Here is a 112,809-nt window from a genome sequence, read left to right on the forward strand (position 1 = left end):
GGCGGTCGAGGTCATGACTCCATGATGCTCGCGCCGGTCGACATCGTCGCCGCGCGATCCCGTTCTGTGGAGGGGGGAGGCTCCGCCCTGGGTGGGGAGGAGGCTCGACGCGATGTCTCACCCGTCACACCAGCCCCAAAACCGCGAAAACCCGCCGCGCTAACCGGGAACGCCGCGATCGGGACTTTAGGGTGTCGAGTGTGTGGAGAGCAGACGATGGCGCCGTGCGAGGCGTGGACGACGCCGACCACGGTCACGCGGTGAGCCCGGCGGACCTCGACCTGTCCGAGCCGGGTGTCGTCGTGACCCACGTCGCCGCCGGCGAGCGTGCGCGCCTGCGCGAGGAGTCGGGGTGGCTCGGCGGCAGGTCCACACTGCTGCACTACACCGACGCCGGCGACGCAGGCATCGACATCACGAAAGCCCATCCCGGCAGCCTGCCCCAGTTCATCACCGGGCGCTCGACGCTGCTGTCCAACCTCTTCCGCGACGAGGTCGCCCTGCGCACGGCACGGTTGGCGGCCGAGCGCATCGCCGCGAAGGACGTCGAGATGCGCACGACGCGCGGCCTCGACACGGTGCATCTGGCGGTCGGCATCGCCGGCTGGCGCATCGGCGGTGTCGCCTACGCCGCCCCGGTGCTGCTGCGCCCGCTCGCCATCCGCCGTCACCATTCCGATTTCGACCTCAAACTGCACGGCACCTTCACGATCAATCCCGAGCTCGTCGTCGCTGCCCGCACTCACTTCGGTCTCGTGATCGACGGACGCGCGCTCGCCGAGCTCGCCTACGACGGCGGCGTCTTCAAGCCGCAGCCGGTCATCGACCACCTGCGGGCGCTCACCGCGCACGTCGACACCTTCACGGTGCAGCCGCGACTGGTCGTGTCGACGTTCGCCGATGCCGCCTCGCCGATGAGCCGCGATGCGGAGAGCCTCGACCACCCGATCCTGAACGCTCTCGCTGGCCATGAATCCGACCGTGAGGACCTGTCGATCGTCCGGGCGGTGGCTGCGCCCGTCAGCTCCGACGAGCGCCCGCCCGCCGCCGACCGGCTTCTGCTCGATGCGGATGCCGAGCAGGAGGCGGTGCTCGCGCGCATCGCCGCCGGACAGTCCCTCGCCGTGCACACGCTGCCGGGCACCGGCGGCACGCAGACCGTGATCAACGCGGTCGGCGAGCTCGTGCGCGCCGGCAAGCGGGTGCTGGTCGTCAGCGCGCGCCGCTCCACCCTCGAAGGCGTCCGCCACCGCCTCGCCGGCATCGGACTGCCCGGACTCGCCGTCTCGCCGCGCCACCTGCACCGCGATCTCATCCGCGCGATCACGCGCAACGAGAAGGCGGAGCAGCCCAAGGTGGCCGACGTCGACGACGCTCTGGTGCGCCTGCGCACCGTGCTGCGTGACTATCGCGATTCGCTCACCCAGCGGCATCCGCGCGTCGAGGTCTCCCCGCTCGAAGCGCTCCGCACGCTGGCCACGATCGCATCGATGACGCCGCAGCCCTCCGCGGCAACCCGATTCGATATCGCCACGCTGCAGTCACTCGGCACCCGCCGTGCCGAGGCGGCGCAGGCCCTGGCAACGGCGGCCCGGCTCGGTGAGTTCCGCTTCGGCCCCGACGATTCGCCGTGGTACGGCGTGGCCTTCGCCTCTACTCAAGAGGCCCGCGACACCCACGCGCTCGCCGGTCGGCTGCACCGCACCGAGGTGCCCGCGATGCTCGAGCGCGGTTACGAGCTCATCGCGCAGACCCGCATGCGTCCGTTCTCGACCCTCGCCGAACTCGGTGCCTACGTTCAGTTGCTGCAGGGCATTCGGGCCTCGCTCGACCGCTTCAGCACCACCGTCTTCGAGCGCCCGCTGGCAGAGCTGATCCAGGCGCACGCCCCGCGCCGCGACGCCCCCGCGATGACATCGCCGCAGCGCCGGCGCCTGAAGAACCTGTCGCGCGAATACGTGCGCCCGGGGATGCACATCACCGACATGCACGAGTCGCTGCTGCGGGTGCAGCAGCAGCGCGCGCAGTGGCAGCAGCTGGTCGATCCGGGCGTCATGCCCGAGATCCCCCTGGGCCTGGACGACGTCGCCACGGCGTGGCAGCGTGTGGCCGCCGACCTGGGGGCGCTCGACCGGGCACTGGGGCGAACCGAACCGCTCGCGTCCCTGCCGATTCCGTACCTGCTGCGCACTCTCGCCGGGTTGGCGGCGACGTCCGACGTCTTCGACAACCTGGTCGAACGTGCCACCCTGCGCGGCGAGCTGGCCGACATGGGACTGGAAGAGCTGCTCACCGAGCTGTCCGTCCGCCACGTCCCCGAAGAGCACGTCGCCGCCGAGTTCGAGTTCGCGTGGTGGCAGTCCGCTCTCGAAGCGATGCTGCGCTCGGACCGGGCGCTGCTGGGTGCGAACACATCGGTCGTCGACCGGCTCGAACGCGATTACCGACTGGTCGATGAGGCGCACGCGGCCTCGGCGGGTCCGCTGCTGGCCGCGGAACTGGCGACGACGTGGAAGATCGCCGTCGTCGACGAGGCCGGCGAAGCTGCGACCCTGAAGCAGCTGCTGCGCAGCGGCGGAGCGTCTGCGACGGAGCTGGTCGCGGCCGCGCCGAAGCTCGTGCGCACGCTGGCCCCCGTGTGGCTCGCGTCGCCCTATGAAGTGCCCTCGATTCCCGAGTCGCCGCTGTTCGACGTGGTCATCGTCGCGGATGCCGCGGCGCTGTGCCTTGCCGAGGCGGCGCCCGCGCTGCGACGTGCGCGACAGGTGGTCGCCTTCGGCGACCCGGTGACGCAGCGGCCCACGCCGTTCCGCGTGGGCGCCGGCCATGCGACGGCGGAGGACGAGCCCGATGTGCCCTTCGACGGTGTCAGCGTGTTCGAGCGGCTCACCGAACTCGTTCCGGTCGAGACGCTGACCCGCAGCTATCGCGCGGGCGGTGAGGACCTCGCCGAGCTCGTCAACGGCGCGTTCTACGAAGGTCGACTCGTCTCTTACCCCTGGGCCGGCTCTTACCTCGGGCGCGGGAGCCTCAGCGTCGACTACGTCGAAGGCGGCACCGGCGCACCCGATCCGATCACCGGCGCCGTCGAGAGTCCGGATGCCGAGGTCGCCCGCGTCGTCACTCTCGTGGTCGAGCACGCGGTCAACCGTCCCACCGAGACCCTCATGGTCGTCACGGCATCCGTGCGACACGCCGAGCGCGTGCGCGCCGCCGTCGCCGCCGCGTTCGCGGGCCGATCCGACGTCGCCGAGTTCGTCGGCCGCGACACGGCCGAGCCGTTCGCGGTGCTCGGACTCGAGGAATCGGTGGCGGAGAGTCGCGACCGGGTCGTCTTCTCCCTCGGATTCGGGCTGACCAAGCACGGCCGGGTGCTGAGCGACTTCGGCGATCTGTCGGGTCCCGACGGAGAACGCCTCCTCACGGTCGGCATGACCCGCGCACGTCGCTCGATGGTCATCGTCTCGTCGATCCGTCCCTCGGCCTTCGACGAGGGACGCCTGGAGTCCGGTGCGGCGACGCTCATGTCGATCCTCGGCGGCATCGCCGCCCGCGCCCGTGAGTCCCGGCTCGAAGACCTCGCCGATCCGCTCACGCTGGCCCTCGCCGGTCACCTGCGGGCACTCGGCATCGCCGTGGACGTCAACTACCGGGGCATCCTTCCCCTGGTCGCGCAGCACCGCGGCAAGGCGGTCGTCGTGGAGAGCGACGCCGACAGCATGGGGGAGACCCTGCGTGAGAGCCTGCGACTGCGCCCCCAGGTGCTGCGCCGTCTCGGATGGCACTACGTGCGCGTGCACGCCTTCGACCTGTACAGCGACCCGGCCGGGGTCGCGGGACGGATCGCGGCCATCCTCGGCGCCTCGCCCGAGACGCCACGCGCCGACACCGTGACCGAACCGCTCGATCTGCGCTGATCCCCGTGGCAGACGAGAGCCGCCAGCGCGTCGAGCGCGTGCGCGGATCGCGCCGCGCGCGACTGACTCCCGCGCCGGGCACCGACCCCGCGCCCGAGGTCCCCGTCATCCGTGACGATGCCCCGCCCCTCACCGGGGACGGGGCATCGGGGCCGAACGATGACCGCCTGCGGCGGGACGTGCCGCCGCACTACTAGGTGTGTTTCGACTCGCTGCGCTCGCTCGACGACCGGAAGAGCGACGACGCGAAACGCGCTCAGCGCGGGGCGGAGTTCTTCTCCAGCAGGTCGCGGATCTGGATGAGCAGCTCCTGCTCGGTCGGCAGCTTCTCCTCTTTGTCTTCGGGGACGCCGGCCTTGGCGGCCTGACGCTCCTTCCACGCGTTCATCGGGAACACGAACACGAAGTAGACCACGATCGCCACCGCGAGGAAGCTGATGAGCGCGCTGACCAGGTCGCCGATCGGGAAGGTGACCGTTCCGCCCCAGACCGCGGGAACCGGGATGCCGGGAACACCGTTGTCGCCCGGCTTCCAGAACACCTCGATGAGCGGGGTGATGATGGACGCCACGATCGCGTTCACGACGGCGGTGAACGCGGCACCGATCACGACAGCGACCGCGAGGTCGATGACGTTGCCGCGCATGATGAAGTCTTTGAAGCCCTTGATCACGGTTCCTCCGATTCTCCGGCGTGCGCCGGTCACGACCCCGACGAAGCGGGCGAGGACTTCGCCTCGGACTTCGATGATGTCGAAGTCGATGCGCCGGCGCCAGCGCCCCCGCCGGAGGTGGACGAACGCGAGTCGGTGCGGTAGAAGCCGGAACCGTTGAAGGTGACCCCGACGGATCCGTACTGTTTGCGCAGCGCACCGCCGCACTCGGGACACTGCGTCAATGCGGCATCCGAGAAGGACTGCACGGCATCGAAGCGGTGTCCGCACTGCGTGCAGGCATAGGCGTAGGTGGGCATGGTCTCCTCCGGGAAGGGCTCAGCGTTGCGGCGACGCGAGGTCGACGGTGCGGGTGGGGGTCACGACACCGGTGACCGGCTGGTCGTGGAGGTCGCGGGGAACCTCGTCCAGCAGTTCGGTGTCGAAGACGACGGCATAGACGGGCGGGCAGTGCTGCATCGAACCGAGGGTCTTGTCGAAGTAGCCCCGTCCCCATCCCAGGCGCATGCCGGAACGGTCGACGGCAGCGGCGGGGATCACGAGCAGATCGACATCGTTGACGGCCAGCGGACTCAGCACGTCGCCGACCGGTTCGGGCATGCCGAACAGGCCCTCCGCAATGTCGGCGCCGGGCTCGGCGACCACCCAGTCCAGCAGTCCGTCGGCGCGGGTGATCGGCAGCAGCACCCGGATGCCGCGCGCGACGGCGTCGGCGACGAACTCGTGCGTGCCCGGCTCGGTCGGAGCAGAAAGGAAGCAGGAGATCGAGCGTGCGCCGGTGCGGGCGATCAGCGCGTCGAGCTGAGTCTTGACGCCGGCGGCGTCGGCGGAGCGCATCGCTTCGGAACGCTGCTGACGGCGCTCGCGGAGGTCGGCGCGCAGTGCGCGTTTCGCATCGTCGATGCCGTCGGTCATGGTCCGATTGTAGGCGGCGCACCGACATGCACGACCGCGACGGTCACGGGCGCGGTGGTGCGCGCCGGTAGGGTGTGGGTCATGTCAGCTCCTGCGATCAAGGCCGTCATTCCCGCTGCGGGTCTCGGCACGAGGTTCCTTCCCGCCACCAAGGCGATGCCGAAGGAGATGCTGCCCGTCGTCGACAAGCCGGCCATCCAGTACGTCGTCGAAGAGGCGGTGGCGGCGGGTATCGATGACGTGCTGATCATCCTGGGCCGCAACAAGAACAACATCTCGAACCACTTCGACTCCGTGCCCGAGCTCGAGTCGAACCTGCTCACCAAGGGCGCGCACGACAAGCTTCTCAGTGTGCAGCGCTCGACGGAGCTCGCCGACATCCACTTCGTCCGCCAGGGCGAGCCGAAGGGTCTCGGCCACGCCGTGCTGCGCGCCCGTCACCACGTCGGAGACGCGACCTTCGCGGTGATGCTCGGCGATGACCTGATCGACGAGCGCGACGAGCTGCTGTCGAAGATGCTGGCGGAGAACGCGGCGTCCGGCCTCACGGTCATCGCCCTCATGGAGGTCGACCCCGACCACATCCACCTCTACGGGGCCGCCGCCGTCGAGTCCACCGACGATCCCGATGTGGTCCGCGTCACGGGCCTCGTCGAGAAGCCGAAGAAGGAGGATGCCCCCTCCAACTACGCCGTCATCGGTCGGTACGTCCTCACACCGGGCGTGTTCGACATCCTCGAGCGCACCGAGCCGGGCAAGGGCGGCGAGATCCAGCTCACCGACGCCCTCCAGGAGCTGGCCGTGACCGACGGCGTGTTGGGCGTCGTGTTCCGCGGTCGCCGCTACGACACCGGCGATAGGGTGGACTACATCAAGGCCATCGTGCAGCTGGCCGCCGACCGCGACGATCTCGGTCCGGAGCTGCGGCCCTGGTTGAAGGACTTTGCGGAGAAGCTCTGACGCTGATCCTGAGCGGCCGAGGTGAGGGGTGCCGATGGAACTGACGGCTCCCCGTGAGCACGGTCCGATCGCGATCCGACTCATCAAGCAGCGCGACGCGCGCGTGCTGCAGTCGGAGTTGATGAGCAACCGTTCGTGGCTGCGGCCGTGGGAGGCGACCAGCCCCGACGGTCCCGTCTCGTTCGATATGCGCCTCGGCATCCGTCGCCTGCTGCAGCAGTACCGCGACGGTGGCGGCGTGCCTTTCGTGATGGAGTACGACGGCGAGCTCGCCGGACAGCTGAACGTCTGGGGAATCGCCCGCGGGTCGCTGTCGTCGGCGACGATCGGGTACTGGGTGAGCGAGCGGTTCGCCGGCCGGGGCATCACGCCGACCGCGGTCGCCCTGGCGACCGACGTGTGCTTCCGTGAGCTCGGGCTGCACCGCATGGAGATCTGCATCCGTCCGGAGAATCGGGCGAGTCTGCGGGTCGTCGAGAAGCTGGGCTTCCGTTACGAGGGGCTGCGGCGGCGATTCATCCATATCGCGGGCGATTGGCGCGACCACTACGCGTTCGCGCTGGTGCGCGAGGAGGTTCCCGAAGGCGTGCTGCAGCGGTGGTTGCAGGGTCGCGCGCCCGAGAGCGCGGCGACCGTGCCGCTCACCGACCGCCCCGCCGGCTGACCCGTCGCAGCGCGGCAGGAGGCCGCGAAACCTTCAGGTTCGACATGAAGGTCAGACACGCGGTCGGATGTCGCCCGATCGCGTCGCCTCGGCCCTACCGTGGGGGACATGGGTGGACAGGTTCTCGGCGGCGGCGTGGTCGTCCTCGTCGCCGTGGCGCTGTGGATGATCTACCTTCTGCCGTCGTGGCACGGCCGACACCAGTTCAATGCCGCTGAGCGCAACGCGGTGCGGTTGAATCAGGCGCTGCGTGTACTCGCCGAGACCAGTGAGACCCCGCAGGAAGTGCGGCTCGAGCTCAACGCGCGCACGGCGATGGCCCAGCAGCGACTGGCCCGTCAGGCCCAGACCGAGCGCGAGCAGGCCGAGCTCGCCCGCGTACGCGCCGAGCTCGAAGTCACCAAACTGCAGGCGCGCGCCGAGGCCGCGGCCGCCCGCGAGGCCGCCGCGCGTGCGGCCGCTCGCGAGCGCGCGCGTCCCGAGATCCGTCGTGCCCAGGCTCGTCGGCGGGCACGCCTCGTCGTCACTCTCGTCGCCGTCGCCGCTCTCGCGCTGGGCGCGTGGGGCGGCGTGCAGCTGGCCACGACCGGCGCGCAGCTGATGCTCTGGCTGGCCGGGGTGCTGTTCGTGGGCTGCGCCCTGCTGCTGCAGCGGATGTCGCGCGTGCAGCGTCGCCTGGTCGTCCGTGAGGCGGTCGCGCCGATCGAACGCGTCGCAGCCGACGTGCAGGATGTCGCTCTGGAAGCCGAGCGCAGCTCGTGGGTGCCGCGAGAGCTTCCGCGGCCGCTCACCGTGTCGGCCGGCTCACGTGCCGCCGCAGTGCTCGACGAGGCCGACGCGCGCGAAGCGCTGCGTCGCGGCGCCGTCGAGGAAGCGATGCGCGCGCGCGCCGAGCGTCAGCGTCCCGTCACGCTGCAGCCGCGGCCTGCAGCCCACGACGACGAGCTCGTCGGCGGAGCGGCCGCGGGCGACGCCGCCATCGAGGCCCATGTGCGCCGCCTGCTGGAACGCCGCGCCTCCGGTCAGTAGCACCGGCTGATGACACGACCGGTCGGCTCAGCCGACCAGGAGTCGTCCGCGGCCGATGACGACCTCGCGTCGCGGGGTGCGAACGAGGGCGTCCATGGCGTTCTCGGCATCCACGAGCACGATGTCGGCGCGGTCTCCTGCCTGCAGTCGATTCGTCGCCAGGCCGGCGAAGGAGGCGGAGGCGCCCGTCGCGATCTCGACGACACGGAGGAGGTCGTCGTCGCGCACGATGCTCGATGCGCGCGCGTACTGCCAGGCGATACCGAGGAGGTCTCCGGTGCCGTAGGGGCTCCACAGGTCACGGATGCCGTCGGTGCCGAACCCGAAGGCGACGCCGGCCCCGTCGAGCTCGTGCAACGGCAGCTGGGGGAGTCGGAGCGGGGCGACGGTCGTCATGGTGACTGCCAGACCGCCCATCCGTGCGAGCAGGTCACGGCGGCGGGAGGCATCGAGTTGGGCGACGGCGAAGCCGTGCGCGATGTTGACGCGGCCCTGCAGCGCCAACCGTTCGACGCGCTCGAGGATGAGTTCGATCTGGAAGGCCCCCAGCTCGGCGGGATCGTGCAGGTGGATGTCGATGCCCACGCCATGGTCGGCCGACAGGGCGAGCAGGGCGTCGATCTGCCCCACCGGGTCGCGGTCGATGGTGGCCGGGTCGAGCCCGCCGATGTACTCGACGCCCTCGCGCGCGGCGCGGTCGAGAAGCGCGAGCACGCCAGGACGGCGAAGGACACCGTCTTGCGGGAAGGCCACGATCTCGACGGCCAGCGCACCGTCGTAGGCGGCGACGGCCTCACGCACGGCCTCGATGCCGCGCAGCTCGAGCCCCAGATCGACGTCGACGTGCGTGCGGATCGCGGTGGTGCCGTGGCTCACGAGCTGCTCGAGGACGTTGCCGGTGATCTCTGTCGACGGCATCCCGATCTCGTCGCGGTGGGCCCGCTCGTGACGGATGCGGCCCTCGGTCGTCCCCTCACCGCCGTAGGACTGCCATGGCAGTCCCCACCACGACTTGTCGATGTGCGCGTGCGCGTTGACGAGACCGGGCAGGGCGAGCAGTCCGCGTCCATTGACGACGTTCCCGGCGGTGTCCACGGCGGTGTCGTCGGACGTCGGCGTGACCGCGCCGATCATCCCGCCGGCGATACGGAGATCGACCGCGTGGCTCGGGTGCGACCACAGCCGGACGTTGCGAACGACATCGATGTCAGCAGGGGTGGGGCTCATGCCTCCATCCTGCCGGTGCAAGCGGGGCCCGAGACGCGTGATAATGTTGAGGACGTAAGGGCCTATGGCGCAGTTGGTAGCGCGCCTCGTTCGCATCGAGGAGGTCAGGAGTTCGAATCTCCTTAGGTCCACCACAGAACGCTTACTCCAAACATTGACATCGTCAACGGAGGAGTTCGCGCCCGACATCACCGCCCGCTCCGCCCTTGTAGGCGGGCGGGCGTTGTCGTTCGCGGGGGTCGTGTCGGGGCTTACAGGCCAGAAATAGTGGATGGGTCGGGCGTGTCATGTACGTCCTGCCGAGCCGGTTCTGAGCCAGAGGCCTTCGGAGGCGTCGAGGTCCGGGTCGTAGAGGACCGGGGCGAGGTCGTCGGGGTGGTCTGCGTCGGCGTTGGGGGCGGTCGGTGCTGCGGGGCTGTGGGCGTATCGGCGGGCGTGGTCGATGGGGATCTCGTGCAGGAGCAGGAGCTATTCGATGGCGCGGCGTCGATGCTCGATGGGCATGCCTCGGTGGTGGCGCAGGAGGTGTCTGATCTGGGAATTGAGCCCTTCCAGGCGTGAGGTGGTGCGTGGGGCTGTGTGGCGGACGAAGGTGAAGACGTGTCCGTTCTCGGCGACGCGGTGAAGGATCGCCCAGGCTTTGCGGAGCGGTCTGTGGGTGTAGCCGAAGTGGCCGTTGTCGTAGAGGGTGCGCTCGCGTAGAAGGTGCCCGTGGGTCATGTGACAAATCAAGCTGAAGTGTATGGGCGGGCGCAGGTACGCGAAGCTGCCCGCATCTTCGACGACGCACGAGTGTTTGACGACGCGCGCGTTCTCGGCCGTGCGCTCATATACGAGAATGCTTGGGTCTACGGCGAGTCTCGGGTCCACGGGCTGGCTCTTGGCGGCACGACCCGCTTCGCTGGCGCTGGCATCACACCTCACAAAGAGACAGCCCGCACCATCGCGGTACGAAAAAGCCCCGACGAGCGATCGTCGTAGAGCCACTCGTCACCGGATGTGCGGGCTCTTTCATGCCCGAACGCCGTTTGTGCTTGCAACTCCAGACCAAGTCGTTCATAACTAAGGCCGGTAGACGCTGGGGGTATGACACCGTCCGCCTTCAGGTCGCCGCCGCGCGCTCGCTTTGCTCGTGAGCTCGTGGCGGCTCCCTGAATCGGATGAGGGGGTCCCGCTTGCTCTCGGAATGGAGCTGAGAGGAACTATCTACGGAAGATGACTTTGAAACGCGCGATGGTTTCCTGCGCGAACACCGAGCGCCAGACCTGACCGCCGAAGTGGAAGACGACGGATTCGAGTTCCCACAAGGGTTGGTGTTCCCTACCGCGATTTCGCAGCACTGGTGAAGATGTCGCTCATCGAGGAGGAGTCGATCTTGAACCTCATCAGGATTGCGATCCGAGAGATGATCGATGATCGGTTCAGCCAACCGGACTATCAGGAGCGGATACGCACAGCTATCGCACGGCTTCACGACGCGGATCGTCCGAATCCGCGCACTGACAACTAGCCCGCACCATCGCGGTACGAAAGAGCCCCGACGAGTTCATCGTCGTAGAGCCACTCGTCACCGGATGTGCGGGCTCTTTCATGCCCGAACGTCGTTTGTGGCTTGCAATTCTTCGTCGAACCGTTCATAACCAGAGCCAGTCGGCGGCGTCTTGATGAACGGCGTCGTCGGCGATACGGGAGTCATCGTGTGCTCGGCGCTGTTCTAGCTTGGGCGCGGGGTGTCGTCCGTGAGCTCGACCATCGCCGGTGGCGGGAGTGACCTCGCGAGAATCTAGGTGAGCGCCAGCTTCAGATGCTGTCCGTGACCGCTGCGATTCAGCCTCGATGCGTCACAAGCGACCACTACAGTCGGGCGTAGTCGCTGGGGTGAGGTTGCGGCACAAGCCGGTATCCGGGCAACTGTCTGGGCGGTGCGACCGGGAAATGATAGAATATATGTACGAGTTCGATGAGGAAACTCGCTAGAGCTCTTTTGGGGGATTGAGCATGACAGAGACAGAAGAAAGTAGTACCGACTCGAAGCGTTACCCGCTTCTGCTGGACGAGCCAACTGAAGTTGACCTGCTTTCTTTTGATGCTGTCGCGTCGACTGTGGTGGACGCAGTCCTCGATCCTCGCCTCGACCCAATCGCCCTTGGGCTCTCGGGTAGCTGGGGGAGTGGCAAGACTTCGGTACTTCGTCTCATCGGACGCCAATTGCGCGAGTCCGAAGGGCAGTCGGCGTCTCGTATCGTGATCGAAACCGACCCCTGGCGCTACGACCCGCAGCTCGGCATAAAGGAATCGCTCATCGGCGAAATCCTCGCGGGGATCGAGGCGGCCTTGCCAGAGGACGGGCTCGGCCAAAAGTCAAAGTCGCTTCTCAGGCGACTCGTCAAGCGCGTCGACTGGACAAAGGCGATGAAGCTTGCAGCCACGTCGGCGATCACGGTCACCCTCCCATCGGTGCAGAGCGTGCTCGATCTCGTGAAGCCGAAGAGCGACGTCGAGGGCGAGGAGCAACCAGAGCCGATCACCGACATGGTGCAGTTCCGAGCCGAGTTTGAGAAGCTGCTAGAGTCCGAGGGTCTCTCCTTGATCGAGAACGTCGTTGTGCTCGTCGATGACCTCGACCGGTGTCTCCCGGAGACCGTGGTCGAGACGCTCGAGACGATTCGCCTCTTCCTGTCGGTACCGAAGATGTCGTTCGTCATCGCCGCCGACGAAGAACGTGTCGCGGAAGCGATCGCGACCCGGTTCTCCGACGACGGCGAGATCGGTGAGGAGTCTCCTGCTCGGCTGTATCTCCACAAGATCGTGCAGACGTCGGTACCCGTTCCTGCGCTCAGTGATTTCGACACTGAGGCGTATCTCGTGCTGCTTCAGATTCGCTCGCTCGTGCCCGACGACGATGACTACAACGTCATTGTCGCGGAGGTTGCCGAAGCACGTCGCGCGGCGGCAATGCTGGAGTCCGTCAAGTCCCTGCAACGGGCAGACTTCGCCGAGCAGCGCAACAACGCCGCGCGCATTCGCCCCATCGTCCACGAGAAGACCCGCGGTAATCCTCGACGAATCAAGCGGTTCCTGAACGACCTGTCCGTGCGCCTTTCGATCGCTGCCAAGCGCGGCATCTCGCTGGACGAGGCCATGATCGCCAAGCTCATGGTGCTTGAGCAGTACTTCCCCGACGACTTCAAGACTCTGACGGACTGGCTTCGGCAGCGCACGCTGCGCACGAACCTCGAAGCTCTCGAGACGTTTGCGGGTACTCCGCAGGCCACGGATGGGACTGACGACACGACAGGTGACACTCCCAAGTCCGCCGATGATCAGCTGGATGCAGACGTTTCGGGCGAGACACCCGCAGAGGGCAACGAGAAGGCAGGTGGCAAGGTCGCGGAGGCTGAGCGGCCCGCACCGACCGAAGCGAAGCTTCAGTTCAGCGAAGGATTGGTTCGGTGGGCGCGCCTCTCGCCCGCCCTCGCGAGGAAGGACATCGCGCCGTATCTCGTCTTCGCGGCAAGCTTCAAGAGCGTCTTCCTGGAGTCGGATGCGCTTCCTGAGTCGATCCGCGATATGGCTACGCAGCTCCTTTCTCGCTCGCCTGGTGAGGCGCGCCGCGTGAGCGACGACATGCTTCGGCAACTCGAACAATCGAACGCAACGCGTCTCGTGTCCTACATCGGTGGTGTCATCGTGGACGAACCAGCGCGGCAGGCTCAGGGGATCATTGCCATGCTGCGTACCTCGCGCGTGCAGGCTGGTGCTGTCGACTCGGTGGTGAACGCGCTCAAGCGAATCAAGCCCGCCGAGCTCAAGGTCTCGGCGCTCACGACACTGCAGGCCACTGACGCACCGGTGATTCTCAACCAGTTCGAAGCCATGGTCACGGCTAGTGGCAAAGACGAACTTGTTGGGGCATTCGGTGCCGTCAAGGAAGGCATCTAGCCGTGGGGACCAGCTCGTCTTATAAGGGTTCGACGAGCAAGGTGTCGAGTGCCCTTCGCGACGGCGTCAATTCCTGGTCGCAGTCGCAGACTGACGGATCTAAGACGCCGGTTCCTCGGAGTGTGATTGCGCAGACGCTCAATATCCCAGTGTTCCCACGTTCGAGCGGCGGTTCCGGCGGAGGCGGCGGGGGAGCCGGTTCGGGAGGTGGCGGAGGCCGTCAAGGTGGCGGATCCAAGAAGCAGAGCTCGCCGCGCCGCGACGCCCGCGCGTACGCCTCGACCGCAAGTCGCGCTGCTGGGCTCGCAAGGGCGTTCCGCGAGGGTGATCGTGAGACACTTGCCAAGGCGGGACTCGACTTCGATCGTCTCTCCGGCCTCCCGTCTCGTTCCGAATTGGTGCGCGCGCTTCTCGATGTCGTCTGCGACGCCGACATGGGGAGCGACATCCCCGCAGAAGAACAGCGCGATATCGCTGCTCATCTCCTGGACTGGATGTTTGATACGACTGAGAATCCGACGTTGCCGGACGCGGTCGCGACCGCGGAACATGCCATCGGCCTGATCGTGGCCGAGATCTTTCTCTCTGAGGCCGGCGAGTTTCACTCCACCGACGCCGTATCCCGCGAAGACTTCATCAGCGGTGTGTACGAGACAAGCCAGCAGCTCGCGGCCGGATCGAACCTGGCTCAGTCCGGCGCGAGCCAGAAGGACATCGACAACGCCATTCAGCGCGGGCTGAAGTGGCTGCGACGCGCCCACCGCGGGGGTGATGCGTAGTCATGTTCGAGTTCCGACTTTCCGTCCTTCCGCCCACCGACCCGCTGCCGACCGACGCGGACACCACCTTTTTCTGGCACAGCAAACAGAGCATGCCATACTTCCATGCCAACGTCGGACCGCGGCTTGCTGAGTACGGGCTAGTGAAGAACCGCAACGTCGACTTCGTGCGCATCGCCGCCGCAGTGCTGGCCGCCGACCGCTCAGCCAGTCGCTCGGGCAGTCTGTCCCGATGGAACCAGCGAGATATCTCACTCACAATCGACGTACTTGCGGCTAGCCCATGGAACGGAGTCAAGAGTGATCTCGAACGGCTGCTTGGCTTCCTGACCGGCGACGCCTGGTCGCTCACCTTCCGACGCGAAATCGGGGCACCGGAGCAGCTCGGAAACGCCGTCATCGGAGCGAAGCGTGCGGTGCTCCTGAGCGGCGGCGCGGACTCGGCAACGGGAGCGCTGCTTTCCGCACTCGAGCTCGCGGGACGCGGTGAGAAGCAAGTGCTGGTGTCGAGTTGGGCGTCAACAAATCTGCGTCCCCTTCAAACACGGGTGGCCGATGAGATCGAGCGCGCGGCTAAGGGTTCAACCGCGGACCACATCAAGGTGCGGATCGCGCGTGGGCGGCATGCGCCGAGCGGAGCGGCCTACGGCAAGGAGGATTCGACGCGGTCCCGTTCGCTCCTCTTCATCGCGCTCGGGCTGGCTGTCGCGTCAGTCGAGGACCTACCGCTGTGGCTTCCGGAGAACGGCTATGCGTCGATCAACCCGCCGCTCTCGAAGAGTCGCCGCGGGAGCCTGTCAACCAAGACCACTCACCCAAAGTTCATCGCAGATCTCAAGCGAGTCCTCGAAGCGGTCGGTGCACATCATGATGTCGTCAATCCCTACGCCGCCGCGACGAAGGGAGAGATGTTCTCGCTCGTGAGTGATGCGATCGGCAGCGCGACGGCTTCTGCGTTCTTGTCGTCTACGTCTTCCTGCTCGCACACGGGCGCCCGGTCTTACGGCATTGGCCCAGATGTGGCCTGTGGCGTCTGCTTCGGGTGCGTGCTTCGGAAAGCCTCATTCGCGGCGAGCGGGCTGAACGACGGCACTCACTACCTCACGCCGGCGAATGACAAGCAGCGCAACTGGCTCGAAGTCAAGACGGTCGTGCCGGCGATGCGTGACTTTCTCGCCTCGCCGTTCGGAGAGTCTGACCTATCCCGCCTGCAGATACCAGCGGACATCCCGCTCGCCGATGTCGCGAGGCTAGTCCAACGCGGTCGTGAGGAACTCGGACGCCTAGCTCTATGAGGACTCCACCACCGCTAGACACGCATGCGCACCTCGCCACAGATATCGATCCGGCTGCAGTGCGGAGTCTTGGCGCGTTCATCTTGGCGATGACCCGCTCCACTGACGAGTTCGCGGCGGTACGGTCGCGAAACGACTCGCGGGCAAGCTGGGGCGTCGGTGTGCACCCCGGGCTTGTGCGGAACATAAAAGGGTTTGATGCCGGTGCGTTCCGCACCGCGGTTGAATCATCTGCGTTTGTCGGGGAGGTCGGCCTCGACGGTGCGAGTCGTGTACCGCTGGCTGATCAGGTGCGGGTGTTCCGCGCAGTTCTCGCGGAACTCCAACGACAGCCACGCGTAGTGAGCGTGCACAGTTCGGGTGCCCACTTCCAGGTACTACGGGAACTGCACCGCACACCGGTCGGGGGCGTGATTCTGCATTGGTGGACCGGCTCGGCGGAGCTCACAGAGGAGGCGGTCCGACTCGGCTGCTATTTCTCGCTACCCCCGGCCATGATGTCGTCGATCGAGATTCTCGAACTCATTCCGCTTGAGCGGATGCTGCCCGAGACTGATCACCCTTACGGTGACCGCCGAACGGCTGGTGTGAAACAACCCGGGGGAGTAGCTGAGGTGGAGCGCCGCATCGCGAAGCTGCACAGCCTTGAACTACGAGAGGTGCGCGTTCAGCTCTGGCGGAACTTCCGAACGCTCGTCGACGGAGCTGGGGGACAAGAACGGTTCGGGGTCGCGTGGCGGGGGACGTTTGAACAACTGCCCTGAATGACACACGACTCGCGGCTTAAGGGCCTACGGACCCCAGATTGAAGCTTTTGTCGTGCTCTCGTGGCGTCCCGAGCTCCGTCCTCCACAGGATTCGGTCGCGCACGTAGTGATAGTTGAGGGCTGGCACGGAGAGATTTGGGGTCGAGAAGCCGCCGAACGGTCCGCTGGTGTGTTTTGGGCGCTGACGCTCTTGCTCGGCGCGCTGTTCGGCTTCCCAGATCGCCCTGGACTTTGGCATCTCAAGGAGCACCGTCTGGCCGCCCTCAATGACATCCAGGCTCGCTTCCTCAACCTCGTCACCCACCGTGATCTGAATCCATACCTTATGTGCTGTTTGCTTACCTTCATTGCGCACGGCGTAGAGGCCCGGGGACTTCCAGTCACAATCCCAAGTCACGTCGTGCTGCTCGGTGGCACGCACCTCGCTCGCGCGCGCAATCTCATTTGCTTCCCGCGCGATACTGTTCGCCTCGGTCGACAGCGTGTTGGCTCTCGTCGCTATCGAGTTGGCGTCCTTTGCGATGAGGTTCGCTCCAGCCGCCGCTTCTTTCGCCTTGTTCGCGTGGTGCAACCCGATCAGTCCGACGACGAAGCCGGTTACGCCGAATAGTCCCGCGATGACGACGCCAACAACCGTTGCGACTGCCATGACATCATCTGGGCTCATTCGAACATCCGGGACTCGGCGTAGGTCAGGTCGCGGCGGTGACCCTTGGGACACACCCACTCGTCGAACGAGTACGGGATCATCGTCAGACGCTCGTTCTTGGGCAGCGGCGTCCAACGCTCTCGGGGCTTGACGGAGAGCTCCATCGTCTCGCCGCATTGTGTGCAGTCCACCGTGATCATGTCTCGTCCTCTCCTGCTCACAAGGCTAGCCAGCCGGTCCGACACCAACAGGAGAATCAGCCGTCGACTACTACGCCGGTGATCTTGCTGTCGTAGTCGATATCCATCGAAATGAAGCTGCCGTGAAAGAACAGCCCCGACTTGCGAGGCTTCGTGGTGCCATCGGGTGGCAATGTCACGGCCTGTCGGTACCCGAGCGGCCTTCCACCGATGACGTGTTCAGGAAGCCGACCAATGGCTAGCGTCGGATACGGCGCGACGCCGTCCGGCAGGTCCGCGCCAAAGTGTCGTATTGCGCGCGCGTGAAACACAGCGGCGTAGACGTTTGCGATCATCCAGGCCTCCGCGAGTACGACGGGGACATCGACGCGTAGCGAGATAGCCTCGACGCCTTGCTTTGGTTTCATATGTGGGCGGCTGAGGTATGTAAGCATCGGTCGATCGAAGATCGGGACCGACTTGCCTTCCCCGAACGCGCTCACCGGTACCTGGCCGAGGTCATTTGGCGGCGTCTTAATGAACTCGATCCGGACGTCACCCCGGGCGCTTACGGCGAGGCCGTGCTTCACCTTGTTGTGCGCGGCATTGACGGATAGCTCGTCGCCCGTCAGGAGCGCGCTGGCATGGTTCAGCCACGCGATGGCGGTATCCGCGGCGGCAGCTGCCATGTCGTCGACGCGCGTGCCGGGTGTGAATAGGCAGCGCAGGAATAGGTCGTCCTCGCCGTTCAGGGCAGTCATGGTCTTCTCGACCACCTCGATGAGTGGCGTCGGGCTGTCCGCGATGGCCAACCATGTGCTCGAGGCGTCGCCTGCCTTTGGCTTCGCCGCCGCCACAGCGTGAAGAAATCGAAGGAGGGCTTCGGCAGCCTGATGGCGCAGGCTGAGGGCTTCGACGGCAACCTGCAGACGCCGATCCTGCTCGTCGAACGACAGCAGTCCGTCAGTTTTCGTCAGTCCGAGCGCTTCGAAGAACGCCGGCTCCGAGGTCGGGGTCGGGGAGTCAGTGGTTCGCTCTGCTGCGAGGAGCGCCGAGATGCGCGAAGCGAAGTAGGCGGCGGGGTGGGAGAGGAAGAACTCATCGTCGAGTGCCTTTGCATGGCTCTCGCTCAGATGAACGCTGTCTGCGCGCAGATGGAGGTGCATCCTGGATCCCTTCGAAGTCTGCTCTCTATTCTTGTCGCGCCCTCCGACACATCCTTTGAATCGCTCGCGCTTGCGTCAGCCCACATCGCGTCCAATTACGGTCGTGCGACTTAGACAGAGAGCTGGCATGTCTGGCGTGCCTCAACTCAGTGCCTTCGCGATGGTGTGTGGGCTGAAGCCGAGCGTGCGGGCGATGCTATGTGGGGTCTCGCCTGCTTGAGCCGCTTCGCGGGCGAGTTCGATGTCGCGGTCGGTCATTCTTCTGACTGTGGCGAAGCCCGCATTGGTGATGTACTTGCCCGCGGTCTGTCGTGTGATCCTCAGCGCTTTCGCTGCGGCGGTGACGCTCCGATTCTCGATGTAGTGAGCGATCAGCGTCTCCACCTCTTCGGGTCGAAGCCGTCGCGCTGTTCGCGGCTTGGTTGCCGCAACGGTGGGGCGGCTTGCGTGCCCGGCTTTCGCCAGGAGCTCAGCGGGACGGAGCGTGGCGGGGGATTGTTTGGAGTAGACGTGCAGTAGGTCCACCACAGACGGCGTCTCTCCCGCAGGAGAGGCGCCGTTCCTCGTTGGTGGTCGCGTGCGGCTCTCAGAAGTCGAACCCCGCCGCGCCGGTGGTCAGGATCCGGGTGCCCTCGCCGATGACGCGGATCAGAATGAAGATTCCGGTGCCGGCGGCGATGAGGCCGACTGCTCCCACCCACCAGGGGCCGGACTGGCTGAACAGTAACACCCGTGAAACACCTCGACGCGATTCACGAAATGTAAAAGCTTTACGTTTGGGGCGTCCCGCGAACGAGATGGAGGTCTCACAGTGACGAACCCGACTCCGCGCGCCGCATCCGATATGGCGCACAGCTCCTCCCGCTCCACACGCTCCGCCCGCTTCACCCGTCGTACTCGCCTCACCACCGCCCTGGCAGCCGCGGTCACCGCAGCCGTCCTGCTCTCCGGCTGCGCGAGCACGCCGGCGGCATCCACCAGCTCCGCCGGAACCGCCGACTTCGGCACCGGCGGGGTCGCCCTCAGCTGGATCAAGAACTACGAGTTCGCCGGCTACTACTACGCCGACAAGAACGGCGACTACACCAAGAACGGCTTCTCGTCGGTCGACATCATCGCCGGCGGCGGCACCACGAACCCGTGGGACACCGTGCTGGCAGGCAACGCCACCATCGGGCTCGCCTCCGACCTCACCGGCATCACCGGCGCCATCCAGGGGGGTGCGCCGCTGAAGATCATCGGCGCCCAGTTCGTGAAGAGCCCGGTCGGTTTCGTGTCGCTCAAAGCCAACCCCATCGCCTCGGTCGCGGACCTCAAGGGCAAGAAGATCGGCGTCGACGCGGGTGGCAAGCTCGCGGTCGAGGCGGTGCTGGCGGCCAACAAGCTGCCCGCCGACACGGTGACCTTCGTCTCGGTTCCCAACGGCATCGATCCGCTCATGAAGGGCGATGTCGACGCCCTCGTCGGCTTCCTGACGAACTACCCGATCGCGGTGAAGCAGGCCGGCGGCGACGTCGTCACCCTCAGCTTCAGCGACGCCGGCTACGCCCAGTTCGGCGACGCCGTCGTCGTGAGCGATGACATGCTCACCAACCACCGCGACGAGGTCAAGGCGATGATGAAGTCCGTCATCGAAGGCTGGAATGCCGCCCTCGCCGCCGGTCCTCAGGGCATCGCTGACATCGCGATGGAGTACGGCGGAAAGGACAACGACCTCGACGCCACACTCCAGCTGTCCAGTGCGACCGTGCTGCCGAGCTTCATGCTGACCAGCGACACCGTCAAGAACGGCATCTTCACGCTGACACCCGATCTGGTGACGCAGGCCGTCACCTCCCTCGGCGCCGCCGGCATCACCGCCGACGCGTCGCAGTTCGACACATCGCTGCTGAGCGAGCTGTACGCCGAGAACCCGGATCTGATCCCGGGCTTCAGCGTCCCCGCCGCCCCGTAGCGGTGACATCGACGGATGCCGGGGCGACCCGAACGCGCCCCGGCATCCGTGCCTCACTCCTTCCCCTTCCCTTCTCGCGACAGGAGATGACATGACCGCTCCGTCCCTCCGACTCGCGCGGCCCTCCCGCCCCGCCGCGACGGCCGCGCTCACCGTTGTCGTCGCGATCGTCGTGGTCGTCGCGGCCTGGCACGTCGTCGCCGTCACCTTCTTCACACGCGAGAACGGCACGCCCGGCGCGATCCCGCCGCCGGTCGCCGTGCTGGCGCGTGTCGCGCAGAACCTGACGGATGCCGGGTACTGGTCGGGTCTGGCCGCGACCGCCGGTGCCGCCCTGACCGGGTACGCGATCGCCGTCGTCATCGCGCTCGTGCTCGGCACGGCCGTCATTCTCATCCCTGCCCTCGAGGCCTTCGCGACCCAGCTCGGCATCATCGCGGCATGCATCCCCGTCGCCGCCGTCAGCCCCATCGTCGTGATCATGTCGCCGTCGGGATCGCGGGCGGTCAGCGTCGTGCTGGCGGTGCTCGCCGTGATCTTCCCCATGATCATCGGCGTGCTGCTCGGCCTCCGTGCCGCCAGTCCCACCCAACTCGACCTCGTGCACGTGTACGGAGGCACCGAGCTGACGGCGATCCGCCGGGTGCGGCTGATCAGTGCGCTGCCGGCCCTGCTGACGGCGCTGAAGATCGGCGCGCCGGCGGCGTTTCTCGGAGCGATGACCGGCGAGTTCTTCGCCGTCGGCGTCGACGCCGGCATGGGGCGCCTCCTGATCTCCCAGCAGTACGTCGGCGACTACGCCGGTATGTGGGCCATCGCCGTCCTCGCCGCCGGCGTCTCCGCCCTCGGGTACGCCCTGCTTGCCGCCGTCGCCGCGGTGATCGCGCCGTGGACCCGCCACCTCGGGGGAGGAGCACGATGACCCGACTGCGCCCGGTTGCGGCATCCGTTCTCACCACCCTGGCCACCCTCGTCGTCCTGCTCGTCGCGTGGCAGCTCACCGTGTCGCTCAGCCATGTCAGCCCGTATCTGACCAAGACGCCCCTCGACGTCGTGGACTACCTCTTCGTCGACGGTCGCTTCAAGCCCACCGCGGCCGCCGATCGACGCGCCGCACTCGTGCCGATGATCGGCGTGACGCTGATGCACGCGGGCGTCGGTCTCGCCTGCGGCGTCACGCTCGCCCTCGCCGGCTCGATCGCGATGTCGCTCTCGCGCGGCCTTCGCACCACGTTCCTGCCGATCGCGCTCGTGCTGCAGACCGTCCCGCTCATCGCCATGGCCCCGGTCATCTACGCCGTCTTCGGGGCGGGAATCGTCACGGCGGCGGTCATCGCCGCCATCGTCACCTTCTTCCCGCTGCTGATGAACGTCACGACCGGCCTCGCCTCCGCCTCGCCCGAAACGGTCGATCTCGTGCACGCCTACGGCGGTGGCCGGCGCACCCTCCTGTGGCGGGTGCAGCTGCCGAGCGCCCTGCCCTTCCTGTTCGCCGGCCTGAAGATCGCCGCGCCGGCGACGATCTCGGCCGCGACCCTCTACGAATTCCTGTTCTCGTTCGAGGGACTCGGCGCGAACCTCCTCACCAGCAAGTCCTACTCCGACTACGGGCTGCTCTGGACCCTCGTCGTCGTGACGATCGCCCTCGCGCTCGCCGCGTACGCGGTCGTCGCCCTCGCCGAGCGGCTCGTGCTGTCGGGTCGCTTTCCCCCACCGTCCGCCGTCATCCGTCGAGGAGCCCCGTCATGATCAGAACGTCGTCCACGCGGCCCGCCCCGGTCGCGACCGCCGAAGCGCTGCCGGCCGGCTCCGGCGTGCGCCTGCGAGGACTCACCCGCGAGTTCACGACCCGCACGGGAGTGGTCACCGCGGTCTCCGACGTCGACCTCGACACGGCACGCGGCTCGTTCCTGTCGCTTCTCGGCCCGAGCGGCTGCGGCAAATCGACCATCCTGCGCATCCTCGCCGATCTCGACACCCCGACCGCCGGCGCGGCGCACGTCAACGGCATGACCCCCGCCGCACTCCGACAGGCGAAGCAGGTCGGCATCGCGTTCCAGGACCACGCCCTGCTGCCCTGGCGCAGCGTCGAGACCAATGTGCGCTTTCCCTTCGACGTCGCCGGCGTCGACGTCGACCGTGCGTGGATCGCCGAGCTGCTCGCGATGGTCGGGCTCACGGAGTTCGCCCGCGCCAAGCCGTGGCAGCTCTCCGGCGGGATGCGCCAGCGCGTCGCCATCGCCCGGGCCCTCGCCTTGCGCCCGAGCGTGCTCTTCCTGGACGAACCCTTCGGCGCCCTCGACGACATGACCCGTCAGCGCCTCAACCTCGAGCTCCAGCGCCTGTGGAGCGAGCAGGGCGCCACGGCGGTCATGGTGACCCACGGCATCCACGAGGCCGTGCTGCTCTCCGACCACATCGCCGTCATGAGTCCTCGCCCCGGAACGATCAAAGAGGTCATCCACGTGGACCTTCCGCGTCCGCGCACGATCGACATGATGGCGACCCCCGAGTTCCACCACTACGTCGACCGGGCCACCGCCCTTCTGTTCCACTGACCGGTGCCCGCCGCATCCACCCTCCCCGCCGCAGCGAAAGTAGGCAGTTCCATGGCTCTCACCCCCGTCGCCGCCACCGGCGCCCCCGCCGACCTCGACGCCGCCGAGCGTGCGTATCGCGCGTTCATGATCGCCCTCGGCCTCGATGCCGATCACCCCACCATCGTCGACACGCCGCGCCGCGTGGCGCAGGCCGGTCTCGATCTGTTCAGCGGTCTGCACGGCGACCCGATCCGCGCCCTCGGCGGCGGGGAGCCGATCGAAGGCGTCTACCCGGGGCCGGTCGTCGTGCGCGACATCCCCTACTCGTCGGTGTGCGAACACCACATGCTCCCGTTCAAGGGCGTCGTGTCGGTCGCCTACCTGCCCGACCGGATGCTCGCGGGCATCGGCGACTTCGACGCCATGATCCGCGTGCTGGCGGCGCGTCCCCAGATGCAGGAGCGACTGGCGGACCAGATCGCGCAGACCGTCGTCGACACGATCGGTGCGCGCGGCGTGCTGGTCGTGCTGTCGGCCGAGCAGGCGTGCATGTGGGCACGAGGCGAGCGGACGGTGGGCTCCGAGGCCTACTCGGTGTCGAGTCGCGGCGTCTACGACGACGACCCGGTGCAGCGGGCCGAGGCTCGCAGCCTGATCGGCCTGCACGGATGAGCAGCCCGACCTGGGTCGACGTCGCCGCCCTCGCCGCGGCGGGCGGCATCGCCGTGCAGCCCATCGGCGCGACCGAGCAGCACGGGCCGCACCTGCCGCTGAGCACCGACGCCGTCATCGCGACGGCGCTCGCCGACACCGCCCGGGACGTGCTCGCGGCGCGCGCCGCGTCGGGGATCGCCGGCGTACCGCCTCTGTGGATGCTGCCGCCGCTGGCGTACGGCACGTCTCCCGAGCACGCCTCGTTCGCGGGCACCGTGAGCCTGTCGTCCACGACCCTGCGCGCGATCTGCCTCGACGTGGCGCGTTCGGTCGCGGCGGCGGGTGTGCGCACGCTCGTGTTCGTCAACGCGCACGGCGGAAACCCGGAACTGCTGCACGTCGTCGCGCGCGAGATCCGCGACCAGACCGGCGTCCTGGTCGTCGTCGTGCACGGGCCGGCGCTGCCGTTGCCGCCGGAGCTGACGGGGGCCGTGCCCCGCCCCGACGTCGACGTGCACGCCGGCTTCTACGAGACCAGCGTGCTGCTCGCCGTCGATCCCGCGTCCGTGCGCCTGCCGCTGGCCGCGCCCGACGGGGTGCCCCGCACCGACGAGCTCGCTGCGGGCGCCCTGACGCCGCTGGTCGGTCCGTTCGCGGCGATCTCGCTGCCCTGGCGCACGGAGGACGTCTCAGCATCCGGCACCATCGGCGACCCGACGGGAGCCAACGCCGAGTGGGGACGGGCCGCCCTCCGGGCGCAGGCCGACGCGCTCGCCGATGTGCTGAGGGAGATCGGCCGGCTGCGGTCGGAATTCTCATGACGGGGCGAGACAGGACCGACTCCGGCCTCCTCTACACTCGTGACGGGTCGCGCGCCGACGCGGCCGACGCACGCGCGGGAGGTCGGGCGATGGAACGCAGTACGCCGACGGACGGCCCTGCGCGCACGCCGACCCTCCAAGAGGTGGCCACGGCGGCCGGCGTCTCGCTCGCGACGGCATCCAACGCCCTCAGCGGACGCCGCGGCGTCAGTGTCGCGCTGCGCGAGCGTGTGCTCGAAGCGGCCGCCGGACTCGGCTACTCCCGCGGCGGAGGTGCCCGCTCGCGCCCCCGCACCGATCGGGTCACCGTCGGCATCGTGCTGCCGGACGTGCGCAATCCCGCCTACGCCGAGCTGGCGCACGCGTTCGAGCAGGAGGGTACCGCGCGCGACTGGTCGATCGTGCTGGCCTCGTCGGGGTACGAGCCCGACCAGGAACTGGACGTCCTCGAAACGCTCGTGCAGACCGCCGACGGCATCATCGTCTCGCCCTCGCGTCCGCCGCGGTCGGGACTGCACCGCCTCGCCGCCTCGCCCGTGCCGATCGTCACCTGCGATGAGCCGGCCGACTCGCTGCTGATCGCCGGCTCGGTGCGCTCCGACAACTTCGGCGGCGGTCGTGCGGCGGCGCACCACCTCGTGGATGCCGGGGGCACACGATTCGGCCTCGTGGGCGGCCACGGCTACCTGCCCTCGACGCAGGAGCGCCGCGACGGCTTCCTCGCCGGGCTCGCAGATCGCGGGGTTCCCGCATCCGCCGTGACGATCGCGGGGTCGCTCTACGGCATGGACGGGGGACAAGCGGGTATGGCCGAGCTCCTGGAGGAGGCACCGGACGTCGACGCCGTCTTCGCCCTCAGCGACATGCAGGCGATCGGTGCGCTCTTCGAGGCGCAGCAGGCGGGCCGCTCGATCCCCGGCGATCTGCTGCTGTGCGGATACGACGGCATCGGGTGGACGCAGCGCCTGTCGCCCACCATCACCACCATCCGCCAGGACTGGCCGGGCATCGCGGCGCGCGCTCTGGAGCTGCTGGACGAAGCCATGAACGGCGCCGGCCCGGCCGGCTACGGGTCTGCGCGGGTTCTCGCGGTCAGCCTCGTCGAGGGCGAGTCGACGCGCCGATCCTGAGCGCGGCCGCCCTGCCGGTGATCGGCGCGGCCGCTCGATCGCGTCGAGCGTGCACCCGCGGCCGCCGGAGTGCGTAAGATGTATGCATCTGAATCCAACTTGGAGGCATCACCCGCATGACCACGTACAACGTCGGCATCATCATCGGCAGCATCTCGTCGACCTCGATCAACCGTCGCCTCGCGAACGCTCTGGTTCGCCTTGCGCCGCAGGCCGACCTCACCCTCACCGAGCTGCCCATCGCCGCTCTGCCGTTCTACTCCGCTGACAACGACGGTGCCATCCCCGCCGAGGCCGCTGCGTTCAAGTCCTCGATCGAGTCGTCGGACGCCGTCATCATCGTGACCCCCGAGTACAACCGCTCAGTGCCCGGTGTGCTGAAGAACGCGCTCGACACGGCGAGCCGTCCGTGGGGACAGAACAGCTTCGCCGGCAAGCCGTCGGCCGTCATCGGCGCCTCCATCGGCGCGATCGGCACCGCGGTCGCCCAGCAGCACCTGCGCTCGATCCTGTCGTTCCTCGCCTCGCCCGAGCTGTCGCAGCCCGAGGCGTACATCCACCTGCGCGACGGTCTCATCACCGATGACGGCGAGGTCACCGACGAGTCGACCGCCGAGTTCCTCGTCTCGTGGCTGAAGGCCGTGCACACCCACGTCGCGAAGTCGCTCAGCTCCGCCGAGTGATCATCGCCGCTCGCTGAAGGGGTGCCCGCCGTCCGGCGGGCACCCCTTCGTCTGCAACCGGCAACCAGAGGCGGCGCGTCAGGCACCGTCCCGCGTGCGCATGAGCTGCAGCTCCCAATCGGCGGGCAGGCGATCGGCGGGGCCGGGCACCGGCTGATCCAGCGGGTGGCTCGTCGGGGGCGCGAGCGAGGGACCGATCACCGCCGTCTGTGCGCCGTAATCCCACCACCAGCTCTCGCCCGGCTCGTAGCTCTGCACGTAGCGGTGGCCGGAGTCCGCCGCGTGCGCCGATGCGTGGCGATGCGGCGACGAGTCGCAGCAGCCCACGTGACCACACGCGGCGCAGCGGCGCAGATGCAGCCACCATCCGCCGACCGCCTCGCAGTCGGCGCAGCCGTCGCCGCTGGGTGCGGCACTCACATCGATCTGCGGCATCCGTCGACCCCCTCCACGCGGGCGAGCCCGACCACTCTTCTCAGCCGATCTCGGCGATCGCGTCGGTGATCACTCGCGCCACCTCGACGGGGTGGGTCTGCATCACGAGATGCGGTGCATCCAGTTCCACGACCTTCCGCAGTCCCGCGCGCTGGTATCCGAAGCGCTCGACGTCGGGGTTGATGGTGCGATCCGCCGCCGACACGATTCCCCAGGCCGGCTTCGTCTTCCATGCCGCCGCCGGCGCACCCTCGCCGAACGCCAGCGCTGCCAGGGGCCGCTGCGAGGCGGCGAGCACCTGTGCGTGCGCCAGGGCGACGCCGTGGGCGAACACCTCCGGGAAGGCATCCACCTCGACCGTCACGTCCGTGCCCGGCTCGCCGCCGTCGACGGGGAACGGCGCGTACACCAGGTGCTGGGCGAGGTCGGAGTCGGGAAAGCCGCCCTGCAGCTCTCCGAGGCTCTCACCCTCCGTGAGTGCGTATCCGGAGACGTAGACCAGTCCGACGACGTTCTCGGCCATGCCCGCGACCGTGATGACCGCCCCGCCATACGAATGACCGGCCAGCAGCACGGGGCCGTCGATCTGCTCGACGACGGAGCGGATGTAGGCGGAGTCGCCGATGAGGCTGCGATTGGGGACGGCGGGAACGCGGACGCGCATTCCCTGATCGAGCAGGGCGCGGGTGACGGGGGCCCAGCTGGCCGCGTCGGCGAATGCCCCGTGGATGAGGACGATGGTCGGTGTCTCGGTCATGGCCGGCTCCCTCTCTGCGCGGGGCGTCGACCCGATGCCGATCCGCTCCCGCCCGGCCACCGTAGGCAGCCGTGGCCGCAGCCAGGCAGGGCCGACTGTCGAAAAGGCGGCTCGACATCTGTCGAGCGCCTGCGCGGGCGTGTCGGCGCCGGGCGGGGGACAATGGCACGTGCCGCGTCGCGGCGAGAAGGGAGACACCGTGCCCGCTGCACGTCGTCGCATCGGTTTCCTGCTCTTCGACGGCGTGAAGGCGCTCGATGTGATCGGTCCGGCGGAGGTGTTCGCCGAGGCCAATCTGACCGCCGACACGTACGATCTCGTCTTCCTCTCCGCGTCGGGCGCAGATGTCATGACGAGCATGGGTCTCACCTTCGGCGTCCACGCTGCGGCATCCGACAGTGGTCCCCTCGACACGATCGTCGTCCCCGGGAGCGAGTGGGCGCCGGACGTCTTCGACGACGCCGAGCTGCGCGCCGCCATCGTCCTGCTGTCGCGTCGGGCGCGTCGCGTCGCGTCGATCTGCAGCGGCGCCTTCGGCCTCGCCGCCGTGGGTCTGCTCGACGGCGGCCCCGCGACCACGCACTGGAAGTTCGCGGACGAGCTGGCTCGTCGACACCCGGCCGTGCGCGTGGATGCCGAACATCTCTTCACGCGGCAGGGTGAGGTCTTCACGTCCGCCGGCGTCGCCGCCGGCATCGACCTCGCGCTGTGTCTCGTGGAAGACGACCTGGGCGCCGACGTCGCCCGCGCGGTGGCGCAGGGCCTTCTGGTCTACATGCGCAGAGCCGGCGGTCAGGCGCAGTTCTCGGCACCGCTGCGCGCGCGCACGCCGCGCACGTCGCTGGGCGCCGCCATCGCGGCGTATGTCGCCGAGAACCCGACGCGCCCGCTGACGGTGGGCGAGCTGGCCGCGCACGTCAACGTCAGCACGCGACACGTGACCCGCGTCATCCGTGACGAGCTGGGCGCGACGGCCGCCTCCTACGTCGCCGCGGTGCGCCTGTCGATCGCCGTCGGACTGCTCGAGTCCGGGGCGGCGGTCACCGAAGCTGCGGCGTCGGCCGGGTTTCCCTCCGTCGTGGCGCTTCGGCGCGCCTTCGCGGCGCAGTACCGCATGACGCCTTCCGAGTATCAGCGCCGGTTCCGCCGCACCGCATCGGTCTAGACCGCTGCCTCAGGACGCGATCTCGTCGGCATCCGCATCATCGTCGACGCAGATCGGGTCGAGCTCCGCGGCCACCGCCACGGCCTGCGCTGGGTCACCGTCCGCGGGCGCCCTGTTCGCGTCGCGCACCAGATCCGCCAGCGCGGCGACACCGGGCGTCTGCGGCTCAGCGAAGAAGAGGGTCATCGTCCACCCCGCCGCCCCGGCGAGCGTGAGCGACTCGGCACGCAGCGTCACCCAACCGTGTGCGTCGATGTACACCATCGGCCACGCGTTGAACTGCGGCCCGACACCGCATGCGCCCCAGATGCGCCGAAACCGGTCGTCGGTGCGGCCGAGCGCTGCGACGATCTGGCGGAGCCTCGCATCGCGTGGATCCGCGTGGTATCTGAGCGATGCGACGAGGGCGCGCGCCGTGCGCTCCCAGTGCGCTTCGGAGTGCGGGTCGGGATAGTGGGCGAACACCGACATCACGAGGTTCATGCCGGGACGCAGCCCACCCGGTGCCAGGAGGAGACCGGGCCGGTTGACCGCGACGACGTCCATCGTCGCATTCGAGATGTAGGCGGGCGTATCACGGTGCAGGCGCAGCAGGTCGAGAGCACCCGATGGCATCTGGCCGGTCGCCGCCGGTTCGGCATGTCCGGCTGCTAGTGCGGCCATGCGCCGCAGATGCTCGTCTCCGTAGTGGTCGAGCCGCAGCGCGCGGCTGAGCGCGGAGAGCACCTGCTGGGACGGCTGGTGGCCGCGCCCCTGCTCCAAGCGCAGGTAGTAGTCCGCACTGATGCCGGCGAGTTCGGCGACCTCCGTGCGTCGCAGGCCGGCCACCCGTCGCCCCCGCTCTGCGGCCAGACCGACGCTCTCGGGGCTCAGCGATTCGCGGCGGTCGCGCAGAAACTCGGCGAGGGGGTTGCGCGTGCCGTCCATCGTTCTCCTCGGGGTTTTGGAGAGGGCATTCCAATTGTGGATCCCGCGTCGCCCTCAGCGTGGGGCGCAAACGGACAGGAATGCGCCGGATCCGGACCGATCCGTGAGTCGTCCACCCGCCGACGGAGTACGTTCGACACCGTGGGTCGACCCCGGCGATATGACGAGAACGAGCTCCTGGATGCCGCGCAGGAGCTCTTCTGGACGCGCGGATACGATCGCACCTCCGTCGAGGACATCGCTGCGGCGTCCGGTGTCGCCACCAGCAGCCTGTACGCGACGCACGGCTCCAAGCGCGACCTTTTCCTTCAGGTCTTCCGGCGGTACTGCGCAGGCCGCGTCGATGTCGTGGCGGATGCCGTGTCGGACAGCACCGATGACGGAGACGAACTGCTCGCGATATTCCTGCGCCGCGTGGTCGACGACTGCGTCTCCTACCCCGACCGCCGCGGATGCCTCATGCTCACCAGCCTCACCGAACTGCGTGAGCGCTTCCCCGAAGTGGTCGAGATCTCCACCGTCACGATCGCGGCGATGGAGGAGGCCGTTGCGACCGCGCTGGCCCACACCGCCCATCGCGCCGGGCGCCGGCTGCACGCGCGCGACGTCGCCGCCCGCGCCGAGCAGGCGGTGCTGGCCTCGCAGGCCGTCATCCACCTCAGCCGGCTTCCCCTGCCGCGGCCCCGTCTGCTCGCGATGGGCGAGGCCCTCTTGAGGTCCTGACAGAATCCGTCAGACGTCGAAAGCCTCCACCGGGCCTTCGCGGTAGATTCGCACCAGGAGGCGAGCATGGCAGAGTTCAGCAGAGGCTTCGGATCCCGCCGCCGCGAGTCGGATGCGCAGCTTCCGCCGGGGCAGTACCTCACGGCGGACTTCCCCGTGCTGTCGGCGGGTCCGACGCCGCGGATCGCGACCGAGGAGTGGGAGTTCTCGGTGGTCACCGAGACCGGGCAGACGACATCGTGGTCGTGGGAGCAGCTGCAGGCGCTTCCGATCGAAGACATCCACACCGACATCCACTGCGTGACCCGGTGGTCCAAACTGGGCACCCGATGGCGCGGCGTGTCGCTCGACACGCTGCTGGAGGGGGTCTCGACGACGGCCGTCTCGGCGATGGCGCACTCCTACGGCGGCTACACGACTAACGTGCCGCTCGTCGATCTCCGCGGTGGACGCGCGTGGGTCGCCTTCGAGTTCGACGGCGCTCCTCTCGCACCCGAGCACGGCGGTCCCGCACGACTGCTCGTGCCCCACCTCTACTTCTGGAAGAGCGCGAAGTGGGTGCGCGGGCTCGTCCTGCAGGAACGCGACGATCCCGGCTTCTGGGAGCAGAACGGCTACAACCTCCACGGGGATCCGTGGCGGGAGGAACGCTACTGGTGAGCGCCTCGGCCTGGCTTCCGGCCCACGTGGCCGCGGTTGCCGCCCTCACCGCACATGCCCGTCGGATCACCCTGGACGTGCCCGCCTGGCCGGGCAATCTGCCGGGCCAGCACCTCGACGTGCGTCTGACCGCTGAGGACGGATACCAGGCAGAACGGTCGTACTCGATCGCAAGCATCGGAGATGGTCCGCTCGTCGAGCTCGCGGTCGACGAGGTGCCTGACGGCGAGGTGTCGCCCTACCTCGTCCGCGACGTCCAGCCGGGTGACTTCCTCGAGGTCAAGGGACCCCTCGGCGAGTACTTCGTCTGGCGTGAGGACGATCCCGCGCCCGTGCAGTTGATCGCGGGGGGATCGGGGGTCGTGCCGCTGCTGGCCATGGCTCGCGCGCGTGCCGTCGCCGACGGTGCGGCTCCGTTCCGCCTGCTCTGCTCGACCCGTTCGCCAGACGACGCGATGTACGCCGACGAGATCTCCCGCCTTCCACCCGCCGCGTTCACGGTGTCGTGGGTCTACACACGCCAGCCGCCGCCCGGGTGGCCGCGAACGGCAGGCCGCGTCACCGATGCCGAGCTGGCGCAGCTGTGTTGGCCGCCCGCGGAGCGCCCCGCCGTCTTCGTGTGCGGGCCGACGTCGTTCGTGGAGGCGGTCGCCGACGCGCTCGTTCGCATCGGGCACGAGCCGGCGCGGATTCGCACGGAGAGATTCGGAGGGTCATCATGACGACGGATGCCGTGGCGCACCCGACGCCCGTCGGGCGCCGCGTCGCTCGAGTCGACGGCAACGCACTGGCGGGGATGCTCTCCGGCGTGTTCGCCGACGACCCGACCTCGATCGTCGTCGTGTGCGGGCATTGCGCGCGCTCGGGACCGTTGGCCGAGGCCGTCGTGGAGCGCGACGAGCATGCTGCGATCGTGCGCTGTCGCGGGTGCTCCCGCACGCTCATGACGGTCGTGGCGGCGCCGTCGGGTCCGGCGATCAGGATCGCCGCCCTCGCCGAGCTGATCAGCCCGACTGCCGCCCGCTAAGCCGACGCCAGCTCGGGTCGGGCCTCCCACAGTCTCGCGGTCTTCAGCGCGAGGTGCAGAGTGCTGCGCTGCAGGCCGTCGGCCAGCGCTTCGCGCACCGCCGAGGGCATGTGCTCGAGGCGGTAGTAGAGCGTCGTGCGGTGGATGTGCAGCCGGGCACAGGTATCGGGTGCCCGGCCCGCCTCGTCAAGATAGGCCTCGATGGTCTGACGCTGCACCTCGTCACCGGCGGTCAGCAGCGCGTGCGCGGCGGGGGAGACCAACTGAAGCAGGCGCGGCGAGGCGGGGACGGACTGCACCAGCATCCATCCACCGAGATCTTCCGCCCGCGGCGCGAGTGCCTGCGGCATCGTGGCACGCAGACGCGCGGCATCCAGGGCCTGGCGGATCGTCGGCAACGGATCGTCGCGATCGGGCGGGCAGTCGGCGGTCGCGAGAGCAGACGGGCGCGCCGCGTGCGCGCGCGTCTCGCGCTCGACGGCGGCGATGCAGGCCGCCATGTCGACCGTCGCGGGGGAGATCAGGACGACGGCGTCGTCGACGATGTCCACGAAGTCGGTCGGCGCGGGCAAGGCTGCGGCGAGGCGGCGCCCCAGCGCGATCTGTTCCACCTCGCCGGCGCCGTTCGCGAGCACGGCCCAGACGCGCAGCGGTTCATCGGGCGCGACGACCCATCGCCGGGAGCGGAGCTCCCACAGCGCATCGGTGCGCGCGGTGGCATCACCGGCGAGCAGGGCGGCGCAGACGCGCTCGCGTCGGCCGCCGTCGCCGCCGTGTGCGCGTGCCAGCAGATGGACGGCGGCGTCGACCACACCCCAGGCACGCGAATCCAGGTCGCCCGCCGAGCGACCGATGACGCGCAGGGTCAGTGATCCGACACCGACCGCAACATCGACGAACCGCGCACCGGCGACGGGCTCCGATACCGCCGCCGCCGGTTGTCGGTCGCCCGACGCGCTGCCGGTCAGGCGCACCCGCGCCCCCAACGATCGCGCCACCTGGTCGATCACCTCGATCGTCTTCATGCCCGTCTCCTCGCGTCGCCCCGGTGAGGCCACGGTAGGACCGGCACGACCTCGCGAGCGTGGCCCTTTCATGGCCACCACCGTGCGCGAGCGGCGCGGATGCCGTCAGCCGGCGTGTTCGCGGGCGCGCAGATCCTTGCGCAGGATCTTTCCGGACGTCGACTTGGGGATCGACTCGATGAACTCGACCCGGCGGATCTTCTTGTGCGGCGCGACGTTGTCGGCGACGAAGCCCATCACCTCCTCCGCGGTGAGCCCGGAGTCGGGCGCGGGCACGATGAACGCCTTCGGGATCTCCTGCTTGTCGTCGTCGAGCACGCCGATGACGGCGGCATCCATCACCTTCGGATGGCCCAGCAGCAGCGCTTCCAGCTCGGCCGGTGCGATCTGGTAGCCCTTGTACTTGATGAGCTCCTTCACGCGGTCGACGATCGAGAAGTAGCCGCCGTCGTGGTAGACGGCGATGTCGCCGGTGTGGAGGAAGCCGTCGGCATCCAGGGTCTCGGCCGTCGCCTCGGGCTTGTTGAGGTAGCCGAGCATGACGTTCGGGCCCTGCACCCACAGCTCGCCCGGCCGGGTGCGCCCGTCGTCTTCGATCTCGGTGATCTCCTCGCCGGTCTCGGTGTCGACGAGCTTGCACACGATGTTCGGCAGGATCGTGCCCACCGAGCTCACCGGGATGTCATCGCGCGTATACGGCATGGCGTGGGAGACGGGGCTCAGCTCGCTCATGCCGTAGCCCTGCATCATGCGCGCGTTGATGCGGCGGGCGGCGATCTCGGCCGTCTCGCCGTCGAGCGGCGCGGCGCCGGAGAACACGGTGTGCACCGTGGAGATGTCGAACTGATCGACGATCGGATGCTTGGCGAGAGCCACCGCGATGGGCGGAGCGATGTACAGGTACGTGCAGCCGTAGGTCTGGATGTTGGTGAGGAACTGCACGAGGTCGAACTTGGGCATGGTGACCAGGGTCGCCCGCTGCTTGAGCGCGAGATTGAGCAGCACCGTCATGCCGTAGATGTGGAAGAAGGGGAGCACCGCGAGCACGCGGTCGGTGTTCTTGAGATCGATGTTGATGCGACACTGCGCGACGTTCGCGACGAGGTTGCGGTGACTGAGCATGACGCCCTTGGGAATGCCGGTCGTCCCCGACGAGTAGGGCAGGACGGCCACGTGCGTCGCCGGGTCGAACGACACCTCCGGCGCGGCACGGCCCTCGCCGAGCAGGCTGCGCAGATCGGGATGCCCGTCGGCACCGTCGAGCACGACGAGTCGCTCGGTGGGGATGCCGACGGCCTCTGCCGCCTGCTGCGCGGCGCCCAACAGCGGGCTCACGGTGATGAGCCAGCTGGCCCCGGCGTCTCGCAGTTGCTTCTCGATCTCGCCGGCGGTGTACAGCGAGTTGATCGTCGTCACCGTCGCGCCGGCGCGAAGGATGCCGTGGAACACGGTGGCGAACGCCGGCGCGTTCGGGCAGAGCAGACCGAGCACGGTGTCGGTGCCGACGCCGCGAGCAGCCAGCGCGCCGGCGAAGGCGTCGACCTGCGCCTTGAGCGCGCCGTAGGAGGTCTCGGCGCCCGTTGCCGGATCGATGAGGGCGATGCGCGCGGCGTCATCCGCGCTGAGATCGGCGAACAGGTCGTCGTAGATGCTGACGTCCGGGATCTCGACATCGGGGAAGGGGCTGGTGAACACGGCGGTCTCCTTCGACGGCGGGCGGCGAATGCCCGCGCGGACCGGCGACGCTGCCGGGTGCGTCCATCATGCCACCGTCGGACGCGTATGCGGCACGCGGTCTCTACATCTGCGAGACCGCGTGCCGCCACGCGGGCGTCAGACGAGCACGGCGCTCTCCCGAGCACGACGGCCGATCGCGAGGCGCTCGGCGGCGCGCTCTTCCGCGGCATCCAGCGGTGTGATGTCGCGCGCGGCCGCATCGGCGAAGAGAGCGCGCACGGTGTCGCCGATCGCGGCGACACGATCCATGATCTGGCTGCGCGTGCCCAGGTGCTTCGCCTCCAGGTCCAGGTACACGACGCCGCCCGCGTTGACGACGAAGTCGGGTGCGTAGAGGATGCCGCGCGCCGCGAGGCGATCGGCACCCGAGCGGTGGGCCAGCGGGTTGTTCGCCGGGCCGCAGACGGCGCGTGCGGCGAGCGCGTCGATGGTGTCGGCGTCGAGCACGCCGCCGATGCCCGCGGGCACGAAGACGTCGGCCTCGATGAGGTGCTCCGAGCCCGGCTCGACCCATCGTGCGCCGAGCTCGGCGGCGAGGGTGCGCTTCGCGGGGTTCACGTCGGTCACCGTCAGCACCGCGCCTTCTGCGCTGAGGCGGACCGCGAGTCGGCTGCCGACCTGACCGAGCCCGGAGATCGTGATCCGTCGCCCGACGACCTCGTGCGTGCCGGTCACCTGCTCGAGCGTGGCGCGCAGCGCCTCGTACACGCCGAGGCTCGTCGGGCCCGCGGGTTCGCCCGAACCGCCGACGGCGTCGGGCAGGCCGACCACGTGCGCGGTCCGTTCGCTGACGACGAGCATGTCCTCCGTCGTCGACCCGACATCCTCCGCGGTCCGGTAGCTGCCGCCGAAACGGTCGACGGCGTCGCCGAGGTCGAGGTACGCCGCACGCCGGCGATCGGCATCGAGCGTCGTTCCCGGCGGCAGACAGATCACGGATTTGCCGCCGCCGGCGTCCAGCCCGGCCGCGGCGTTCTTGAGCGTCATCGCGGCCGACAGCCGCAGGGCGTCGCCGACGGCGTCGCTCCAGTGCGGGTAGGTCCACATCCGGGCGCCGCCGAGGGCGGGCCCGAGCGTCGAGGAGTGCAGGGCGACGGTGATGAGCAGTCCGCTGCGCGGGCCCGTCGTCACCTCCACGCGCTCGTGGGAGAAATCGGGCAGGGGCAGGGTGTGCGTCATCGCATCCTCTTTCGGCGGGCCTTGTGGGCGGTGCTCGGTGGATGCCGCGGCGTTGCGGCATCCACCCCCTATTGTGCCTCCACGGGCACCGATCGCGGGGGTGCGGCCGTGTGTGCGGCGTCGGGCGCGACGTCGGTGCCGGGGTCGGAGAGATCGAACCGACGACCGCGCAGTGCGCGCAGCGCGTACAGGATGGTCGCCAGATCGATCACTTCCTGTCCGAGCGCACCGATCACGGCGGGCACCAGCCCGGTCGTCGCGAGCAGCATCGCCGCGACGCTGAGGGCGATGCCGATCCAGATGGCGACGTAGGCCACGTGCAGTGTGTCGCGGCCGATCGCGACCGCCTCGGCCACCTTCGTCAGCGAATCCTTCAGCACGACGGCGTCCGCCGCGTCGCCGGCGGCGGTGGCTCCCCGTGCGCCCATCGCGATGCCGATGTCGGCGGCGGCGAGCACCGGCGCATCGTTGACGCCGTCGCCGACCATGAGCACGGGGCGCGGCGTCATCATCGCGGCCAGATGCACCTTCTCGGCGGGCAGCAGGTCGGCGTGCACCTCGTCGACCCCCACCGACCCCGCCACGGCGTCGGCGGTGGGCCGGGCGTCGCCGGTGAGCATCGTGACGCGTTCCACGCCGTGTCCGCGCAACCAGCGCACGACGGCACGCGACTCGGGCCGTGCGCCGTCGGCGAGGACGAGGGCTCCGGCGAAGCGGCCGTCGACGGCCACGTACGCGGCCGCCTGACCCGCATTCAGCGCGGTGAGCGTGGTGTCGGGTGCGAGCGACGCGACGTAGGCCGGCTTTCCGACCACCACGCGCCGTCCGCCGATCACGGCGGTCACCCCGTTGGTCGCTTCCTCGTGCGCGTCGTCGGCCGGCTCCACCACGATGCCGCGCGCAGACGCGGCGTGGCGGATGCCGTCGGCCAGCACATGGGCGGAGTACTGCTCGGCCGACGCCGCCCACGTCAGCAGCCGTTCGGGATCGATCCCGGGCGCGGGGCGCACATCGACCAGCACGGGCCGGCCCTGGGTCAGGGTTCCGGTCTTGTCGAAGGCGGCGGAGCGCGCGCGTGCCAGCTGCTCGATGACGGCGCCTCCCTTGACGATGATGCCGGCCTTCGCCGCGCGCGAGATGCCGCCGAGGAAGGCGACCGGTGCCGCGATCAGCAGCGGGCAGGGTGTGGCCAGCACGAGGACCTCCGCGAACCGGACGGAGTCGCCCGACAGTCCCCACGCCGCTCCGGCGATGGCGAGCGAGACCGCCGTGAAGGGGATCGCGAATCGGTCGGCCAGGCGCACCATCGGAGCGCGCGATTCCTGCGCGGCACGCACGAGGGCGATGATCTGCTGATACTGGCTGTCGGCGCTGCGCCGGAGAGCGCGCACGCGGATCGCCCGCGATCCGTTGACGGCACCCGAGAGCACGGTCTGGCCGGCGGTGCGTGTGACCGGCATGCTCTCGCCGGTCAGCGACGACTCGTCGAAGCTCGCCTCCTCCGACAGGAGGGTGCCGTCCACCGGAACGACCTCGGCCGGCCGCACGAGAAGCTCGTCGCCGACGGCGACCTCGTCGGCGGGAAGGTCCCGCGTCTCGTCACCGGCGCCCGGACGGCGCACGTGCGCGATCTGCGGTGCGCGATCCAGCAGCGCCGTCAGCTCGCGCGTCGCGCGACGGCCCGCGTAGTCTTCGAGCGCCTCGCCCCCGGAGAGCATGAGCACGATGATCAGCGCCGCGATCGTCTCGCCGACAGCGAGGGTCGCGACCATCGCGACGACGGCGAGCACGTCGAGCCCGACATGACCACGCATCACGTCGCGGACCATGCCGATGATCGTCCAGACGACGATCGCCGAGACGTAGGCGGTGGTGATCGCGGTCGCCCACCCGCCCTGCCCCGCGCCGACCAGTGCAGCGGCGACGATGCCCACGACGACGGTCGCGGTGATCACGGGATACCGCCCGAGGGCGGCGAAGATGCGGCGCATGCCCCCAGCATTCTCCTCGTACCGCGGGCCCGCCAGTAAGGCTGGATTGCCTTGCCTGGACGATGTCGGCGACGTTCGCGGGGCGGTCCGCCCTAGGCTGGCGACATGACCGAGAACCTGTCGCCGCGCAGTCGCATCGTCCACGAGGCCCTTCGCTCCGCCGGAGTGTCGGGGGAGATCATCACGCTTCCGGATGCCGCATCGACGGCGGCGCTCGCCGCTGCCGCGCTCGGCGTCGAGGTCGGGGCCATCGCGAACAGCCTCGTCTTCATGTCCGACGGCGAGCCGCTGCTCGTGATGACGAGCGGGGCGCACCGCGTGGACACGGCGGCTCTCGCCCAGCGCCTCGGTCGGCGCAGCATCGTGCGGGCCTCGCCGGATGAGGTGCGCGCCGCGACCGGCCAGGCGATCGGCGGCGTGGCGCCCACCGGCCACCCCGCCCCGCTGGCCACGGTCGTCGACGAGGCGCTCGCCGGGTTCGACGAGATCTGGGCGGCCGGCGGCACTCCCCACACGGTGTTCCCTCTCACCTTCGACGAGCTCGTCCGGCTCACCGGCGGCACCGTGAGCGCCGTGGACTGAACGAGCTCAGTCGCCCCGCAGCACCTCCCAGGCGGTGACGGCGGCGGCCGCCGTCCACGCCTGCGGGCGGCACGCGGCGGGGTAGGGAGCGGGCGCGCGCACCTCGTCGGCGCCGTCACCGGCGTACAGCTCCGGCACGCGGAAGTCGAAGGCCTCGGCTCCGGCGAGCATCTGCGCGACGATCCGTCGGGCATGCCCGAGCAGGCCGGCGCGCAGCATTCCGCGGGCGATGATCGCCGTGTCGTGGATCCAGACGCTGCCGCCGTGATAGCTGAGCGGCCAGTAGCCGCCTGCGTCGGTCGAGAGGGTGCGGATGCCGAAGCCGGACGCCATCCGCGGCTCGATCAGCAGGTCGGCGACGCTCGCCTCCTCCGCGGGGTCGAGGATGCCGGTACCCAGGAGGTGTCCGATGTTGGAGGTGAGCGTGTCGACCGCGCGGCCATCGCGGTCGAGGGCGATCGCCGGGAATCGTCCGGACGGCGTCGTCACCCAGAAGCGCTGCGCGAAACGCTGCTTGAGATCGCGCGCCCACGTGCGCAGCCGCTCGGCGCCGGGCCGGCCGAACCGCTCCAGCAGGTCGGCTCCGCCGATCGCCGCCTCGTACGCATAGCCCTGGACTTCGCAGAGCGCGATGGGGCCGGCGGCCAGGGAACCGTCATGCCATTGGATGGAGTCGCCCGAGTCCTTCCACCCCTGATTGGACAGGCCGTGGCCTGTCTCGTCCACGTACTCGAGGAAGCCCGTGCGCTCCGCTGAGGTGACGATCCACTCAAGCGCGGCTTCCATCGCGGGCAGCAGCGCGCTCACCTCGGCATGCGGCATCCGCTCGGCCGTCTCGGCGAGCACGCAGACCCACAGCGCTGTCGCGTCGACGGTGCCGTAGTACAGCGGCGGCAGCACGATGCCCTCACCCGGCATCGTCAACGTCGACGCACGCAGCTCGTGCATGATCTTGCCCGGCTGCTCGGCCGTCGTCGGGTCGTCTCGCGTGCCCTGCAGACGTGCGAGGACGCGCAGCGTGGATGCCGCGAGCCGTGCATCCAGCGGCAGCAGCAGTCGAGCCGCCCAGAGCGAGTCGCGTCCGAACAGGGTGAAGAACCAGGGTGCCCCGGCTGCGAAGAACTCGTCCTCCGGTGCGTCGGGAAGAGTCAGGCGCAGCGCGCCGAGATCGTCGAGGGCGCGGTCGAGCCAGCGCGGCAGACGTGGATCAGTCCCCGTGGGTGTCGACGGGCGCTCCCAGGGGATCGTCGCGGCTGCCCCGCGCACCACCAGGGCGGCGTCGGCCAGGATCGCCGTCCACGACACGCTCATCCGCCCTCGCGGCGGGCAGTCCAGGCGCCATTCCACGCTGATCTCGCCGTCGTCGTCGGCGGCGAGCGCGGCACCCGGTGCCGTCAGCTGAACGGATGCGTCGCCCCGACGGACGATGACCGTGCCGTCGGAGATCGTCAGCTCGCCGTGCGTCCGGCCGGACGCACCCGCCTTCACGTCCTGCAGGGCGCCGATGTCCACGCGCACGCGGGCCCGCAGCCGGAGGAGGACCGGTGCGTCGCGGGCGGAGCGCACGGTGAGCGACTCGGTGACGCGCCCCTCGACCACGGTGCGCTCCCGCTGCAGACGCACCTTCGGATCGGGCGTGTCGTCGTCCACGCCACGCAGGAGCGCGTCCATCCGCACGGCGCCGGCCGCGATCGGATCCGTCGCGATGTGTTCCGGGCGACGCCATGCGCCGTCGGCGCCGGCATAGTGCACGTCCAGACCCCGGACGAACCGGGTGTCTCCGTGGTAGATGCCGTCGATCGGGGCCGCCCCCATGTCGCCGTCACGCCCCGACCATGCCTGGGTGGGCGCGGCGAGCGCAACGATCCGGTCGGACAGGAATGGCTGCAAACCGGCCGTCATCCCTTCACTGCTCCTTCGCTGGTGTTCATGATCTTCCTCTGGAAGATGAAGAAGAGGACGGCGACGGGGATCGTCATGATCGCCGCGGCCGCGAGCTTGAGAGGGTACTGCGTGCCCTGGCTGAGCTGGCCCGATGCGAGCGACGCGACGCCCTTGGTGAGTGTCGTGAGCTCGGGCGACTGGGTCGACACGATGAAATGGCTGAGCTCGTTCCACGACCCCTGGAACGACAGGATCACGATCGTGATCAATGCCGGACGTGCCATCGGCAGCACGATCGACCAGAACACGCGGAAGGTGCCCGCCCCGTCGATGCGCGCCTGTTCCTCGACCGAGTCGGGGATCGACTCGAAGAAGTTCTTCATGATGAACACGCCCGCGGCGTCCACCAGCAGCGGCAGGATCATGCCGGCGTACGAGTTGTAGAGGCCGAGCTGGTTCAGCACGAGGAACTTCGGGATCAGCAGCACGACCGTGGGCACGGTCATCACCGCCACGACCAGGGCGAACACGACGCCGCGCCCTCGGAAGCGGAGCCGCGCGAGCGCGTACCCGGCCAGGGAGACGAAGAACACGCGGCCGACGGTGACGCAGAGCGTCACGATGGTCGAGTTGGCGAACCACAGCGGGAAGTCGCTGTGCAGGAACAGACGTTCGTACGCGGCCGTCGAGAACGTCGCGGGGATCAGGGAGACCGGGTCGGCGGCGGCATCCGGTTCGGTCTTGAACGAGGTCGCCACCTGCACCAGGAAGGGGTAGATGTAGACGAGGGCGAGCAGCACCAGCATCCCGTACAGCAGCACCTGGCCGGTGAGGCTGCGGGGGGTGATGCGCCGGTGGCGCCGCGGCGGTCGCGTCGGCGGCGCGCTCTGCACCTCGACGGTGCCGAGGGTGGTGGTCATGCGTCGACCTCCTTCGAGGGCGAAGGGCTCGTGGATGCCGCCGCGCGCGGCTGATAGGCGCGGATGCGCCGCTTCGAGACCGGGCGGTCGCGGAGCACCCAGCGCTGCAGGAGCGTGAAGGCGATGATGATGACGAAGAGAATGAAGGCGATCGCCGCTCCCACACCCCAGTCCTGGTTCTGGAAGGCGGAGGTGTACGAGAGGTAGGCCGGTGTCATCGTCGTCTTGGCGGGACCGCCCTGCGTGCCGGTGTAGATCTGGTCGAACACCTGCCAGCAGCCGATGAGTCCGAGCGTGATCACCGTGAACAGCGTCGGCCGCAGCTGAGGGAGCGTGATGTGCCAGAAGCGCTGCCATCCGTTGGCGCCGTCCATCATGCCCGCCTCGCCGAGCTCGACGCCGATGTTCTGCAGCGCGGCGATGAACAGCAGCATGAAGGTGCCGCTCGTCGTGAACACCGCCATCAGCACGAACGCCGACATCGCGATCGACGGACCCGCCAGCCAGTCCCACCAGGAGACCCCGAGAAAACCCGCTCCGGTGAGTGCGTCCGGCCCGTTCGAGACGCCGACCGCCCCGAGTGCGACGTGCACGATGCCGCGGGGATCGTTGAACCAGTTGGGGGCGGCGACACCGATCGCCGACATGATCTGGTTGACGGGGCCGGCGAACGAGAACAGGAACAGCCACAGCACCGTGATCGCGACCGAACTGGTCACCGACGGGAAGTAGAAGGCGGTGCGGAAGAAGCCGCGCCCGCGGAGGATGCGGCGGCTGACCAGGACGGCGAGGAACAGCGACAGCACCGTCTGCAGCGGCACGACGAGCAGCACATACCACGCGTTGTTGCGCAGCGCCGTGCCGAAGTCGCGCTCGGCCAGCCCGCCACCGGTGGTGATCGCGGCGTAGTTGTCGAGGCCGACGAAGCCGACGGAGCCGGAGAGGGGGCTCCCGCGCCCCGACCAGTCCGAGAAGCTCACCCAGAGCGCCATGAGCACGGGGATCAGCAGGAAGACGCCGAGGATGAGGATGACGGGCGAGACGAACAGCCAGCCCGCACCGGCCTCGCCACGGCGGATTCCGCGGGAGCGCGGATGCCGGGGCGAGACCGGGCGCGAGGGCGTCGCGGCCGGAGCGACGGGAGCGGACATGATCAGCCGACGACGGCCTCGAGGTTCGACTGCACCGAGTCGAGGATCTTCTTGGGGTCGCCCGTCTTCAGCGACTCCAGCTGCGCGTTGAAGTCCTTGATCACGTCTGCGGCGCCCTTGTTGGTGGGAACGCCCTGCGCATAGTCGGCGCCGTTGAGGAACGCCACGAGCGAGGGGTTGTCGTTCTTCCACGTCTGGGCGGCGGACTGCACCGACGGCATGGGGCCGAACGCCTTCGAGAACGCGAGCTGCTGGTCGGCGCTCGTGAGGTACTCGACGAGGTCGAGCGCGGCCTTCTGGTTGGGGCTGTCCGCGGCCATGCCCCAGCAGTTGGTGAACTGGAGGGTGCCCTTGCCGGCGCTGCCGGCGGGAAGCTCGACCACCTTGGCCTTCACGTCGGGGTAGTCGCCGAGGGCGCCGGTGATCCAGTTGCCCTCGATCGTCATGGCGCCCAGCTGCTTGCCGAACGCCTCGCCGCCCCAGCCGGCTCCGACGTCGGAGGCGTAGGCGAACGTGCCGTCCTGCAGGTGCTTCTGGACATAGGTGAGCGCCGTCACGTTGGCGTCGCTGTCGGCTTCGGCCGTCTTGCCGTCCTCGGAGACGAGGCGGCCGCCGGCCTGGGCCATGAAGGCGCCGAGACGGGCGTATTCGCCGCCGAAGACGAGCCCCTTCGTGGAGCCGTTCGTGAGCTTCGCGGCCACGGCGGCCAGCTGGTCCCAGGTGGTCGGGATGTCGGCGTCGGTCAGGCCCGCCTTCGTCCACAGGTTCTCGTTGATGACCAGCTGCAGCGTCGAGAAGTCCTTCGGCGCGCAGAAGAAGGTGTTGTCGTAGGTGAAGTTCTTCACGAGCGACGGGTAGAAGTCGTCCTTGTTGCTGAGCTGGTCGCCGTAGGCCTTCAGCGAGCCGTTGCTCGCGAAGCCCGCAAGCTGGTCGGTGCTGAGGTAGAAGAGGTCCGGCGGAGAGCCCGCCGCGAAGCCCTGCGACAGCTGCTGGGCGAGGTCGGTCGCGGCGACGACCGACGCCGACACACCGGATTTCGCGGACCAGGCGGCGACGGCATCCTGCACGGCCTTGGTCTCGGCGTCTCCGGACGAGCCGATCATGATCGTCAGCGGCTTGTCGGACGACGTCAGATCCCCGGCGCTGGCCGAGGGGTCAGAGCCCGACCCGCTGAATCCCTGTCCGCATCCGGTCAGCAGCAGGCTTGAGGCCACGGCCAGGCCTCCTGCCGCGAGCAGCGTCCGTGCTGTGTGTCGCTTCATCGCATCTCCTTCGATCGCGGGGCTCGCGCGTGGGCAGCGCGGCCCATGGTGCCATCCCGCGCGGATCGTCCGTGCGATCCGCCCTTGGATCGATCATTTGATCGTTCAAATTGTGGGATGCTTGAAAAGATAGACGAGGATGCCGAGACCGTCAAGGAGGACCGCGTGAACAGATCGGCGACGATCGAAGACGTGGCACGAGCGGCCGGCGTGTCCCGGCAGACCGTCAGCAACGTCATCAACTCGCCTCAGATCGTGCGGGAGGAGACGCGCGCCCGCGTCGCCGATGCCATCTCGCGGCTCAACTACGCCCCCCACGTCTCCGCGCGCCGACTGCGCACGCGGCGCAGCTCGACCATCGGCATCCACCTCGACCCCTACGCGGGCGGAATCTCCGGTGTCGTGCTGGACCGCTTCGTGCACGCGCTCACTGAACAGGCGGGCGAGCGGAGCCTGCGCGTCATGCTCTACGCGGCGCGCACCCCCGAGGAGGAGATCCGACGGATGGGGGATCTGCGTGAGGGCGGAGAGATCGACGCGGTCGTCATCACCGGAACCTTCCCGGGCGATCCTCGCGCGGAGTGGCTCCTGGAGCGCGGCGTGCCCTTCGTCTCGTTCGGCCGCCCCTGGGGCCGTGACGACGTGGGCGCCCCCAGCCATCACTGGGTCGACGTCGACGGGGCCGCCGGCACCGCCGAGGCGACACGGCATGCGCTGGCGACGGCGGGTCCGCGCGTCGCCTTCCTGGGCTGGCCCGCGGGCTCCGCAACGGGCGACGACCGCGAACGAGGCTGGCGTCGGGCGCTGGATGCCGGGGACGTGCGCGCGGCCGGATGGACGCCGATCCGTGTCGTGAGCGACGAGAACGTGGCGCGGGCGCGTGACGTCGCCGCCCACCTCGTCGCCTCCGACGAGATCGATGCCATCGTGTGCGTCAGCGACTCTCTGGCGGTCGGTGCGCACCTGGCCGCGGTGGCGGCCGGGCGCCCCGCCCTGCCGATCATCGGCTTCGACAACACCCCGGCCGCCGAAGCCTTGGGTCTGTCCAGCGTCGAGCAGCTGCCCGAGGAGGTCGCCGTCGGCGCCCTGGATCTGCTGCTCGGAGGCGCGGCCTCCATCGAGCACCGTGCCGCCGAACCCGGGAGTGCCCACGTCCTCGTCGAGCCGCGCCTCGTCGTGCGTGAGACGGCGCCGCCGAGCGTTCAGCCGTAGAGCCGGCGCTGCAGTTCGTCCGCCGCCGTCGTCACCGCCGGTGCGAGCGCCTCCGCGGTGTGACCGGCCTCGGCGGGCCACGTCACCGCGATCGCCGCGACCGGCCAGCCGGCGTGGTCGCGGACGGCGACCGCCACCGAACGGAAGCCGAGGGTCACCTCGCCGTCTTCACCCGCGAAGCCCGCGGCGCGTGTCTGACGCAGCAGCTCGCGAAGCTCGGTCGGGCGCCTCGGCCCGCGACCCGTGCGGTCGGCGAAGGCCGCGGCATCCGGGTAGAGCGCGCGCACCTGCTCGCGCGGCAGAGCGGCGAGCATCGCTCGTCCCGTCGCCGTGAGGTGAGCCGGCAGCCGCACACCCACGTCCGTGACGAGCGCGGGGCGCCGCGGAGCGCGCTCCTCGACGATGTACAGCACATCGCGGCCGGTCATCACCGCCACGTGCGTGCTCTCGCCGAGGCGGTCGGAGAGGGCGGCGACGAGGGGACGGCCCAGACGCGCAAGAGGCTGCTGACGGGCGTAGCCGCCGGCCAGCTCGAACGCGGCCGTACCCAGCCCCCAGCGCCGGTCGTGCGGAAGATGCACCACGAAACCGTGCGTCGCCATCGCGGTCAGCAGGTGGTACACGCTCGAGCGGGGGATGGCGAGGCCTTCGGAGATCGTCCGGGCGGCGACCGGTCCGCGCTGGCGTGCGAGATAGGCGAGGATCCGCAGGGTCTGGTCCGCGGCCGGGACCTGCACCGCCTTCGGCGGCGCATCCGCATCGCCGATATTGTCTGGTATCACAGACACACAATGCCACGCCCGTGTGGCTGCGCGGGCACAGCCGGGGTGGAATCGAGGCATGACCACCGTTGCCCCCTCGAGAATCGCCGATCACGTCCTCATCGGCGCGCGCCCCCTCACTCCCGCCGAGGTCGTCGCCGTGGCCCGCGACGGCGCGACGGTCGAGATCGCCGCCGACGCGTGGACGCGGATCGGCCAGGCGCGAGAGCTCATCGAACGGCTCGCCGACGACCCCGAGCCGCACTACGGCATCTCGACCGGCTTCGGGGCGCTCGCGACGACGTTCATCGCGCCCGAGCGGCGTCGCCAGCTGCAGGCGAGCCTCATCCGCTCCCACGCGGCCGGTACCGGTGCGGAGGTGGAACGCGACGTCGTGCGCGCGCTGCACCTGCTGCGCCTGCAGACCCTCGCGACCGGGCACACGGGGGTCCGCCCGGTCGTCGTCGAGACCTACGCGGCCATGCTGAACGCCGGGATCACCCCGATCGTGCGGGAGTACGGCTCGCTCGGGTGCTCGGGCGACCTCGCCCCGCTCTCGCACCTCGCGCTGGCGGCGCTCGGCGAGGGGGAGGTGCGCGATGCCGAGGGTGTGCTCGTCTCGGCATCCGACGCCCTCGCCGCCGCCGGCATCGCCCCGCTCGTACTCGAAGAGAAGGAGGGGCTCGCGCTCATCAACGGCACCGACGGCATGCTCGGCATGCTCGCTCTGGCCCTCTCGGACCTCGACAACCTGCTCACCGTCGCCGACATCACCGCCGCCCTCTCGATCGAGAGCCAGCTCGGCACCGACGCGGTGTTCGCCGCCGACCTGATGGCGCTGCGTCCGCAGAGCGGACAGGCCGCCTCGGCCGCGAACCTGCGCGCCCTGCTCGCCGATTCGCCCCTCGTCGCGAGTTACCGCGATCCGGCCGTGTGCACGCGCGTGCAGGACGCCTACTCACTGCGGTGCTCCCCGCAGGTGCACGGTGCCGCGCGCGACACCGTCGCGCACGCCCGCACGATCGCCGAGCGGGAGCTCGCCTCCGCCGTCGACAACCCGGTCGTCACCGGCGACGGGCGCGTCGAATCCAACGGCAACTTCCACGGCGCCCCGGTCGCGTACGTGCTCGACTTCCTCGCGATCGCCGTTGCCGACCTCGCCTCGATCGCCGAACGCCGCACCGACCGGGCACTCGATCGCACCCGCAGTCACGGCCTGCCGCCGTTCCTCGCCGACGAGGTCGGCGTCGATTCGGGCCTCATGATCGCGCAGTACGCGGCCGCGGGGATCGTGTCGGAGCTCAAGCGTCTGGCGGTTCCGGCATCCGTCGACTCCATCCCCTCGTCGGCGATGCAGGAAGACCACGTGTCGATGGGATGGGCCGCCGCACGCAAGCTGCGTCGCGCCGTCGACGGACTCGCCCGGGTGCTCGCGATCGAGCTCGTCACCGGATGCCGCGCCCTCGACCTGCGGGCACCGCTGCAACCGGGTCCCGCCACCGGCGCCGTGCGGGCCGCGGTGCGGGCCGCGGGCATCGCCGGTCCAGGACCCGACCGATTCGTCAGCCCCGACCTGGAAGCGGCCACCGCTCTCGTCCTGTCGGGCGCGGTCGCCGACGCTGCGTTCACAACTCCGGACAACCGTCCCTGATCGAAGGAGATCACGATGACATCACCCGTTGACGCCCAGAACTCCGGAGTTGTGAACCGGGCGGCGTCGAGCCGCGGCCCCGTCCGCGCCCCGCGTGGGGGCGAGCGCACCGCGAAGAGCTGGGGCGCCGAAGCCGCGAAGCGGATGCTGATGAACAACCTCGACCCCGAGGTCGCCGAACACCCCGAAGACCTCGTCGTCTACGGCGGCACGGGTCGGGCGGCGCGGTCGTGGGAGGCCTACGACGCCATCGTCCGCACTCTCGACGAGCTCGAGCCCGACGAGACACTGCTGGTGCAGTCCGGAAAGCCCGTCGGCGTCTTCCGCACGCACGAGTGGGCCCCGCGCGTGCTCATCGCGAACGCGAACCTGGTCGGCGACTGGGCGACGTGGCCCGAGTTCCGCCGGCTCGAGCAGCTGGGACTCACGATGTACGGACAGATGACCGCGGGATCGTGGATCTACATCGGCACGCAGGGCATCCTCCAGGGTACGTACGAGACGTTCGCCGCCGTCGCGCGCTCGCTCGGACGCGACTCGCTCGCCGGCACCCTCACCCTGACCGCCGGCGCCGGCGGCATGGGCGGTGCCCAGCCGCTCGCGGTCACCCTCAACGGGGGAGCGGTGCTGATCGTCGACGTCGATGCGTCGCGGCTGGAGCGCCGGGTCGCGCACGGCTACCTCGACGAGTACACCGACGACCTCGACGCGGCCCTGGCGCGCGTCGTCGCGGCCCGCACGGCCGCGGAGGCACTGTCGGTCGGTCTCGTCGGCAACGCGGCCGAGGTCTTCCCCGAACTGCTGCGCCGCCGGCACGCCGGGGCCGCCCCGATCGACATCGTCACCGACCAGACCAGCGCCCACGACCCCCTCGCCTACCTGCCGATCGGTGTGAGCGTGGCGGCCTGGAAGGATGCTGCGGCATCCGACCCCGAGGACTTCACCGCCCGTGCTCGGGCCTCCATGGCGGCGCACGTCGCGGCGATGGTCGGATTCCAGGATGCCGGGGCCGCCGTGTTCGACTACGGCAACTCGATCCGCCGTGAGGCCGAGCTCGGCGGCTACGACCGGGCGTTCGCGTTTCCGGGGTTCGTCCCCGCCTACATCCGGCCGCTGTTCGCCGAGGGGCGCGGCCCGTTCCGGTGGGTGGCGCTGTCGGGCGATCCGGACGACATCGCCAAGACCGACCGCGCGGTCGCGGAGCTGTTCCCCGATGACGCCGCGCTGCGGCGATGGCTGGACAGAGCGGGCGACACCGTCCGTTTCGAGGGGCTCCCCGCGCGCATCTGCTGGCTCGGCTACAAGGAACGCCACCTGGCGGGTCTGAAGTTCAACGAGATGGTCGCCTCGGGCGAGCTGGCCGGCCCGATCGTCATCGGTCGTGATCACCTCGACGCGGGATCGGTCGCCTCCCCGTACCGCGAGACCGAGGCGATGGCCGACGGCTCCGATGCGATCGCCGACTGGCCGTTGCTCAACGCCCTGTTGAACACGGCGTCGGGTGCGTCCTGGGTATCGATCCACCACGGCGGCGGGGTCGGCATCGGCCGCTCGATCCACGCCGGCCAGGTGACCGTCGCCGACGGTACGGCGCTCGCCGCCGAGAAGCTCGAACGGGTGCTGACGAACGATCCCGGCACGGGCGTGATGCGCCACGTGGATGCCGGGTACGAGCGGGCCCGCGAGGTCGCGCGTGAGCGGGGACTGGTCGTTCCGATGCTGCGGGACGACGCGCCGTGAGCACGCTGCTGCTGACGAACGTCGGTGAGCTCACGACGAACGTCGAGGGTCTGGGGGACGACCCCGCTGACCCGACGGGCCTCATCCGCGGCGCCGCCGTGGCGATCGTCGACGGTCGCATCGCCTGGGTCGGCCGCGCTGGCGAGAAGCCGCCCGTCGTCTCGACGGTGGTGGATGCCGGGGGGCGCGCGGTCATTCCGGGCTTCGTCGACAGCCACACGCACCTCGTCTTCGCCGGGGATCGCGCCGATGAGTTCGATGCCCGCATGGCCGGCCAGCCGTATGTCGCCGGCGGCATACGCCGCACCGTGGCGGCGACGCGCGCGGCATCCGACGACGAGCTGCGGGCACGGCTCGCCGCACTCGTCGAGGAGATGCACCGACAGGGCACCACCACCTTCGAGGTGAAGACCGGCTACGACCTCACCGTCGACGGCGAGGCCCGGCTGGCGCGCCTCGCGCGCGAGGTGACCGACGAGGTGACCTTCCTCGGTGCTCACGTCGTGCCCGACGAGTTCGTCGGCGACCGCGACGCGTACGTCGACCTCGTCTGCGGTCCGATGCTGGAGGCCGTGCTGCCCTTCACCCGGTGGATCGACGTCTTCTGCGAGCGGGGGGCGTTCACGCTCGCCGAGGGTCGCCGCATCCTGCGCGCCGGCATCGCCGCGGGACTTCTCCCGCGGCTGCACGCCAACCAGCTGGGTCACGGCGGTGGCGTGCGTCTCGCGACGGAGCTCGACGTGATCTCGGTCGATCACTGCACCTATCTCGATGCCGAGGACGTGCGCCTGCTGGCAGCGAGCGACGTGGTGGTCACACTGCTGCCCGGTGTGGAGTTCTCGACCCGGCAGCCCTATCCCGACGCGCGGCGGCTGATCGACGCCGGTGTGAGCGTCGCCCTCGCGAGCGACTGCAACCCGGGCACCAGCTTCACCAGTTCCCAGCCACTCATGGTCGCGCTCGCGGTGCGCGAGATGGGGATGACGGTCGCCGAGGCGGTCTGGGCAGCCACCGCCGGCGGCGCGCGAGCTCTCGGCCGCACGGACGTCGGCTCCTTCGCGCTCGGCGCACGCGCAGATCTGGTGCTGCTCGACGCGCCGTCGCGCACGCATCTGGCCTATCGACCCGGGGTTCCCCTGGTGCACGCCGTCTACCGCGGCGGGGAGCTGATCGCGTAGGCGTTTCGACTCGGCGCTGCCCGCCTCGCTCAACGTCCGGGCCTCGCCCTGTCCGCTCCCGCCGCGGTCGTTGAGCGAGCGGCGTCGCCGCGCGTCGAAATGCCCCGCGCCACACGGCGTCAGGGGCGATCGAAGTCCCACTCGTCGGGGTTGACGGCCGTCGCGACGTCCCAGTCGGAACTCGCCCACACGAACGTCGCGACCGCGCAGGTGGGCATGTGCCCGATGCCGCCTCCCGACAGGCGCTCCGCCAGCGTCGTCATGCCCGGATCGTGCGCGACGACCATCACCGCGGGCACGGCGCGCGCCACCGCAGCGGCCAGCAGGGTGTCCGCGGGCGCACCGTAGAGATCCGGGTCGAGCTCGGGTTCCAGCCCGAATGCCGAGGCGAAGAACGATGCCGTGGTGCGGGCGCGCAGCGCGCTCGAGGAGAGGACGGCATCCAGCTGCAGACCGGAGCTGGCGACCCGCTTCGCCAGCAGCGGCGCATCGCGCAGACCGCGTTCGTTGAGCGGACGGTCGTGATCGTCGAGACCGGGATCGCCCCAGTCGCTCTTCGCGTGGCGGACGAGCACGAGCGTCGTCATACGGTGACCTTTCGTCGGTACAGGCCGGTGAGCAGTTCCAGCACGCACAGGGCGGCCAGGCGCACGGTGCGCCCGTCGGCCGCGTCGGCCGCGGCATCCACTTCGACGATATCCGCGCTGCGCACGCCGGGGTCGGCGGACAAGCCGCGCACGAGAGTTCGCAGCTCCCACGCCTGCAGCCCTCCGGGCACCGACGCCGGGCAGCCGGGAGCGACCGCGCGGTCGCAGACGTCCACGTCGATGTCGAGGTGGATGCCGCCGCCACCGCGCCCCGCCACCTCGTGCGCCTCGGCGATCACGTCGTGTGCGCCGCGCCGACGAAGCTCGTCGAGCGTGACGACCCGAATGCCGAGGTCGGCGGCGCGCCGGGCATACGCCGCAGAGTTGGCGAAGTCGGCGATGCCGATCTGCACGATGTGCGTCGGGTCGAGGCCGTCGTCGACGAGGCGACGCACCGGTGAGCCGTTGGAGACGCCGTCGCGCAGATCGAAGTGCGCGTCGAGGGTGATGAGACCGGCGGCACCGGCGCCCTGGGCCGTCGCGTACGTGACGGAATTGTCGCCGCCGAGCGCGATCACCAGTGCGGCACGCGCCGTCAGCTCGGCGGTCCGGGCGCGCACACGCGCTTCGCCCGCCGCGCCGTCGGGGTCGGCGACGTCGCCCGCGTCGGCCAAGCGGAGGGCGGCGGCGAGATCGACGGGCGGCGGCCCCATCAGTGTCGCGCTGTATCGGCGCAGGGCCTCACGGACCGCGCCGGGAGTCGCATCCGCGCCGGTGGGCGAGAGCGACGTGCGAAACGCCGGAACTCCCAGCAGGACGGCGTCGAGGCGGTCGGCCGCCGCCGCCTCGTCGAGCGCGGGCCAGTCGCCGGCGCGCGGCCAGAGCGGGTCGTGGGAGAGGGCAGCGGTCATCAGCCGACGTACACCCAGGCGATCCGCCCGCTTCCCAGCGTCACCCGCACCCGGCGGTACAGCGACACCTCGTACTCATCGGCGGCATCCACCTCGTCGGCGGTGAGGTGCAGGACGCGGCCGACCACCTTGTCGAGCGGACTGCCGGTCTCACGCAGCACGGGATGCACCGACAGGCCCGACAGGTCGACGACCCGCTGGTCCTCGATCTCGGCGTAGTCGATCGTGTAGCCGGGCAGCACATCGGGCTCGCCCGCGATGAGACGGCCGAAGGTGTCCAACTGCACCTCGGCGTACTGAAGCGTGCCGTAGGTGAACAGCAGCTCGTCCGCCGGTTCGCCCATTCCGTCAGGCTACTGCGCCCGGTCGCGGCCAGCCAGGGGCGCGCCTTCGTTCATCGGCCGTCCATAACCCTTCCGCCGTGCACGCCCACTCACCCGAGAAGGGCGTGCGCGACGGCGAAGATGACCAGTCCGGCCAGAGCGCCGACCACGGTGCCGTTGAGACGGATGTACTGCAGGTCGCGGCCGACCATCAGCTCGATCTTCTCGGTCGTCTCCGCCGGATCCCACTTCTCCACCGTGTCGGTGATGATCGAGGCGATGTCGTGGCGGTAGCGATCCACGACGAAGACCGCGGCCCCCGCGATGCGGTCATCCACACGGTGCTGGAGCGCGGCATCCGTCGACAGACGCTCGCCGATCTCGACCAGCGCCGCGCTGACGCGTCGACGCAGCCCGCTGGAGGGATCGGCCAGGGCCGTCAGCAGACCCGTCTTGGCGGTGTTCCACGCCTCGGCGGCCAGCTCGCGCACGCGCGGGCTGTCGAAGACGGCCGTCTTGGCCTCTTCGAGACGCGCGATGGTCGTGGGATCGCTCTGCAGGTTCTCGGCGAGCCGCGCGAGGTAGCCGTCGACGGCGCGGCGTGCGGGGTGGTCGGGGTCGTCCTGGATCGCGGCGACGAACTTCACGGCCTCGTTGTAGACGGTGTCATCGACGAGGCGCATCGCGACCGACGGCACCCAGGAGGGGAGTCGGCGAGAGACGAGACCGCTGAAGGCGGCATGGTTGGCGCGCAGCCATGTCGCGATGCTGTCCACCCCCAGGTCGACCGCGCCGCGGTGCGCGTCGGCCTCCACGACGCGAGAGAGCCACGCGCCCACGGTCGGTCCCCACTCGGGGCTGAGCAGGTGCTCGCGTGCGAGGTCGCTGATCAGATCCTGCACCTCGTCGTCGCTGAGGGCGCGCAGGATGCCGGACGCCACCGCCGAGGCCTCTGCGGCGACGGTCTCGGCGTGGGCGGGATCGCGCAGCCACCCACCGGCCGTGCGAGCGATGGGCGTCGACTCCAGCTTCGCGCGGACGACGCCCGTCTCGAGGAAGTTCGTCTCGACGAACTCGCCCAGGGTGCGCCCGATCTCGTCCTTGCGGCGCGGGATGATCGCGGTGTGCGGGATGGGAATGCCGAGGGGATGGCGAAACAGCGCGGTCACCGCGAACCAGTCGGCCAGCGCGCCGACCATGCCGCCCTCCGCCGCGGCGCGCACGTACTGCAGCCACGGGAAGCGGTCCTGCAGGACGAAGGCCACGACGAACACGACCGCCATCAGGATCAGCGCGCCGAGAGCGACGCCCTTCATCACCCGCAGCGCGCGGCGACGTTCCTGGTCGGCGGGGCTGAGCAGTTCGGTGGGGGTGCGCGCCATGCCCGTAGTCTCGCACGCGGCGTATCCTGGCCGCGTGATCGAAGACATCCAGAAGCGCGCCCTGCACCGCACCCGCATCCTCGAGGGTCAGGTGCGCGGGCTCGCCAAGATGATCGAGAACGAGGACTACTGCATGGACATCATCGCCCAGTCGCGAGCGATCCAGCGGGCCCTCGCGTCACTGGACAAGCTGCTGATCGAGAACCATCTGCGCACCCACGTCGCGCACATGTTCGCCGAGGGCGGTGATCAGCGCGAGCTCGCCGTCGCCGAACTCCTCAAGGCGTACGACCTCGAGACGCGCTGACGGCGGCGTTCCTCCGGTCGACCGAATCGCAAGGCCGTCGCCGCGACACGCCGGGTGCGGCGGGATCCGGGCGGCGTGTCGCGCGGCATCCCCTGCCGTTCGGTTCTGAACGGGGCGGTTGCCGGGGATGGATGCGGGGGTGGATGCCGCCGGTGCGTCAGCCGCCGACCGGGCCGAGCCACGCGGCGGCGACGGTCGCGTGCGCGGACTCGGGGTCGGAGGGGTGGAACATGCCGGCCAGCACGTCGCGGTAGAGGCGGCTGAGCTCGTTGCGGGTGAAGTACGACGAGCCGCCGGCGACGAGCATCGCCTCGTCGACGATCTGCTTGGCCGTGACGACGGCGCGGTGCTTCAGGCCCGACAGCGTGGGAAACCACAGGCCGCCGTGATCGACGAGGGCGTCCACGTCGTGCGCGATCGCCGCGACCTGGGGGAGCAGGCCGTCGTAGGCGAGCGCCATCTCGGCGATGCGCCAGCGGATGTCGGCGTCGTCGCTGTACGGGCGCCCGGTCTTCTTCGACGTCCGCGTCTTCGCCGCCGCGACCGCCAGGTCGAGCGCGCGGCGTGCGACGCCGGTGTAGACCGACGCCAGGAGCACTTCGAACACGCTGAAGATGCCGAAGACGATCGGGTCGGGGTTGGGCCCGGGTGCAACCCGGCGGACGACACGATCGGCGGGGGCGACGGCCCGATTCAGCACGGTCGTGCGCGATTGCGTGCCGCGCATGCCGACCGTGTCCCAGTCATCGCGGGTGTCGACGGCGTCGGTACGCCGCACGAACGCGTAGACCATCTTCGGGTCCGTCGGATCGGTCGTGTCGAGTCCGTGCAGCCCCAGCTGCGTCCACACCGGCCCGAGTGAAGTGAAGATCTTGGTCCCCGTGAAGGTGTACGAGCCGTCTGCGGAGGGGACGGCCTGCGTGTCACTGCCGAAGAGGACCAGATCGTTGCCCGCCTCGCTGATGCCGAAGGCGAAGACCTCGCCGGAGGCCGCACCGGTCTGCACGAACTGCAGGTCATCGATGCCGCGGTCGGACATCACCTTCGCCACACCCGTCCACACGAGGTGCATGTTGATCGCGAGTGCCGTCGCGGGGGCCGCACTCGCGAGCCGCTGCTGCAGCACCGCGGCCTCCGCCAGCCCGAGGCCTGCGCCACCCAACGCGGTGGGGACGAGGATCGAGAGGTATCCGGCCGCCGTCAGCTCGGCGAGGTCCTCGGCGGGGAAGCGGTTCTCGGCATCCACCGCGGCGGCACGCGAGCGGATGCGCTCGAGCAGGTCGTCCGGCAGGTAGGCGGTCGCATCGAAATCGGTCACCCCTCCATCCTGCCCCTCGTCACCGGACCCAGGGTCGCCGTCGGGTCCCGCGGCACCGCTGGCGCGGCAGGATAGGAGCATGATCTCGACCGAGTTGGCCGTCGCGCTGCGCGAGGCGGGTCTCGTGTGGCGCCCGGCATCCGGCGACCGGTTCCAGCTCGACGAGCCGGAGTTCGAAGCCGACGTCTTCACGGTCAGTGAGATGACGATCGAGCCTCGGGAGTACGCGACGGGGGCGATCCTCGCCTTCAACGGCACGACCGAGTGGGCGCTGGACTCGGTCGCCCAGGCCGATGCGCTGTGGCTGCCGCGCGAAGATCAGCTGCGCGAGCTGCTGAGGGGAGCCTTTCGCCGGCTGGAACGGCTCGCCGACACGCACCGCGTCGAGATCGAGTTCGCGGGCGAGCGGCGGGCCTTCGAGCACCCCCAGCCGGAAGACGCGTACGCCCTCGCTCTTCTGCACATCCTGCGCCGCATCTCCTGACGACGGCGCGGTGCGGATGCGGGGGCGTCAGCCGATCGCGTCGAGGAGGTGACGCATCGTCGCCTCCGGAAGGTCGCGGTGCGGCGAATGTCCCGCCCCGGTCACCACCGACATCGTCAGGAGCGGATGGCGCAGCACCGCGGCGGCCAGCTCGCCCTGGAAGATCGAGAACACCTCCGGGTCCGCCGCGATCACGTGCGTCGGCACCGCGAGCCGCGCGGCGGCCGCCCGCACGTCCCACGGCGTGTTCTGCAGGCTCGTCTGCTCGACCGCCCACCGGCTCGCCTGCTGCGCGGCCCGGGCCTTCAGCTCGATGTCGAGCGGATGCCAGGTGGGATGCTCCGCCCGCACCGACTCGACGGAGGGGTCGGCGAAGGACTGCTCCTGCCCGACGCGGACGTTCTCGCGATCGCGGTCCGCGAGGTGGATGGCGGGATCGACGAGCACCAGCCGGCGCGTCCAGCCGGGGTCGCCCGCGCTCGCGACGGTGACGGCGGCGCCGCCGAGGGAGTGCCCGATGACCAGGTCCCACGGTGGGCCGTCGTCGGGGCGCGTCTGCGCGACGTCGGCCGCGTAGGCGTCGATGCGGTAGTCCAGCGTCCGCGGTGCGGTGCCGTGGCCGCGCAGGTCGACCGCGGTCGCGTGCCACCCGGCATCCGCGAGGGTCACGCCGTAGCGCCACATCAAGGCACCCGTGGAGCCGAGTCCGTGCACGAGCAGGGCGCGACGCGGAGCGCGCACGTCGCCCCACGACAGTCGGGGCAGGGTCACAGCGGCGGTCATGCGGTCAGCCTACGGTCGTGCGCTGTCGGTGGGTGATGAGGACGTCATGTGATGACGGGGACGGGCTCGGTGTCGGGGATGGGGCTCGCATCACGTCCGCGCAGGTCGGGGAAGCCGCGGACGAAGACGATCGCGACCAGGGCTCCGACGATCGCGAAGCCGGCCGCGGCAGCGTAGGCGCCCGCCGCACCGTTGCTGTCGATGAGGAAGCCCGCCACGGCGGATCCCAGGGCTGCGCCGATGAGCTGTCCCGTGCCGATCCAGCCGTAGGCCTCGGCCGTTTCGCTGAACTTCACGGATGCCGAGGTCATCGCGAACATGACCGCCAGCGCCGGAGCGATGCCGACGCCCGCGACCACCAGGCACGCTCCGACCCACCACGGGGTGGACGCGCCGATGTCGCCGACGACGAAGACCGAGGCGACGAGGCCGACGGCGACGACGCTCATACGTCGCGCCATGGCCCATGGCCCCATGGGGACATGGCCGAACGCGAGGCCTCCGGCGAGGCTGCCGACGGAGAAGACCGCCAGGACGAGGCCGGCCTCGAGGCCGCCGTGGCCGAAGGTCGCGACCACCGCCGCCTCGACCGCGGCGCACGCGCCGATGAGGAGGAAGCCGATCACCGTCGCGAGCAGCACCACGGGCTTTCCCAGCACCGTGCCGAACGCGCGGCGGCTGCGCGGAATGCGCACGCGCCCGACTTCGGGGGAGAGGATGAACCACGCGCCGCCGGCGACGAGGATCGTGACGATCATCAGCAGCGCCGGGACGGTGCCGACCTGGGTCGCGACGAGGGTGATGACCACCGGCGCGAGGATCCAGATGATCTCTTGCAGGCTCGCGTCGAGGGAGAACAGTGCGGTCAGCTGTCGTGCGTTGACGAGCTTGGGGTAGATGGTGCGCACGGCCGACTGCACGGGAGGCGTGGAGAGCCCGGCGATGAGCCCGAACACCATGTAGCCCGCGACGCCGAGAGGGATCAGCGCAAGGGCGAGCAGTGCCGCCGCGCACACCGCGGTGGTCAGCGTGAGAACGCGCCGCATGCCCCAGCGGCCCATCCAGCGGCTGGTGACGGGGCCGGCCGTCGCCTGACCCACCGATGCCGCTGCCAGCACGAGCCCCGCGGAGGCGTAGGAGCCCGTCATCTGCTCGACGTGGAGCAGGATGGCCAGGCTCGTCATGCCGTTCGGGAAGCGTGCGGTCAGCTGCGCCGCGATGATGCGCGCCACGCCCTGCGTGCGCAACAGTTCCCGGTATCCCGCCACCCCTCCACGCTACCCGTCGGCGCCGACACCGCGACACGCCCGACGGGGGTCGCGACACGCCGCAGTCGAGATTCCACAGGCGCGGCGATGTCGGAGGCCCGCCGTAGCGTGCGGGCTGTGGACGACGGTCGCGATGGCGATCGAAATCCGCGCGATTCAGGCTTTTTCCAGGCTTCGATCCTCGCGGCATCCTGTGGATGAAACGGTGGACAACCTGTGTTGTACATGGGGAGAGCGGTGCAAAACTACACGGATGTAACTACTAGCCCTTGTGGTGCTATCCAATGTCCGTACCCATATGTAGTATTGGACTCCCGGCGGGGGCACGGCCGGGATCACAGGCGAGAAGAGGGCGGATTCCCAACGGGATCGATCCGCGCAGACCAAGGGGAGAGAAGGAACGACATGGCAATCACCGTCTACACCAAGCCCTCGTGCGTGCAGTGCAATGCGACCTACCGCGCGCTGGACTCGAAGGGTATCGACTACGAAGTCCTCGACCTCTCGGAGGACCCGGCGGCGCTCGAGCACGTGAAGTCGCTCGGCTACCTGCAGGCTCCGGTCGTCGTCACCGACGAGGATCACTGGTCGGGCTTCCGCCCCGACAAGATCGACGAGCTCGCGAGCCGTCTGGCCTGACATGCCGACGTTGACGAGCGCCCCGCTGCTCGTCTACTTCTCGAGCGTGTCGGGCAATACGGCGCGATTCATCGAGAAGCTCGGTCTGCCGGCCGTCCGCATCCCGCTCGCCCCTGGCGACACACCTCTCGAGGTCGACGAGCCCTTCGTGCTCGTGACACCGACCTACGGAGGAGGCCAGGGGCGAGGCGAGGAGAAGGGCGCCGTCCCCAAACAGGTGATCCGGTTCCTCAACGACGAGCGCCATCGTCACCTCATCCGCGGAGTGATCTCCGCGGGCAACACCAACTTCGGCGAGTCGTTCTGTCGCGCCGGTGACATCATCAGCCGCAAGTGCACCGTGCCGCACTTGTACCGGCTCGAACTTTTCGGCACGCCCGACGACGTCGCCCGTGTGAGCGACGGATTGGAACGATGGTGGAAGCTGCAGTGAGCCCGGCGACCTTCAAGACCGACGCGCGCTTCGAGGGCATGGACTACCACGCCCTCAACGCGATGCTCAACCTGTACGGCGAGGACGGCAAGATCCAGTTCGACGCCGACAAGCGTGCCGCGCGGGAGTACTTCCTCCAGCACGTCAACCAGAACACCGTGTTCTTCCACTCGCTCAAGGAGCGGCTCGACTACCTCGTCGAGAAGGAGTACTACGAGGGCGCCGTGCTGGAGAAGTACCCGTTCGAGTTCATCCAGCGCCTCAACGACCGCGCCTACGGGGCGAAGTTCCGCTTCGAGACGTTCCTGGGCGCCTTCAAGTACTACACGAGCTACACGCTGAAGACCTTCGACGGCAAGCGCTATCTCGAGCGTTTCGAGGATCGCGTCGTGATGACGGCCCTGGGTCTTGCCGACGGTGACCAGCAGCTGGCCGAGAAGCTGGTGGACGAGATCATCTCGGGCCGCTTCCAGCCCGCGACCCCCACCTTCCTCAACACGGGCAAGGCGCAGCGCGGCGAGCTCGTCAGCTGCTTCCTGCTGCGCATCGAAGACAACATGGAGTCGATCGCCCGCGGCATCAACTCCGCCCTGCAGCTGTCCAAGCGCGGGGGCGGCGTCGCGCTCCTGCTCAGCAACATCCGTGAGGCCGGAGCCCCGATCAAGCAGATCGAGAACCAGTCCAGCGGCATCATCCCGGTCATGAAGCTGCTCGAAGACAGCTTCAGCTACGCCAACCAGCTCGGCGCGCGTCAGGGTGCCGGCGCCGTCTACCTGTCGGCGCACCACCCCGACATCCTCCGCTTCCTCGACACCAAGCGCGAGAACGCCGACGAGAAGATCCGCATCAAGACGCTGTCGCTCGGCGTCGTGATCCCCGACATCACCTTCGAGCTCGCCCGCAACGGCGAGGACATGTACCTGTTCTCGCCCTACGACGTCGAGAAGGTCTACGGCGTGCCGTTCGGTGACATCTCCGTCACCGAGAAGTACCGCGAGATGGTCGACGACGCGCGGATCAAGAAGACCAAGATCAACGCGCGCGAGTTCTTCCAGACCCTCGCCGAGATCCAGTTCGAGTCGGGCTACCCGTACATCATGTTCGAGGACACGGTGAACAAGGCCAATCCGATCAAGGGCCGGATCAACATGTCCAACCTCTGCAGCGAGATCCTGCAGGTCAACACGCCGACGACCTACAACGAGGACCTCTCGTACGCCGAGATCGGCAAGGACATCTCCTGCAACCTCGGGTCGATGAACATCGCGCTCGCGATGGACGGCAAGGACCTCGCCGGCACGGTCGAGACCTCGATCCGCGCGCTCACCGCGGTCAGCGACCAGAGCCACATCCGCTCGGTGCGCTCGATCGAAGACGGCAACGACCGCTCGCACGCGATCGGCCTCGGCCAGATGAACCTCCACGGGTACCTCGCGCGTGAGCACGTGCACTACGGCTCGGAAGAGGGCATCGACTTCACGAACATCTACTTCTACACGGTGCTGTTCCACGCACTGCGTGCCTCCAACCGCATCGCGATCGAGCGCGGCACGGCCTTCGACGGCTTCGCCGACTCGACCTACGCGTCGGGGGAGTTCTTCGACAAGTACCTCGAGCAGGAGTGGGTGCCGCAGACGGATCGCGTGGCCGAGCTGTTCGCCGGCATCCACATCCCCACCCAGGACGACTGGCGCGAGCTGAAGGCGTCGATCCAGGCGCACGGCATCTACAACCAGAACCTGCAGGCGGTGCCCCCGACCGGATCGATCTCGTACATCAACAACTCGACGAGCTCGATCCACCCGATCGCGTCGAAGATCGAGATCCGCAAGGAAGGCAAGATCGGCCGCGTCTACTACCCGGCGCCGTTCATGACGAACGACAACCTGGAGTACTACCAGGACGCGTACGAGATCGGCTACGAGAAGGTCATCGACACCTACGCCGCCGCGACCCAGCACGTGGACCAGGGCCTGTCGTTGACGCTGTTCTTCAAGGACACCGCCACCACCCGCGACATCAACAAGGCGCAGATCTACGCGTGGCGCAAGGGCATCAAGACGATCTACTACATCCGCCTTCGTCAGATGGCGCTCGAGGGCACGAACCTGTCCGAGTGCGTCTCCTGCATGCTGTGACCGCGCTTCGCTCACTCCACGACCGTTTGAAGGATTGACGACATGACCCCGTCCGAGCCGCTCAAGCTCATCGACCACGTCCAGGCGATCAACTGGAACCGCATTCAGGACGACAAGGACCTCGAGGTGTGGAACCGCCTCGTGAACAACTTCTGGTTGCCCGAGAAGGTGCCGCTGTCCAACGACATCCAGTCGTGGGCGACGCTCACTCCCGACGAGCAGACCACCACGATGCGCGTGTTCACCGGGCTGACGCTCCTGGACACCATCCAGGGCACCGTCGGCGCCGTCTCGCTCATCCCCGACGCGATCACACCCCACGAAGAGGCCGTGTACACGAACATCGCGTTCATGGAGTCGGTGCACGCGAAGAGCTACTCGTCGATCTTCTCGACGCTGTGCTCCACGCCCGAGATCGATGACGCGTTCCGGTGGTCGGTGGAGAACCCGAACCTTCAGAAGAAGGCCCACATCGTCATGGACTACTACCGTGGCGACGAGCCGCTCAAGCGCAAGGTCGCCTCGACCCTGCTGGAGTCGTTCCTGTTCTACTCGGGCTTCTACCTGCCGCTGTACTGGTCGAGCAAGGCGAAGCTGACGAACACGGCCGACATCATCCGCCTCATCATCCGCGACGAGGCCGTGCACGGTTACTACATCGGCTACAAGTTCCAAAAGGGGCTCGAGAAGCTCACCCAGCCCGAGCGCGACGAGATCAAGGACTACACCTTCTCGCTGCTCTACGAGCTGTACGACAACGAGGTGCAGTACACGCAGGACCTCTACGACGGCATCGGCCTGACCGAGGACGTCAAGAAGTTCCTGCACTACAACGCCAACAAGGCGCTGATGAACCTCGGCTACGAGGCGATGTTCCCGTCGCAGCTGACCAACGTGAACCCCGCGATCCTCTCGGCCCTGTCGCCGAACGCCGATGAGAACCACGACTTCTTCAGCGGGTCGGGCTCGTCGTACGTCATCGGCAAGGCGGTCGCGACCGAGGACGACGACTGGGACTTCTGACCTGACCGACGTCGTCGAGTGGATGGCGCGACGCCCCCGAACCGTGCTCGATGAGCCGGCGCGGGGGCGTCGCGGCGTCGAGGGTCTTCGCTCGCCGCGGACGGTCAGGAGATGACGACAGCGTCGAAGCTCACCGGTCCCGGACACGGGCCGCCGCCCTCCGACCTGTAGGGGATCTCCGCGCGGACATCACGCGTGACGGTGCCGGTGGCATCGGTGATCACCACGCGCACCGTCGTGCCGGGCTCGATGCTGACGACGCTCGTGTCGGCGAGATACGGCGGTGCCAGCGGCATCCGTCCGCGGCCGTCGCGGCCGAGGGGGAGGCGCGTGGGGGCGCAGCCGTCGCCGAAGCACGCGGCCACCTCGCCGACGGTCAGGGCGGAGGCGACCTCGATCGTGACGGGCCCGGGATTGACGAATCCGATGGCAGGGCACACCGGAACCATCGGCCCACAGCCTCCCAGCAGTCCGGTCGTCAGCAGCGCGGCCGCCGCCAGCGGAAAGCGACGTGTCATACGCGACACCCTAGGCACCGCGCGCAGTGGCGCCCGGTGCTCACAGGAAGTGCTCAGGCGCGAAGCATTCCTTCAGTTATGCTGAAGGAATGCTTCGCACCCCCCTGTCTCTGTTTCGCACTCTCGCGTTCGCGGAGGCGGTGTCGTGGACGCTGCTCATCGCCGGTCTCCTCGTCCGGGCGACGACCGGGTGGGCGCCCGCGGTCACGATCGGGGGCGGCATCCACGGTTTCGTGTTCCTCTCGTACGGCGCCACGGTCGTTCTGGTCGCTCTCAACAACCGATGGCCCGCGGGGCCGACCACCGTCGCGCTGATCTCGGCGATCGTGCCCTACGCCACCATTCCGGTCGAGCTCTGGGTGCACCGTCGCGGCCTGCTCGCCGGTGCGTGGCGCGTCGAGGCTGCTGCCGATGCGGCGGACGCGCGGTGGTACGACGGCCCGTTGGCCTGGTTCCTGCGCCGCCCCTGGCTGCTGTTCGTCGGCATTCTCGTGGCCGTCGCCGCGATCTTCGCCGTGCTGCTGATCCTCGGCCCTCCCGGTGGTGCGAAGGCCTGATCCCGGCGCCGAGGTCAGCGCCCGGCGAGCGGTGGCGTCAGCCCGTCAGCTGGAGAAGTCACGGGACGGCGACCCGTGCGCGGCACAGCGCATCGATAGCATGGACCGCATGACTCAGGATGGTCCCCGCTTCAGCCCCGTCATCGCGCTGCTCGCGGTGTCGGCGATGTGGGAGGAGCAGCTGGCGTCGATCCTCAAAGACCTCGGCATCAGCACCCGCAAGTTCGGTCTCCTCGGTCACATCTACGCCGAGCCCGGCATCTCGTTCTCCGAGCTGGCCCGCCGCTCGCACATCACGGTGCAGTCCGCCCATACCGCCGTGCGCACGCTCGTCGACGACGGCCTCGTGCAGGATGCCACGGCCCATGCCGGCGCCGCCAGCGATCTGCATGTCACCACGAAGGGAGCGCGCGTGCTGCAGGATGCCCGACAGCGCCTCTTCGAGCTCGACGACGTCCTCGCCCAGCGCCTTCCCAAGGTCGCCGATTCGCTGGACGGCATCCGCGCCGGCATCGTCTGAGCACACGGCGGGCAGGCGAGGCTCGGGGCGGGGCCGGCTCACCGCTTCGTCGACACCGTCACCGTGAACTTCGGATCGCGGGAGACCTGATGCGTCGGCCCCACCACGCGCTCGAGCGTGGCGCGATATCGAAGCGGCGAGTTCCACACGCACCACAGCTGCCCGCCGGGCGCGAGAACCCGTGCGGCGTCGGCGAACAGGCGCGCCGCGATCGTCGTGGTCAGTGCGGCACCGGAATGAAACGGGGGATTCAGGGCGATGAACGACGCGCTCGCGGCGGCGCGTTCCTCCAGACCGTCCGCGCGCGCGACGCGGACTCGATCGCTCAGTGCGTTCGCTGCCACGGTCGCCGTAGCCGAGGCAACCGCCGCTGCCGACTGATCGCTCGCGTACACGTGCGCGGACGGATGCCGCCGCGCGAGCCACGCGCCCACGATGCCGGTGCCGCAGGCGAGATCGATCCAAGGGTCCTCGGCAGTGCCGCCCCCGGGAGAGCGGGGTGCGGCGTCGAGCGCGCTCAGCAGCGCCCGCGTCCCGATGTCCAGGCGAGCGCCCGCGAAGACCCCGCCGAAGGCGCGCACCTCCACGTCGTCGACGCGCGCGGCGGCGGGCACCGGGTCGCGACCGTCGTGCGGGCCTCGGGCGATCAGCGCCCGAGACTTCTGGCGGGCGTGAGTGACATCGACCGTCGTGAAGAACGCGCGCAGCACGTCGTTCATCGCGACGCTCATGTGCTTGATGCGGCCCCCGGCCACCACGGTGACATCGGATCTCGCGTGCGCCGCGATCAGTCCGGCGACATCGCGCAGCGCGTCCAGAGAGCGCGGCAGGCGCATCAGCACGACGCGCGCGCCGGCGACCAGAGCCGCGTCCAGGGGGCCGGAGGAGATCTGCTCGGCCAGTCCCAGCGTGACGGCGTTGGAGAGCAGCGCCCTCTCACCCAGGACGGCGTCCTGGTGCACGCGCACCGCGGAGGCGCCGTCGTGGGCCGCTCCGAGGGCGAGGGCGCCGTAGGCGTCGCCGACGACGGCGATCTCACCGGCGCGGGCGCCGGTGCGCACAGCGGCCGACTCGTCGAGGATCAGGCGGTCTGCGGCATCCACCGCACCGAGACCCTCGCCCTCGACGTCGGGCGCGCGCCGAAGCCGCTCGAACGGCAGGGTCACGACCCCTCCGCGTATCGCAGGACCGCGTCGGCTGGTGTGCACTCATCGCCGATGCGGATGCCGTCGGCGAGCCGTCCCGCCTTGCGCAGCTCCTGCAATCCCGCCACGGTGCGCCGGCGCAGCTCCCACGGATCGATCGTGTTGACGTAGATCTTCGTGCCGCCTTCGAAGCCGGCCGGGGTGGAGATGCGCCACTTGAGCACCACTCGCCAGGGCATGGGCCACGGCGCGCCCGGCGGACGATAGTGCCACTCTTCGTTGGTCGGCACGTGCACTCCGGTCGCGGCGTGCAGCGCGTGCAGCAGGTCGGACACGGCGCGGGTCTCGGCGTCCGTGTGCTCCTGCGGCAGGTTCGCCGCCGACGTCGAGAAGATCTCGAACGCCGGGTAGCGGTGCCCGACGCCCGCGAAGGCGACGGCGCCGTCCGTCGCCGCGACGACGAGACCCTCCGACACCGCGAGATCGGCGATCTCATGCTGGTACAGCCCACGGTCGTGGGACAGCAGGCGCAGCTCGTGATCGACCTGCGGCCCGTGATCATCGATCGCGACGAGCTGCTTGTGCAGGTGCTCGAACGAGGCGCCCGCCGGACGCAGCCAGTTCTGGAAGACGCTCACGTACGCGGCGTTCGGCTGCGCGGCCTGGATCTCGGCCAGTGCCTGCACGGTGAAGGCGACGTAGGCCGCATGCTCGTCGGGGCTCAGCGTTCCCGCCGACGCCAGCTCGGCATCCGTGCTCGCACCGTCAACCACATGACGACGGGCGACGACCACGTCGTGGGAGCCGCCGAGCAGGTCCAACGCCGCCTCTTCGAGGCTGGTTTCGGCACCGGCCGCGCGGGCGCGGATCTCGGCGAGCTTCTCCATGTGCACGCGTCCCACGGGATCGGACAGATACTCCTCGGCCCACTGCACGATGCCGGTCGGTTGCCGGTAGCCGTGGTTCTCTCGCCAGTACTCCGCCGACACGATCTCGAACAGGTTGCCGAAGCGGCGGAACTCGGCGACGGAGTCGTTCAGCGCGTGGGCCGGCACCCGGCGAACCTCCTCGAAGCGCGGGCCGATCAGTCGGGCCTTCTCGGGCGTCGTCTCGAGGTAGCGATCCACGCAGAACGCACACAGACGACGGTCCTCGCCGGGCCCGAGATGGTGCACATCCTCGCGGGGTGCGCTGAGGGGGCGGTTCGCCCGACCCGGAACCGTCCAGACCCGCGTGCCGGTGAGGGGGCCGATCTGCTTGACGGTGCCGTCGGGCAGGCGCCGGATCGCTCGTGGTGCTCCGTCGCTCATGCCTCCAGCCTATCGAGGCGGGGCATACTGGCCTCATGAAGACCTTCGCGCGATGGCTCTTGGCCGCTGGCATGATGTTCGCCGGCCTGTCCCACCTGTTCTGGGCTCGTCGGGAGTTCCAGGCGCAGGTCCCCGACCTCGTCACCGATGTCCTGCCGATCGACAAGGACGGCGTGGTGGTCGCGTCCGGCGCGGTGGAGATCATGCTCGGAGCTGCTCTGATCGTGCTGCCGACGGAGCGCAGGCGCGTCGGTTCCCTCCTCGCCGCGTTCTTCATCGCGATCTTCCCCGGCAACCTCGCGCAGGCCATGGATCGGCGCCCGGCCTTCGGCCTGGACAGCGACGCTGCTCGCCTGACGCGCCTGCTCTTCCAGCCGCTGCTGGTCGCCTGGGCCCTGCTCGCGACCCGAGATTGAGACGACAGAGGGAGGGGTGGATGCCACGGCATCCACCCCTCCCTTTCACGTGCTCAGCGCGTGGCGGGCATCCGCACCGTGCCCGTCTCGGCGACCAGGCGTTCGCGATCCACGCGGTCGAGATCGTGCAGGGAGCTGCCCTTGGTCTCGCGCATCGAGACGACGGCGATCAGGGTGATGGCGGCGGCGACCGCCAGATACAGCGCGACGGGGATGTAACTGCCCGAGGCCGACAGCAGCGCTGTCGCGATGATCGGCGCGAGTGAGCCGGCGACGATGGACGTCACCTGGTAGCCGAGCGAGACGCCCGAGTAGCGCATGCGCGTCGGGAACATCTCCGACATGATCGCCGGCTGGGGCGCGTACATGAACGAGTGGATCACCAGGCCCAGGCAGATCGCCAGGATGATGATCGCGGGCTCTTTCGTGTTGAACATGGGAAAGGCGATGAAGCCCCACGCCGCTGCTCCGACCGTGCCGATCGCGTACACCGGCTTTCGGCCGATGCGGTCGGCGAGAGCCCCGACCAGCGGGATGACGATCATGTGGACGATGTGCGCGATCACCAGCATGCCGAGGATCTCGGCGGTGTTCACGTCCAACGCGATCTTCAGGTACGTGATCGAGAAGGTGACCACGAGGTAGTACATGATGTTCTCCGCGAAGCGCAGACCCATCGCGGTGAGCACGCCGCGCGGGTAGCGGCGGACGACCTCGAACACGCCGTAGCGATCGTGCTTCTGCTCCTCCGCCTCTTTCTGCGCCTCCAGGAAGATCGGCGCATCGCTGATCTTGGTGCGGATGTAGTAGCCGATCGCCACGATCACCACCGACAGCCAGAAGCCGACGCGCCAGCCCCAGGCGAGGAACGCCTCGGCGGAGAGGGTGCGGCTGAGCACGAGCAGCACGACAGTCGCGACGAGGTTGCCGATCGGCACGGCCGCCTGGGGAAACGATGCCCAGAAGCCGCGGGTCCTGTCGGGGGAGTGCTCGGCCACCAGCAGCACGCCGCCGCCCCATTCGCCACCGACGGCGAAGCCCTGGGCGAAGCGCAGCAGCACCAGCAGCGCCGGTGCCCAGTAGCCCACCTGCTGGAAGGTCGGCAGGCACCCCATGAGGAAGGTCGCCACCCCGACGAGGACGATGGCCAGCTGCAGCAGCTTCTTGCGACCGTACTTGTCGCCGAAGTGACCGAAGACGATGCCGCCGAGGGGGCGGGCGACGAACCCGACCGCATACGTGACGAATGCCGCGATGATGCCCGCATACGGATCGTCGGACGGCGGGAACATGATCAGGTTGAACACGAGCGTGGCCGCGGTGGCGTAGAGGAAGAACTCGTACCACTCGACGATCGTGCCGGCCATCGAGGCGCTGACGACGCGGCGGAGACCGGACTGCGGGGGCGTGCGGTGCGAAGCGGTCGCTGAAACCATGCGCTGATACCTCCTTGTAGAGCGCGATGCGACGAGGGATGCCGCGCCGTGGACGCTACCTGAAAAGTGATTCAGGTACAAGGTTCAGCGCTGCACAGTGCCTGTGCACGCGTGCACCGACGGGCGCACGCAGGCTCCGCTATGCGCGTCGACGCACGTACCGGTGCTCGGGGCGCCCCGTGGTGCCGTAGCGCAAACGCACGTCCACGATCCCGCGGGTCGCCAACGTCGCGAGGTGGCGCTGCGCAGTGGCGCGCGAGACACCCGCCCGGTCGGCGATCTCCGCCGCCGAGGACTCGTCGTCGCCGAGCGCGCCCAGGATCACCCGCTCGGTCGCCGATCGTGACACTGACGACGTGTCGCCGCCCGCGTGCAGGATGCCGAGCGCTCGATCGATCTCGTCCTGCGACACGCTGCGCTCCTCGTCGAGCACGTTGCGAAAGCGCGCGTAGCGATCGAGGACCTCCACGAGGGCGCGCCGCTCGAACGGCTTCACGAGGTAGCCGAGCGCTCCGGCGCGCAGGGCGCGGCGCACCGTCAGCGCGTCGGTCGCGGCCGAGAGCACGAAGGCGTCGATCGGGTTCTCGCGGACGAATGCGATCCCGTCGCCGTCGGGCAGGTACGCGTCGACGAGCAGAAGATCGGGGCGTTCTGTGCGGACGGCGGCGGTCGCGTCGGCGAGCGTGCGCACCGGTGCGAGGGCGTGGTAGCCGGGGCGCTCGGCCACGATCTCGCGATGCAGCCCGGCGACGCGGAAGTCGTCGTCGACGACGAGGACGCGAAGGGGAGTGGTCATGAGGGGGGATCCCTTCGGTCGATGAATCGATCGGGTACGGGCCCGGCGTCGGAGGAGCCACCACCGAGGGCATCTCCCAGAACGCCGCACAACCGGGCACCGAACACCGCCCCCGTGAGCGCGGACGTCCCCGCGGCCTCGATGAGCCAGACGTCGCCCCCACGGCGGCGCGCCAGCTCGCGCGACAAGGGAAGGCCGACGCCGAGTCCGTGCACCCGGTCGGTTTCGGGAGCGGGTCGACGCCCGCGCGAGAAGAGATCCGCTTCGGCGTCCACACCGGCGTCCACACCGGCGCCGGAGTCGGCGACGGTGAGGACCAGATCGTGCCCGTCGCCGAAGCATCCGATCTCGACGCGGCGCGGCGCAGGCCCTTCGACAGCGGCTCGGATCGCGTTGTCGACGAGGTTGCCGAGCACGGCGGCCACATCCTCCACCTCGACCAGGTGCGCCAACAGCAGCGACTCCGGGTCGACGGAGACCCGTACGCCGCGCTCTCCCGCCTCGAGACCGTGCGCGCCGATGAGGGCGTGCAGCAGGCCGTCGCCGATGCGATCGATGTTCTCGACCGGGTAGTCGACGGGCCCGCGATGCAGCTGCTCGCCGAGGAACTCGCGAGCCTCGCCCGGGCGGTCGGCGTCGAGCATGCCGACGGCGACGTGAAGGCGGTTCGCGAACTCATGCCGCTGCACACGCAGTGCCCCGGTCATGGCCCGCACGGTGTCCAGCCGTTCGCTGAGCGCAGCGACGTCCGTGCGATCGCGGACGATCAGCACGGTGCCGAGGTTCCGCCCGGCGTGACGCACGGGCTGCGCGTCGGCATAGAGCACCCGGTCGCCCACGACCACCGCCTCACTCGCGGTGCCGTCTCGAGCCGCGGTGACGATCGCGGGGGCGACGCCCAGCTGCTCCAACGTCGTGCCCGAGGGGTCGCCGAGTTGCAGCATCCGCCGCGCCGCATCGTTGCAGAGGCGCACGACGCCGCGGTCGTCCAGCGCCACGACCCCGTCGCCGACGCCGTCGAGGACGGCGGCCTGGTTCTGCACCAGGGCGACGAGCTCTTCCGGCTGCAGACCCAGCGTGAGCCGCTCCCACCGTCGTCGCAGCACGATCGCGGCGATCGCTGCCAGCAGCACGCCGGCGCCGGCCGCTGCGGCGATGCCGCCGAGCAGCGCCGGCAGGTCGTCGAACACGCTGGAGGGTTCGAAGCCCACGCTCACCTCGCCGACCGGGGCGGCACCCGCGGGGTGGGTGCCGTCGGCGCCCGGGGGCCAGATGGGCACCTTCGCACGCGCCGAGACGCCGAGCGTGCCCTGCTGCCATGTCACGACCTCGTTGCCGGCGAGCACCTCGCGGAAGTCGGTGCTGACGGGCCGGCCGAGCAGCGCGGGATCGGGATGCGCCAGACGGATGCCGTGGTCGTCGGTGATCACGACGAAGAGGGTGCCGGTGTGCGCGGTGACATCGGCGGCCAGTTCCTGCAGCGGACCGCCCGACAGATCCGCGCCGCGGGGTGTGCCGGGATCGGCGCTGATCTCGGTGACCTCGGCGCGCACCTGCGGGTCGACGGCGATCGTGCGGGCGATGTTCAGCGCGGAGGTCTCGGCCGCTGCCCGCAGCTGCTGGACGCCCAGAAGTACAAAGACGAGAACGCACACGGCGACGACCGCGATCACCGTGGTCAGTTGCACGAGCATCACCCGCGTCGCGAACCTCATCTGGTGAGCATAATGCGCTGAACTCGCGTTGCGCGCAGAAGTCCACGCAATGAGAGATAGCGCGCGCGGGCGGGGCGAGATCCCTAGAGTCGCGGAATCCGGTCGACGAGGCGCGTCGACCGCAGACGAAGGAGTCGAGATGCCCCCTGTTCTCACGTCACTCGCGGCCGCGGCCGACGAGGGCTACGACCTGGCGTTCACGCCGTCGGACGGCGTGCTGGTCGTGCTCGGGTTCACGATGGTGCTCACGTTCATGGCGCTGATCATGACGCGCCGACTGACCCCCATGGTCGCCTTGATCGTGGTGCCGACGATCTTCGGCCTGTTCGCCGGCGCCGGCTTCGGTCTGGGCGACATGGTCATCGACGCGATCAAGTCCATGGCACCCACCGCCGCCCTGCTCATGTTCGCGATCATGTACTTCGGGATCATGATCGACGTCGGCCTGTTCGACCCGCTCATCCGTCTGATCACCCGCGTGCTCGGCGACGACCCCGCGAAGGTGGTGCTGGGCACCGCGCTGCTCGCCGGTGCGGTGTCGCTGGACGGTGACGGCTCGACGACGTTCATCATCACGACCTCGGCGATGCTGCCGATCTATCTGCGTCTCGGCATGAGCCCCGTGGTGCTCACGTGTGTCGCCGGACTCATGAACGGCACGCTCAACATCGTGCCGTGGGGCGGTCCCACCGTGCGCGCGGCATCCGCCCTTTCGCTGCAGCCGACGGACATCTTCGTGCCCATGCTCCCGTCGCTCGCGACGGGTCTGGTGATCTCGTTGGGCTTCGCCTGGTTCCTCGGGCTCGGCGAGCGTCGCCGTCTCGCCGGGTCGATCGACACCACCCGCATCGAGTCGACCCGCGGCGACGGCATCTTCGGCGCGCCCCGACTGTTCCGCGGCGCCGAGCCGAAGCCCGGTGCTGCCGCGACGCTGCGCACCGGCAACATCGTCACCGTGCGGGGAGCCCGCGGTGCGGTCGCCGCCACCGCGCTGGTGGATGCCGCCGACACCGCCATGGCCGACACCATGCTCGACCCGAACCGGCCCACGCTGCGCCCGCGTCTGATCTGGTTCAACCTCGCGCTGACCGTCGTCGTCATGGTGCTGCTGGTGCTCGACCTGTTCCCGCTGGCGTTCGTCTTCATGGTCGGTGCGGCGATCGCGCTGATCGTCAACTTCCCGAAGCTCAAGGGCCAAGCCGACGAGATCGTCGCCCACGCGCCCTCGATCGTCGGGGTCGTATCGATGGTCCTCGCCGCGGGTGTGCTGGTCGGCGTCCTCAACGGCACCGGGATGGTGACGGCGATGGCGTCGTGGATCACCGCGGTGATCCCCGCCGAGATGGGCCCCTTCCTTGCGGTCATCACGGGCGTGCTGTCGATCCCGTTCACGTTCTTCATGTCGAACGATGCGTTCTACTTCGGCATCCTGCCGGTGCTGGCCGAAAGTGCCTCGCACTTCGGCATCGCGCCCGTCGAGATGGCACGCGCCTCCATCACCGGGCAGCCCGTCCATCTGCAGAGCCCGCTCGTTCCCGCGATCCTGCTGCTGGTGTCGCTGGCGAACGTCAACCTCGGCGATCACCACAAGAAGGTGCTGTGGCGGGCCGCGCTGGTCTCATTGGCGATGCTCGCCGTCGGCGTTCTGGTGGGCGTGATCCCGCTCGCCGCCTGAGGGCGGTTGCTGCGCGGTCGACGGGCATCAGCTCCCGTCGGCCGCGCCGTCGTCGCTGGAGTGCGGACGCACGCGCACGATGTTCGTCGTCTCGTCGATGTCGGCGACGCCGGGGTAGGCCTTGACGAAGTCGGAGAAGGACCGGTGGCCCAGGGCCTTCTCGCTGAAGGACGGATCCATGCGCTTGAGCAGGTTCTTCACCGCCGAGAGGTGCACCCACTCGTCGTCGGTGCGCTCCTGCTCCAGGCGCAGGGCACGCCGCAGAAGCTCCGCCGTCGGGTCCTCGGTCTTCTTGCGTCGACGCGACGATGACGGGCCCGCCGTGGCGGCGGCATCCGCCTTCTTCTGGGTCGCGGCGGACGCCGGCAGCACCACTCCGGGCAGCGAATCGTACGAGTCGAACTGATCGCATGCGGCCGCGAGCGACTTGGCCGTCGAGCCGGCCACGCCGACACCCACCACGACGCGACCCAGACGCTTGCACCGCTGCGCGAGCGGCACGTAGTCGCTGTCGCCGGCGACGATCACGACGTGGGTGAGGTCGGGCAGGCGGAACATGTCCTCGACGGTGTCGACGGCCAGACGGATGTCGGCACCGTTCTTCGCGTAGGCTGCCGCGGGGAACAGCTGCACGAGGTCGACGGCGCGCGCGACCAGCTGCGAACGGTACAACGCGTTGACCGGCGACGACCAGTCGGCGTAGGCACGCGTGAGCACGAGAGTGCCGAAGGACGCCGCGTAGTCGATGATCGCCCCGACATCGATCGTGGCCTCCTTCAGGCGCTGGGCGATCTCGGGGGCATCGGGGTCGGCGATGATCTTCTGGCGGTCGGCGGCGTAGGAATTGCGCCCGTGCACGCGGTCGTACCAACTCATGACGATGTTGTCGAAGTCGAGGTAGACGGCGACGCGGTTGCCCTGCAGCTCGACCATGTCAGCGCTCCTTCGGGTAGGTCACGCCGAGCTGGCCCCGCACGTCGTCGAGCGCGTGCATGATCGCGATCGACTCCGCGAACGGCAGCAGGTCGCTGTCGGTGCGACCGGAGCGCAGCAGGCGCTCGGCGGCGAGGGCCTGGAACTGCATGCCGCGGCCGTCGACCTCGCTGCGGTACTCCTCGATCAGGGTGCCGTCGGTCGCGGTGACCCGGAAGGAGGTGGGCTCGTACCAGACGCGATCGATGTCGATCCGGGCGTTCGTGCCGATCACGTGGGCGGTGTTCGGACCGGCGGCGCGCGAGCTCGTCGCGATCGACGAGATGGCACCGCCCGCGTGGACGGCGGCGATCGCGACCTCGGTGTCTGCTCCGGTGTCGCCGAGGCGGCCCACCGCGCGGATGTCGGTCATCGGTCCGAGCACGTCCCACGCGAAGGAGACGGGGTAGATGCCGAGGTCCAAGAGGGCACCGCCGCCCAGTCCGAGAGCGTTCAGCCGATGCGCCGGATCGGTGGGCAGCGACTGCGTGTGGTCGGCGATGACCGTGCGCAGCTCGCCCAGGGCGCCGTCGGCGATGAGTTCGCGGATGCGGATCATGTGCGGCAGGTACCGGGTCCACATCGCCTCCATCGCCAACAGCCCGCGCCCCGCGGCGATGTCACGGATCGCGATGGCCTCGTCGGCATCCAGGGTCACGGCCTTCTCGATGAGAACGTGCTTGCCGGCCTCCAGGGCGAGGATCGCGTGCTCTCGGTGATGACTGTGCGGGGAAGCGACGTACACGATATCGACGTCGGGGTCGGCGACGAGCTCTTCGTACGACCCGTGCGCGTGAGGGATGTCGTACGCGGCGGCGAACGCACGCGCCGACTCCGGGCGGCGCGATCCGACGGCGGTGACGGTGAGCCCCGCCGTCCGCAGATCCTTCGTGAAGGCGTGGGCGATGCCGCCCGTGGCGAGGATTCCCCAGCGGATGGGCGCGGTCGGCACACTCGTGCCGGGGGCGTTGTCGGTCATGCGACGAGCCTAGCCGCGCGCGCGTAGGCTCGAGCCGTGAGTGCCGACACCGAGGCGTCGATCGCCCGATTCCGTGAGCTGCTGCAGATTCCGACCGTCTCGCACGCGGACGAGAGTCTCGTGGACGCGGATGCGTTCACGCGCTTCATCGACACGCTGGCGCGTCTGTATCCGACCGCGCATGCCGCTCTCGAGCGTGAGGTCGTCGACGGCTACTCCGTGCTGTTCCGCTGGTCCGGCCGGCAGAGCGCGGCGGATCCGCTCGTGCTCATGGCCCACATGGACGTCGTCCCCGTCGTCGAAGAGGAATGGGACCACCCGCCGTTCGGGGCCGAGGTGGTCGGTGAAGGTGTCGATGCCGAGATCCACGCGCGCGGCGCCATCGACGACAAGGGCGCCCTCGTGGCGATCATGGAGGCGGTGGAGGAACTCGCCGCGGAGGGCTACGCGCCGACGCGCGATGTCTACCTCGCCTTCGGCCACAACGAGGAGACGGCCGGCGGCGGCGCGCGCGCGATCGTGGCGCTGCTGCGCGAACGCGGGGTCACGCCGGGTCTGGTGCTCGATGAAGGCGGCGCGGTCGTGGACGGTGCGGTGCCGGGGGTCGCGGTGCCGACGGCGATGGTCGGCGTCGCCGAGCGGGGCGTCCTGACGCTGCGGCTGACCGCGCGCGAGGGGGGAGGCCATGCGTCCACGCCGCCCGCCTTCCCCGCCACCGCGCGGCTCGCCCGCGCCATCGACCGCGTGCAGCGCCATCCGTTCCCGGCCCGCATCGTCCCGCCGGTGCGCGCCCTGTTCGCGACACTGGCCCCCCACACCTCACAGCCGCTTCGCACTCTCTTCTCGCACCTCGCCGCGGTGGCCCCGTTGGCCGCACGGGTGTTCGCGCGCCTCGGACCGGAACTGAACGCGATGGTGCGGACGACCGCCGTCGCCACCGAGCTGTCGGGGGCTCCGGGCGAGAACGTGCTGGCGACCACGGCTCGTGCCTCGATCAACATCCGCCTGCTCACCGGCGACACCGTCGCCTCGGCGACCGCGCGGATCCGCCGCGTCGTGGCCGACCCCGCCGTCGAGATCGAGGTGCGCCACGGGTCGGATCCGTCGCCGGTGTCACCTTGGCGCGGTGAGCCGTGGCAGCGCATCGCGACCGCGGTTCACGACGCCCTCGGAGCCGAGGTCGTGACCACGCCGTACATCCAACTCGGGGCGAGCGACAGTCGCTGGTTCACGGCGATCAGCTCGCACGTCTACCGCTTCACGCCCTTCCACCTCACGCGGGCCGAGCGCGACGCGCTGCACGCCCACAACGAGCGCATCCGCGTCGGGTCGTGGCGCAACGGCATCCGCTTCTATCGCGCCCTCATCCGAGCCAGCTGACGCTTTCGGCGCCCGCCTCTCCCGCTGCATGTCCCACTCTGTGCTGTTGGGCGCGCTCTCACCCAGCGGGAACCGGGACACGCTCCGCGGGGACCGGGACACGCTCCGCGGGAATGGGGACACGCTCCGCGGGGATCGGGACGCGCACGGCGGGTGGGGTCACGCGGAGAGCGCTTTCGTGATGCGGGGGAGCGAGACCGGCTCGGCGGTGCCGAGCGCCTGGGCGAACACGCTCACGCGATACTCCTCGAGCAGCCAGCGCGCGTGTGCGATCGGAGCGGGAGCGTCGGACGCCAGGGGAAGCGCACCGCCAGCCTCCGCGTAGAGCGCAGCCGCGCGTTCGAACTCGGTGAGACGCTGGCGGTCGCGGCCGGGATTGTCGGCGAGGGTCCGAACCCGCTCCAGGGCGCCCTGCAGATAGCGCGGAAGATGACGCAGCCGATCGAGGCCCGTGCGCGAGACGAACCCGGGATAGATCAGCCCGCTCAGCTGCGCCTTGACATCGCCGAGTGCGGCGAGCAGTGTCATCGCGTTCTGCGCCTTCACGGCACGCTCGACGTCGCGCTGCAGCGTCAGGATGCGTGCGGTCAGCGACACCGCCTGGAACAGCTCGTCCACCACGGCCGTCGACAGCGCGTCGCGGACGACGGCGAACTGCTCGGGTGTGCGGACGCCACCCGGGGCGACGCGCGCCATCACCGCATCGGCGACGGCCACGCGCGCATCCTCGATGAGCGCCTTCGCGGACGGGTACGGCGACGCCGCGAGAGAGAGTTTCTCCGCAGCGGTCAGATGGTCGAGCACGTAGGCGCTGGGCGAGGGCACGGCGAGCAGCAGCAGGCGACGGACCCCCGCGTGCGTGAGGCGCGCGGCCCGTTCGGGTGTGGACTCGATGCGCAGCGCCACGGCATACTTCTCGTCCACGAGCGCGGGGTAGCCCCGCACGACGCCGCCGGCGACCTTCGTGTCGACGACCTCGGGGAGTGTGCCGAGGTCCCACGTCAGAATGCCGCTGCGCTCGACGATCTGCGGCGCGCCGGGTGCGGATGCCGTCGCCGCCCCGTCGCCCGACGGCATGCCGGACTCCGAGATCCCCGAGGCGCGGGCGACGCGCCCGGCGGGTTGCTGCTCGCGCGTGAGGGTGCGGGCGACCTGCTCGCGGGCGCGGCTGGCGAGGCGGCCCTGCAGGTCGGCGAGGTCGCGGGAGGTGCCGACGGTGCGTCCCCGGTGATCGACGGCCCGGAACGTCATCAGCAGGTGCGCGGGCACCCGCTCGAGGTCGAAGTCGTCGGCCGTCACGGGCTGGTTCGCCACGCGCTGGATGCGGGCGGCCAGGGCGCTGCGCAGCGTCTGGGGCGGCAATCCGTCGTGGTGCTCAGGACCGGCCGACGCCACGTCCTCGCCGAGCTTCGCCGCCCAGTCCGCGGCCGGCACCACGTGCCGGCGGATCGCCTTCGGCAGCGCTTTCAACAGTGCCGTCATCAGCTCCGCCCGCAATCCCGGCACCTGCCAGTCGAAACCGTCGGGGCGCAGCGCCGCCAGCAGCGGAAGCGGCACGACCACGCTGACGCCGTCCTCGGGATTTCCGGGTTCGAAACGATACGCAAGCGAGAGCACCTGGTCGCCCTGCTGCCAACGACCGGGGAAGGCGCGCTCATCCGCCCCCGACGCGTCATCGCGGAGGTCGGCCTCGGTCAAGTCGAGAAGGCGCGGTGAGCGCGGCGAGGCCTCGCGCCACCACGTCTCGAACGAGCGCACATCGAACACGTCGTGCGGCACGCGCGCGTCGTAGAACGTGAAGACAGCCTCGTCGCCGACGAGGATGTCGCGGCGGCGTTCGCGCTCCTCCACCTTCTCCAGGCGGCGCCGCAGCTCCAGGTTGCGGCGTTCGAATGCGGTCAGACGCTTGTCGAGGTGCTGGCTGTTCCAGTCGCCGTCGACGAGCGCGTGCCGGATGAACAGCTCCCGCGCGAGCGGACGGTCGATGCGGGCCAGCTGCACGCGCCGGCGCGGGATGATCTCCACCCCGAAGAGCGTGACTTTCTCGGCGGCGACGGCGGCACCGGCATCCTTCGACCAGTGCGGGTCGCTGAGCTGACGGTGGGCGAGATCGCCGGCGAGCTCCTCGGCCCACGCGGGATCGATCGCCGCCACGGTGCGGGCGAACAGCCGCGAGGTCTCGACCAGCTCGGCCGCCATGACCGCATCGGGGCTCGCCTTGCGCAGACCCGATCCGGGGAAGATGGCGAAATTCGCGCCCCGCGCTCCGCGGTAGGTCGCGATCTGCTTGCGACGGTCGTTTCCGCCGCCCTTCGCCGCGCCCTTCTTCGCCGGTGTCAGCGAGCGGGTGTCGAGGATGCCGATGTGCGAGAGCAGACCCGACAGGATCGCCCGGTGCACGCGCGCGGGGTCGGCCGCCGCGCCGTCGGAGGTCGAACCGGTCTTCGCGCCCATCAGCTGGCGCAGCTGCCGATGCACGTCGGCCCACTCGCGCACCCGCACGTAGTTGAGGAACTCGCTGCGGCACAGGCGTCGGAAGGCGCTGGAGCCGAGGTCGCGCTGCTGTTCCTGCAGGTGGTTCCAAAGGTTGAGGAGGGTGAGGAAGTCGCTCGTCGGATCGGCGAAGCGCGCGTGGAGGCGGTCGGCCTGCTCTCTCGCCGCGGGGTCTTCGGCCGACGGGCGTTCGCGGACGTCCTGGATCGACAGTCCGGCGACGATCGCGAGCACGTCGGGGAGCACCTCCAGACGACGCGCCTCGATGAGCATCCGCGCGAAGCGGGGGTCGATCGGCAGGCGTGCGATCTCGCGGCCGAGGGAGGTCAGCCGCCGTGACGGCGAGACGGCCCGCAGCTCGGTCAGCAGGTCGAACGCGGCTTTGACCCCGCGGCTGTCCGGCTTCGTGAGGAAGGGGAAGTCCTCGATGTCGCCGAAGCCGAGCGCGAGCATCTGCAGGATGACGGACGCGAGGGAGGTACGGAGGATCTCGGGCTCGGTGTATTCCGGGCGTGCGAGGAAGTCGTCCTCGCTGTAGAGGCGGATCGCGATGCCGTTCGAGGTGCGCCCGGCTCGTCCGGAACGCTGCTGGGCCGACGCCTGCGACACCGCCTCGATCGGCAGACGCTGCACCTTCGAGCGTGCACTGTAGCGTGAGATGCGGGCCGTACCCGCATCGATCACGTAGCGGATGCCGGGAACCGTGAGACTCGTCTCGGCAACGTTGGTCGCCAGGATCACGCGCCGACGCACGCCGGCAACGGCCGAGGGTTCGAACACGCGGTGCTGTTCGGCGGCGGAGAGCCGACCGTAGAGGGGGAGGACCTCCGTGGGGCGCGCATCCTTCGCGTACATGCCGCGGACGGCATCCATCGCGTCGCGGATCTCCGCCTCGCCGGGGAGGAAGACGAGGACATCGCCGTTCGCTTCGCGGTCGAGCTCCCGCAGAGCGGCCGTCAGCGTGTCGACCTCGTCACGGTCGCCGTCGCGCGGGCTGTCGGAGTCGGCCGCACCCGGGCGGTAGCGGATCTCGACCGGGTAGGTGCGGCCGGACACCTCGACGATCGGCGCGGGTGTGCCCCCGGCATCCGCGAAGTGTCTCGCGAAGCTCTCAGGATCGATCGTCGCCGAGGTGATGACGAGCTTCAGATCGGGGCGCTCGGGCAGGATGCGTGCGAGGTAGCCGAGGAGGAAGTCGATGTTCAGCGATCGCTCGTGGGCCTCGTCGATGATGATCGTGTCATAGCGGCGCAGCAGGCGGTCGCGGTGGATCTCGTTGAGGAGGATGCCGTCGGTCACAAGCGCGATCTGGGTGTCCTCCGACACCTGATCGGTGAAACGCACCTTGTAGCCGACAGCACCGCCGAGCGGCACCTGCAGCTCCTCGGCGACGCGCTCCGCGATGGTGCGCGCGGCGATGCGTCGCGGCTGGGTGTGCGCGATCTTCGTGCGCCCGAGCTCCAGGCAGATCTTCGGCAGCTGCGTGGTCTTGCCCGACCCGGTCGCGCCGGCCACGATCACGACCTGATGATCCCGGATCGCGCGCGCGATCTCGTCGCGCGCGGCGCTGACGGGCAGCTCCGGCGGGTAGGAGATCACGGGCGTGGGGGAAGGCATAGCCCTCCATCGTATTGCGCTCGGGGCGATCAGGCGCTCGGGCGGAACCCCGACACTTCCACGATCGCGTCGAAATAGGTCAGCAGCACGTTCGGAATGTCGCCGAGCGGGCTCGAGAGCACCACGAGAGCGAGCTTCTTCGAGTCCGGGACGGGGTACCAGTAGTGGGCGACGAGGCGGCGCTGCGTGAAAGCCTCGCCGTTCTCGACCTCGACCGACTCGTCGATGCGATGCGCGCGGACCACCTCGCCGTCCGCGAACGGACGCCGCACCGCCGTGCCCGCCATCTCGGGAGCGATCGTCGGCAGGGACTCTTCGAGCACGGCGAGCACGCGCTCGGGGTTCGTGCCGATGGCGGGGCTCATCCGGAACCGGTCGTCGTCGAAGAGTGTCAGCATCGCCGACATCGGCTCCCCGGGGCCGAGCTCCGTCTGCAGCAGCAGCAACCGCCCGTGCGCCTCGCGCGCGGCCCGTGCGGCCTCGACGAGGTCGTCGCGCATTCGGCGCCGCGGCGTGGCGTTCTCGTCGGCAGTGCCGAGCGTGCCACGTGCGACCTCCGCGGCCGATGTGCGGGCGGCGTCGTCGGAGTCGAGGGCGACCTGCCACCATGTGCCGAGCAGCCGGAAGGCGAGCTCGGGCTCGTGCGTGGTGCTCATGGAACGCGGCGCGTCAGCCGAGCGCGGCAAGATCGCTCATCGGCACCACGAGGCCGCCGTCGATCCAGACCGTGGACAGCCCAGAGGGCAGGCCTCGGATGGCGTCGGACAGATCGAGGATCTGCTTCGGGTTGGAGGCGTCTCGGGCGACGAGATCGAGCATGTCGGCATCGCCGTGGGCGGAGTCTCTCACCGCGATCAGAACGGCGGTCAGCGTCTGGGTCGAGACCGGCTCGCTCCCGGTGATGCGGATGACGACCGTGAGCTGGCGGGCGGCTCCCGAGAGGCTCGTGGTGACGGTGCTCGCGCGCTCGACGCGCGGGTCGGATGTCGCGATCGCGTCGTACACGGGCTGAAAAGCGTCCACGCTACTCTCCAAGGGGGTCGGGGCGGACTGGGGGGCATCGAAGAGAGAGGAGCATCCCGTTGAAGCGCCCACGGCGAGCAGAGCGACGAGAACACTAGCGAATCGGCGAGCTGAGGCTCCCGCGATCATCGTCACTCCTTCCACGTGTAGTAGCTCTCTTCGTAACCATACGCATTCTCATCGCCGATGAAGTATCGGTCGAGATCGTCGCGCGTGGCCGCCGGCACCTGCCCGATGTTGTTCTGCAGCGTGGAGTTGTAGGCGGGCGAATAGTGGATCCCTCCGACGCCCTGCGATGCAAGGGGCGAGTCCTCCTGGATCGTCGTCCAGTTGGGCCTGTCCGTGGGAGCGTAGCCGTCGGTGCCGAGCGAGATGACGCTGTCGAGCCGCGGAACCGGATCCCCATTGTGCTGCACCGAGACGACGGTGGTCGTGGAGGGGATGGGCATGCTGTCGATCGGTGCACCCGCGACGACGACGGCGTCCCAGTTGTAGTCGTTGTTGTACGCGGCGAGCGTTCCGGCGAGGATCCCACCCTGGCTGAACCCCACCAGCATCACCGGGTCGTCGGGTCCCACGCCGGCCTGCTTCATCGCTTCGAGCACGGCGCGCTCGTACTGCGAGCGCAGCGAGGGCGTGAGCATGAGCGCCAGGTTGCTGTCCAGATCGTTGACCGCGCCCTGATCGCCGTTGAGCCGGGAGAACCACTCCTGGGTGCTCGGCAGCGTGACGCGCCAGCGCACGACGCCGTCGGCATCGACCACCTTCGTCACACTGATGACCGTCTCGTCGGCGGAATCCTTGGTGTGGTGGCCGAGCGAGTCGACGAGCGTGGTCTCCTTCAACGCGTGAGCGAGGTCGGTTGGCTGCCCGCGGTAGTTGTCGACCTCCGAGTCGGTGAGGTTGCGTTTGCTGACGGCGGGCGTGGGCTTGGTGACGTCGGAGAGGATGCTGGCGAGGAGAAACCCTGCGAGCAGGCCGACGACGAGGGCCGCGATGAACGGACCGATGAACGGGATCATCGACAGCAGCGCATAGACCAACGCGAGGATCAGGACGGTTCCCACCAACGCCAGAACGGTCGCGACGAGCCGCTGGAGCTCGTTCCACAGATCTTGGAGGAAGTCGCCGATCCATTTTCCGAGGTCGGCGAAGAACGATCCGAGACCCTCGAAGAAGTTGCCGACCTTGTCGAGCCACCCCTCGTTGGTAGCGTCGATGGCGCTGTCGATGAGCGACATCGCGCGTTGCGCCGCCGCCTCCATGTCGCGTCGGGCCTGCTCGTGCGCTTCGCGCGCCGCCGTCGCGGCGTTGTCGTAGCGCCGGGCGGCGGCGCGCGCCTCGGCGAGCTGACGCTCCGCGGCCTCGATGTTGCCGGTCGGCGCCGCGGACTGCTCGAGGGCACGGAGCTGACGGTCGTACGCGGACACCTGCGTGTCGGCGCTGCCGGCGTGCCGCTCGGCGTAGGCCTCGTTGGCGTCGGCCTCGTCGGCCTTGCGGTGCGCCTCGCGCAGGGCTGCCGCGTACTCCACGAGGGCGTTCGCCGTGCCCGCATAGCGGCCATAAGCCTCGGACAGGTCGCCGGCGACCTGTCCGCTGCGCTCGCGGATCGCGTCCAGCGAACGCGCGGTGCTGGCGTAGGCGAGGTTGCGCAGATCGTCGGCGGCGCGCTCGATGCGGCTCGCCGACGACACGTACGTCGCGGCGCGCTCCGCGAGCGCCTCCGGGTTGCCGGGAAGAGTCATCGGTCACCTCCTGCGGGCGGAGTCGGCGAGGGTCCCGGTGACGGGCTCGGCGTCGGCGCGGGGGCTGCCGGGGCGGCGGGCGCGGTGCTCTTGCCGATCTCGTCGTTCAGGTTGGTCGCGGCGGTCTGATCGCCCGCCGCCGCCTGCTGGAGGGACGCGGCGAGGTCGGTGTCGAGGTCCTCGAACGTGTCGACGACGGCGCGGAGGTAGTCCGCGATGAACGTCAGGTTGTCCTCCAGCTTTCCGCGGGCGATGTCCCACTTGTCGCCGAAGTCGCGCACTTTGCCGGCCAAGCCGTCGTGCCCCGTGTAGCCGGCCGTCTCGTCGGCGATGCGCTCGGCCGCCGAGAAGTCTCCCGCGATCCGTTCGGCGCTGGACGCGCTCGCCAGCACCTCACCGACATCGATCTTCAGGTCGCTCATGTGTCCGCCTCCCTCTGTCAGACCCTACGGGAGGGCGCAGACGGGTCGCGATGGGGAGAACAACCCATGCGGTGGATGCCGCGGCATCCGGCCCCCGCCCCCGTCGCCCCGCCTACGCTGGACGGATGAGCATTCCCCTCCTCACCCTCAACGACGGACACACCATCCCGCAGCTCGGCTTCGGCGTCTTCAAAGTCGATCCCGCGCAGACCGAGCGCATCGTCAGCGACGCCCTCGAGGCCGGCTACCGGCACATCGACACCGCCGCGATCTACGGCAACGAGGAAGGCGTCGGGCGGGCCATCGCCGCCAGCGGCATCGCCCGCGACGAGCTCTTCATCACCACGAAGCTCTGGAACGATCGGCAGGGCGGCGACCAGCCGTTCGCCGCGATCGATGAGAGCCTCGCGAAGCTCGGACTCGACGCCGTCGACCTGTACCTCGTGCACTGGCCCGCACCGGCCCACGGCAACTACGTGAACGCGTGGGAGAAGATGGTGCAGATCCGGGAGGCGGGCAAGGCCCGCAGCATCGGCGTCTCCAACCACCTGCCGTCGCACCTGTCCGAGATCATCGCGGCCACGGGTGTCACGCCCGCGGTCGACCAGATCGAGCTGCACCCGGCCTATCAGCAGCCGGACGTCACCTCGTTCGCGAAGGAGCACGGCATCCTGATCGAGGCGTGGGGTCCGCTCGGACAGGGCAAGTACCCGCTCTTCGACGAGGGGCCCGTCGCCGCCGCTGCGGCGGCCCACGGCAAGACGCCCGCGCAGGTCGTGCTGCGCTGGCACATCCAGCAGGGGCACATCATCTTCCCGAAGTCGAACAACCCCGACCGCATCCGCGAGAACCTCGACCTGTTCGACTTCGAGCTGAGCGCCGACGAGCAGTCGGCGATCACCGCGCTCGAGCGCGGGGGTCGTGTCTCCGCCCATCCCGACGAGGTCAACTGACCCGACCGTCACCGTCGTCCTCCGCGGCGTTCACTCGCTGAGCCGGCGGTAGCGTCGCAGGCGCCGCAGCCCCGCGGCGTCTGCGCGCTCCGTCGGCGCGGTGGCCAGGGCTCGGAGGGCCGCATCGGCGCCGGCCGTGTCGAGGTCGACACCGATGGCGACGAGTTCGCCGGTCGCCGGCGGCGACGGCAGTGCGGACACGTGGATCGATCGGCCGACGAGTTCGACGAGGTAGCCCCGGTCGCCGCCGGTGCCGCGCACCCGCACCCGCCCCTTGAGGCGATAGGCGCCGCGGGGAGGGTGCTCGAGGAGGTCGACGAGCGCCGACGGCGGCACCGGAGCGACCAGCGGGATCGACACCGATCGGGCGTGTTCGTGCGTGTCGTGTCCGGGACCGTGGTGCGCCTCGCGCGCGATGCGGGCGAGCGGCAGCTCGTCGATCGGGTCGTCGTGGTCGGCCACGTCGAAGACGAGGACAGGATCGATCGCGCCGGCACGGGCGGTGACCAGGTGCGCGTCGGGATTGCGCGAGCGGACGCGCGTGCTGATCCGCGCGATCGTCGATCCCCGCTCGGATGCCGGCAGCAGATCGGTCTTGCCGATCACGACGAGCGACGCCGTCGCATAGCGCGCCGGCGCGTCGTCGCCGGCATCGATCGTCGCGAAGTGGTGCACGGCGTCGATCACGTCCACCACGCCGCCTGCTCGCACGCGGGCAACGCCGCTGAAGCGGATCAGGCGGGCGAGCGCAGCGGGTTCTACGACGCCGCTCGCCTCCACGAGGATCGCGTCGAGGCGCAACCGCGGGGCGGCCAACCGTGCGAGCGCGTCGTCGAGTCCCCCCGCATCCGGCAGGCAGCATACGCAGCCTCCCGAGATCGCGGCGGCCTCGTCGACCTGACCGGTGACCAGCGCGGCGTCGACGTTGAGGACGCCGAAGTCGTTCACGACCACTCCGAGGCGGGCGCCGGGCGTGCGCAGCAGGTGGTTGACGAGGCTCGTCTTCCCCGCGCCGAGATGGCCGGTCACGGCGACGACGGGCACGCGCGATGCCGCGGTTCCGACCACTCCGGCGGCCGTGTTCGCGTGCGGCATTCGTCCTCCCGCACGCATACTATCGAGAATGATTCTCGATAGTTGTCACACCCAGCCCTGCATCCAGTTGTGCAGACGGTAGAAGTCGTAGGGGACCTGCGTCGCCGACCACAGTGGATACCAGAAAGCCGACAAGACCAGCGCCGCGACGAGGAAGACGATGACGACCCGCTGTCCGGCCGTGCGGCGCTCGTGGGGGGCGTGGGCCGCGCCGGCGACCTCCCGCAGCGCGAAGGTGAGTGCCAGCAGCAGGAACGGCCAGATCACGATCGTGTAGAACTGGAACACCGTGCGCTCGGGATACATCAACCAGGGAAGCCACGTGGCCGCGATACCGACCAGCACCACGGCGTAGCGCCAGTCGCGAGCGACGGCGAAGCGGTACACGAGGTACAGCGCGGCGATGACCGAGCCGTACCACAGCAGCGGATTCGGCATGCTGTACAGCACTTGCAGACAACCGTTCTCGCCCGAGCAGCCGTTCGTGCCGTCGGGGCTGGAGAACGCGTACATCGACGTCGGACGCCAGAGGAACGGCCACGCCCACGCCGCGCTCGAGTAGCTGTGCGGCGACGTCATACCGGCCATCGAGGCATAGATGGTCTCGTGGTACTTCCACAGGCTCTGCAGGGGAAGCGGCACCCAGGAGAAGAAGCCCGTCGCAGGGCTGAGCTCGGCGACCTTGCGGTCGTAGCCGCCGTCGCTGAGCAGCCATCCGCTCCAGGAGCCGAGGTACACGACGAAGGCGACCGGCACCAGCAGCACGAACGAGGCGAGCCCCTGCCGCACGGCATCCATTGGCCAGAAGGTGATGCCGAGTCGTCGACGTTCGAGGGCGTCGGTGACGACCAAGTAGAGCCCGATGCCCGCGAGTACCCAAACCCCCGACCACTTCACCGCTGTCGCCGCGCCGGCGGCGGCCCCTGCGGCGATGATCCACGGACGGTTCCAGAGCACGACTCCCCATGCGGGAGGCGCGTCATCCACCCCGCGCGCCACGATCGCGGCGGCGAGGCGGTCGAGGTGGCGTCGACGATCGAGAAGGGCGAACCAGAACGCCAGCAGGATGAAGAACGCCAGGAACACGTCGAGCAGCGCGACCCGGCTCATGACGATGCCGAGGCCGTCGATCGCAAGGAGGAAGGAGGCGACGGTCGCGAACACCGTCGAGTTCGTCAGCGTCTTCGCGACGAGGAAGAGCAGCAGCACCAGGGCCGTGCCGAACAGCGCGGTCATGGCTCGCCAGCCGAAGGAGCTGTCGGGTCCGAACAGCCACATGCCGAAGCCGATGAGGTACTTGCCGAGCGGGGGATGGACGACGAAACTCGGATCGCTCGTGAAGATGTTCGTCTCGCCCGCCGCGAATCGTGCATCGGCGCCGTCGGGCCAGGTCGCCGCATAGCCGAGATTCCACTGGCTCCACGCGTCCTTCACGTAGTAGGTCTCGTCGAAGACCAGCACGTGCGGATGCCCGAGGTTCCAGAAGCGAAGGATGCCGGCGAGCAGCGTCACCGCCAGCGGAGCGAGCCATCCGTACAACCGCTGGAGTCGCGGATCGTCCGCGACGCGCTCGCGCCAACGGTCGTACGCAGACCGGCGCACGGGTGGCAGCAGCGGTGGGATCGGCTCGGCGGTGGTCGACACGGCCACCAGCCTAAGCTGAAGCGGTGATCATCCTCGGTGCGACTCCCATCGGCAATCTGGGCGACGCGTCGGCGCGGCTCGTCGCCGCGCTCGAGCAGGCGAGCGTCATCGCCGCCGAGGACACCCGCACGACACAACGGCTGCTGCAGCGGTTGGGCATCGCCAATCGTCCGCGGCTGGTCGCCCTTCACGACCACAACGAGAAGCAGCGCGCGGCCGAGCTCGTCGCCCGTGCGCGCGAGGAGGACCTGCTCGTTCTCAGCGATGCGGGGATGCCGACCGTGAGTGATCCGGGGTACGGCCTCGTCGCCGAGGCCGTCGCACAGGGCGTCGCGGTCACGGCGCTGCCGGGACCGAGCGCCGTGGTCACGGCGCTCGCCGTGGCCGGGTTGCCCACCGATCGCTTCACCTTCGAGGGATTCCTGCCACGCAAGGCCGGAGAGCGTGCACGCGCTCTCGCTCTGCTGTCGAGCGAGCCGCGCACGATGGTCTTCTTCGAAGCGCCGTCGCGTCTGGCCGAGACGCTGCACGCCATGGCCGCCGCCTTCGGTGCCGACCGGCCTGCCGCCGTCTGCCGGGAACTCACCAAGCTGCACGAGGAGGTCGTCCGCGACGGTCTGGCAGCCCTCGCCGACTGGGCCCGCGACGGGGTCCGCGGCGAGATCGTCGTCGTCGTCGGGGGAGCGCCGGCTCGCGACGTGTCGGCCGAGGACGCTGTCGCGCAGGTGCAGGCCCTCGTGGCCGACGGGGTCCGTTTGAAGGACGCCGCTGCCGAGGTCGCGGCAGCGACCGGCTTGTCCAGCCGCGACCTCTACCAGGCGGTGCTCGCCTCGCGGTGATGCCCGCTCAGACGGCGGGACCGCCCAACTGCGCGAAGGCCTCCGGCGTTGCGACGGACCGCTCCGCACGCGCGGGCGGAGCGGTGACGCCCGGCAGCGTCCAGACGGCGAAGCTCGCTCCTCTGCCGTGCAGGCGCACCGCGCCGTCTTCCGCGACGAGTTCGACCGTCCCTGCCGCATAGCGCGCGGCCCTGGCCGTCGCCGCGCCGACCAGGGCCATGTCGAGACGGATCTCGACGTCGGTACGAGCGGCGAGGACCAGCACCGCCTCGTCCGCGTTCTCGCGGATGAACACGAGCGCATCGTCGTCCGCGTGCAACCAGCGCAGGCCGCCCGTCGAGAGCGCCGCGTGCGCGCGGCGAAGGCCGATGAGCTCACGGTAGAGGCCGATGCGGGCGGCGATCTCGGGTTCGCCGATGCGCTCCCAGGGGAGTGGGGTGCGGCTCATCTCACCGTCCACGGCCTCGAGTCCGAACTCGTCGCCGGCGTAGACGACGGGGATGCCGGGCAGCGTCATCGACAGACCGACGGCGAGCGGGATCATCTCCGCCGCGGCGTAGGTGGCGAACCGGGCGGTGTCGTGGGTGTCGAGGGCCGACATCGTCCCGCGCTGCACACGCCACGGAATCTGGCTGGTGAAGAGCCGGAGCTGGCGCACGAACTGCTGCGCGGTGTACCGCGGCATCCCGGTGGGCAGTCCGAAGAACCACATCTCATCGCTGACGCGGCCGTCGAAGCCGCGGTGAGGGATGCGTCGGGGCTCCGCGAGCCACGACCACACGCCGCGCGTGAACGCCGGGTAGGTCATGCCGCCGTGCCAGGCATCTCCCTGCAGGTCGCTGGCGGCATCGTTCGTCGACTCGGCGAGCAGGAGCGTGTCGGGCGAGACCTCGATCATCGTCCGGCGCACCGTCTGGCGCACGACGGCATTGAGGTCTTCGGCGCCGAGTCGACCGGTCATGTTGGCGACGTCGATGCGCCACCCGTCGATCCCGTACGGCTGCGCGAGCCAGCGCGCGACGACGGAGTCGGGCCCCTCGATGAATCGGCGCCGCAGTTCGGCGCTGTTCCAGTCGAATTTCGGCAGCGTCGCCGCATCCAGCCACGTCTCGTAGGTGGTGTGGGCCGCATCGTGGAAGTAGTAGAAGTCGGCTTCCGCCGCGTCGGGCCGGCCGTACGCGTTGCGGAACCACTCATGGGCGACGCCGGAATGGTTGGTGGTGAGATCGCCGATCACGCGGATGCCGCGCGCGTGCGCTGCCTCGATGAGACGTCGGTAGGCGTCGTCGCCGCCGAGGAGTTCGTCGACGTGATCGAAACTGGCGGCGTCGTATCGGTGATTCGACTCCGCGGGGAAGATCGGCGTGTGGTACAGCGCGTTCACACCCAGATCGACGAGGTGGTCCAGCCGGTCCACGACGCCGTCGAGGTCTCCGCCGTAGAGCTGCCGGCTGCGACCCGGGTGGGAGGGATCCAGCGGGTCATCCCAGGCTGCGGGGATCGCCCACTGCGGAAGCGGGCGGTCGGCTGCGGCATCCGATCGCGCGAAACGATCGGGGAAGATCTGGTACAGCACGGTGTCGGCCATCCACGGCGGCGGCGGGTTGCCGGCGACGAGGGCGAAATCCTGCGCGTCGAGGACGTCGACGTCGCTGAGCCCGCCCTGGTTGAGGATCTGCACCGTCGCGTCGCTGCGGACGAGATGGAAGCGGTAGCCGTGGCGCGGGTTGGCGACGACGATCCGCGCCGACCACCAGTGCCACCCGTCCCGTTCGCCGTCGCACTCGGCCTCCACCCACGCCGGCTCGTGGTCGGGGTTGCTGCGCACCACGACCCGGTCGACTCCGCCGTAGGCGCGGGGCACGCGGAGGCGGACCGTCACCTCGTCGCCGAGAGCCGGAGCGGGGTGCGAGACGTACAGCGGCGAGCCGTCGTGGTGCGGGCAGGTGGGATCGATCATGGGAACCTCCGTGGAACGCCGACAACACGTCGGCACTGGTGCGACGTGGTTGCACGGCCATCCGTGACAGAGCCCTCTGATTGTGTGGTGTGCGGCCCGGGGCGGGGTCGTGCGCTACTTGACCGAGCCGGCCGTGAGGCCGCCGACGATGAAGCGCTGGAGGCCCAGGAACAGTGCCATCGGCAGGATCGCCGCGAGCACGGCGCCGGCGGCGAACACGCTCCAGTTGCGCGCCGTCTCCTGCGAGACGAACTGGTACAGCCCCACCGCCAACGTCTGCTTGTCGGGGTCGACGAGGACGACGGACGCGATGAGGAAGTCGTTCATGGTGCCGATGAACGACAGCAGGCCGATCACAGCCAGCACGGGGGCGACCAGGCGCAGGATGATGGTGAAGAAGATGCGAGCGTGCCCGGCGCCGTCGATCTTCGCCGCCTCGTCGATCGAGGCCGGCACGGTGTTGAAGAAGCCGTACATGAGGAACGTGTTCACGCCCAGCGCGCCGCCGAGATAGACCATGATCAACCCGATCTGGGAGTTCAGACCCAGTGCCGGGAAGATGTCGCCGATCGCCGACATCAGCAGGAAGATGGCCACGACGGCGAGCAGCTGAGGGAACATCTGCACGAGCAGCAGCGTCAGCAGTCCGAAACGGCGGCCGGTGAAGCGCATGCGCGAGAAGGCATAGGCGGCGAGCGCGCAGAGCACGACGGTGAAGAACGACGTCGTCAGCCCGATGAACACCGAGTTGACGAACCAGTTGCCGTACGGGCGCAGCGGGTCTTGGAACAGGGCGATGTAGCTGCCGATGTCGACCGTGGCGAACAGGCTGTTGGCCGTCAGCAGCGTCCCGCCCGGGTTGAGCGAGGCCGAGAGCACGTAGACGAGCGGGAACGCCGAGAAGACGAGCATCGCGATGCCGACGAGATGGCGCCAGCCGGTCTCGCGGAACCACCGGCCGAACCGGCGACGCGTCTCGTGGGCGACGGTCGGACTCGGCGAGGTCGATGCCGTACCGGTGACGGGGAGGGTCTCAGCAGTGGTCATGTCAGTTCAGCTCCTCGAGCACCTTGGTCTGGCGGAAGCTGAGGTAGGAGATGACCGCCACCAGCACGAAGATGATGATCGAGAACGCGCTGGCCAGGCCGTAGTCGCGTTCGGCTCCCACGAAGGCCACCTTGTAGACCATCGAGATCAGAATGTCGCTCGCGCCGACGTTGATGGACGCGTCGGCGAAGCGCGGACCGCCGCCGGTGAGCATGTAGATCAGATTGAAGTTGTTGAAGTTGAACGCGAACGAGGAGATCAGCAGCGGCGCCACCGACACCAGCAGCAGCGGGAACTTGATGTGGCGGAAGATCTGCCACACACCGGCGCCGTCGACGCGCCCCGCCTCCTGGATGTCGTCGGGGATCGCCTGGATGGCACCCGTCGTGACGAGGAACATGTAGGGGAAGCCGAGCCAGAGGTTCACGACGAGAATCGACACCTTCGCCAGCAGGGGATCCTGCAGCCAGGGGATCGACGCCCCTCCGAGGATGGACTGGTTGATGAAGCCGAAGTCCTGGTTGAACATTCCCTGCCAGACCAGCGCCGACAGGAACGCGGGGAAGGCGTACGGGAGGATCATGATGACCCGGTAGTACTTCTTGCTCTTCATCCGCGGATCGTTGAAGACGATCGCGAGGAACAGGCCGAGGGCGAAGGTCGTCGCCACCGACAGGATGGCGAACACGAACGTCCAGACGAGCACGGCGAGGAAGGGCCCACGGATCGACTCGGTGGAAAACGCCCGGACGAAGTTGTCGACGCCGACCCAGACCTGCCATCCCGTGGCGAGGGTCTGCCCGTCGGCGGAGGCGAAGGAGCCGTTGCCGTTGTCCGTGTAGACGACGCCCGTCTGCGTGTTCGTCATGGTGCCTGCGGCGGCATCCCACACGAGCGTGGAGACGTACTGGTAGGCCGTCGAGCCGTCGCGGGTTTGGAGCGTGCCGTCGTTGGGATCGGTGGAGAAGGGCACCGCCATCGACGAGATCGTCGCCTGGTTGGCCACGAGCTGAGCGAAGTTCAACGTGGTGTACCCGGGAAGCGCCGCCGCGCGGCCGCCCGTGAACTCGGCATCCGACGCCGCCTCGAGCGGCTGGTCGGCGCTGCCGATCTCGGCGGTGCCGTCGGGAGTGGTCACGAGGAAGAAGAGGGCGCCGTCCTTCTCGAGGACCGACACCGGATAGGCGGCCGAGTCCTCGACGCGCTGCTGGTTCTGGATCAGCAGCGCGTTGACGGCGTCGTCCTTCGTCGACACGTGTCCCGAGCCGTAGTTCGTGAACGCGATGTAGATGCAGTACAGGACCACGAAGATCTGGAAGACGAAAAGGAAGACCAGGCCCGGCGTCAGGTACTTGGCCGGTAGAAGGCCCGGCTTCAGGTAGATGACGTTGATCGCGAGGATGCCGAGGGCAACGGCCGCTGCGATGACGACGCTGTCCTTGGTCAGCAGGACGAGGATCGCATAGACGGCCATCGCGTCGATGACGCCCAGGCACACGATCTTGACCAGCCAGACCTTCCACCCGGCGCCTGCGGCTTCCGCCCAGGCCTCGGCGCGTCGGCGGCGCCGTGCCGCGGCGCGGTCTTCGGGCGCGCGCGTCGGCGGCGCGGCGATCGTGGGGCCAGTCATCTTCGACTCCTGTCGGAACGTGGGGGGATCGAGGTGCGGAGGGGTGAGCGTGAGCCCACCCCTCCGCACGGGGTCAACCGAGCTTGGCGGCGATCGAGTCGGCCATCTGGGTCCACTGCGCGGCAGGGTCGCCGCCGCCCTTGATCAGGGCGGCCTCCGTCTTGCCCCAGTCGTCCCACACCGAGCCCATCTGCGGGATCGACGGCATCGGCACCGCGTTCGCGCCGACCTTGGCGAAGCCGGCGACGATCGGGTCGGACTTGGCGGCGTCGAACGCGGCGGTCAGTGCCGGGGGACGCCCGCCGGCCTTGAAGAGAGCCGTCTGCACATCGGCGGTGGCGATGTAGTTCACGAGGAACTCGTTCGCGATCAGCGCGTTGGCGCTCTTGGCGCTCACGAAGAACGTCTGCACGCCGGCGAAGGGCTGTGCGTCACCGCCGCCCGCCGTCGGAATCGCGTCGACCGCGACGTCGATGCCGGCCTTCTGGGCGTCGGCGACGTTCCACGGGCCGGTGAGGAAGTACGGCGACTTGCCGGCGTTGAAGGCTTCCTTGGCCAGGTCGCCGGAGAGGTTGAGGTTCAGCACCTTGGTGCCGGTGTCTCCCTGCGCGGTGAGCCACGCGGCGAACTTCTGTCCGCCCTCGTCGCCGATCGACAGCTTGCTCGCGTCGTACGAGCCATCGGCATTGCGCCCGAAGACCGAGGTGCCGAAGGAGGTCTGGAACGGGTACAGGTGGTACGGGTCGGACGCCTGCGGGTCCAGGCCCACGACGAACGGGTACTCCGTGCCGGCGGCGCGGCCCTTCGCGATCATGTCGTCGTAGGTGGCCGGGGTGGAGTCGGCCAGCGCGGTGTTGCGCAGCACGGCGATGTTCTCGATGGCGTACGGAAGGCCGTAGGTCTTGCCGTCGTAGGTGACCGCCTCGATGGCGACCTTCTTGAAGTCGGCCGCCTTGTCGCCCAGTTCGACCGGCGCCACGATTCCGTCCTTGACGAACGCGCCGATCCAGTCGTGCCCGCCGATCGTGATGTCGGGTCCCTTGCCCGTAGGCACCTGTGCGGTGAACTCGTCGCGGATCTTGCCGTAGTCCTTGACGACGAGGTTGACCTTGACGCCCTTCTCCTGCTCGAACTTCTTCGCCACATCCTCGAGCGCTCGCGCACGGTCGGCGTCGACCCACACGGTCAGCTCGCCGCTGGTGGCGGCCTGTGCGTCGCCGCTGGTCGTCGGTTGTGCGGTCGTGCTGCCGGAGCAGCCGGCGAGCGCCAGGATGCCGGACGCCACGAGCAGTCCGAGGGCGACGGCGCCCTTCTTCTTCACCTTCATCGGTGTGCCTCTCTCTGGGATCACAGGGGGAGGGGGGCCGTAGCTCGGCTGCTCCGCCGCCCTGTCGTGATGTCGCACCGGGTGCGAACGCCCTCCATTGTGCGGTCGAAAAGTGCGCGATCACGGGTTCGTTATGGAACTGTGACCGGTTACAGTCCCGGGACTGTGATCGGTTACAGTGAAGGGTGCGGTTGTGGCCGTGTTCGTTGTAGACACCGGTAGAGTCGGCTCTCGTGACACCCAGCGATGTGCCGAAGAAGCCGACCATCCGCGACGTCGCCGCCGCGGCCGGCGTCTCGTACGGAACGGTCTCGCGCGTGCTCAACGGAGGGCACTGGGTGTCGCCCGAAGCCCGCGCCGCCGTCGATGCCGCGATCGTCTCGACGGGCTACACGACCAATCAGGCTGCGCGCAGCCTCGCGACCGGAAAGACCGGCTCGCTCGCCTTCCTTCTCACCGAGTCCCAGCACGTCCTGCTGTCGGATCCGAACATGGCGCTGCTGCTGCGAGGGGCGACCGATGCGGTCTCCGAGCGTGGGATGACCCTCGTGCTCCTGATCGCCGACACCGAGCGCGAACAGGCCAACGCGGCCCGATATGTGCGCGCCGGCCACGTCGACGGCGTCCTGCTCGTCTCCTCTCACGAATCCGATGATCTGCTCGGCTCGTTGGTGAACGCGGGCGTGCCGACCGTGTGCTCCGGCATCCCGCTGTGGGAAGGGCGCACCGTTGCGCACGTCGCCATCGACGAGGTGGGCTCGGCACGCACGATGACGCGGCACCTCATGGATGGCGGGCACCGCCGCATCGCGCTGATCACCGGACCGCTCGACACCCCCAGCGGCCGTTTCCGCCTCGACGGCTTTCGCGACGAACTCGGCGACCACTTCGACGAGGACCTCGTCGAAGTGGTGCCGTTCACCCGTGAGGCGGGCGCGGAGGCGATGGCTCGACTTCTCGCGCGCGCGCCCGACGTCGATGCGGTGTTCGCGGCAAGCGACCTGCTCGCCGTCGGTGCCGCCCAGACGCTCGCTGCGCAGGGGCGACGCATTCCTCAGGACGTCGCGCTCGCCGGTTTCGACGACTCGGGGCTCGCCGAGGCGCACACGCCGCCGCTGACCACCATCCGCCAGCCCTGGGCCCAGATCAGCGCCACGATGGTCGAGATGGTGCTGGAGGCGATCGCCGGCGGCCATCCGGATGCCGTCGTGCTGCCGACCACGCTCGTCGTCCGCGAAAGCGCCTGAGACGCGCACCGACGCACCGACGGCTCGACGTCACACGCGGGAGCCGGCGCGTCGCCCGGAACTAGACTCGTCGGGTGACATCTGGTCAGTCCTTCTACATCACGACGCCGATCTACTATCCGAGCGACCTGCCGCACATCGGACACGGGTACACGACGGTCGCCGTCGACACGCTCGCGCGCTGGCACCGCCAGGCGGGGGACGACACGTGGATGCTCACGGGCACCGACGAGCACGGGCAGAAGATGCTGCGCGCCGCGGCCGCGAACGGAGTGACTCCGCAGGAGTGGGTCGACAAGCTCGTCACCGAGTCGTGGTTCCCGTTGCTGAAGACCCTCGACGTCGCGAACGATGACTTCATCCGCACGACGCAGCCGCGCCACGAGGAGCGCGTGCAGCAGTTCGTGAAGGCGCTCTACGACCGTGGCTACATCTATGCCGGCGAGTACGAGGCGCTCTACTGCGTGGGCTGTGAGGAGTTCAAGCCGGAGGCGGAGATCGTCGACGGCACCGGTGCGTTCGAGGGGCTCAAGGTCTGCGCGATCCACTCGAAGCCGTTGGAGCTGCTGCAGGAGAAGAACTACTTCTTCAAGCTCAGCGAGTTCCAGGACCGCCTGCTCGAGCTCTACAAGACCGAGCCCGACTTCGTCCGGCCCGAGTCGGCGCGCAACGAGGTCGTCTCGTTCGTGCGTTCGGGGCTGAAGGATCTGTCGATCTCGCGCTCGGCGTTCGACTGGGGCATCACCGTTCCGTGGGACCCGTCACACGTGATCTACGTGTGGGTGGATGCGCTGCTGAACTATGCGACCGCGGTCGGGTACGGCACCGACCCGGACCAGTTCGAGCGACGGTGGCCGGCCTTCCACGTCGTGGGCAAGGACATCCTGCGCTTCCACGCGGTGATCTGGCCCGCGATGCTGATGGCTGCCGGTCTCGACGTGCCCCGCGGTGTCTTCGCGCACGGCTGGCTGTTGGTCGGCGGTGAGAAGATGTCGAAGTCGAAGCTCACCGGCATCGCCCCGACGGAGATCACCGATGTGTTCGGCTCGGACGCCTACCGGTTCTACTTCCTGTCGGCGATCGCGTTCGGCCAGGACGGCTCGTTCTCGTGGGAGGACCTCTCGGCGCGCTACCAGGCGGAGCTCGCGAACGGATTCGGCAACCTCGCGTCGCGGACGACGGCGATGATCGAGAAGTACTTCGAGGGCATCGTGCCGCCGCCCGCCGCGTACACGGAGGGCGATCTCGGCATCCAGAGGATCGTGGCGGATGCCGCGACGGCGGCCGATGCGGCGATGGAGCGCTTCCGTCCGGACGAGGCGATCGCGGCGATCTGGACGATCGTCGACGCGCTCAACGGCTACATCACCGAGAACGCCCCGTGGGCGCTGGCGAAGGACGACGCTCAGCGTGCCCGTCTTGCGACGGTGCTCTACACGGCGGCGGAGGGTCTGCGTGCGCTCGCGGTGCTGCTGAGCCCCGTGATGCCGATCGCCACCGAGAAGCTGTGGGTCGCGCTCGGGCACGCGGGGCGTCTGCGGGATCAGCCGCTGCGCGAGGCCGGGAGCTGGGGAGTGCTTGTGCCCGGCACCAGCGTCAACGGCCTCGAGCCGCTGTTCCCCCGGATCGAGCAGCCCTGACCCGTCCCACCCGTCCCCTCCATCGTGTCCCACTTGCGGGGCGGCATGTCCCTAAAGGTGCTTTGCGCACGTGCTCTCTTCGACAGAGAGTGGGACACGGAGGCGCGGGGGGAACAGTGCGCCGGATCGAAGAAGAGAGGGGATGCCGGTGAGCGACGCCGTTGATCCGTCGACGTACGTCCGCGTGCGCGAGAAGAGCTCACGCGACGTGTCATATCCGCCGGCGCCCGAGCCGCTGCCGGTCGCCGTCTACGACAATCACACGCATCTCGAGATCGAGGACGGCGAGGGTCTCCCGCTCGACGAGCAGATGCGTCTGGCCGCAGAGGTGAACGTCATCGGTGCCGTCCAGGCGGGCGGCGACATCGCGTCGAGCCGGTGGTCGGCGTGGGCCGCGGCATCCCACCCGCGCGTCCTCGCGGCGGTGGCGATACATCCCAACGAAGCACCCGCGTATGCCGAGCAGGGCATGCTCGGCGAGGCCATCGCCGTGATCGACGAACTCGCCGCGCAGCCGCGCGTGCGGGCGATCGGTGAGACGGGGCTGGACTTCTTCCGCACCGACGAGACGGGCCGTCCAGCGCAGTTCGAGAGCTTCGAGGCGCACATCGCGTTGGCGAAGAAGCACGGCATCGCGATGCAGATCCACGACCGCGACGCCCACGAGGCCGTTCTCGAAACCCTCGATCGGGTCGGGGCTCCCGAGCGCACGGTGTTCCACTGCTTCTCCGGCGACGCCGACATGGCGCGCATCGCCGCCGACCGCGGCTATTGGCTGAGCTTCGCGGGCAACATCACGTTCAAGAACGCGCAGAACCTGCGCGACGCGCTGGAGGTGACGCCGCGCGAGCGGATCCTCGTCGAGACCGACGCACCGTTCCTCACCCCGACGCCGCTTCGCGGTCGGCCGAATGCGCCGTACCTGGTTCCGGTGACGGTGCGCTTCATGGCCGAGGAGCTGCGGATGCCGCTCGACGAGCTGTGCGCGCAGTTGGCGGCCAACACGCTCGAGGTCTACGGCGCGTTCGAGGACTGACGGGTGCCGGTCGGCCGGATTTCACCCCCCTGGATCGCTCGCCGTCCGTCACACTGGGACCATGGAGTTCGCTGGGTTCCTCCCGGAAGACGCACCCGATCCGCGTGCCGCCTCGGAGGCGAGGCTGCGCGCCGTGTCGTTCCCGGTCTTCGAACTGCTCCCGCAACCGGCCGTCACTCGTCTGCCGATCACCGGCTTCACGGAGACATCGGGCTGGGCAGGTCACGAAGAGCTGACGGTGGAGTTCTCGTACACGCTGTGGCGGTACCCCGAGGATCGATCCGATCCGCGCAATGAGATCGAACTCGACGAGCAGACACGGCGTTCCATCGAGGAGGAACCCCCATGGGGACGACCGGCCTGGCTCGCCGAACAGGCCCAGCTCTTCCGGTATCCGATGCTGTGGAGTGCCGTCCGCACGGCATGGCAGGCATCGCCCGACCCGGAGAGGCACGCGCTCACGCCGGTGCTCATCGACCACACCAATGACGTGCTGCGCAACGTCTATCGCGAACAGCTGGGTCTGCCCGCGGTTCCCATGAGCTTTCCGGATGCCGGTGGCTGGCGCGCGACGCCGACGGTCGTGGCCCCGGCGTCGCTCACCGTCGACGGCCGGGACCGTTCCGGCCTGCATATCGACACCGACCCCTTCGTCTACGCATGCGGGTTCCGTGCCGACGACGGTGTCGTCTGCACGATCGTGCTGCCACGGGACAGCCTGCCGTTTCTCGACCTGGAGATCACGACGCTGGGACGATGAGATCGACACGCGCGGACGAGTGTGCGCCGTCACCGCGGGGCGTCGGAACCGCCATCCGGCTCTGCCAGCACCGGTTTCGCCGCGGCGATCGATGAGATCGAGCGCCAGACGAGGATGAGGGTCAACGCCGATCCGCCGAACGCGAACCACCAGGGCGCCGTGAGGCCCCAGGTCTGGGCGATCACGCCGCCGAGGGCCTGACCGATGACGAGCCCCGCGAAGACGCCGACCATGTTCACCGACGCGATGCGGCCCTGCAGCGTCAACGGTACGAGGCGCTGGCGGACGGTGGTCGAGATCGTCGCCCAGACGAACGCGTACACGCCGAAGCCGAACATGATCACGAACGCGATCGCGGGCACCGTCGTCAGCGCGAAGGCGAGGTGCATGATCACTTCGAGCGTCAGACACACCCGCATGAGCGTCGCGAACGAGACGCGCCTCTCGAGCGCGCCGAAGATCCCGACACCGACGAGCCCACCCAGAGCCGATGCCGTCGTCAGCGCTCCGTAGCCGACCGGACCCATGCCGAGATGGTCGGTGGCGTACAGCACGAGAATGCCCCAGGGTGCCGCCCACGTGATGTTGAAGACCAGGATGATCATGACCAGCGTGCGCACGGGCGGGTTCGCCCGCAGCCACCGCAGACCCTCGCGGATCGGCTGCGCCGGCCGCTCGGCATCCGCCGCGTCGCGATCCGGGATCGGCGTGCGGGCGATGCGTGCGATGAGCACGATGGCCAGTGTCACGCAGATGATCTGGGTGACGAACGGCCAGAACGATCCCACCGCGAACAGGAACGCGCCCAGCGGCGGACCGGCGAGCTGGTTCGCGACCAGATAGCCGGCCTGAAGTCTGGCATTGCCGAGACCGAGATCCGCGGGACGCACGAGCATGGGCAGCAGCGTGCTGCCGGCCGTGTCGGCGAACACCTCCGCCGTTCCGTAGAGGAACGCGGCCACCAGCACGATCCACACGCTCACGGCGCCGGTCACGAGGAACACGACCAGGCCGGCGACGACGAGGGCGCGCAGGGCGTTCGCGACGAGGACGAGCCGGCGGCGGTCGTGATGGTCGGCCACAGACCCCGCGAACAGGCCGAAGAGCAGCCATGGCAGGTACTGCATCATGGCACCGCCGGCTACGAGGATCGGCGAACTCGTGAGCGAGGCGATGAGCAACGGGGATGCCGACAGGGCGATCCCGTCGCCGAGGTTGCTCGTCCAGGACGAGCTCAGCAACCAGCGGAAGTCACGCCCGAGGCGGCGGGGAGCGACGATCTCGCCGACGGAACGGGGACGGTCGGCGACGGGCACCACGCCATCGTAGGCGGCGCGGGGCGGGCCGGCGCGGGGCGGGCAGGGGCGCGGGGCGGGCCGGCGCGGGGCGGGCAGGGGGCGGGGCGGGTGGGCTCAGCGGGTGGTCGAGCCGCGCACCAGCTCGTAGGGCAGCTCGATCGCGCGCGGGGGATCGCCGGCGTCGAGCGCGGCGAACATCACCTCGGGGGCTTTCTCCGGATGCAGGCACAGGTGCGTGATCCCCAGGCGCGCGTTCATGTCGCACTCGATCGTGCACAGCACCAGCAGTTGCAGATCCCGGGGCATGACGACGTCGATCTGCTCGAGATGCAGGTAGATCTCCGGCCCTTCCTCGCAGTAGGCGAACACGGCGTCGGCGTCGGCCTCGAGCAGTTCGTGCAGCGCGGGTACGAGCCGTCGGCGCCCGGCATCGACCCGCGCCACGAGCGGGGTGCGGCCGTTGACGGCGCTCCAAGCGAGGTAGGCGCTTTCGCCGAGCTGATCTCGCGGCACCTCGCTCTCGTCGACGAGGAAGCCGATGCGCTGTGCGCCGGTCTCCGCCAGATGGGCGAGACCCGCGCGAACGGCCGCCGCGTAGCCGGTGCGGATCGTGAGGACCCCGCCCGGGACGGTGAGATCATTCGCCGCGACGGGAATGCCGGCGGCCACCGCATCGCGCAGGATCGTGCGGTCATCGGCGGGATCGGGAAAGTACAGGGCGTCGATCTGCGCCCCCGTCAGCAGGTCGGGACGGCTGTCGGGCAGCACCGTCACGGTGAATCCGCGTGTCGCGCCGGCCTCCACGAGCGCGTCGAGCTGACGCGCGCGCTGCAGTGCGCGCCGACCGTCCTGCAGCGAGTTGGCCGCCATCACGAAGCCGATCGACATCGTGCGGCCGCTGCGCAGCGCGCTCGCGTGCTTGTTGGGCGCGTAGCCCAGTTCCGCCGCCACCGCTTTGATGCGCTCGCGCGTCTCCGCGCTGAGGTTGCCGCGACCGTTCAGGGCTTGGCTGATCGCCGCCGTCGACACCCCCGCCCGCGCGGCGACGTCGCGGAGCGTGACGCGCGTCATCCGCGGTCGCCGTCCTCGTCGCCGTCCCCGGCGTCGTCGCCCGTGGACACCGCCGCGGGTGCGGCGACCGCGGCGGGCGGAAAGACGGTGTCCACCGCACTCGTCCACTGCGAACCCGAACCTGCGGCGGCCAGGGAATGGCCCTGCGAGATCAGGCCGTGCAGCAGCGCGCCGGAGAAGTGGCGCAGGGCGGCCTCCGTCTCGGCTCCCGCGCCGCGGGAGCGCGCGCGTTCGATCTCGCGGTCGAGCACGGCGTGCACATGCGCGCGCATCTGAACGACCGCGGGGGCCACCTCGTGCACGCGGCGTGCCATCGCATGACGCTGCGCGGCGGTCTGCACGATGAGGCGGGCCTCGCCGATGGTCGCGAACTCGTCGATCGGCGCGTGGACGCGGATGGTGTCGAGGTCGAGCAGTTCGATGTCGGGGAGCGAGCGCAGCCCCGGATCCACGTTGCGCGGCATCCCGAGGTCGATGATCAGCTGCGGCGTCGACACCGCAGCACGGGCCGCACCGTGGCTCTCGAGATCGAGGGCGAAGGTATCGGTGGTCGTCGTACAGGTGACGATCACGTCGGCGCGGGCCGCCTCGGCGGCGAATGCATCGGCGGTCACCGTCGTCAGGTGCTCGCGCTTCGCGAAGCGATCGCGTCCCGATCGCGAGTGCACGCGGATGTCGACGGCGCCGACGTCGCGCAGGGCCGCGAGGGATGCCGCGGCGTAGCGCCCCGTGCCGACGAGGAGCACGCGCGCCTGCTCCCACGAGGCGACGCGCGAGCCGGCGAGCTCGACCGCCAGACGAACGAGGGAGCGCCCCGACTCGCCGAGCTTGGTCGAGTTCTTCACCGCCCGAGAGGTCTCGGTGGCGCGCTGGAACAGGTGTTCGAGGGGAGCGGTGGTCACACCCTCCCGACGCGCCGCGTCGAGGGCGCGGCGCACCTGTCCCGCGATCTCATCCTCACCGACGGCCACCGAGTCCAGACCGGACGCGACCGAGAACAGGTGCTGCGCCACATGGTTGCCGTGCGCGAACTCGACCGTCTCGCGGACGTCGCGGAAGGGCAGTGCCGACAGTTCTGCGAGGCGCTCCATCGCGGCATCCATCGCCGGCAGGGGCGAGGCGTCGTCGGGACTGTCGGCCAGATCGAAATAGGCCTCGAAGCGATTGCAGGTGGCCAGGACCACGGCTCCGCGAATGCTCTCGTGCGCCGCCGTCAGGTCGGTTGCGACGGTGTCGCCGACCACCGACAGCCGCTCCAGCGCTTCGAGAGGCGTGGTGCGCTGATGGGCGGAGAGGCAGACGAGCACGCGGGTCCAGTCGTGAGTCGAACGGAAGGGAACGAGGTTAGTATAACGATTAACGCCCACTCGAGTCCGTCCCACGGGAGCATCATCATCGCCTCTGCCACCGCCGCCGCACATCCCCTGACCGCGCACGGCACCTCAACCTCTCGCCTGGTCGGCGCCCTCCGCGGCGATCGTCCGGAGATCACCCCCGTCTGGTTCATGCGGCAGGCCGGGCGCTCGCTTCCCGAGTACCGGGCGCTGCGTGCCACCGGGACGATGCTCGACGCCTGTCTGAGCCCGGAGCTGGCGAGCGAGATCACGATGCAGCCGGTGCGCCGGCACGGAGTGGATGCCGCGGTGTTCTTCAGCGACATCATCGTTCCGCTCCACCTCGTCGGGGTGGAGGTCGAGATCGCCGCCGGCCGCGGCCCGGTCTTCCGCAACCCCGTGCGCACCGCCGCCGAGATCGCCGCGCTCGTGCGGATCGATCCGGCACTCGTGGAGGAGCGCGGCGAGGCGGTCGTCGAGGCCGTCCAGCGCACGGTCGCCATGCTGGCGGAGGAGGGCGAGCAGCGCGGCGAGCCGCTGCCGCTCATCGGTTTCGCCGGCGCCCCGTTCACCCTCGCCGCCTATATCGTGGAAGGCGGCCCGTCGAAAGACCACCTCGGCGCCCGCAGTCTCATCCACTCCGACCCCGCGGCCTGGGCGGACCTCACGGCCTGGCTCGCGGAGGTGACCGGGCGCTTCCTCGCCCTGCAGGTGCGTGCCGGCGCGAGCGCCGCGCAGCTGTTCGACTCGTGGGCCGGAGCGCTCGCTCCCGCCGACTACCGGCGCGCCGTGCTGCCGGCATCCGCGGCCGCCCTGGAGCCCGTTCGCGCGCTGCGCGGCGAAGGTCTCGATGTGCCCCTGATCCACTTCGGCGTCGGCACCGGCGAGATCCTCGCCGACATGGCTTCGATCGGCGTCGATGCGATCGGCGTCGACTATCGCGTCGACCTCGATGACGCCGTGACCCGCATCGGCCGCGATCTCACGGTGCAGGGCAACCTCGATCCCGCGCTGCTGTTCGCCCCCGAGGATGTGCGTCGCCGGGCGGCCCACGCCGCCCTCGCCTCGGGGCTGGCGGCGCGAGCACATGTCTTCAACCTCGGCCACGGTGTGCCGATGAACACCGACCCCACCGTGCTCACCGATCTGGTGCGCACCGTTCACGACTGGCGCGCACCCGCGGAGTCCGCGCGGTGACCACCTCTCGCACGAGCGCGCCGGCAGCCGCGACCGGCGCCGATGTCGTCGTCGTCGGCGCCGGCATGGGCGGGCTCGTCGTGGCACACGAGCTGGCGCGTGCCGGACGTGACGTGGTCGTGGTCGACGCGGCGGAGGAGGTGGGCGGGCTGCTGCGCCGCGGCACGCTCGCGGGGGTCGACATCGATCTCGGCGCGGAGTCGTTCGCGACACGCACCGATGCCGTGGCGACGCTCGTCGCGGATGCCGGACTCGATCTCGCACTGGTCGCGCCCCGCCCCCAGGGGGCCTGGCTCGCCGTCGCGACGGATGACGGCGTGCGGCGGGCTCGCCTGCCGCGGCGGACCGTGCTCGGCATCCCGGCCGACCCGGAGGCCGACGACGTCGTCGCGATCATCGGCCCCGACGGCGCCGCCCGTGCGCGCGACGAGCGACGCGTGCCCGTCGCCGCCGACGCGGAGCCGTCGCTGTACGACCTGGTCGCCGAACGTCTCGGTGTCCGCGTCGCCGATCGGCTCGTCGACACGCTCTGCCGGAGCGTCTACTCGCGACCCGCCGCCGAGGCCCGCTTGTCGCAGCTGCACCCCGGTCTGTGGCGCGAGTTCGTCGCGCGCGGATCGCTCCTTGAGGCTGCAGACGCGATCGCGACCGGTCAGCGTGCCGGCGCTGCCGTCGGCGGCATCGCTGGGGGCATGTGGCGCCTTCCGACGGCGCTCGCTGAGGCCGCGGCGTCGCGTGGCGCTCAGATCCGCACGGGTGTCGCGGTGCATGCCGTGCGCGCCGACGCCGACGCGCTCGTGGTCGAGACGGCGAGCGGGTCACTCTCTGCGCGTCACGTCGTGATCGCGACGGGTCCGGCGGAGGCGGCGCGCCTGCTGGCGGGTGCGGGCGTTTCGACGCGCTCCTCGGCGGCGGTCCGCCTCGTCGCGGCGGCCATCGCCCACCCCGCCCTCGCCGCCGAACCCGTCGGCTCGGGCGTGATCGTAGACGCCGCGCTGCCGACGGCGGCCAAGGCCCTCACGCACATCACCGCCAAGTGGGACTGGGCGCGCGTCGCGACGCCCGACGGCATCCACCTCGTGCGCCTCTCCGCTCGCGACGCCGCCGCCGGTACGCTCGCCACGGCCGACGAGGTCGCGCGCGAGGTGTCGATCCTCACCGGCGTCGAGGTGGCCGCGGCCGACGTCGTCGACCTGGTCGTGCAGGAGTGGACGGATGCCGTCGTCGGCGCCGCCGCGCCCGACGACCTGCCCGCGGGCATCCACCTGGCCGGGGCCGCCGTGGCCGGCACGGGCCTCGCCTCCGTCATTCCGCACGCCCGCGATCTCGCCGCACGTCTCGACAGCGCGCTCGCGGCATCCCCGCCGTCGTCTTTCCTGTACACCCACCCGGTTTCCTAGGAGCACCGTATGACCGAACAGATCCCGCTCGGATACACCCTCTTCGCCGTCCTGGCCGGACCCCGTCCTCGGGTGGCCCCCGACGCGGCGGCGGTCGCCGAGCTGTCCGCCGCCGTCGACGCGGTCACGGCCGGCGGTGTCAGCGTTCGCGGCCTCTACGACGTCACCGGCATGCGCGGCGAGGCGGATCTCATGATCTGGCTGCACACGACGCCGGGCGCGGTCGATGACCCTGCCGTGCTCCAGAAGGCACTGCGCACCCTGCGGCGCACCGGCATGCTGCAGGCGTACACGGCCGTCTGGACAGCGATGGGCGTGCACCGTGAGGCCGAGTTCAACAAGCGTCACGTCCCCGGGTACCTTCGCGGCGAGAGCGCCCGCGGCTGGCTGTGCCTGTACCCGTTCGTGCGCAGCTACGAGTGGTACCTGCTGCCCGAGGAGGAGCGCGCCGGCATGCTCGCCGAGCACGGCCGCAAGGGCGCCCGCTACACGGAGGTCGTCGCCAACACCGTCTCGACCTTCGGACTCAGCGACTACGAATGGCTCCTGCCGCTGGAGAGCGACGACCCGATCCACCTCGTCGACATGATGCGCGACCTGCGCGCGACCGATGCGCGCCGTCACGTGCGCGAAGAGGTGCCCTTCTACACGGGCCGCCGGCTCGAGCTCGACGAGCTGGCGGAGGTGCTGAGCTGATGGCCGAGAACATCGCTCCCCGCTCCGGCGAGTTCCGTCCCAAGCCTCCGCGCGCGAGCGCCGCTCCGGTGTGCGGCGAGGGGTGCCGCGTGCCGGCCGCCACGGCGGCGACCTGCGCCGGCGATCCGCACGTGAGCGCCCCCGTGGCGTATGACGGTGTGCTGCTGCTGGGGTTCGGCGGACCCGAGGGTCAGGACGACGTGATCCCGTTCCTGCGCAACGTCACGGCGGGCCGCGGCATCCCCGACGAGCGCCTCGAAGAGGTCGCCCATCACTACCGTCACTTCGGCGGGGTGTCGCCGATCAACCAGCACAACCGTGAGCTGAAGGCGGCGCTGGATGCCGAGCTCGCGGCGCGCGGCCTGGAGCTGCCGGTGTACTGGGGCAACCGCAACTGGATGCCGTACGTCGCCGACGCCCTGCAGGACGCCCATGACGCCGGCCACCGGCGCCTGCTCGCGATCGCGACCAGCGCGTACAGCTCGTACTCGTCGTGCCGCCAGTACCGCGAAGATCTCGCCGACGCCGTCGAGGCCACCGGCCTCAGCGGTGCCGTCGAGATCGACAAGGTGCGCCAGTTCTTCGACCACCCGGGCTTCGTGACCCCCTTCGCGGAGGGCGTCGCCGAGGGACTCGAGGCCCTCCATGCCCAGGGCTTCGCCGACGACGAGATCGAGATCCTCTTCTCTACCCACTCGATCCCGAACAGCGACGCCGACCGTTCCGGCCCGCCCGAGCGCGGATTCGGCGCCGGCGGCGCCTACGTCGCGCAGCACACGGCCGTCGCCGAGACGATCATGTCGCGGCTGGGCTCGTCGTGCGCCTGGCAGCTCGTCTTCCAGAGCCGTTCGGGTCCGCCGCAGGTGCCGTGGCTCGAGCCCGACATCAACGACGCGATGGCCGAGCTGCCCGCCCGTGGTCGCAAGGCCGTGCTCATCGTGCCGCTCGGCTTCGTCAGCGACCACATGGAGGTGCTCTGGGACCTCGACACGGAGGCGATGGAGACGGCCGACGAGCTCGGTCTCACGGCAATCCGCACCCCGACTCCGGGGACGCACCCGGCGTATGTCATGGGACTGGTCGACCTCATGGTCGAGCGGCTGAACGGCACCGCCGCGGCCGACCGCCCGCACGAGACGGACCTCGGACCCTGGTACGACGTCTGCCGTCCCGGATGCTGCGAGAACAAGCGACTCGGCTTCCAGCCGGCACTCGCGGGGATCGCGCCGTGACGGTGACCGACGCCGCCGCACCCGCGCCGCTGCGACTCGGAACCCGAGCGAGTCTGCTGGCCACCACGCAGTCCGGCCACGTCGCCGACGCCCTGCGGGCGGCGACCGGCCGCGAGGTGGAGCTGGTGCCGATCACGACGGCGGGCGACGTGCTCACCGGACCCCTCGCGCAGCTGGGTGGTACCGGCGTGTTCGTCGCGGCGCTGCGTGAGGCGTTGCTGCGCGACGAGTGCGACCTCGTGGTGCACTCGATGAAGGACCTTCCCACGGCCGACGTCGCCGGCCTCGCGATCGGTGCCGTTCCGCCGCGGGCCCCTGTGGCGGATGTGCTGTGCGCGCGCGGAGGCCTCACGCTCGAGGCGCTGCCGCACGGCGCCGTGGTCGGCAGCGGATCACCCCGGCGGGTCGCCCAGCTGCTGCGGCGCCGGCCCGATCTGCAGGTGCGCGGCATCCGCGGCAACGTCGACACTCGACTGCGCAAGGTCGACGAGGGGGAGTACGACGCCATCGTGCTGGCCGAGGCGGGGCTGACCCGGATCGGACGCACCGACCGGATCACCGACCGCTTCGACGCCGACGGCTGGCCCACCTCCGCCGGCCAAGGCGCGCTCGCGGTCGAGGTGCGCACGGATTCCCCGGTCGCCGCGCAGATCGCCGCGATCACGGATACGGATGCCGAAATCACCGCGCTGTGGGAGCGTGCCGTGCTGCGGATGCTGGAGGCCGGATGTGCCGCGCCGGTGGGCATCTCCGCGCGGCGCGCGCACGACGCCGTCACGCTGGTCGCCGAGGTGTACGCCCTCGACGGTGCGCGAACCGTCCGCGTCGGGCACTCCGCGGACCGTGCCGACCTCACGACGGCGGACGGACGCGACGCGGCCGCGGCCGTCGTCGTCGCCGCCTTGATGGAGGCCGGGGCCGCCGATCTCGCCGACCTCGGTCCACGCCCCGAGGGGGAGCCCCGGTGACGGCCCTCGCCGGCGCGCGCGTCCTCGTACCGCGCGGCGGCGCATGGGGCGAGCGCGTGGCCGGCGAGCTCTCGCGTCGTGGCGCCCACCCCGTGATCGCGCCGCTCATCCGCACCGCCCCGCCGCGCGACACCACCGCGCGCGACGCCGCCTTCCGGCGGCTTGCCGACGGCGATTACGAGTGGCTGTTCGTCACGAGCGCCGCCAGCGTCGAGCAGATCGCCGTCTTCCTGTCGGCGAGCGAACGCACGTTGCCGACGTCGCTGCGAATCGCGGCGGTCGGCCAGGCCACCGCGCGCGCCGTCGCCGATCTGGGCGCGAACGTCGACTTCGTGCCGCTGGGCCGCTCATCGGCGCAGACCATGATCGCGCAGTGGTGCGCAGCGCACAGCGCGAGCTCGACCGGGCGCTGCCTCGTGGTGCGCTCCGACCTTGCCGGCGCCGTCGTCAGCGACGAGCTGGAGCTGCGCGGCTTCGCCGTCGACGTCTGTATCGGCTACCGCACGGTGGGAATCGATCTCGCCCCCGACGTGGCGGCCGATCTCGCTGCCGGACGCGTCGCCGTCGTGCTGCTGACCTCACTGAGCGTCGGGCGCGAACTGCGCCGCCAGGTCGGGGTGCTGCCGGCATCCACCCTCGTCGCCTCGATCGGTCCGGGAACGACCCGCGACGCCGAGCGCCTCGGCTTCGTCGTCGGCCACACCGCCCGCACACAGAGCATCGACGCCCTCATCGCCGAGCTCGACACCCTTCCCCGACTCCAGGAGGTCATCCGATGACCGCGTTTCCCGTCCGTCGCCTGCGTCGTCTGCGCCGCAGTGCCGCCCTGCGACGCCTCGTCGCCGAAACCGACCTGAGTCCGCGCCGGCTCGTCCTTCCGGTGTTCGTGAAAGAGGGCATCTCCGAGGCGCAGCCGATTGCGAGCATGCCGGGGGTGCAGCAGTACCCGCTCGCGCAGCTCGCGGCCGTCGTCGACGAGGCGGCCGAGGCCGGCATCGGCGGCATCATGCTCTTCGGTGTGCCCGCTGTCCGCGACGCCGTCGGCAGCGGTGCGACCGATCCCGACGGCATCCTCAACCGTGCGATCGCCGTGGCCGCCGCGGCGGCGAAGGGGCGTCTGACGGTGCAGGCGGACCTCTGCCTCGACGAGTTCACCGACCACGGCCACTGCGGTGTGCTGGCCGCCGACGGATTGGTCGACAACGACGCGACTCTCGAGGTGTACGCGCGGATGGCGCTCGCCCAGGCAGAAGCCGGCGCCGACGTCCTCGGACTGTCGGGCATGATGGACGGCCAGGTCGCCGCCTGCCGTGCGGCTCTGGACGCCGCGGGCCGCAGCGACATCGTGATCCTCGCGTACTCCGCCAAGTACGCCTCCGCGTTCTACGGTCCGTTCCGCGACGCCGTCGAGTCGACCCTCACCGGCGACCGTCGCACCTACCAGCTCGATGCCGCCAACGGTCGCGAAGGGGTGCAGGAGGCTCTCGCCGACATCGACGAGGGCGCCGACATCGTCATGGTCAAACCCGCCGGTCCGTACCTCGACGTGCTCGCCGAGGTCGCGGCGGTGTCGTCCGTCCCGGTCTGGGCCTACCAGGTGTCCGGCGAGTACGCGATGATCGAGCACGCTGCCGCGGCCGGGGTCATCGACCGTGAGCGTGCGATCGGGGAGAGCATCCTCGGCATCCGCCGCGCCGGCGCCGAGGCGATTCTGACGTACTGGGCGATCGAGGTCGCCGGCTGGCTCCGAGAGGGACGGGCACTCGCATGACCGACACCAACGACGCCCTGTTCACCCGCGCCCGCGCGGTCATCCCCGGTGGCGTGGACTCGCCCGTGCGCGCCTACGGCTCGGTCGGTGGGACGCCCCGCTTCCTCGTCGAGGCCGCGGGGGCGTATGTGACGGATGCCGAGGGCCGCCGCTACGTCGACCTCGTCGCCAGCTGGGGGCCGGCGCTGCTCGGTCACGCTCATCCCGAGGTCGTCGCCGCCGTCCAGGCCGCCGCCGCGCGCGGACTCTCGTTCGGGGCGCCGACGCCGGCCGAGGCGGAGCTCGTCGAGGAAATCGTGCGACGGGTGCCGGCCGTGCAGAAGGCGCGACTGGTCTCCACCGGCACCGAGGCGACGATGACCGCCATCAGACTGGCGCGCGGCGCGACCGGACGGGACCTTCTCATCAAGTTCGCCGGTCACTACCACGGTCACTCCGACGGGCTGCTCGCCGCCGCCGGGTCGGGGCTGGCGACCTTCGCACTGCCGGGCTCTGCCGGTGTGCCGGAGGCCGTCGCGGCGCAGACGCTCGTCGTGCCGTACAACGACCGTGCCGCGCTGGAGGAGGTCTTCGCCGCGCATTCCGGTCGGATCGCCGCCGTGATCACCGAGGCTGCGGCCGCGAACATGGGGGTGGTCGCGCCGGCACCCGGATTCTCGACGTTCGTCGGTGATGTCTGCCGACGCGAGGGCGCCCTGCTGATCAGCGACGAGGTGCTCACCGGCTTCCGCGCCGCATCGGGCGGCTACGCCCAGGTGCTCGCAGACGCGGGGGAGGAGGTCGTACCCGACCTGGTGACCTTCGGAAAGGTCATCGGCGGTGGACTGCCGGTCGCCGCGGTCGGCGGCCGCGCCGACGTCATGGACATGCTCGCCCCGCTGGGGCCGGTGTACCAGGCCGGCACGCTGAGCGGAAACCCCGTCGCGGTCGCCGCGGGCCTGGCGACGCTCCGTCTGGCCGACGCCTCCGCGTACGCCCGGCTGGCAGCGGCGGCCGACGCGGTCGCCGGTGCGGCGACGGCGGCGCTGACTGCGGCCGGGGTGCCCCACGTGCTGCAGCGGGCGGGAACCCTGTTCAGCGTCTTCTTCGGCGCCGAAGTCGTCGGCGGGGTGCCGGACTACGCGACGGCGCAGCAGCAGGACACCGCCGCCTACGGCCGGTTCTTCCACGCGATGCTGGATGCCGGCGTCTCGCTGCCGCCGTCGGCGTTCGAGGCGTGGTTCCTCACCGCCGCGCACGACGATGCCGCGGTGGCGCAGATCGTCGACGCCCTGCCCGCGGCCGCCCGCGCCGCGGCGTCCGCGTAGGGTTTCGCGAGCCCGTCCGCGATACGCGACATCTCGTCGGCACGAGACGTCTCGGTGGCGCCGGCGACGGCAGCGGCGGGCCCGACCGAAGCCGTGTCGGAGGATCCCTCTAGCGTGTCGACCATGAACACCGACGAGCTGTTTCTGCGTTCCGACGCCGCCCTGCGCGACGTGATCGATCGGATCGATCCGGCCGATCTCACCCGGTCGGCGCCCGCCGACTGGACCTCCACCCCCGACCCCACGTTCCGCGACGTCCTGCAGGCCCACACCTACGACGAGGCGTGGGTGCCCGACGTCCTGCGCGGCCGTGCGTCGGCAGACGGCGACGACCTGCGCGGGGTCGATCTGCTGGGCGACGATCCGATCGGCGCCTACGACGCGCGCAACGACGCCGCGACCGCCGCCGTTCGCGCCGGCGGTTACGCCGACACGTTCCGGTTCAGCTACGGCGACTACCCCGCCGCCGAAGGCCTCGCGCACTTGGCCACCTACCGGGCGTTCCAGGCATGGCAGATCGCGAAGCACCTCGGCATCCCGTTCCATCTGTCGCCGGAGCTCATCGCCGGTCTCGAGGAGCACGTCGTGACGTTCGCGGACGAGTGGCGTCAGTGGGGCGTGTTCCCTCCCGCCATCGAGGCACCGGCCGATGCCGACGACGAGACGCGTCTGCTCTGCGCCGTCGGCTACTGGATCCCGTAGGGGGCGATCGCGGCGTCCCTCGAGCCGGCGGCGCCGCCGGATAGGCTGGAGCGCATGCCCGTGACCTTGCTCGGAGCCGCCGAGATCCGTGCGCTCGCCGCCGACCTCGACGTGACCCCGACGAAGAAGCTCGGTCAGAACTTCGTCGTCGACGCCAACACGGTGCGAAAGATCGTGCATGTCGCGGAGGTGGCGGCCACCGACCGTGTCGTCGAGGTGGGCCCTGGGCTCGGGTCGCTCACGCTGGCGATCCTCGAGACGGGCGCGGCGGTCACCGCGGTCGAGATCGATCATCGCCTCGCCGAGCGTCTGCCGGCCACCGCTGCGTCTCACGGCGTCGCCGAGGGCGCCTTGACGGTGGTGGATGCCGACGCCCTTCGCGTCACCGCTCTTCCGGGCGATCCGAACGTGCTCGTCGCGAACCTGCCGTACAACGTGAGCGTTCCGGTGCTGCTGCACTTCATGGAGACCTTCCCGGGTCTCGAGCGCGGTGTCGTGATGGTGCAGGCCGAGGTGGGGGAGCGGCTCGCCGCCCCGCCGGGATCCAAGGTCTACGGCGCGCCCAGCGTGAAGGCCGCCTGGTACGGTCCGTGGAGGCTGGCCGGCACCGTTTCTCGGCAGGTCTTCTGGCCGGTGCCGAACGTCGACAGCGTGCTCGTCGGGTTCCGTCGTGACCCCGAGCCGCGCGGCGACGAGGCTCTGCGCCGCGCGACGTTCCAGGTGGTCGATGCCGCCTTCCAGCAGCGGCGCAAGATGCTGCGGCAGGCGCTGGCACCGGTGCTCGGCGGATCGTCGAGCACCGCGTCGGCGGTGTTGGAGGCTGCAGGCGTCGACCCGACGGCGCGTGGCGAGCAGCTCACGATCGCGGACTTCGTCGCGATCGCCCGCACGCTTCGGTAAGCACCGGTGCGCGCGCCGGGCCTCGCCGTGACCCGCTGACCGTCGGTCGGCGACATGTCGCGTCCTGTTCACCGCGCGGTCACGAAACATGCTTGTAACATTGCGCCTATGCGTGTGGCCGAGCATCCTGCTCCCGAACGGGTTCTGCTCCACCTCAGCGACACCCACCTGCGCGCGGCCGGCTCGCGCATCTGGGACCGCGTGTCGGGCGAGGAGCACCTGGCGCGTGCCCTGGCCGGCATCGAAGCATCGGGCGTGCGTCCCGACGCGATCGTGGTGACGGGCGACCTCGTCGATCTCGGCGAACGCGCCGCCTACGCCACGCTGCGCGCGATGGTCGAGCCCGTGGCCGCTCGTCTGGAGGCGCCGGTGGTGTGGGTGATGGGAAACCACGACGATCGCGCCGCGTTCCGCAGTGAGCTGTGGGACGACGAGGACGCCGACCTTCGCCCCGTCGACCGCGTCGACGAGTTCGACGGCCTGCGCATCGTCACCCTCGACACCTCCGTGCCCGGGCACCACTACGGCGAGATCAGCGACGCGCAGCTGGCCTGGCTCGCCACGGTGCTCGCCACTCCCGCGCCGCTGGGCACGATCCTCGCCATGCATCACCCGCCTGTGCCGAGCGTGCTCGCGCTCGCGGCGAGCGTGGAGCTTCGCGATCAGGCGCGGCTGGCTCGCGTGCTGCGCGGCACCGACGTCCGTGCGATCATCGCCGGGCACCTCCACTACTCGACGTTCGCGACCTTCGCCGGCATCCCCGTCTCCGTCGCCTCGTCGACCTGTTACGCACAGGATCTCACCGTGCCGGTCGGCGGCACCCGCCCGCAGGACGGTGCGCAGTCCTACAACCTCGTCCACGTGTACGACGACACGGTGGTCCATTCCGTGGTCCCCGTCGATGTGCCACGCGTCATGGAGTACACCGACCCGCAGACGGCGCAGCGCCTCCTCGCGGAGGCGGGGATCACGGGCGTCGGCGTGCAGCGGCCGTCGGCCCCGCCGACACGTCCGGTGTTCGTGCGCCGCTGAGTGGACGCTCCCACGGGGCGCGGACCGGGAACATCCGCTCGAGCGTGTCGCGGAGCATCCGCACCCGCAGCTCTTCCGGCACCTCCGTCTCGCCGCCGTCGTTCAGGCAGAACATGTCGGCGTCGCGGCGCTGCTCCAGTCGACGCATCTTTTTCAGGGCCGACGCCATCGTGGTCTGCACGTACCGCACGCGCGGCTCGGTCGTCGCGATCGCCCGCCCGGTCATGAGCGCGTAGTAGTGATACAGGCTGTTGGTCACGGAGACGTCGGTCGCGCTGCGGAAGCGCGATGCCGCGGTGCGCGCGATGTCGTCGGCGAACTCGCGCTCCACCTCCGCGGCCACGCTTCGCCGCATCGGTGCCGCACAGTGTTCGAGGTCGCGCAGGATCACGCGACCGAACCGCTCGCGCAGGAGCTCCCGATTCACGCGCAGCGCGTTGTCGTGTCCGGACCGTTCCGTGCGCGTGGGGCCCGATCCGATGCGGACGTCGCACTCG

Annotated in this window: 108 protein-coding genes and 1 tRNA gene (2 of these 109 only partly in view); 56 read left to right on the forward strand and 53 right to left on the reverse strand. The window is 69.7% G+C overall.

Annotated elements, in window-relative coordinates:
* A protein-coding gene (locus CEP17_RS01900; RefSeq protein WP_112931057.1) for a methylated-DNA--[protein]-cysteine S-methyltransferase crosses the window boundary here: on the reverse strand, positions 1–15 show its 5' portion. It extends 534 nt beyond the left edge of the window; the window shows 15 of its 549 coding nt (coding positions 1–15); it begins with the start codon at positions 13–15; its stop codon lies off the left edge, out of view.
* 209 nt (positions 16–224) lie between these two features.
* On the opposite strand from CEP17_RS01900, the gene CEP17_RS01905 reads away from it, so the two are divergent.
* Entirely contained in the window at positions 225–3,917 is a 3,693-nt protein-coding gene (locus CEP17_RS01905; RefSeq protein WP_239498566.1) for an AAA family ATPase, read from the forward strand.
* 5 nt (positions 3,918–3,922) lie between these two features.
* On the forward strand, positions 3,923–4,114 hold the full coding sequence (locus tag CEP17_RS01910; RefSeq protein WP_112931059.1) for a hypothetical protein: 192 nt from the start codon (positions 3,923–3,925) through the stop codon (positions 4,112–4,114).
* A 59-nt stretch (positions 4,115–4,173) separates the two neighbouring features.
* On the opposite strand, the gene mscL is transcribed toward CEP17_RS01910, so the two are convergent.
* From mscL to CEP17_RS01930, 3 genes are read right to left on the reverse strand one after another with little or no spacing between them, the layout of a single operon-like run.
* Entirely contained in the window at positions 4,174–4,590 is a 417-nt protein-coding gene (gene mscL / locus CEP17_RS01920; RefSeq protein ID WP_112931060.1) for a large conductance mechanosensitive channel protein MscL, read from the reverse strand.
* A 29-nt stretch (positions 4,591–4,619) separates the two neighbouring features.
* Complete coding sequence (locus CEP17_RS01925) at positions 4,620–4,889, reverse strand: FmdB family zinc ribbon protein (protein WP_039412030.1); 270 nt, start codon at positions 4,887–4,889, stop codon at positions 4,620–4,622.
* A 19-nt stretch (positions 4,890–4,908) separates the two neighbouring features.
* The gene (locus tag CEP17_RS01930) at positions 4,909–5,505 is read right to left on the reverse strand and encodes a 5-formyltetrahydrofolate cyclo-ligase (protein ID WP_112931061.1); all 597 of its coding nucleotides are present in this window, start codon (positions 5,503–5,505) and stop codon (positions 4,909–4,911) included.
* Between the two features lie 81 nt (positions 5,506–5,586).
* On the opposite strand from CEP17_RS01930, the gene galU reads away from it, so the two are divergent.
* The 3 genes from galU to CEP17_RS01945 all read left to right on the forward strand — a co-directional run bounded on the left by galU (position 5,587) and on the right by CEP17_RS01945 (position 8,158).
* The gene (gene galU / locus CEP17_RS01935) at positions 5,587–6,465 is read left to right on the forward strand and encodes a UTP--glucose-1-phosphate uridylyltransferase GalU (protein ID WP_112931062.1); all 879 of its coding nucleotides are present in this window, start codon (positions 5,587–5,589) and stop codon (positions 6,463–6,465) included.
* A gap of 34 nt (positions 6,466–6,499) precedes the next feature.
* Positions 6,500–7,129, forward strand: a complete 630-nt coding sequence (locus tag CEP17_RS01940) for a GNAT family protein (RefSeq protein ID WP_036316303.1) — start codon at positions 6,500–6,502, stop codon at positions 7,127–7,129.
* A gap of 108 nt (positions 7,130–7,237) precedes the next feature.
* Complete coding sequence (locus CEP17_RS01945) at positions 7,238–8,158, forward strand: large exoprotein (RefSeq protein WP_112931063.1); 921 nt, start codon at positions 7,238–7,240, stop codon at positions 8,156–8,158.
* A 27-nt stretch (positions 8,159–8,185) separates the two neighbouring features.
* Here the strand turns inward: CEP17_RS01945 and CEP17_RS01950 are convergent, their stop codons facing one another.
* Entirely contained in the window at positions 8,186–9,385 is a 1,200-nt protein-coding gene (locus CEP17_RS01950) for an amidohydrolase family protein (RefSeq protein ID WP_112931064.1), read from the reverse strand.
* Positions 9,386–9,443: 58 nt separating this feature from the next.
* On the opposite strand from CEP17_RS01950, the gene CEP17_RS01955 reads away from it, so the two are divergent.
* Positions 9,444–9,519: transfer RNA gene (locus tag CEP17_RS01955), tRNA-Ala, on the forward strand.
* A 334-nt stretch (positions 9,520–9,853) separates the two neighbouring features.
* Here the strand turns inward: CEP17_RS01955 and CEP17_RS15050 are convergent.
* The gene (locus CEP17_RS15050; protein WP_162722390.1) at positions 9,854–10,105 is read right to left on the reverse strand and encodes a hypothetical protein; all 252 of its coding nucleotides are present in this window, start codon (positions 10,103–10,105) and stop codon (positions 9,854–9,856) included.
* Between the two features lie 1,278 nt (positions 10,106–11,383).
* On the opposite strand from CEP17_RS15050, the gene CEP17_RS01965 reads away from it, so the two are divergent.
* From CEP17_RS01965 to CEP17_RS01980, 4 genes are all read left to right on the forward strand, one after another.
* Positions 11,384–13,327, forward strand: coding sequence for a P-loop NTPase fold protein (locus CEP17_RS01965; protein WP_112931066.1), 1,944 nt, complete (start codon positions 11,384–11,386; stop codon positions 13,325–13,327).
* Positions 13,328–13,449: 122 nt separating this feature from the next.
* Positions 13,450–14,106: a hypothetical protein gene (locus CEP17_RS15160; RefSeq protein ID WP_204359850.1), complete on the forward strand. Its 657-nt coding sequence runs from the start codon at positions 13,450–13,452 to the stop codon at positions 14,104–14,106.
* Between the two features lie 2 nt (positions 14,107–14,108).
* Positions 14,109–15,401 carry a hypothetical protein gene (locus tag CEP17_RS01975; protein ID WP_112931067.1) on the forward strand — a complete coding sequence of 431 codons (1,293 nt, stop codon included), beginning with the start codon at positions 14,109–14,111 and terminating at the stop codon, positions 15,399–15,401.
* Positions 15,398–16,165, forward strand: a complete 768-nt coding sequence (locus CEP17_RS01980) for a TatD family hydrolase (protein WP_112931068.1) — start codon at positions 15,398–15,400, stop codon at positions 16,163–16,165. Before CEP17_RS01975 ends, CEP17_RS01980 begins: the two co-directional genes overlap by 4 nt.
* Before the next feature lie 19 nt (positions 16,166–16,184).
* Here the strand turns inward: CEP17_RS01980 and CEP17_RS01985 are convergent, their stop codons facing one another.
* The 5 genes from CEP17_RS01985 to CEP17_RS15055 form a co-directional block, all read right to left on the reverse strand.
* Entirely contained in the window at positions 16,185–16,835 is a 651-nt protein-coding gene (locus tag CEP17_RS01985; RefSeq protein ID WP_112931069.1) for a hypothetical protein, read from the reverse strand.
* On the reverse strand, positions 16,832–17,017 hold the full coding sequence (locus tag CEP17_RS01990) for a hypothetical protein (RefSeq protein ID WP_112931070.1): 186 nt from the start codon (positions 17,015–17,017) through the stop codon (positions 16,832–16,834). The genes CEP17_RS01985 and CEP17_RS01990 overlap by 4 nt, the downstream gene beginning before the upstream one ends.
* Positions 17,018–17,073: 56 nt before the next feature.
* Positions 17,074–18,162, reverse strand: coding sequence for a hypothetical protein (locus CEP17_RS01995; protein WP_112931071.1), 1,089 nt, complete (start codon positions 18,160–18,162; stop codon positions 17,074–17,076).
* Positions 18,163–18,303: 141 nt separating this feature from the next.
* Positions 18,304–18,546 carry a hypothetical protein gene (locus tag CEP17_RS02000; RefSeq protein WP_112931072.1) on the reverse strand — a complete coding sequence of 81 codons (243 nt, stop codon included), beginning with the start codon at positions 18,544–18,546 and terminating at the stop codon, positions 18,304–18,306.
* Between the two features lie 202 nt (positions 18,547–18,748).
* Entirely contained in the window at positions 18,749–18,892 is a 144-nt protein-coding gene (locus CEP17_RS15055; RefSeq protein ID WP_162722391.1) for a hypothetical protein, read from the reverse strand.
* A gap of 81 nt (positions 18,893–18,973) precedes the next feature.
* Between CEP17_RS15055 and CEP17_RS02005 the strand changes: the two genes are divergently transcribed.
* From CEP17_RS02005 to CEP17_RS02040, 8 genes are all read left to right on the forward strand, one after another.
* A complete protein-coding gene (locus tag CEP17_RS02005; RefSeq protein ID WP_162722392.1) occupies positions 18,974–20,116 on the forward strand; it encodes an ABC transporter substrate-binding protein in 1,143 nt (380 codons plus the stop codon).
* A gap of 91 nt (positions 20,117–20,207) precedes the next feature.
* A complete protein-coding gene (locus CEP17_RS02010) occupies positions 20,208–21,038 on the forward strand; it encodes an ABC transporter permease subunit (RefSeq protein WP_112931074.1) in 831 nt (276 codons plus the stop codon).
* Positions 21,035–21,865: an ABC transporter permease subunit gene (locus tag CEP17_RS02015; RefSeq protein WP_112931075.1), complete on the forward strand. Its 831-nt coding sequence runs from the start codon at positions 21,035–21,037 to the stop codon at positions 21,863–21,865. Before CEP17_RS02010 ends, CEP17_RS02015 begins: the two co-directional genes overlap by 4 nt.
* Positions 21,862–22,674: an ABC transporter ATP-binding protein gene (locus CEP17_RS02020; protein ID WP_112931076.1), complete on the forward strand. Its 813-nt coding sequence runs from the start codon at positions 21,862–21,864 to the stop codon at positions 22,672–22,674. Before CEP17_RS02015 ends, CEP17_RS02020 begins: the two co-directional genes overlap by 4 nt.
* A gap of 51 nt (positions 22,675–22,725) precedes the next feature.
* Positions 22,726–23,328, forward strand: coding sequence for a GTP cyclohydrolase I (gene folE, locus CEP17_RS02025; protein ID WP_112931077.1), 603 nt, complete (start codon positions 22,726–22,728; stop codon positions 23,326–23,328).
* The gene (locus CEP17_RS02030) at positions 23,325–24,131 is read left to right on the forward strand and encodes a creatininase family protein (protein WP_112931078.1); all 807 of its coding nucleotides are present in this window, start codon (positions 23,325–23,327) and stop codon (positions 24,129–24,131) included. Before folE ends, CEP17_RS02030 begins: the two co-directional genes overlap by 4 nt.
* 89 nt (positions 24,132–24,220) lie before the next feature.
* Entirely contained in the window at positions 24,221–25,261 is a 1,041-nt protein-coding gene (locus tag CEP17_RS02035; protein ID WP_162722393.1) for a LacI family DNA-binding transcriptional regulator, read from the forward strand.
* A gap of 116 nt (positions 25,262–25,377) precedes the next feature.
* Positions 25,378–25,944: an NADPH-dependent FMN reductase gene (locus tag CEP17_RS02040; RefSeq protein ID WP_036321432.1), complete on the forward strand. Its 567-nt coding sequence runs from the start codon at positions 25,378–25,380 to the stop codon at positions 25,942–25,944.
* 78 nt (positions 25,945–26,022) lie between these two features.
* Here the strand turns inward: CEP17_RS02040 and CEP17_RS02045 are convergent, their stop codons facing one another.
* On the reverse strand, positions 26,023–26,379 hold the full coding sequence (locus CEP17_RS02045; protein WP_112931080.1) for a UBP-type zinc finger domain-containing protein: 357 nt from the start codon (positions 26,377–26,379) through the stop codon (positions 26,023–26,025).
* A 40-nt stretch (positions 26,380–26,419) separates the two neighbouring features.
* Positions 26,420–27,136 (reverse strand): alpha/beta hydrolase, encoded by a 717-nt coding sequence (locus CEP17_RS02050; protein ID WP_112931081.1) that lies wholly within the window; start codon positions 27,134–27,136, stop codon positions 26,420–26,422.
* A gap of 199 nt (positions 27,137–27,335) precedes the next feature.
* On the opposite strand from CEP17_RS02050, the gene CEP17_RS02055 reads away from it, so the two are divergent.
* Positions 27,336–28,301 (forward strand): DJ-1/PfpI family protein, encoded by a 966-nt coding sequence (locus CEP17_RS02055; RefSeq protein ID WP_112932840.1) that lies wholly within the window; start codon positions 27,336–27,338, stop codon positions 28,299–28,301.
* 9 nt (positions 28,302–28,310) lie between these two features.
* Here CEP17_RS02055 and CEP17_RS02060 read toward each other — a convergent pair whose 3' ends face one another.
* Positions 28,311–29,228, reverse strand: coding sequence for a helix-turn-helix domain-containing protein (locus CEP17_RS02060; RefSeq protein ID WP_112931082.1), 918 nt, complete (start codon positions 29,226–29,228; stop codon positions 28,311–28,313).
* A gap of 141 nt (positions 29,229–29,369) precedes the next feature.
* Between CEP17_RS02060 and CEP17_RS02065 the strand changes: the two genes are divergently transcribed.
* The 4 genes from CEP17_RS02065 to CEP17_RS02080 all read left to right on the forward strand — a co-directional run bounded on the left by CEP17_RS02065 (position 29,370) and on the right by CEP17_RS02080 (position 31,638).
* Complete coding sequence (locus tag CEP17_RS02065) at positions 29,370–29,951, forward strand: TetR/AcrR family transcriptional regulator (protein WP_051039661.1); 582 nt, start codon at positions 29,370–29,372, stop codon at positions 29,949–29,951.
* Between the two features lie 66 nt (positions 29,952–30,017).
* Positions 30,018–30,611 (forward strand): sulfite oxidase-like oxidoreductase, encoded by a 594-nt coding sequence (locus CEP17_RS02070; RefSeq protein ID WP_112931083.1) that lies wholly within the window; start codon positions 30,018–30,020, stop codon positions 30,609–30,611.
* Positions 30,608–31,333, forward strand: a complete 726-nt coding sequence (locus CEP17_RS02075) for an FAD-binding oxidoreductase (RefSeq protein WP_112931084.1) — start codon at positions 30,608–30,610, stop codon at positions 31,331–31,333. Before CEP17_RS02070 ends, CEP17_RS02075 begins: the two co-directional genes overlap by 4 nt.
* The gene (locus CEP17_RS02080; RefSeq protein ID WP_036290207.1) at positions 31,330–31,638 is read left to right on the forward strand and encodes a DUF6510 family protein; all 309 of its coding nucleotides are present in this window, start codon (positions 31,330–31,332) and stop codon (positions 31,636–31,638) included. The genes CEP17_RS02075 and CEP17_RS02080 overlap by 4 nt, the downstream gene beginning before the upstream one ends.
* On the opposite strand, the gene CEP17_RS02085 is transcribed toward CEP17_RS02080, so the two are convergent.
* The 4 genes from CEP17_RS02085 to CEP17_RS02100 all read right to left on the reverse strand — a co-directional run bounded on the left by CEP17_RS02085 (position 31,635) and on the right by CEP17_RS02100 (position 37,570).
* The gene (locus CEP17_RS02085; protein WP_112931085.1) at positions 31,635–32,663 is read right to left on the reverse strand and encodes a helix-turn-helix domain-containing protein; all 1,029 of its coding nucleotides are present in this window, start codon (positions 32,661–32,663) and stop codon (positions 31,635–31,637) included. The genes CEP17_RS02080 and CEP17_RS02085 overlap by 4 nt on opposite strands.
* 105 nt (positions 32,664–32,768) lie before the next feature.
* A complete protein-coding gene (locus CEP17_RS02090; protein WP_112931086.1) occupies positions 32,769–34,358 on the reverse strand; it encodes an AMP-binding protein in 1,590 nt (529 codons plus the stop codon).
* Positions 34,359–34,496: 138 nt separating this feature from the next.
* Positions 34,497–35,579, reverse strand: a complete 1,083-nt coding sequence (locus tag CEP17_RS02095) for a Glu/Leu/Phe/Val dehydrogenase family protein (RefSeq protein ID WP_112931087.1) — start codon at positions 35,577–35,579, stop codon at positions 34,497–34,499.
* 68 nt (positions 35,580–35,647) lie between these two features.
* Entirely contained in the window at positions 35,648–37,570 is a 1,923-nt protein-coding gene (locus tag CEP17_RS02100; protein ID WP_112931088.1) for a heavy metal translocating P-type ATPase, read from the reverse strand.
* A gap of 105 nt (positions 37,571–37,675) precedes the next feature.
* Here CEP17_RS02100 and CEP17_RS02105 point away from each other — a divergent pair, with 105 nt between their 5' ends.
* Entirely contained in the window at positions 37,676–38,152 is a 477-nt protein-coding gene (locus CEP17_RS02105) for a YbaK/EbsC family protein (protein ID WP_005052264.1), read from the forward strand.
* 6 nt (positions 38,153–38,158) lie between these two features.
* On the opposite strand, the gene CEP17_RS02110 is transcribed toward CEP17_RS02105, so the two are convergent.
* The 4 genes from CEP17_RS02110 to CEP17_RS02125 are packed head-to-tail and all read right to left on the reverse strand — an operon-like array spanning position 38,159 to position 43,369.
* On the reverse strand, positions 38,159–40,054 hold the full coding sequence (locus tag CEP17_RS02110; RefSeq protein ID WP_112931089.1) for a glycogen debranching N-terminal domain-containing protein: 1,896 nt from the start codon (positions 40,052–40,054) through the stop codon (positions 38,159–38,161).
* Positions 40,051–40,956, reverse strand: a complete 906-nt coding sequence (locus CEP17_RS02115) for a carbohydrate ABC transporter permease (RefSeq protein WP_112931090.1) — start codon at positions 40,954–40,956, stop codon at positions 40,051–40,053. Before CEP17_RS02115 ends, CEP17_RS02110 begins: the two co-directional genes overlap by 4 nt.
* A complete protein-coding gene (locus tag CEP17_RS02120; RefSeq protein WP_112931091.1) occupies positions 40,953–42,107 on the reverse strand; it encodes a sugar ABC transporter permease in 1,155 nt (384 codons plus the stop codon). The genes CEP17_RS02115 and CEP17_RS02120 overlap by 4 nt, the downstream gene beginning before the upstream one ends.
* A gap of 2 nt (positions 42,108–42,109) precedes the next feature.
* Positions 42,110–43,369 (reverse strand): extracellular solute-binding protein, encoded by a 1,260-nt coding sequence (locus CEP17_RS02125; RefSeq protein ID WP_112931092.1) that lies wholly within the window; start codon positions 43,367–43,369, stop codon positions 42,110–42,112.
* 117 nt (positions 43,370–43,486) lie between these two features.
* Between CEP17_RS02125 and CEP17_RS02130 the strand changes: the two genes are divergently transcribed.
* Complete coding sequence (locus CEP17_RS02130) at positions 43,487–44,581, forward strand: LacI family DNA-binding transcriptional regulator (RefSeq protein ID WP_112931093.1); 1,095 nt, start codon at positions 43,487–43,489, stop codon at positions 44,579–44,581.
* Here CEP17_RS02130 and CEP17_RS02135 read toward each other — a convergent pair.
* Complete coding sequence (locus CEP17_RS02135) at positions 44,572–45,369, reverse strand: IclR family transcriptional regulator (RefSeq protein ID WP_112931094.1); 798 nt, start codon at positions 45,367–45,369, stop codon at positions 44,572–44,574. The two genes, CEP17_RS02130 and CEP17_RS02135, sit on opposite strands and share 10 nt — an antisense overlap.
* Before the next feature lie 52 nt (positions 45,370–45,421).
* Here CEP17_RS02135 and hutH point away from each other — a divergent pair, with 52 nt between their 5' ends.
* The 3 genes from hutH to hutI are packed head-to-tail and all read left to right on the forward strand — an operon-like array spanning position 45,422 to position 49,911.
* Positions 45,422–46,993 (forward strand): histidine ammonia-lyase, encoded by a 1,572-nt coding sequence (gene hutH, locus CEP17_RS02140; RefSeq protein WP_112931095.1) that lies wholly within the window; start codon positions 45,422–45,424, stop codon positions 46,991–46,993.
* Between the two features lie 15 nt (positions 46,994–47,008).
* A complete protein-coding gene (gene hutU / locus CEP17_RS02145) occupies positions 47,009–48,733 on the forward strand; it encodes a urocanate hydratase (protein ID WP_112931096.1) in 1,725 nt (574 codons plus the stop codon).
* A complete protein-coding gene (gene hutI, locus CEP17_RS02150) occupies positions 48,730–49,911 on the forward strand; it encodes an imidazolonepropionase (RefSeq protein ID WP_112931097.1) in 1,182 nt (393 codons plus the stop codon). Before hutU ends, hutI begins: the two co-directional genes overlap by 4 nt.
* A 119-nt stretch (positions 49,912–50,030) precedes the next feature.
* Here the strand turns inward: hutI and CEP17_RS02155 are convergent, their stop codons facing one another.
* The 4 genes from CEP17_RS02155 to CEP17_RS02170 form a co-directional block, all read right to left on the reverse strand.
* On the reverse strand, positions 50,031–50,498 hold the full coding sequence (locus CEP17_RS02155; protein ID WP_112931098.1) for a histidine phosphatase family protein: 468 nt from the start codon (positions 50,496–50,498) through the stop codon (positions 50,031–50,033).
* The gene (locus CEP17_RS02160; protein WP_112931099.1) at positions 50,495–51,409 is read right to left on the reverse strand and encodes an arginase family protein; all 915 of its coding nucleotides are present in this window, start codon (positions 51,407–51,409) and stop codon (positions 50,495–50,497) included. Before CEP17_RS02160 ends, CEP17_RS02155 begins: the two co-directional genes overlap by 4 nt.
* The gene (locus CEP17_RS02165; RefSeq protein ID WP_036318266.1) at positions 51,409–51,753 is read right to left on the reverse strand and encodes a gamma-glutamylcyclotransferase family protein; all 345 of its coding nucleotides are present in this window, start codon (positions 51,751–51,753) and stop codon (positions 51,409–51,411) included. The genes CEP17_RS02160 and CEP17_RS02165 overlap by 1 nt, the downstream gene beginning before the upstream one ends.
* An 89-nt stretch (positions 51,754–51,842) precedes the next feature.
* A complete protein-coding gene (locus CEP17_RS02170) occupies positions 51,843–53,114 on the reverse strand; it encodes a DUF445 domain-containing protein (protein WP_112931100.1) in 1,272 nt (423 codons plus the stop codon).
* A 34-nt stretch (positions 53,115–53,148) separates the two neighbouring features.
* On the opposite strand from CEP17_RS02170, the gene CEP17_RS02175 reads away from it, so the two are divergent.
* Complete coding sequence (locus CEP17_RS02175; RefSeq protein WP_036318264.1) at positions 53,149–53,421, forward strand: metal-sensitive transcriptional regulator; 273 nt, start codon at positions 53,149–53,151, stop codon at positions 53,419–53,421.
* Positions 53,422–53,578: 157 nt separating this feature from the next.
* Here the strand turns inward: CEP17_RS02175 and CEP17_RS02180 are convergent, their stop codons facing one another.
* On the reverse strand, positions 53,579–54,739 hold the full coding sequence (locus CEP17_RS02180) for an acyl-CoA dehydrogenase family protein (protein WP_112931101.1): 1,161 nt from the start codon (positions 54,737–54,739) through the stop codon (positions 53,579–53,581).
* 79 nt (positions 54,740–54,818) lie between these two features.
* Here CEP17_RS02180 and CEP17_RS02185 point away from each other — a divergent pair, with 79 nt between their 5' ends.
* Complete coding sequence (locus CEP17_RS02185; protein WP_036318262.1) at positions 54,819–55,223, forward strand: hypothetical protein; 405 nt, start codon at positions 54,819–54,821, stop codon at positions 55,221–55,223.
* Between the two features lie 27 nt (positions 55,224–55,250).
* Here the strand turns inward: CEP17_RS02185 and CEP17_RS02190 are convergent, their stop codons facing one another.
* Positions 55,251–56,006: an alpha/beta hydrolase gene (locus tag CEP17_RS02190; protein WP_112931102.1), complete on the reverse strand. Its 756-nt coding sequence runs from the start codon at positions 56,004–56,006 to the stop codon at positions 55,251–55,253.
* A 44-nt stretch (positions 56,007–56,050) separates the two neighbouring features.
* Positions 56,051–57,274 carry an MFS transporter gene (locus tag CEP17_RS02195; RefSeq protein ID WP_039412113.1) on the reverse strand — a complete coding sequence of 408 codons (1,224 nt, stop codon included), beginning with the start codon at positions 57,272–57,274 and terminating at the stop codon, positions 56,051–56,053.
* Between the two features lie 405 nt (positions 57,275–57,679).
* Between CEP17_RS02195 and nrdH the strand changes: the two genes are divergently transcribed.
* The 4 genes from nrdH to nrdF are packed head-to-tail and all read left to right on the forward strand — an operon-like array spanning position 57,680 to position 61,507.
* Positions 57,680–57,913 carry a glutaredoxin-like protein NrdH gene (gene nrdH, locus CEP17_RS02200; RefSeq protein ID WP_005052310.1) on the forward strand — a complete coding sequence of 78 codons (234 nt, stop codon included), beginning with the start codon at positions 57,680–57,682 and terminating at the stop codon, positions 57,911–57,913.
* Position 57,914: 1 nt separating this feature from the next.
* Positions 57,915–58,346 carry a class Ib ribonucleoside-diphosphate reductase assembly flavoprotein NrdI gene (gene nrdI, locus CEP17_RS02205; RefSeq protein ID WP_036290246.1) on the forward strand — a complete coding sequence of 144 codons (432 nt, stop codon included), beginning with the start codon at positions 57,915–57,917 and terminating at the stop codon, positions 58,344–58,346.
* On the forward strand, positions 58,328–60,484 hold the full coding sequence (gene nrdE / locus CEP17_RS02210; RefSeq protein ID WP_039412121.1) for a class 1b ribonucleoside-diphosphate reductase subunit alpha: 2,157 nt from the start codon (positions 58,328–58,330) through the stop codon (positions 60,482–60,484). The genes nrdI and nrdE overlap by 19 nt, the downstream gene beginning before the upstream one ends.
* A gap of 42 nt (positions 60,485–60,526) precedes the next feature.
* On the forward strand, positions 60,527–61,507 hold the full coding sequence (gene nrdF, locus CEP17_RS02215) for a class 1b ribonucleoside-diphosphate reductase subunit beta (RefSeq protein ID WP_005052315.1): 981 nt from the start codon (positions 60,527–60,529) through the stop codon (positions 61,505–61,507).
* A 104-nt stretch (positions 61,508–61,611) separates the two neighbouring features.
* Here the strand turns inward: nrdF and CEP17_RS02220 are convergent, their stop codons facing one another.
* Positions 61,612–62,025: a hypothetical protein gene (locus CEP17_RS02220; RefSeq protein WP_112931103.1), complete on the reverse strand. Its 414-nt coding sequence runs from the start codon at positions 62,023–62,025 to the stop codon at positions 61,612–61,614.
* A gap of 89 nt (positions 62,026–62,114) precedes the next feature.
* Between CEP17_RS02220 and CEP17_RS02225 the strand changes: the two genes are divergently transcribed.
* A complete protein-coding gene (locus CEP17_RS02225) occupies positions 62,115–62,582 on the forward strand; it encodes a DUF3817 domain-containing protein (protein WP_112931104.1) in 468 nt (155 codons plus the stop codon).
* 109 nt (positions 62,583–62,691) lie between these two features.
* A complete protein-coding gene (locus CEP17_RS02230) occupies positions 62,692–63,102 on the forward strand; it encodes a MarR family transcriptional regulator (RefSeq protein WP_036316571.1) in 411 nt (136 codons plus the stop codon).
* Between the two features lie 38 nt (positions 63,103–63,140).
* Here the strand turns inward: CEP17_RS02230 and CEP17_RS02235 are convergent, their stop codons facing one another.
* Both CEP17_RS02235 and CEP17_RS02240 read right to left on the reverse strand, forming a co-directional pair.
* Positions 63,141–64,268 carry a methyltransferase gene (locus CEP17_RS02235; protein WP_112931105.1) on the reverse strand — a complete coding sequence of 376 codons (1,128 nt, stop codon included), beginning with the start codon at positions 64,266–64,268 and terminating at the stop codon, positions 63,141–63,143.
* Entirely contained in the window at positions 64,265–65,557 is a 1,293-nt protein-coding gene (locus CEP17_RS02240; protein ID WP_112931106.1) for a DUF4921 family protein, read from the reverse strand. The genes CEP17_RS02235 and CEP17_RS02240 overlap by 4 nt, the downstream gene beginning before the upstream one ends.
* A gap of 35 nt (positions 65,558–65,592) precedes the next feature.
* On the opposite strand from CEP17_RS02240, the gene CEP17_RS02245 reads away from it, so the two are divergent.
* Positions 65,593–65,973 (forward strand): hypothetical protein, encoded by a 381-nt coding sequence (locus CEP17_RS02245; protein WP_112931107.1) that lies wholly within the window; start codon positions 65,593–65,595, stop codon positions 65,971–65,973.
* Between the two features lie 53 nt (positions 65,974–66,026).
* Here the strand turns inward: CEP17_RS02245 and CEP17_RS02250 are convergent, their stop codons facing one another.
* The 3 genes from CEP17_RS02250 to CEP17_RS02260 all read right to left on the reverse strand — a co-directional run bounded on the left by CEP17_RS02250 (position 66,027) and on the right by CEP17_RS02260 (position 69,899).
* The gene (locus tag CEP17_RS02250; RefSeq protein ID WP_112931108.1) at positions 66,027–67,409 is read right to left on the reverse strand and encodes an MFS transporter; all 1,383 of its coding nucleotides are present in this window, start codon (positions 67,407–67,409) and stop codon (positions 66,027–66,029) included.
* A gap of 139 nt (positions 67,410–67,548) precedes the next feature.
* On the reverse strand, positions 67,549–68,205 hold the full coding sequence (locus tag CEP17_RS02255; RefSeq protein ID WP_036315954.1) for a response regulator: 657 nt from the start codon (positions 68,203–68,205) through the stop codon (positions 67,549–67,551).
* Positions 68,202–69,899, reverse strand: coding sequence for a sensor histidine kinase (locus tag CEP17_RS02260; RefSeq protein ID WP_112931109.1), 1,698 nt, complete (start codon positions 69,897–69,899; stop codon positions 68,202–68,204). Before CEP17_RS02260 ends, CEP17_RS02255 begins: the two co-directional genes overlap by 4 nt.
* A gap of 160 nt (positions 69,900–70,059) precedes the next feature.
* On the opposite strand from CEP17_RS02260, the gene CEP17_RS02265 reads away from it, so the two are divergent.
* Entirely contained in the window at positions 70,060–71,595 is a 1,536-nt protein-coding gene (locus CEP17_RS02265; protein WP_036315962.1) for a CitMHS family transporter, read from the forward strand.
* Between the two features lie 27 nt (positions 71,596–71,622).
* On the opposite strand, the gene CEP17_RS02270 is transcribed toward CEP17_RS02265, so the two are convergent.
* Positions 71,623–72,528 (reverse strand): NYN domain-containing protein, encoded by a 906-nt coding sequence (locus CEP17_RS02270; RefSeq protein ID WP_112931110.1) that lies wholly within the window; start codon positions 72,526–72,528, stop codon positions 71,623–71,625.
* 1 nt (position 72,529) lies between these two features.
* Positions 72,530–73,546: a Gfo/Idh/MocA family oxidoreductase gene (locus CEP17_RS02275; RefSeq protein WP_112931111.1), complete on the reverse strand. Its 1,017-nt coding sequence runs from the start codon at positions 73,544–73,546 to the stop codon at positions 72,530–72,532.
* A 36-nt stretch (positions 73,547–73,582) separates the two neighbouring features.
* Between CEP17_RS02275 and CEP17_RS02280 the strand changes: the two genes are divergently transcribed.
* Positions 73,583–74,926: a M20/M25/M40 family metallo-hydrolase gene (locus CEP17_RS02280; protein WP_112931112.1), complete on the forward strand. Its 1,344-nt coding sequence runs from the start codon at positions 73,583–73,585 to the stop codon at positions 74,924–74,926.
* Positions 74,927–75,085: 159 nt separating this feature from the next.
* On the opposite strand, the gene hrpA is transcribed toward CEP17_RS02280, so the two are convergent.
* From hrpA to CEP17_RS02305, 5 genes are all read right to left on the reverse strand, one after another.
* Positions 75,086–79,036, reverse strand: coding sequence for an ATP-dependent RNA helicase HrpA (hrpA, locus tag CEP17_RS02285; RefSeq protein ID WP_112931113.1), 3,951 nt, complete (start codon positions 79,034–79,036; stop codon positions 75,086–75,088).
* A gap of 29 nt (positions 79,037–79,065) precedes the next feature.
* Positions 79,066–79,692 (reverse strand): hypothetical protein, encoded by a 627-nt coding sequence (locus tag CEP17_RS02290; protein ID WP_036315417.1) that lies wholly within the window; start codon positions 79,690–79,692, stop codon positions 79,066–79,068.
* 13 nt (positions 79,693–79,705) lie between these two features.
* On the reverse strand, positions 79,706–80,059 hold the full coding sequence (locus tag CEP17_RS02295; protein WP_036315419.1) for a hypothetical protein: 354 nt from the start codon (positions 80,057–80,059) through the stop codon (positions 79,706–79,708).
* Between the two features lie 131 nt (positions 80,060–80,190).
* Positions 80,191–81,804 (reverse strand): hypothetical protein, encoded by a 1,614-nt coding sequence (locus CEP17_RS02300; RefSeq protein ID WP_112931114.1) that lies wholly within the window; start codon positions 81,802–81,804, stop codon positions 80,191–80,193.
* Positions 81,801–82,226, reverse strand: a complete 426-nt coding sequence (locus CEP17_RS02305; RefSeq protein ID WP_036315437.1) for a hypothetical protein — start codon at positions 82,224–82,226, stop codon at positions 81,801–81,803. Before CEP17_RS02305 ends, CEP17_RS02300 begins: the two co-directional genes overlap by 4 nt.
* Positions 82,227–82,351: 125 nt before the next feature.
* On the opposite strand from CEP17_RS02305, the gene CEP17_RS02310 reads away from it, so the two are divergent.
* A complete protein-coding gene (locus CEP17_RS02310; protein WP_112931115.1) occupies positions 82,352–83,179 on the forward strand; it encodes an aldo/keto reductase in 828 nt (275 codons plus the stop codon).
* A 30-nt stretch (positions 83,180–83,209) separates the two neighbouring features.
* Here CEP17_RS02310 and CEP17_RS02315 read toward each other — a convergent pair whose 3' ends face one another.
* Positions 83,210–84,274, reverse strand: a complete 1,065-nt coding sequence (locus tag CEP17_RS02315) for a GTP-binding protein (protein WP_112931116.1) — start codon at positions 84,272–84,274, stop codon at positions 83,210–83,212.
* A gap of 45 nt (positions 84,275–84,319) precedes the next feature.
* Positions 84,320–85,918 carry a phospholipid carrier-dependent glycosyltransferase gene (locus tag CEP17_RS02320; protein WP_112932841.1) on the reverse strand — a complete coding sequence of 533 codons (1,599 nt, stop codon included), beginning with the start codon at positions 85,916–85,918 and terminating at the stop codon, positions 84,320–84,322.
* Between the two features lie 23 nt (positions 85,919–85,941).
* Between CEP17_RS02320 and rsmI the strand changes: the two genes are divergently transcribed.
* Entirely contained in the window at positions 85,942–86,757 is an 816-nt protein-coding gene (gene rsmI, locus CEP17_RS02325; protein ID WP_112931117.1) for a 16S rRNA (cytidine(1402)-2'-O)-methyltransferase, read from the forward strand.
* Between the two features lie 7 nt (positions 86,758–86,764).
* Here the strand turns inward: rsmI and CEP17_RS02330 are convergent, their stop codons facing one another.
* From CEP17_RS02330 to CEP17_RS02345, 4 genes are all read right to left on the reverse strand, one after another.
* Positions 86,765–88,717: a glycoside hydrolase family 13 protein gene (locus CEP17_RS02330; RefSeq protein ID WP_112931118.1), complete on the reverse strand. Its 1,953-nt coding sequence runs from the start codon at positions 88,715–88,717 to the stop codon at positions 86,765–86,767.
* A 114-nt stretch (positions 88,718–88,831) separates the two neighbouring features.
* Positions 88,832–89,764 (reverse strand): sugar ABC transporter permease, encoded by a 933-nt coding sequence (locus CEP17_RS02335; RefSeq protein WP_112931119.1) that lies wholly within the window; start codon positions 89,762–89,764, stop codon positions 88,832–88,834.
* Position 89,765: 1 nt separating this feature from the next.
* Positions 89,766–91,394 (reverse strand): ABC transporter permease subunit, encoded by a 1,629-nt coding sequence (locus CEP17_RS02340; protein WP_112931120.1) that lies wholly within the window; start codon positions 91,392–91,394, stop codon positions 89,766–89,768.
* 73 nt (positions 91,395–91,467) lie between these two features.
* The gene (locus CEP17_RS02345) at positions 91,468–92,721 is read right to left on the reverse strand and encodes a maltose ABC transporter substrate-binding protein (protein WP_112931121.1); all 1,254 of its coding nucleotides are present in this window, start codon (positions 92,719–92,721) and stop codon (positions 91,468–91,470) included.
* A 233-nt stretch (positions 92,722–92,954) separates the two neighbouring features.
* On the opposite strand from CEP17_RS02345, the gene CEP17_RS02350 reads away from it, so the two are divergent.
* From CEP17_RS02350 to CEP17_RS02365, 4 genes are all read left to right on the forward strand, one after another.
* Positions 92,955–93,968 (forward strand): LacI family DNA-binding transcriptional regulator, encoded by a 1,014-nt coding sequence (locus tag CEP17_RS02350; protein ID WP_112931122.1) that lies wholly within the window; start codon positions 92,955–92,957, stop codon positions 93,966–93,968.
* 74 nt (positions 93,969–94,042) lie between these two features.
* Complete coding sequence (gene metG, locus CEP17_RS02355) at positions 94,043–95,608, forward strand: methionine--tRNA ligase (protein WP_112931123.1); 1,566 nt, start codon at positions 94,043–94,045, stop codon at positions 95,606–95,608.
* A 142-nt stretch (positions 95,609–95,750) separates the two neighbouring features.
* Positions 95,751–96,644, forward strand: a complete 894-nt coding sequence (locus tag CEP17_RS02360) for a TatD family hydrolase (RefSeq protein ID WP_112931124.1) — start codon at positions 95,751–95,753, stop codon at positions 96,642–96,644.
* A 61-nt stretch (positions 96,645–96,705) separates the two neighbouring features.
* Positions 96,706–97,404 (forward strand): hypothetical protein, encoded by a 699-nt coding sequence (locus tag CEP17_RS02365; protein ID WP_112931125.1) that lies wholly within the window; start codon positions 96,706–96,708, stop codon positions 97,402–97,404.
* Positions 97,405–97,433: 29 nt separating this feature from the next.
* Here CEP17_RS02365 and CEP17_RS02370 read toward each other — a convergent pair whose 3' ends face one another.
* The 3 genes from CEP17_RS02370 to CEP17_RS02380 form a co-directional block, all read right to left on the reverse strand.
* On the reverse strand, positions 97,434–98,720 hold the full coding sequence (locus tag CEP17_RS02370; RefSeq protein WP_112931126.1) for an MFS transporter: 1,287 nt from the start codon (positions 98,718–98,720) through the stop codon (positions 97,434–97,436).
* A gap of 96 nt (positions 98,721–98,816) precedes the next feature.
* Positions 98,817–99,773 (reverse strand): LacI family DNA-binding transcriptional regulator, encoded by a 957-nt coding sequence (locus CEP17_RS02375; protein WP_112931127.1) that lies wholly within the window; start codon positions 99,771–99,773, stop codon positions 98,817–98,819.
* Positions 99,770–101,080 (reverse strand): glutamyl-tRNA reductase, encoded by a 1,311-nt coding sequence (locus CEP17_RS02380; RefSeq protein ID WP_239498567.1) that lies wholly within the window; start codon positions 101,078–101,080, stop codon positions 99,770–99,772. The genes CEP17_RS02375 and CEP17_RS02380 overlap by 4 nt, the downstream gene beginning before the upstream one ends.
* Before the next feature lie 147 nt (positions 101,081–101,227).
* On the opposite strand from CEP17_RS02380, the gene hemE reads away from it, so the two are divergent.
* From hemE to CEP17_RS02435, 11 genes are all read left to right on the forward strand, one after another.
* On the forward strand, positions 101,228–102,304 hold the full coding sequence (hemE, locus tag CEP17_RS02385) for a uroporphyrinogen decarboxylase (protein ID WP_112932842.1): 1,077 nt from the start codon (positions 101,228–101,230) through the stop codon (positions 102,302–102,304).
* Positions 102,301–103,704, forward strand: a complete 1,404-nt coding sequence (locus tag CEP17_RS02390; RefSeq protein WP_239498568.1) for an FAD-dependent oxidoreductase — start codon at positions 102,301–102,303, stop codon at positions 103,702–103,704. The genes hemE and CEP17_RS02390 overlap by 4 nt, the downstream gene beginning before the upstream one ends.
* 9 nt (positions 103,705–103,713) lie before the next feature.
* Positions 103,714–104,400: a hydrogen peroxide-dependent heme synthase gene (gene hemQ / locus CEP17_RS02395; protein ID WP_112931128.1), complete on the forward strand. Its 687-nt coding sequence runs from the start codon at positions 103,714–103,716 to the stop codon at positions 104,398–104,400.
* Entirely contained in the window at positions 104,400–105,632 is a 1,233-nt protein-coding gene (locus tag CEP17_RS02400; RefSeq protein WP_112931129.1) for a ferrochelatase, read from the forward strand. The genes hemQ and CEP17_RS02400 overlap by 1 nt, the downstream gene beginning before the upstream one ends.
* Complete coding sequence (gene hemC, locus CEP17_RS02405; RefSeq protein WP_112931130.1) at positions 105,629–106,600, forward strand: hydroxymethylbilane synthase; 972 nt, start codon at positions 105,629–105,631, stop codon at positions 106,598–106,600. Before CEP17_RS02400 ends, hemC begins: the two co-directional genes overlap by 4 nt.
* On the forward strand, positions 106,597–107,379 hold the full coding sequence (locus tag CEP17_RS02410; RefSeq protein ID WP_112931131.1) for a uroporphyrinogen-III synthase: 783 nt from the start codon (positions 106,597–106,599) through the stop codon (positions 107,377–107,379). Before hemC ends, CEP17_RS02410 begins: the two co-directional genes overlap by 4 nt.
* Positions 107,376–108,371, forward strand: a complete 996-nt coding sequence (gene hemB / locus CEP17_RS02415; protein WP_112931132.1) for a porphobilinogen synthase — start codon at positions 107,376–107,378, stop codon at positions 108,369–108,371. Before CEP17_RS02410 ends, hemB begins: the two co-directional genes overlap by 4 nt.
* Complete coding sequence (gene hemL / locus CEP17_RS02420) at positions 108,368–109,678, forward strand: glutamate-1-semialdehyde 2,1-aminomutase (RefSeq protein WP_112931133.1); 1,311 nt, start codon at positions 108,368–108,370, stop codon at positions 109,676–109,678. Before hemB ends, hemL begins: the two co-directional genes overlap by 4 nt.
* A 123-nt stretch (positions 109,679–109,801) precedes the next feature.
* Positions 109,802–110,380 (forward strand): hypothetical protein, encoded by a 579-nt coding sequence (locus CEP17_RS02425; protein WP_112932844.1) that lies wholly within the window; start codon positions 109,802–109,804, stop codon positions 110,378–110,380.
* A 54-nt stretch (positions 110,381–110,434) separates the two neighbouring features.
* Positions 110,435–111,280: a 16S rRNA (adenine(1518)-N(6)/adenine(1519)-N(6))-dimethyltransferase RsmA gene (gene rsmA / locus CEP17_RS02430; RefSeq protein WP_036318473.1), complete on the forward strand. Its 846-nt coding sequence runs from the start codon at positions 110,435–110,437 to the stop codon at positions 111,278–111,280.
* Between the two features lie 108 nt (positions 111,281–111,388).
* Entirely contained in the window at positions 111,389–112,312 is a 924-nt protein-coding gene (locus CEP17_RS02435; protein ID WP_112931134.1) for a phosphodiesterase, read from the forward strand.
* Here CEP17_RS02435 and CEP17_RS02440 read toward each other — a convergent pair.
* On the reverse strand, positions 112,248–112,809 hold the 3' portion of the coding sequence (locus CEP17_RS02440) for a stealth conserved region 3 domain-containing protein (RefSeq protein ID WP_112931135.1). It continues 1,040 nt past the right edge of the window; 562 of the gene's 1,602 nt are visible here — the last part of the coding sequence; its start codon lies beyond the right edge, outside the window; the stop codon is at positions 112,248–112,250. The genes CEP17_RS02435 and CEP17_RS02440 overlap by 65 nt on opposite strands.

Source organism: Microbacterium sp. PM5 (assembly GCF_003293595.1).
Classification (GTDB): domain Bacteria; phylum Actinomycetota; class Actinomycetes; order Actinomycetales; family Microbacteriaceae; genus Microbacterium.

What these genes read in the sequence shown, in the direction of transcription:
- CEP17_RS02220 (WP_112931103.1), bottom strand. Translation starts at nt 62,025, where the DNA reads ATGACACGTCGCTTTCCGCTGGCGGCGGCCGCGCTGCTGACGACCGGA.
- CEP17_RS02260 (WP_112931109.1), bottom strand. Translation starts at nt 69,899, where the DNA reads ATGCTCGTGCAACTGACCACGGTGATCGCGGTCGTCGCCGTGTGCGTT.
- CEP17_RS01930 (WP_112931061.1), bottom strand. Translation starts at nt 5,505, where the DNA reads ATGACCGACGGCATCGACGATGCGAAACGCGCACTGCGCGCCGACCTC.
- CEP17_RS01950 (WP_112931064.1), bottom strand. Translation starts at nt 9,385, where the DNA reads ATGAGCCCCACCCCTGCTGACATCGATGTCGTTCGCAACGTCCGGCTG.
- CEP17_RS02340 (WP_112931120.1), bottom strand. Translation starts at nt 91,394, where the DNA reads ATGACTGGCCCCACGATCGCCGCGCCGCCGACGCGCGCGCCCGAAGAC.
- CEP17_RS02085 (WP_112931085.1), bottom strand. Translation starts at nt 32,663, where the DNA reads ATGAAGACGATCGAGGTGATCGACCAGGTGGCGCGATCGTTGGGGGCG.
- hutU (WP_112931096.1), top strand. Translation starts at nt 47,009, where the DNA reads ATGACATCACCCGTTGACGCCCAGAACTCCGGAGTTGTGAACCGGGCG.
- CEP17_RS01975 (WP_112931067.1), top strand. Translation starts at nt 14,109, where the DNA reads ATGTTCGAGTTCCGACTTTCCGTCCTTCCGCCCACCGACCCGCTGCCG.
- CEP17_RS02360 (WP_112931124.1), top strand. Translation starts at nt 95,751, where the DNA reads ATGCCGGTGAGCGACGCCGTTGATCCGTCGACGTACGTCCGCGTGCGC.
- CEP17_RS02080 (WP_036290207.1), top strand. Translation starts at nt 31,330, where the DNA reads ATGACGACGGATGCCGTGGCGCACCCGACGCCCGTCGGGCGCCGCGTC.
- CEP17_RS02070 (WP_112931083.1), top strand. Translation starts at nt 30,018, where the DNA reads ATGGCAGAGTTCAGCAGAGGCTTCGGATCCCGCCGCCGCGAGTCGGAT.
- CEP17_RS02110 (WP_112931089.1), bottom strand. Translation starts at nt 40,054, where the DNA reads ATGACGGCCGGTTTGCAGCCATTCCTGTCCGACCGGATCGTTGCGCTC.
- CEP17_RS02345 (WP_112931121.1), bottom strand. Translation starts at nt 92,721, where the DNA reads ATGAAGGTGAAGAAGAAGGGCGCCGTCGCCCTCGGACTGCTCGTGGCG.
- CEP17_RS02315 (WP_112931116.1), bottom strand. Translation starts at nt 84,274, where the DNA reads ATGCCGCACGCGAACACGGCCGCCGGAGTGGTCGGAACCGCGGCATCG.
- nrdF (WP_005052315.1), top strand. Translation starts at nt 60,527, where the DNA reads ATGACCCCGTCCGAGCCGCTCAAGCTCATCGACCACGTCCAGGCGATC.
- CEP17_RS01940 (WP_036316303.1), top strand. Translation starts at nt 6,500, where the DNA reads ATGGAACTGACGGCTCCCCGTGAGCACGGTCCGATCGCGATCCGACTC.
- CEP17_RS02245 (WP_112931107.1), top strand. Translation starts at nt 65,593, where the DNA reads ATGAAGACCTTCGCGCGATGGCTCTTGGCCGCTGGCATGATGTTCGCC.
- CEP17_RS02010 (WP_112931074.1), top strand. Translation starts at nt 20,208, where the DNA reads ATGACCGCTCCGTCCCTCCGACTCGCGCGGCCCTCCCGCCCCGCCGCG.
- CEP17_RS01945 (WP_112931063.1), top strand. Translation starts at nt 7,238, where the DNA reads ATGGGTGGACAGGTTCTCGGCGGCGGCGTGGTCGTCCTCGTCGCCGTG.
- folE (WP_112931077.1), top strand. Translation starts at nt 22,726, where the DNA reads ATGGCTCTCACCCCCGTCGCCGCCACCGGCGCCCCCGCCGACCTCGAC.
- CEP17_RS02225 (WP_112931104.1), top strand. Translation starts at nt 62,115, where the DNA reads ATGCTTCGCACCCCCCTGTCTCTGTTTCGCACTCTCGCGTTCGCGGAG.
- CEP17_RS02165 (WP_036318266.1), bottom strand. Translation starts at nt 51,753, where the DNA reads ATGGGCGAACCGGCGGACGAGCTGCTGTTCACCTACGGCACGCTTCAG.
- hemQ (WP_112931128.1), top strand. Translation starts at nt 103,714, where the DNA reads ATGACCGAACAGATCCCGCTCGGATACACCCTCTTCGCCGTCCTGGCC.
- nrdH (WP_005052310.1), top strand. Translation starts at nt 57,680, where the DNA reads ATGGCAATCACCGTCTACACCAAGCCCTCGTGCGTGCAGTGCAATGCG.
- CEP17_RS02275 (WP_112931111.1), bottom strand. Translation starts at nt 73,546, where the DNA reads ATGACCGACAACGCCCCCGGCACGAGTGTGCCGACCGCGCCCATCCGC.
- CEP17_RS01995 (WP_112931071.1), bottom strand. Translation starts at nt 18,162, where the DNA reads ATGCACCTCCATCTGCGCGCAGACAGCGTTCATCTGAGCGAGAGCCAT.
- CEP17_RS02105 (WP_005052264.1), top strand. Translation starts at nt 37,676, where the DNA reads ATGACCGAGAACCTGTCGCCGCGCAGTCGCATCGTCCACGAGGCCCTT.
- CEP17_RS01985 (WP_112931069.1), bottom strand. Translation starts at nt 16,835, where the DNA reads ATGAGCCCAGATGATGTCATGGCAGTCGCAACGGTTGTTGGCGTCGTC.
- CEP17_RS02375 (WP_112931127.1), bottom strand. Translation starts at nt 99,773, where the DNA reads ATGACGCGCGTCACGCTCCGCGACGTCGCCGCGCGGGCGGGGGTGTCG.
- CEP17_RS02255 (WP_036315954.1), bottom strand. Translation starts at nt 68,205, where the DNA reads ATGACCACTCCCCTTCGCGTCCTCGTCGTCGACGACGACTTCCGCGTC.
- CEP17_RS01925 (WP_039412030.1), bottom strand. Translation starts at nt 4,889, where the DNA reads ATGCCCACCTACGCCTATGCCTGCACGCAGTGCGGACACCGCTTCGAT.
- CEP17_RS02060 (WP_112931082.1), bottom strand. Translation starts at nt 29,228, where the DNA reads ATGGACGGCACGCGCAACCCCCTCGCCGAGTTTCTGCGCGACCGCCGC.
- CEP17_RS02270 (WP_112931110.1), bottom strand. Translation starts at nt 72,528, where the DNA reads ATGGTCGAGCTGCAGGGCAACCGCGTCGCCGTCTACCTCGACTTCGAC.
- CEP17_RS02160 (WP_112931099.1), bottom strand. Translation starts at nt 51,409, where the DNA reads ATGACCGCTGCCCTCTCCCACGACCCGCTCTGGCCGCGCGCCGGCGAC.
- hutH (WP_112931095.1), top strand. Translation starts at nt 45,422, where the DNA reads ATGACCACCGTTGCCCCCTCGAGAATCGCCGATCACGTCCTCATCGGC.
- CEP17_RS02435 (WP_112931134.1), top strand. Translation starts at nt 111,389, where the DNA reads ATGCGTGTGGCCGAGCATCCTGCTCCCGAACGGGTTCTGCTCCACCTC.
- CEP17_RS02030 (WP_112931078.1), top strand. Translation starts at nt 23,325, where the DNA reads ATGAGCAGCCCGACCTGGGTCGACGTCGCCGCCCTCGCCGCGGCGGGC.
- CEP17_RS02170 (WP_112931100.1), bottom strand. Translation starts at nt 53,114, where the DNA reads ATGGCGCGCACCCCCACCGAACTGCTCAGCCCCGCCGACCAGGAACGT.
- CEP17_RS02155 (WP_112931098.1), bottom strand. Translation starts at nt 50,498, where the DNA reads ATGACGACGCTCGTGCTCGTCCGCCACGCGAAGAGCGACTGGGGCGAT.
- CEP17_RS02095 (WP_112931087.1), bottom strand. Translation starts at nt 35,579, where the DNA reads ATGACGCACACCCTGCCCCTGCCCGATTTCTCCCACGAGCGCGTGGAG.
- CEP17_RS02335 (WP_112931119.1), bottom strand. Translation starts at nt 89,764, where the DNA reads ATGACCACTGCTGAGACCCTCCCCGTCACCGGTACGGCATCGACCTCG.
- CEP17_RS02330 (WP_112931118.1), bottom strand. Translation starts at nt 88,717, where the DNA reads ATGATCGATCCCACCTGCCCGCACCACGACGGCTCGCCGCTGTACGTC.
- CEP17_RS02190 (WP_112931102.1), bottom strand. Translation starts at nt 56,006, where the DNA reads ATGACCGCCGCTGTGACCCTGCCCCGACTGTCGTGGGGCGACGTGCGC.
- CEP17_RS02305 (WP_036315437.1), bottom strand. Translation starts at nt 82,226, where the DNA reads ATGAGCGACCTGAAGATCGATGTCGGTGAGGTGCTGGCGAGCGCGTCC.
- CEP17_RS02045 (WP_112931080.1), bottom strand. Translation starts at nt 26,379, where the DNA reads ATGCCGCAGATCGATGTGAGTGCCGCACCCAGCGGCGACGGCTGCGCC.
- CEP17_RS02400 (WP_112931129.1), top strand. Translation starts at nt 104,400, where the DNA reads ATGGCCGAGAACATCGCTCCCCGCTCCGGCGAGTTCCGTCCCAAGCCT.
- CEP17_RS02425 (WP_112932844.1), top strand. Translation starts at nt 109,802, where the DNA reads ATGAACACCGACGAGCTGTTTCTGCGTTCCGACGCCGCCCTGCGCGAC.
- CEP17_RS01965 (WP_112931066.1), top strand. Translation starts at nt 11,384, where the DNA reads ATGACAGAGACAGAAGAAAGTAGTACCGACTCGAAGCGTTACCCGCTT.
- CEP17_RS02050 (WP_112931081.1), bottom strand. Translation starts at nt 27,136, where the DNA reads ATGACCGAGACACCGACCATCGTCCTCATCCACGGGGCATTCGCCGAC.
- CEP17_RS02290 (WP_036315417.1), bottom strand. Translation starts at nt 79,692, where the DNA reads ATGAGCACCACGCACGAGCCCGAGCTCGCCTTCCGGCTGCTCGGCACA.
- CEP17_RS02230 (WP_036316571.1), top strand. Translation starts at nt 62,692, where the DNA reads ATGACTCAGGATGGTCCCCGCTTCAGCCCCGTCATCGCGCTGCTCGCG.
- CEP17_RS02265 (WP_036315962.1), top strand. Translation starts at nt 70,060, where the DNA reads ATGCCCCCTGTTCTCACGTCACTCGCGGCCGCGGCCGACGAGGGCTAC.
- nrdE (WP_039412121.1), top strand. Translation starts at nt 58,328, where the DNA reads ATGGTGGAAGCTGCAGTGAGCCCGGCGACCTTCAAGACCGACGCGCGC.
- galU (WP_112931062.1), top strand. Translation starts at nt 5,587, where the DNA reads ATGTCAGCTCCTGCGATCAAGGCCGTCATTCCCGCTGCGGGTCTCGGC.
- rsmA (WP_036318473.1), top strand. Translation starts at nt 110,435, where the DNA reads ATGCCCGTGACCTTGCTCGGAGCCGCCGAGATCCGTGCGCTCGCCGCC.
- CEP17_RS02035 (WP_162722393.1), top strand. Translation starts at nt 24,221, where the DNA reads ATGGAACGCAGTACGCCGACGGACGGCCCTGCGCGCACGCCGACCCTC.
- CEP17_RS02240 (WP_112931106.1), bottom strand. Translation starts at nt 65,557, where the DNA reads ATGAGCGACGGAGCACCACGAGCGATCCGGCGCCTGCCCGACGGCACC.
- CEP17_RS01990 (WP_112931070.1), bottom strand. Translation starts at nt 17,017, where the DNA reads ATGATCACGGTGGACTGCACACAATGCGGCGAGACGATGGAGCTCTCC.
- CEP17_RS02130 (WP_112931093.1), top strand. Translation starts at nt 43,487, where the DNA reads ATGCTTGAAAAGATAGACGAGGATGCCGAGACCGTCAAGGAGGACCGC.
- CEP17_RS02100 (WP_112931088.1), bottom strand. Translation starts at nt 37,570, where the DNA reads ATGCGCCGCATCTTCGCCGCCCTCGGGCGGTATCCCGTGATCACCGCG.
- CEP17_RS02040 (WP_036321432.1), top strand. Translation starts at nt 25,378, where the DNA reads ATGACCACGTACAACGTCGGCATCATCATCGGCAGCATCTCGTCGACC.
- CEP17_RS02300 (WP_112931114.1), bottom strand. Translation starts at nt 81,804, where the DNA reads ATGACTCTTCCCGGCAACCCGGAGGCGCTCGCGGAGCGCGCCGCGACG.
- hemL (WP_112931133.1), top strand. Translation starts at nt 108,368, where the DNA reads ATGACCGACACCAACGACGCCCTGTTCACCCGCGCCCGCGCGGTCATC.
- hrpA (WP_112931113.1), bottom strand. Translation starts at nt 79,036, where the DNA reads ATGCCTTCCCCCACGCCCGTGATCTCCTACCCGCCGGAGCTGCCCGTC.
- CEP17_RS02185 (WP_036318262.1), top strand. Translation starts at nt 54,819, where the DNA reads ATGATCTCGACCGAGTTGGCCGTCGCGCTGCGCGAGGCGGGTCTCGTG.
- CEP17_RS15050 (WP_162722390.1), bottom strand. Translation starts at nt 10,105, where the DNA reads ATGACCCACGGGCACCTTCTACGCGAGCGCACCCTCTACGACAACGGC.
- CEP17_RS01980 (WP_112931068.1), top strand. Translation starts at nt 15,398, where the DNA reads ATGAGGACTCCACCACCGCTAGACACGCATGCGCACCTCGCCACAGAT.
- CEP17_RS02250 (WP_112931108.1), bottom strand. Translation starts at nt 67,409, where the DNA reads ATGGTTTCAGCGACCGCTTCGCACCGCACGCCCCCGCAGTCCGGTCTC.
- CEP17_RS02020 (WP_112931076.1), top strand. Translation starts at nt 21,862, where the DNA reads ATGATCAGAACGTCGTCCACGCGGCCCGCCCCGGTCGCGACCGCCGAA.
- CEP17_RS02120 (WP_112931091.1), bottom strand. Translation starts at nt 42,107, where the DNA reads ATGTCCGCTCCCGTCGCTCCGGCCGCGACGCCCTCGCGCCCGGTCTCG.
- hemB (WP_112931132.1), top strand. Translation starts at nt 107,376, where the DNA reads ATGACCGCGTTTCCCGTCCGTCGCCTGCGTCGTCTGCGCCGCAGTGCC.
- CEP17_RS02310 (WP_112931115.1), top strand. Translation starts at nt 82,352, where the DNA reads ATGAGCATTCCCCTCCTCACCCTCAACGACGGACACACCATCCCGCAG.
- CEP17_RS02115 (WP_112931090.1), bottom strand. Translation starts at nt 40,956, where the DNA reads ATGACCACCACCCTCGGCACCGTCGAGGTGCAGAGCGCGCCGCCGACG.
- CEP17_RS02365 (WP_112931125.1), top strand. Translation starts at nt 96,706, where the DNA reads ATGGAGTTCGCTGGGTTCCTCCCGGAAGACGCACCCGATCCGCGTGCC.
- CEP17_RS02125 (WP_112931092.1), bottom strand. Translation starts at nt 43,369, where the DNA reads ATGAAGCGACACACAGCACGGACGCTGCTCGCGGCAGGAGGCCTGGCC.
- CEP17_RS02015 (WP_112931075.1), top strand. Translation starts at nt 21,035, where the DNA reads ATGACCCGACTGCGCCCGGTTGCGGCATCCGTTCTCACCACCCTGGCC.
- nrdI (WP_036290246.1), top strand. Translation starts at nt 57,915, where the DNA reads ATGCCGACGTTGACGAGCGCCCCGCTGCTCGTCTACTTCTCGAGCGTG.